A 111452-nucleotide genomic window follows, 5' to 3' on the forward strand; every position below is an offset into this window, starting at 1 on the left:
ATCCTCTTTTCACTCGCGTTTCCAGGTACGGGGATTGGGCGTCACGGCGAGGATGAAGCCGCTCGAATGCTGCGCGTGTATGTCCTCATGGGCGGTGCGGCCTCTGCCGTGTTGGGTGGTTGGGTCGGCGGCGTCGCCGCGGCGAGTCCACGTCGGGCGCTTGGAATGCTGGCTGCCATTGCAGCCGCCAGCATTGTCTTTGGCATCGTTCCGATTCAATTACCGATGAAGCCCGAGAACGCGATGGCCGTTGGAATTGGGGCCTGGACCATCGTCAGTGCAGGTCTCGCAGCGTGGGTCGCACGCAAGAAGAGCAAAACCACTGCGTAGTAGTGCCCGCGCTTCAAGATGCTGGCGCATTGGCGCCACCTCCCTGGTGTGCCAGCTAGCGGCACATGTCGTACCCGCCGGTCTCCAGATGGAAGTGGTCGCTGTGCGCGGCGTTGTAGTCGGGGCCCAGCACCCCGTTGAAGAAACGGCAGGCGCCGCGGTGCGCATCGCGCAGCAGCAGCGCCGCCGGATCGTCCGTACTCGCGGCGCTGCTGCGGGGCCAGGCTTGCAGCACCGTGATGCGGCGGCCATCGGCCAGCGTCAGGCCCGCCACATCCAGCGCATCGGCCGTGGCGTGCCGGCTGCGCGAAGCACCGGGCACGGCGCCTTCGCCGCGGTTCACGTTGCGGCAGGCATAGCTGCCAAGGTGCTCGATGGCCGCCACCGGCTGGCCGAAGCGCTGCCTGGCGGCCGGCTGCAGCGCGTGGTGCTCCCACATGAAGAAGGACAGCGCCATCGGGCAGCTCAGCGAAGGCGCCGTGCCCAGGCGCACGCCGGCGGAGCGCAGCCTCACGGCGTTCTTGAAGCCGCAGCCGGGGCCGGTGACGCGGTCGGGCAGCAGGTCGTACTGCATGCCGGTCTGCGCCAGCGCCGCAAGGCAGCGCGCGGGCTCGCGGCGGGCCCGCTCGAGCTTGAAGCCGGTCAGCCAGTTGGGCGGCGCCGCCACGTCGAGCGGCGCCCACGGATTGAAGCGCTCGGGAATCTCGACGATGCCGGTTGCGACGGCCCATGCGCCCACGGCCAGCACGGCGCACGCCGCGGCCGTGACAAGCAGTCCGCGCCTGCGGCGCGAAGGCGCGGGCTCTGCCGGACGCTCCGGAGGATCCAGGGCCATGGTCCCGATCCTCAGGGCTGCGCGGCGATGAGCGGATCGAGTTCGGCGCGCACGCGCCGGATCGCCACTTCATGCCGCAGCGTCTGCGCACCGCGTCCATAGGTCATGGCCTTGCGGATCAGGCGCAGCTGCTCGCGCTGCAGCTGCGTCTTCAGCCGCCTGGCCCGCAGGCCGAAGGTCCAGCCCATCTGCCTGCGGATCCGGTAGCGCTGCAGGGGTGCGCCCAGGCGGATCCATTCGTCGTCGCGGATCAGCTCGCGCTCCGGCACGAAGTAGGCGGCCAGCGCATGCAGGTAGGCGCCGTTCTCGCGCGCGGCAACGCGCCAGAAGAGCCCCGCCGCAACCAGCGCGGGAATGCCCTTGACGGCGAGCAGCACGGCCATGTCGCCGTAGCCGCCGTCGAAAAGGTCTTCGAGCCACGGCGAGTTCCAGATGAAATGCATCGCCCACGCGAGCGCAAAGCACAGCACGGCGCAGGCGATCCTCGCGGCCATCGAGCGCTCCGGATGCAGCAGGAACCAGGCGACGCCGAAGGACGCGATGGTCGTGTAGGCCGCGTGGCTCCACAGCCCGCTCAGCAGCCCGCGCGTCAGCAGGTTGATGAGTACCGGGGACACCTGGTTCTCGAGCGGAAAGTGCATCGAGGCGTTGACGGTGTAGCTGAGGTTCTCGACCACCTGGAAACCCAGGCCTGCCATGGCGCCGACGATCAGCACCGACAGGTAGGTCTGGAACTGGTTGCGCGCCACCAGCACCAGCAGGATGACGCCGGCGATCTTCAGGAACTCCTCGGTGATCGGGCCCGCGACGGCCGCCCCCCAGAGCGCCGCGAAATCCGGCGACACCAGCTTGGCGCACAGGCTCTGGATGGCGATGTTCGCCGGCGCGGCAAAGTAGACGGCGCCGAGCCCGCCCCACGCAAAGGCCAGCACGAAAGCTTCCGGCGGATGCTGCTCGAGCAGGTCGAGCGTGCGAAAGACCAGGAGAAAAAGCAGCGTGTAGATGCCCCACACCAGGATGCCCAGCAGGGCCGTGACGGGGACGACACGAAAACCCATCGAGAACATGTTGATGGTGTAGAACAGGCCGTTGACGATCAGCGCCGCCAGCAGCCAGAAGGCCGCGCGCTGCGGCTGGAAGAACGAATCGGTGCCGATCGGCCATTCGCCGCGGTGCTGCTGGCCTTCGAAGGCGGGCGGGCTCACTGCGGTGCCTCCAGGTCCATGGATTCCAGCATGCTGCGGGCCTCGGCCATTGCCTCGTTCAGGCCCTCGCTGGCGCCGTAGCAATCGATCTGCACGAGCGACTGGCGCCGGAGGTCGACCACCTGCCAGAAGCGGCCAGCCAGCTTCGATCCGTAGTAGGCAAAGGTCTTGCCCTGCAGGCCCCACGAGGTGACGAAGTCGGACACGTCGCCATCGATGTTCAGGCGCTGGCCGCGCTCCATGAGCCTTTGCTGCCGCATCAGCGGTCCGTCGGGTCCGCCGGCCCACGCACGCGTGGTCACCAGGAACTTGTGGCCGCCCTTGAACAGCATCAGCGACTGGCCGGCCCTGGAGCGCGACACGTCCATTTCCCATCCGCTGGCGGGAACGAACCTGGCATGGCCGACGGCCACCGTTTCCCCCGTGGGCAGCGGCCGGCTGCCGGGCGTGCTGCGGTCCCAGAAGCTCAGGCCGCCTACGTAGGCGGCAATGGCAAGGAGCACCGCAAGCGCGCCTGGCCAGGTGCGGTACGGTATGCGGCGGGAGGGCTCGGGCATGCGGCGATCGTGCCATACGATGGCCGGTGCCGGCCCTCTGCGCTTTGCATTGATTCGATGCATGGCTATCCTCCACGGTCATTGCAAATGAAGCACCTTCAGACATGAAAAAGTCGGACGCGAGTAGCCCGGACCAGCCGGCATCGGCGCTCATCTCGAAAAGAATCGCCGAGCTCGGCGGCTGGCGCGGCGAAACGCTGGGCCGCATGCGCAAGCTCATCCAGCAGGCAGACCCGGAGGTCGTCGAGGAGTGGAAGTGGATGGGCACGCCGGTGTGGTCGCACGGCGGCATCATCTGCACGGGCGAGTCCTACAAGGACAAGGTGAAGCTCACCTTCGCCAAGGGCGCGTCGCTGCCCGACCCGGCCGGCCTTTTCAATTCGAGCCTGGACGGCAACATGCGCCGTGCGATCGACATCTTCGAAGGCGAGCAAGTCGACGCGGCCGCTTTCAAGGCGCTGGTGCAGCAGGCGGTCGCGCTCAACGGTGCCGGCAAGACGAAGCCTGCGAAGAAGATAGCCAAGTCCTGAAGGAGCCGCATGTCCGATGCATCCGCCCCCACGCCGCGCCCCCGCATGCCGCTTCTGCTTCTTCGGCTGCTTCCGATCGGCGCCTGCCTGCTGGTGCTGGGCTGCGCAGGCCCGCGGGCGCCAGAGTCTGCGGCCGCCTACGGACCCCCCGCGCTGACGGCCGAGCAGTCGAGCAACGTCGCGATCCATGCGCTGGGCCTGGTCGGCACGCCGTACCGCTATGGCGGCAACACGCCGGAGGGCGGCTTCGATTGCAGCGGCCTCATCGGCTACGTGTACAGAAGCAGCGCGGGCCAGGCCACGCCGCGCACGGTGGCGCGCATGGCCGGCTTCGGCCGTCCCGTGCCCACGTCCGAACTGCGCTCGGGCGACCTGGTGCTCTTCGGTGCCGCCACGCCTTCGCACGCGGGCATCTACGTGGGGGCCGGGCAGTTCGTGCATGCGCCCTCGACCGGCGGCGAGGTGCGGCTCGACCGGCTGGACGGCATCTACTGGTCGCGCCAGCCGATGCAGGCGCGACGGCTCTAGCGCCTGAAAAGCGCCACTCAATCCAACTCAACGGATCAGCGGAGCCATGGGCCTACAGGGATGCCTGCCTTGGGGCGGCCTGATCGGTGTGGCATGCTGTGCCGGTGTCACCGAACCTCGGAGAGGTCCCCATGAAAAAACTCATCGTCCTGGCCATTCTGGGCCTTGCCACCACGCTCCCGGCCCTTGCGCAGCGCGATCCCGATTCGTACGAGAACGACCGCCGCTATTGCGCCAGCGGCCGCTCCGGCGTCGACTTCAACACCTGCATGTGGCGCATCCAGCGCGACCGCGAGGAGCGCTATGAACGCCGCGAGCAGCGCGCCTACGAACGCGAGCAGCGGCGCGAATACGAACGCCGCGAGCGCTGGGCCGAACAGCCGCCGCCGCCGCCGCCGGTCTACCGCCAGTGGGACGGCCCGCCGCCCGGCGAGCAGCCCCGGCTCAGCGACATGCAGCAGCGCGCGCTGGACAACTGCAACCTGCTGGCGCCGCGCGACCAGCCCCGCTGCCGCGCGACGGTGATGTCGACCGTGCGATAGGGCCGCAGCGTCAACCGGCGCTGAGGGTTTTCCATTACGCAAAGCCACGCACGCGGGCCGCGCGGTCCGACGGATGCGCCCGCGCGCGCCTGCGGCAAAACTCCCGGGTTCATTCCCAGGAGACATTCCCATGCACAGCATCCGCCGCCATCTGGTGTGGCTCGTCGTGGCCGTGGCCGGCGCATTCGCGCTGGGCACCGTGGCCCTCACGCGCGGTGAAAGCGTCAACGCCCTGTGGGTGGTGACCGCCGCGGTCTGCACCTACCTGATCGCCTACCGCTACTACAGCCTGTTCATCGCCGAGAAGGTGCTGGGGCTGGACGGCAACCGCAAGACGCCGGCGCACCGCCACAACGACGGCCTCGACTACGTGCCGACCGACAAGAACGTGCTGTTCGGCCACCACTTCGCGGCCATTGCGGGCGCCGGTCCGCTGGTGGGCCCGGTGCTCGCCGCGCAGATGGGCTACCTGCCCGGGCTGCTGTGGGTGCTGGCGGGCGTGGTGTTCGCGGGCGCGGTGCAGGACTTCATCATTCTCTTCATCTCCACGCGGCGCGACGGCCGCTCGCTCGGCGATCTCGTCAAGCAGGAGATGGGCACGGTGCCCGGCATGATCGCGCTGTTCGGCACCTTCATGATCATGATCATCATCCTCGCGGTGCTGGCGCTGATCGTGGTGAAGGCGCTGGCCGAATCGCCGTGGGGCACCTTCACGGTGGCGGCGACCATTCCGGTGGCGCTGTTCATGGGCGTGTACCTGCGCTTCATCCGGCCGGGGCGCATCGGCGAGGTCTCGCTGATCGGCTTCGTGCTGCTGATGCTCGCCATCTTCGGCGGCCAGGCCGTGAGCCAGGACCCCGCATGGGCGCCGCTCTTCACCTTCGACGGCAAGGCGCTCACCTGGATGCTGGTGGGCTACGGCTTCATCGCCGCGAGTCTGCCGGTGTGGCTGCTGCTGGCGCCGCGCGACTACCTGTCGACCTTCCTGAAGATCGGCACCATCATCGCGCTGGCGCTGGGCATCGTGTTCGTCATGCCCACGCTGCAGATGCCCGCGCTCACGCAGTTCGCGAACGGCAACGGGCCGGTGTGGTCGGGCAGCATGTTCCCGTTCCTGTTCATCACCATCGCCTGCGGTGCGGTGTCGGGCTTCCATGCGCTGATCTCGTCAGGCACCACGCCCAAGATGCTCGACAACGAGCGCCATGCGCGCTTCATCGGCTATGGCGGCATGCTGGCCGAATCGTTCGTGGCGGTGATGGCGCTGGTGGCCGCCTCGTGCATCGAGCCCGGCATCTACTTTGCAATGAACAGCCCGGCCGCGCTGGTGGGCAGCACCGCGCAGCAGGCCGCGCAGACCATCTCGAGCTGGGGCTTCGTGGTCACGCCCGAGATGCTGATGCAAACCGCGAAGGACGTGGGCGAAAGCACCATCCTCGGCCGCGCAGGCGGTGCGCCGACGCTCGCCGTGGGCATGGCCCACATCCTCCACCAGGTGATCGGCGGGCAGGCCATGATGGCCTTCTGGTACCACTTCGCGATCCTGTTCGAGGCGCTCTTCATCCTCACGGCCGTGGACGCCGGCACCCGCGCGGGCCGCTTCATGCTGCAGGACCTGCTGGGCAGCTTCGTACCCGCGCTCAAGCGCACCGATTCGCTGCCGGCCAACCTGTTTGCCACGGCGCTGTGCGTGGCGGCCTGGGGCTACTTCCTCTACCAGGGCGTGGTCGATCCGCTCGGCGGCATCAACACGCTGTGGCCGCTGTTCGGCATCTCCAACCAGATGCTGGCCGCGGTGGCGCTGCTGCTGGGCGTGGTGGTGCTGTTCCGCATGAAGCGCGAGCGCTATGCCTGGGTGGCGATTGCGCCGGCCGCATGGCTGCTGGCCTGCACGCTCACGGCCGGCTGGCAGAAGATCTTCTCGCCCGATCCGAAGATCGGCTTCCTCTCGCATGCGGCCCGCTACACCGAAGGCCTGGCCAACGGCGTGCTGGTGGCGCCGGCCAAGACGCCCGAGGCGATGTCGCGCATCGTCTTCAACGACCGGCTCGATGCGGCGCTGTGCGCGCTCTTCATGTTCGTGGTGCTGAGCGTGCTGGTCTACAGCATCAAGGCCTGCCTCGCGGCACGGGCGGCCCACCGGCCGACGGCGCAGGAGACGCCGTTCGAACCGCTCGCAGCATCGGCCACGCGCTGAGCACACCATGGCTCTCGCATTGCCGGAAGCCGGGCGCTACTTCGCGCGCTCGCTCAAGCAGTCGCTGCGGCTCATGGTCGGGCTGCCCGACTACGACGCCTACCTGACCCACATGGCGGCCACGCACCCCGAGCAGCCGCCGATGAGCTACGAGGCCTTCTTCCGCGAGCGGCTCGAGGCGCGCTACGGCGGAGGCAAGGGGCGCTGCTGCTGAAGAGGACGGCAGCGCCACGCGCAAACCTCGCGGCCTTGTTTACAATTCCGCGGTTCGCGCGAAGCGAACTTTTGTTGCAGGAAACGCCGGCCATGCGCTGGCGCGGCCCCGGCAAAGGCACCCAACCCAGATTTTCTCCAGGCAGGGCGCATGCGGTTTCCCCATCGATCGATGGGAGAGGCGGCATGGCGCTTCGCGATTCCAAAAAATCGCCCTGAGGGAAATTCTCCATGTCCGCTCGCCCGCCTGCCGTGCATCGCCGCCTTCGCCGCACGCCGCTCTTCCTTGCCACCCTTGCCGCGCTGCATTGCGCGGCCCAGGCCCAGACGCCGGCCAGCACGCTGCAGGAGATCATCGTCACCTCCGAGCAGGAGCCCGGCTATGCCCCGTCGGTGGGCAGCACGGCCACCAAGGGCAGCGCGCCGCTGCGCGACATTCCCCAGGCGGTCAACGTGCTGCCTGCGCAGCTGCTGCGCGACCAGGGCGCAACCTCCATGCAGGACGCGCTGCGCAATGCGCCCGGCGTTTCCTTCAATGCCGGCGACGGCCAGCGCGACCAGGTGGTGATCCGCGGCTTCACGGCCATCGCCGACTGGTTCGTGGACGGCGTGCGCGACGACGCGCTGTACTTCCGCGACTTGTCGGACACGGAGCGCATCGAGGTGCTCAAGGGCCCGGCCGCCGTGCTGTACGGCCGCGGCTCGTCGGGCGGGCTGATCAACCGCGTGACGAAGAAGCCGATCTTCGAACGTCCCTTCGGCGAAGTGTCGCTGGGCCTGGGCACCCACGACTTCAAGCGGCTCACGGCCGACCTCAACCGCCCTATCGGCGAGAACATGGCTTTTCGCCTCAACGTGGCGCGCGAAAAGTCGGGCAGCTATCGCGACCAGCAGTTCATCGACCGCTACAGCATCGCGCCCTCGCTGGCCATGAAATTCAGCCCGCAGACCGATCTGCTGCTGCAGTACACCAATGCCTACGACCAGCGGCTGACCGACTTCGGCATTCCGGCGCTCAACGGCCGCCCGGTGAACGTGCCGATCGGCACCTACTACGGCTCGGCCTTCGCGAAGCGCGACGACACCACCACCACGCGCGTGCAGTCCTTCACCGCCACGCTGAACCACCGCTTCAGCGACACGCTGAGCCTGCGCAACACCACGCGCTATTACAGCTACAAGCTCGACCGCTTCAACACCCTGCCCAGCGGCACCACCGACCCGGTGCGCATGACCGTGGGCCGCACCCGCGGCTTCGTCGACCGCGACGAGAGCGGCTGGTTCAACCAGACCGACCTGACATGGCGCAACGAGCTCGGCGGCTTCAAGCAGGAATGGCTGATCGGCGCCGAGCTGGGCAAGCAGGACAAGCGCGCGTACACGGTGTCCTCGGCCACCGGCTTCGAGCGCGTGAGCATCCTGAACCCGGTCTCCGCGCCGCCGCCCATTCCGCTCGCCAGCTACCTGGCCAGCAGCGCGATTCCGAGCAACACCGCCTTCAAGACGGCTGCGCTCTATGCGCAGGACCAGATCACGCTGGCGCCGCAGTGGAAGGCGCTCGTCGGCGGACGCTACGACGACTTCCGCCAGGAGACTTCCTTCGAGCGCACGCTGGCCCCCTTCTCGCGCACCGACCGCAAGTTCAGCCCGCGCGCGGGCCTGGTCTGGCAGCCGAGCGACTCGCAGTCCTACTACGTCTCGTACAGCCGCTCGTTCCAGCCTTCGGCCGAGACCTTCGCGCTGTCGGCCAACAACGCGGCCAACGATCCCGAGATCACCGTCAACAAGGAGATCGGCGCCAAGCTCGACTTCCTGGACGGCGCGCTCAACTTCACGGCCGCGGTCTTCAACCTGGAGCGCTCGGGCATCAAGAACACCGATCCGTCCAATCCGGCACGGCAGATCAACGTGGGCACGCAGCGCACCAACGGCATGGAGCTGGCGCTGGCCGGCAAGCTGCCGGGGCGCTGGGACGTCAGCGCGGGCTACGCCTACCTGGACGGCCGCATGGTCAAGTCGCTGGCCACCGTGAGTTCGCTGCAGCTGCCCGTCGGCGCCGCGATGCCGGTGCAGGGCAAGGTGGCGCCGCTCACGCCGCGGCACTCGGCCTTCGTGTGGCTCATGAAGGACCTGGGCCATGGCCTGAGCGCGGGCGGCGGCGTGAACTACGTGGCCGCGCGCTATGCCTCGCTCAGCAACCTGGTGACGCTGCCTTCGTACGTCACGGCCGACCTGGCCGCGAGCTACAGGACCGAGCGCTACGAGCTCTCGGTCAACCTGAAGAACATCACGGGCCGGAAGTACTACGTGTCCGCGCACGGCAGCGTCGACAACCTGATCATGCCGGGGCCGGGACGCGAGCTGCAGGTGGCGCTGACCGCGAAGTTCTGAAGAGGATGACTCGCAAGGGCTCAGGCCCCGGCTGAGCCTGGCTGCGCGAAATCCAGTTTCTTTTTGCAAGCGCCTGCTGCCACGATGGCCTCCACGCAACTGAATGGTGGAGAACGCCGATGGCATCCGAATCGAATCAAATCGCAAGCTGGTCGCTGCGCTGGCGCATCGGGCTGTCGGGCGCCCTGTGCCTCGCAGCGGCGCTTTCCGCGGCGCAGCCGCCCGATGCGGGCGTCGTGCTGCATGCCGAGCAGCGCTTCCAGCTGGCACTGGAAGCGCAGGCGGCACGCGACTACCGCTCGATGCTCGAACAGCTTCGGCAAGCGGCGGCCGAGGACCACGCCGAGGCGCAGGAGATGCTGGGCATGGTGCTGCTGGCGGGGTCGACACTGTACGGCCCTGCCATCAGGGCCGACCGCTGCGAGGCCCGCGAGTGGATGCTGCGCGCCGCCTCGCAGGGCAGTGAGACGGCCAGGGTCCAGCTCGCGTTCCTCAACAGGCTGCGCCAATCCCCGGCCGGCAGGAACGCCTGCGGCTGAGCCTGCGAATGCGCTGTGCGGGCGGTGACGCCTGGTTACCGCATGGTGCGCGAGGATGCGTCGCTGGAAAATGAAGGGCTAGACTCTTCGTTTGCCATACCCTCCGCTGCGAGGCCGACTCATCATGAAACCCTGGTTGATTTCCATGGCGCTTGCCTTGGCGGGCGCCGCCCACGGCGCCGAAAACTGCGAAGCCCTGCGCACCCAGATCGAAGCGAAGATTGCCGCGGCCGGCGTGACGCGCTTTACCGTCGTCACCGTCGATGCCAATGCAGAAGCGGCCGGACAGGTGGTGGGCAGCTGCGATCTCGGCAGCAAGAAGATCGTCTACCAGCGCGAAGGCGCACCCGCAGCAGGCGCGGCCCCGGCGCGCCCGGGCGCGGGCCCGGCCGACGAAGAGATACTGACGGAGTGCAAGGACGGCACGGTGTCCGTCGGCGGCGACTGCAGGAAGTAGGCGGGAGCACACCTTGTCATCTTCCAAAGCCTTTCGCATCGCGCTCTCGGCCTCGGCCGCCGCCATTGGCGGCATTGCGGCGTACTGGGCCCTGCTGGCCGCGCGGCAGGGGCACATCCTCTTCAACGTCCGGAAACTGCCGGTCGTCCACCTGTCCGACGATTTCTCCACCTACTCCCACACCGTGCCGGGCGGCATGGTGCGCGGCTATGTCTATCACCCGCAGGGCGAAGACGCGCTGCAGGACCTGTTCATCTATTTTGCCGGCCGGGGCGAGGACGTTCGCGCCACCGCGCAGGCGCTGCACTGGCTGCCGGAGGGCTTCGGATTTGCGGCCGTCAACTACCGCGGCGTGGCCGACTCCGAAGGGCATCCCTCGGAGATCGCCTCCGTGGCCGATGCGATCCAGTTTGCGAACCACCTGCGCAAGGCCTTTCCGCAGGCGCGCCTGCACGTGGTCGGCCGCAGCCTCGGCACGGGCGTGGCCATCCAGCTGGTGGCGCAGCAGGACTTCTCGAGCCTGCAGCTGGTCACGCCCTACGACTCGATGCTCGAAGTGGCCAAGAGGCGCTTTCCGCTGGTTCCGCTGGCACTCCTGCTGCGCCACCGCTTCGACTCGCTCACGCACTGCAAGGAAGTGGCCGCGAAGACCCAGGTGCTGCTGGCCGAGCGCGACGACGTGGTGCTGCCCGAGCGCTCGCAGAAGCTCATCGCCGCCTGGCCCACGCCCATCAGCGTGCAGACCGTGCCCGGCTCCGACCACCACAGCATCATGGGGCTCGAAGCGACCTGGCTCCATCTGGTCGACTTCGCACTGACGGCCATTCTTCCCGAGCCGGTCGCGGCCTGAGCCGCAGCGCAGCTGCCTTCAGCCGGCACCCAGGACCGCGAAGCCGCCTTCGAGATCGCGCAGCAGGTCCGAAGGCGCCTCGAGCCCCACGTGCAGCCGGATGACCGCGCCGCGCGCGCTCCAGTCGGTCACGCTGCGGGCCGCGCGCATGTCGGCCCAGGCCACCAGGCTTTCATAGCCGCCCCAGGACGAGCCCCGGCCGAACAGCGACAGCGCATCGACGAAGCGCTCGACCGCGGCGTTGCCGATGCCCGGCTGCAGCTCGAACGAGACGAGCCCGTTGGTGCCGCGGCAGTCGCGCTGCCAGAGCACGTGGCCCGGATGCTGCGGCAGCGCGGGGCAGAACACGGCCGCCACCTCGGGCCGCGCCTCAAGCCAGTGCGCCACCTCCATCGCATGCCGCTCGTGCATCTGCAGCCGCGCGGACAGCGTGCGCATGCCACGCAGCACCAGCCAGGCATCGTCGGGACTCACCGTCATGCCGAAGGCGTCGCAGCGCTCGTTGAGCGGCTGCCAGGCTTCGCGCGTGGTGGCGACGGTGCCCATCATCACGTCGGAGTGGCCCGAGAGGTACTTGGTGGCGGCCATCAGCGAGATGTCGGCGCCCAGTGCGAGCGGCCGGTATTGAACGCCCGAGCCCCAGGTGTTGTCCGCGGCAACCAGCGCGCCGCGCGCATGCGCCAGTTCGGCCAGCTTCGGCAGGTCGCACATCTCGTAGACCAGCGAACCGGGGCATTCGGCATACACGAGCTTCGTGTTCGGCTCGAACAGTTCCTCGATGCCGCTGCCGTCCGCGGCAAAGAAGCTGCAGCGGATGCCGTAGGGGTCGAGGAAGGAATGCACGAGCTTGCGCGCCGGCTCGTACACGCTGTCCGACATCAGCACGTGGTCGCCGGGCTTCAGATACGACAGCAGCACCATGCCGATGGCGGCAAGGCCGGTGGGAAAGAGGCGCGTGCGGTGGGCGCCTTCGAGCTCGCTCACCGCATCTTCGAGCGCGAAGGTGGTGGGCGTGCCGCGCGCGCCGTAGCTGAAGGCGCGCTCTTCGCCGCGGCGCGCGCGCGTCTCGCGCATCGCGGCCACGCTGTCGAACAGCACGGTGCTCGCGCGCACCAGCGGTGTGTTGACCGGCGAGCCGCCGAAGTAGGCCGGAGCCTTGCCGGCGTGGGCGAGCCGGGTGTCGAGGGACTGGCCTGCGGTGTCTTTGGGCGAATCGGACATGGTGTGTTCCAGCGGGCACGGGCCTCTATGGTGCGTCAATCCGCCTTTGCGCCCGACAGCTTGACGATGCGCGACCAGCGGTCGATGTCCTGCCGCAGCTGCGCGGCGAAGGCTTCGGGCGTGTTGGCGACCACCTCGCTGCCGCCGTCGGTCACGAGCTTGGTCACTTCGGGCAGGCGCAGCGTGCGCACGATGGCTTCGTTCAGGTAGGCCACGCGCTCGGGCGGCGTGCCGGCCGGCGCGAAGAAGCCGTACCAGTCCTCGAAGCGGGCATTGGCGTAGCCCAGCTCCTCGAGCGTGGGCACCTTGGCGAACACGCCGATGCGGCGCGGGCTGGTGACGGCCAGCACGCGCAGCTTGCCGTTCTGCACCATGCCCGCGACCGAGGAGGTCGAGGTCACGAGCACGTCGACCTGCCCGCCGAGCAGGTCGGTGAGCGCGGGGCCGGCGCCCTTGTAGGGCACGTGCGTCATGTCCACGCCGCTGTCCTTCTGCAGCACCACGCCGACCAGGTGCGAGAGCGTGCCGTTGCCCGGCGTGGCATAGGTCACCTTGCCGGGGCTGGCCTTGGCACGCGCGGCCAGGTCGGCGAAGGTCTTGTAGGGCGAATGGGCCTCCACCACCAGCGCGAGCGGCGCCGCGTTGATCTGCGTGATCGGCATGAAGTTCTTGATCGGATCGAAGCCCGGCGCCGAGTAGAGCGATGGGTTCACCGCCATGATCGACACCTGCGAGGTCAGCACCGTGTAGCCGTCGGGCTTGGCCTCGGCCACCGACTTGGCGCCGATGTTGCCGCCCGCGCCGCCGCGGTTGTCCACCACCGCGGCCTGGCCCATGATTTCCGGCAGCCGCGTGGTCACCAGCCGGGCCGTGGCGTCGTTGCCGCCGCCCGGAGGAAAGGGCGAGACGAACTTCACGGGCTGCGACGGAAAGCCGTTGCGCGCGGGCAGCGGCTGGGCCGCGGCAGGCTGCAGGGCCATGGCCGCGAGCCATGCGGCAGCGACGGAAAGACGGGCAAGGCTCGGAATGCGAAAGACAGACGACATGACGGGACTCCTGGAATAGGAACTGACAACGACGAACGGAGAAGGCGAAACCGGAGGAGCTAGGCGTGCCGCGCGGCGGAAGCGGCCGGCAGCCGGAATGCCGAGCGCTCCTGCGCGTCGAGTTGCGCGACCAGGCCGGTCTCCCAGGCCAGGTAGCGGCGCGCCGCTTCCTTGTTGCCGTCGTGGCGGTCGTGCACGAAGAACAGGTAGTCGATGCAGTCCGCGTCGGCGGGCAGGGCGGGCGTGGCTTCCACCGGCAGGCCCGCGGCGCGCCATGCGGCCATGCCGCCCTCGAGCCGCAGCGGCGCGGGCGAGCGGCCGGCCAGCTCGGACGCCGCAGCCCAGGCGGCGAGCGCATCGTCGTCGGCCACCAGCACGAGCTGGCGCGTTTCGGACTTCAGGTCGTTGGCCAGGCGCGGGCGTATCGACCAGCGCGCCTGCGGAATGTGACCGGCGCGGAACTGCATGCTCGGGCGCAGGTCGACCAGCGCCACGTCGCCTTGCGCAAGGCGGGCGGCCAGCGCCTGCGCGTCGATCGTCGCCAGCGCGGGCGCGGGCGGCACGGCGGCGGGCGCCAGCGACAGCCCGCTCGCAAGCCCGCCTTCGAGCACGCTCGCCTCGTGGCCCATCTGCCGCAGCCAGTGCGCCACGGTGGGTGCGCGCACGCCATCGTTGTCGAACAGCACGAGCCGCGCGCCGCGCACGCCGAAGTACTGGTCGCCGGCCTGCATCAGCTGCCCGCCCGGCGTGTGCTGCGCACCGGGCAGCGTGCCGGCCGCGAATTCCTCGGGCGTGCGCACGTCGCAGAGAAACAGGCTGCGGCTGGCGTCGCCGGCCCACTGCAGCACGGTCTGCGCCGTGACCGTGGGCACACCGAAGCGCTCGGCCAGCGCCTTGGCGGCCGGCCGCAGGTCGGTGTTTCCGCTGTCGTCCGCATAGCGCCGCGTGCTGCCGTGCTCCAGCGCGTGGTCGTTCAGGTACCAGCCCTGCGTGCCGTTCTCCAGCGCGTAGACGGGGTTGGGCAGGCCCAGGTTGATGAGCGTCTGCGCGCCGATGATGCTGCGCGTGCGGCCCGCGCAATTGACGACGATGGGCGTGGTGGTGTCGGGCACCAGCCGGCGCACGCGGTAGGCGAGCTCGCCGTTGGGGCAGCAGGTGGCCGTGGGGATGTTCATCTTGTGGAACTCGCTCACCGGGCGGCCGTCGAGCACCACCACCTTCTCCTTGCGCGCGAGCATCTCGGCCAGCTGGTCGGCGCTCACGCGGGGCGTGTGGTAGGCCTCTTCGGCCAGCTCGCCGAAGGTCTTCGAAGGCAGGTTGACGCCCGCGAAGAGCGCATGGCCCGCGGCCTTCCAGGCGCGGGTGCCGCCCTGCAGAACGTGCACGCCGGTGTAGCCCAGCACGGCAAGCCGCCGGGCGGCGCGTTCGGCCACCTCGCCTTCGCCGCCGTCGTATGCCACCACCCGCACGCTGCGGCGCGGCACGAGGCGCGGCGCATCGAGTTCGAGCCGGCTGAAGGGCAGGGGGATGCCGTAGAACAGGTGCGCCTCGCCGTACTGGCCGTGCTCGCGCACGTCGAGCAGCGCGATCTCGCCGCCGTCGTGCAGCCAGGATTTGAGGGTCTTCGGATCGATGAAGGAGGTCATGGGAAGCAAGCCGTTGGAACGAACGCGGTCCTGCGGGGCCGCGCGCCGCACGGTCCGCATGAACGAAGACGAGGTTGAAAGAGGGGTCTAGCGGCGCGTCTGCACGCCGATGCCCATCGTCTGGTACGTGCCGGCTTCCAGGTCGTACGCGGTGCGCTGGTTCAGCGTCTCGAGCGCCCGGCCGTACATGTGCAGGTGCCGGATGACCTGGTCGCCCTGGATCTCGACCGAGTGGATGTCCTCGGGCATCAGCGCAATGCCCTGGCCGGGCGCGACCACGACCAGCGCGGTTTCCTCGAGCTTGCCGACGCCCGGCACCGAGCCGTCGTCGCGCCGCTCGTACACGCGGTTGTGCTCGGTGCCTTCCACCGCGGCAATGCAGGCCCAGGTGGTGTGGTTGTGCGGCACGATCTTCTTGCCCGGCCGCATCACGTTGAGGTAGAGCGCGTAGCTCTGGTCCGGGTCTTCGGCAATCAGGTAGCGGGCCTGGTGCTCGCCGGCCTCGGGCGCCGGAAAGTCGGCGGCGCCCCAGTAGTCGGTGCGCGCGGCCAGCCCTTGCAGCGCTTCGAGCACCGCATCGAGCTTTTCTCGGGTTGGTTCAGCGCCGCCAATGGCTTTCTTCATCCGGGCGATGGACGCGGCAACCGCCTCGCGGCGTTGGTCGGACAGGGTGCTCATGCAGATTCTCCAGTGGGGATGCGTGTCGTGGTTGCATTCACTGTAGTGACCGGGGCGTGACACGACAATCCATCTCGCGCAAGAAATACATCAATAAAATTAATGTATGTCCACGCTTGATCTCGAACTGCTGCGCTCCTTCGCGGCTGTCGTCAGCCACCACAGCTTTGCCGCGGCGGCCGTGCACCTGGGTCGCACGCAGTCGGCCGTCACGCAGCAGATGCAGCGGCTCGAAGAGCAGGCGGGCCACGCGCTGTTTGCCAAGCAGGGCCGGCAGAAGCGCCTTACCGAGCATGGCGAGCGGCTCCTGACCTATGCGCACCACCTGCTCGCGCTCAACGACGAGGCACTGCGCAGCCTGCGGCAGGGCGAGCTCGAAGGCAACCTGCGCATCGGCGCGCCGCACGACGTGGCCGAGACCATGCTGCCGCTGCTGCTGACCGAGGTGGCGCGCACCTCGCCGCTGCTGCAGCTGGACATCCACATCGGCCGCAGCCCCTACCTCATGACTTCGCTCAAGAGCGGCGAGGTCGACATGATCATCTCCAACCGCGCCGATGCGCAATCGCAGTTCGAGGGCGTGGTGCTGCGCAACTCGCCCACCGTGTGGCTGTGCGCCGCGAGCTACGTGCACGACCCGGCCAAGCCGGTGCCGCTGATCATGGCCGACGGCCCGAGCATCTTTCGCCGCATCGGCCACGAGGCGCTCGATGCTGCGGGCGTGGCCTGGACGCCGCGCTACACCTCGTCGAGCCTGATCGGCATCAAGGCCGCGCTGCGCGCCGGCCTCGGCGTGACGGCGCGCGGCGTGGAGCAGCTCGACGCCGGCCTGCGCGTGCTGGGCGCGGGCGACGGCATGCCGCGCCTGCCCGACCTGGCCTACTACCTGTACGTGCGCAGCCACGTGGTGAATCCGGTCACGCGGCAGGTGTTCGAAACCCTGAAGAAGCACCTGCGGCTGCCGCGCACTGACATGCCGGCCTGAAACGCTAGGTCGCCCAGATGCGCGGCGAGCTCGCCGGCAACTGCCACAGCTCCGCGCGCCATGCCTGCCACACCTGCCGCAGCAGCTGCATCGCGGGCTCCACCACGGGCGCCAGTACGCGCAGCACGACGATCTCCGCATGCGGGCTGGTTGCGCCGGCGCTCTGCTGCAGCCCGTGCGCATCGATGGCGGTGCGTGCGAGCGCAAGCAGTGCCTCGCGCCGCGCCCGCGCGGCCGGCGAGCCCGACACGAAGAACAGCGACGCGATGCAGCGATGCCCGCCGAAGCCCAACGGGCTCTGCAGCAGCCGCTGGTCCGCGGCGTCGATGCGCCCGCGCTCCAGCCAGACGCCCGGCACTTCGATGTGCTGCAGGTAGGTGCCGCGTTCGAATGGTTGATTGGCATTCGGCAAGCCGAGGGCCGTCACGTCCCAGCCGATCATCTCGGCGCCGGGCTCGGCCTCGATGGTGAGCCGGTTCTCTGCGCGGCAGCCGCTGTAGCAGATGGCCTCCAGCGGCAGCCACTCGAGCCGCGCGCCCTTGGCAAGCCGGATGCGCGTGCGCTGCAGCGCGAGTTCGCCTTCGGAGCGGTAGAAGCGCGAGGCGCCGGGCGTGGTGATGAGCCCATGGCTTGCGCCGGCTGCCTCGATGTCGATGTCCAGCGTGTCGCCGCCCACCAGTCCGCCCGGCGGATGCACCAGCACGTTGTGGCAGATCGCATCGCCCTCGGGATAGAGGCTCTGCAGGATGCGCAGCGGCCCGTCATGGCGAAAGCGCGCGACGCTGCGGGCGGCTTCCTGTCGGTAGTCGAGATGAAGGTGGGCGTGCCAGGACATCCAACGAGTCTATTCGCCCCGCCCCGAGCGGCTAGCTGGCCCAGGCGCCGTCGTGTGCAGCACTGGCCTCGTCGAGCAGCGCGGGTCCGATGCATTCGATCGGATGCGGCGAGGCGCGGAACACGTCGCGGCACGACAGCTCCGCATCACGCTGGTCCTGCCGCTCGCCGCGGAACACGCGCAGCCGCTCGGCGTCGATGCCGAACACCACGCGGCCGATGTTCGACCAGAAGATGGCGCCCGCGCACATCACGCAGGGCTCGCCCGACGCGTAGATGGTGGCGCCGGCGAGTTCCTCGCGCGTGAGGCCGCGCCCCGCGAGTGCGCGCAGCGCGTTCACTTCCGCATGCGCGGTGCAGTCGCCGGTCTCGGTGTTGCTGTTGCCGGCTTCGGCGAGCACTTCGCCGGCGGCCGAGACGATGACCGAACCGAAGGGGCGGTTGCCGCGGCGGCGCGCCGCATGTGACCAGACGATGGCCTTGCGCAGGTAGCGTCCGTCGCGTTCGTCGAGCGTGGTTTCTTCGGGGAGTGTGGAGTTGCTGTTGCTGAAGTTCATGCCTTGCTGGGAATCATGCGTTCGCTGCGAGATGGCAGCATCGAGGTGTTGAAGATGGCGTCGGACGAGGGCTTGACCTTGAGGCCGAATACGTCGGCGACCTCGTCGACCTGCTGCTCGAGCGTGAGCTTCCTGATGTCACCCAGGCCATGGCTGCGCGTGTCCGCGGCACCCACATATTGCGCCGTGACACTCCAGCGTTCAAGCTCCATCCTTTCGTCCAGGATGGGTTCGCGCTGGCGCATGGCCGCGATGCTGGGCGCGGGGTTGGCAAAGGTCTCGACGATGGCGCGGTTGGTGGCGCGCAGGAAGGCCGCAACCACCCTGGGGTTCTGCGCGATCAGGTTGCTGCTCGCGAGAATGGCATTGCCGTACAGGTTGACGCCCGCGTCCGCATATTTGAGCACCGACAGTTCCTCCGCCTTCATGCGCGCGAAGAGCGAAATGGCGGAGTCGTGAAAGTAGGTGGCGGCGTCGACGTCGCCGCGCACCATCACGTTGTCGCGCGCGCTGAAGTCGGTGGTCTGCCACTGGAAGGCGTCGCTGCGCATGCCCTGCTTGCGCGCCACCATCGGCCACGCGCGGCGGGTCGATTCGACGGCCGCGGCGGCCACCTTCTTGCCCGCGAGGCTCTTGAACTCGGCCGTGACGCCGCGGTCCTTGCGGCCGATGATCACGAAGGGCGCGCGGTTGTAGTACTGGTACACGGCCTGCACCATCGGGGTGCCGGGGTTCTGTGCATTGAACTCGACCAGCGAGCTGATGTCGCCCAGGCCCATCTGGTAGACGCCGCTCGCGATGCGCGTGATGGAGGCGACCGAGCCGGCGCCGGTGTCGATGCTCACGTCGAGGCCTTCGTCCCTGTAGTAGCCCTTGCTGTGCGCAAGGAAGAAGGGTGCGGTCTGGCCGTTGATGCGGAAGTCGAGCGTGAACTTGAGCGGGGTCGGCTTGCCGCCGCCCTGGGCGAAGACGGCGGGAGCGGCAATGGTGGCGGCGCTGGCCGCAAGAAAGAATCGACGTTGCATGTGGGGCCTCGGAATCCTCGGGTCTTGAATCCCTCCGCACACGGCGGAAGGCACTTCAAGAGCAATTTCCGGGCGGGCGCACAACGGTGGTGCGTGCGCTGCTGAACGCTTCTACTCTTGCGGGAGCCGATGCACGAGCCATGCCAGGGCGGGCCGCGTGCTTGGAGGCGCGGCCGACCTGCGCCACAATGCAGGCGCGCAATTTGCATGGCAGGTGGCGCAGAGTAGAAGCGTTCAGCCCTCGCGGCAGGAAATTGCTCTTTCAGGTTCGTTCGTACCCACGCGCAACAACAGAAGGAGTCCACGCATGCTCGTCACCCGACAACCCGTCTTCCGCAAGTTCTGGCATGCCGTCATGCCGCTCACCGAGCTGGCCAGCGGCCCGAGGCCCTTCAGGCTGCTGGGCGAAGACATCGTTCTCTTCCTCGATGCCGGCGGCCAGCCTGCCGCATTGCGCGACCGCTGCTGCCACCGCACCGCGAAGCTGTCGAAAGGCTGGTGCGTTGATGCGGAAGGCCAGGCCTGCGGGCAGGGCGCGATCCAGTGCGGCTATCACGGCTGGACCTACGACCGCAGCGGCCAGGTGATCCGCATTCCGCAGTACGAGGCCGACCGCAAGATCTCGCCGGAGTACCGCACCACCGCCTACCGCTGCACCGCGCGCTACGGCTACGCATGGGTGGCGCTGGAAGAGCCCATCGCCGACATTCCCGCCATCCCGGAGTTTGGCGACCCGGGCTACCGCACCATCTTCCAGTTCTACGAAGAGTGGCAGACCAGCCCGATGCGCGCGCTCGAGAATTCGTTCGACAACTCGCATTTCAGCTTCGTGCACCGCGCCACCTTCGGCGTGGCCGCGAGCCCGAAGCCGAGCAAGTACGAACTGGTCGAGAACGATTCAGGCTTCTATGCCGAGACGGTGATCGAGGCGGTCAACCCGGCGAAGTTCCACGCCATCAGCGGCGTGACCGAGCCGATCACCACGCGCCACATGCGCAACGCCTACTTCCTGCCGTTCTCGCGCCGGCTCGACATCGAATACCCGAGCGGCGTGCGACACATCATCATCAACTGCTTCACGCCCATCGACGACGGCCGCATGCAGCTGTGCCAATGGCTGTTCCGCAACGACACCGAGGCCGACTGCACCGCACAGATGCTGATCGACTTCGACGAGGCGGTCACGCGCGAGGACAAGGACATCCTCGAATCGACCGACCCCGATGCCTTGGTCGACACACGCCGGCGCGGCGTGGAGTATTCGATGGAGTCGGACCGGCCCGGCATGCTGATCCGCAAGCACCTGATGCAGCTGCTGGCCAGGCACGGCGAGGCGGAGGTCTACCGCGGCATGGCCAGCGAAACGATTCCGATCGCGAAGGCCGCCTGAGCGGCCACTGCGTCAGGCGTGTGCCGTGGCCGGGTTCAGGTGCGCCGCGTGCGATGAGCCGGACGCGTAGCGGTCCATCGCCAGGCCATCGGTGCGGATCTCCGGTCGCTGTCCGGTCACTAGGTCGGAGATGAGCTTGCCCGAGCCGCAGGCCATGGTCCAGCCGAGCGTGCCGTGACCGGTGTTAAGGAACAGGTTCGCATAGCGCGTGGCGCCGACGATGGGCGTGCTGTCGGGCGTCATCGGGCGCAGCCCGGTCCAGAAGGTGGCGCGCGGCAGGTCGCCGCCCGGGAACAGGTCGCTCACCACCTTCTCGAGCGTGGCGCGGCGGTGCGGGTTCAGCCGCAGGTCGAAGCCGCCGAGCTCGGCCATGCCGCCCACGCGGATGCGGTTGTCGAAGCGCGTCACGGCCACCTTGTAGGTCTCGTCGAGCACGGTCGATTGCGGTGCCAGCGATTCGTCGACCAGCGGCACGGTGAGCGAGTAGCCCTTGACGGGGTAGACCGGAATGTCCAGCCCCAGCGATGCGATGGCGGCGCGCGAGTAGCTGCCGAAGGCCATCACGTAGCGGTCGGCCGTGAGGATCTTGCCGGCGCCGGTGCGCACGCCGGTGATGCGGTCGCCCGCCATCTCGAGGCCTTCGACCGACTGGCCGAAGCGGAAATCCACGCCCAGGCCGCGGGCGATGTCAGCCAGGCCGCGGGTGAACAAATGGCAGTCGCCGGTCTCGTCGTTCGGCAGGCGCAGGCCGCCCGCGAGCCGGTCGCGCGCGCCGGCGAGCGCGGGTTCGACGCGCGCGAGCGCATCGCGGTCGAGCAGCTCGTAGGGCACGCCGCATTCCTCGAGCACCGCGATGTCGCGCTGCACCGCGTCGAGCTGCGCCTGGGTGCGGAACAGCTGCAGCGTGCCGCCGGTGCGGTGCTCGTAGCGCAGGCCGGTTTCGGCGCGCAGCTGCTGCAGGCAGCCACGGCTGTATTCGGCCACGCGCATCATGCGTTCCTTGTTGACCGCGTAGCGTTCGGGCGAGCAGTTGCGCAGCATGGCGGCCATCCAGCGCAGCTGGAACAGCGTGCCGTCGGGGCGGATCGACAGCGGCGCATGCTTCTGGAACATCCACTTGATGGCCTTCAGCGGAATGCCGGGCGCCGCCCATGGCGTCGAGTAGCCCGGCGACACCTGACCGGCGTTGCCGAAGCTGGTTTCCTCGGCAGGGCCGGTCTGCCGGTCGAGCAGCGTCACGTCGGCGCCGGAGCGCGCGAGGTAGTAGGCCGTGGTGGTGCCGATCACGCCGCCGCCGAGAACGATGACTTTCATTGGTATTTACGAGAATGAAGGTGGATGCGTGGAATCTAAAGTGCACAATGCAGTGGATTTCATTGTTTTTTGACGATTGACAGTGAAATTCACTGCAGATAGCAAGCCAATTGCTAGCCCCGGAGTGAAATGCCCGAACTCGACCGCATCGACCGCAAGATCCTCGACCTGCTGCAGCGCCAGGGCCGCATCTCCATGACCGAACTGGCCGAGCGCATCGGCCTGTCGGCATCGCCCTGCGCGGAGCGCGTGAAGCGCATGGAGCGCGAGGGCGTCATCAGCGGCTACCATGCGCATGTGTCGCCCGAGGCGCTGGGCAAGACGCTGCTGGTGTTCGTGGAGATCAAGCTCTCGGCCAAGTCGGGCGAGGTGTTCGACAAGGTGCGCAAGGAACTGCTGCACATGCCCGAGGTGCTCGAGTGCCATCTGGTCTCGGGCAGCTTCGACTACCTGGTGAAGGCACGCCTGAGCGGCATGAGCGAGTACCGGCACCTCCTGGGCGACATCCTCAAGAAGCTGCCCGTGGCGGCGGAATCGCACAGCTACGTGGTGATGGAGGAGATCAAGGAAACGCTGATGCTCGCGGTCGACCGCTGAAGCGGGTGGCGGGCTAACATCGCGCCCGGCATCCACACCCCACAAGGACATCGGCATGAGCATCTCGGTCCGGCGCGACGGCATCACGGGCACGCGTCACATCCTCAAGATCCGCAACCACGAGATTCCCATCGATGCCTCGCCGGCCGGCGGCGGCAGCGATGCGGGGCCGGAGCCGCACGACCTGTACGACGCGTCGCTGGCCGCCTGCAAGGCGCTCACCGTGCTGATCTACGCGCGCCGCAAGGGCATGCCGGTGGAAGACATCGAGGTGATCGTCGACCGCGACGACAGCGAGGAGCGCAAGGGCGTCTACCGGCTGAAGTCGAGCCTGCGCGTGACCGGCGAGCTGACCGAGGCGCAGCGCGACGAACTGCTGCGCGTGGCCGGCAAGTGCCCGGTGCACCGGCTCATGACCGAGGTGAAGACCGAGATCGAGACTGGCTGGGCCTGAGACGGCGCCCACCCGCGCAGGGCGCGGCCTGCGGGGCCGGCATGTCTCGGACGGGGGCAAAGGGCGTGGTCAGCCCAGGTTTGGGGCAACGATTTACACTACCCGGCTACCCCCGCGCCGTCTACAGGACACTTTCACCAATGAAGTGGGTCATTCTCGCCATCTTCGCGCTCAGCGCGCTCTACGTTCACTTCCGCGGCCAGGTCCGGCACCGCTTCTTCAGGCAGCTGTCCGACCACTCGACCTTCCTCGCGCCGCTGAACGCCTTCATGTACATCTTCTCGAAGGTGCCGAGCACGCCGTACCTGTCGCCCGCGCAGTTTCCCGAAATGCGCGTGCTCGAGGAGAACTGGCAGGTCATCCGCGAAGAGGCGCTCGCCATGCGCAACGGCGGCAGCATCAAGGCCTCGAGCCAGTTCAACGACGTGGGCTTCAACTCCTTCTTCAAGAGCGGCTGGAAGCGCTTCTACCTGAAGTGGTATGACGAGGCGCATCCCTCGGCCGCCATCCTGTGCCCGCGCACCACCGAACTGCTCAAGGGCATCGGCACCATCAAGGCGGCCATGTTCGCCGAGCTGCCACCGGGCAGCCGCCTGGTGCGCCACCGCGACCCCTTCGCGGGTTCGCTGCGCTACCACCTGGGCCTGTGGACGCCGGGCGTGGAGGGCTGCTACATCGACGTGGACGGCCAGCGCTACCACTGGCGCGACGGCGAGGCCGTGGTGTTCGACGAAACCTACATCCACTACGCCGAGAACACGACGGACAAGGACCGCGTGATCCTGTTCTGCGACATCGAGCGCCCGCTGAAGTACCGCTGGGCCAGCGCCGTGAACCGCTGGTTCGCGAAGAACCTGCTGGCCGCCGCCGCCTCGCCCAATGATGCCGGCGACAAGACCGGCGGCATCAACCGTGCGTTCAAGTACATCTACCAGATCCGCGTGATCGGCAAGCGCCTCAAGGCCTGGGACAAGCGGGTGTACTACCTCGTGAAATGGTCGATCTTCGGCGGCCTCGCGCTCTGGATCTTCTGGTAAGGCGCAAGCCCGATGCCGCGCGGCGCCTTGGCGCCGCTGCCAGCCCATGTCGTTCGCAGACAAAGACCTGCCCGTTCCAGTCGACCTTGCCAGCGCACAGGCGCTGATCGCGGCCGTTCAGTTGGAAGCCGCTGCGCAGCGGCTCGCCTTGCGCGTGCCGCCGCCCGAGCCCACCACCTGCTGCGGGCGCGGCTGCAACGGCTGCGTGTGGGAGGGCTGGCTGGCCGCCGTGGCCTACTGGCGCGACGAGGCCACGCTGTTGCTTGCCTAGCGCCGCGGAGCTTCTTTTGGCTACGCGCAATACACGAGGGCCATCTGCTTGCTCCCCATGCCCGAAGTTCCAGCCGACCTCCAAGCCTTCTTCCTTGCTGCTGGCTGGTATCCCGGCAGGGTGGTGCCGGTCCCCGAGGGCGTTCCCGCAGGGCATCCGGCGGCAGGCATCCTGGCCGGTTTTCTGGGTCTGAAGGTTTTCAATCCGGGCGCAGGCGAGGAATGCCCAACGTCCGACATCGACTTCATGGCGCAGCCCTTCGAAGACTCGAGCCACGAGCTTTACGAAGCGACCGTCGGCGAGCACCTTGTCACGGTGGCGGAGGTCGGACAAGGCTACAGCTTGCTCTTGATCGACGGCAAGGGACGGTGGTTCGGCGCCAGCCTGGTCCACGATGCGTTCTGGCTTTGCGGCGAGTCGATGACCGATGCGCTGCGCACGCTGTTGCAGGGGCGAAGGGTTCGTCCGGTGCTGCTTCACGGACAGGCGAGCACGAGTCTCTATGGCATCGACCATGATGCGTCGCATCCCGCCGTCTACCGTCCCTGATCATTGCGGGCGGACTCGGCTTCAATGCCCGCGCGCTTCCCAGAAGCCGCGGTGCGTGGCAATCATTTCTTCCGCCACCTCGGCGACCGGCCCGATCACCTCGATCTTCTTCTGCCCGCGCGCGAACACTTCGCGGCAGGGCAGGCTCAGCGTGGGGTTCTCGGGGTGGTCGCCTGTGAGCGCGAGCAGGGCCGATTCTTCCGCGCCGTAGACGATGCGGCCGATGTGCGCCCAGTAGCTGGTGCCCGCGCACATCGCGCAGGGCTCGAAGGTCGTGACCAGCGTGCATTGCCACAGGTACTCCGCCGGCCAGTTCTGCGCCGCATGGCGCGCCAGCGTGGCTTCGGCGTGGTTCACCGTGTCGATGTTGCCCTGCTCGGCCAGGATGGTTTCGCCGTCGGGCGCCACGAGCACGGCGCCGAAGGGATGGCGGCCCATCGCCATGGCGCGGCGGGCGACCTCGTCGGCGCGCCGCAAAGCGCGGATGATCTGGTCGCGTGTCATGCGCCGCGCCTCATTGATTCTGTGAACCGCGGTGTGCCCAGCCGGTCGTGTGCTTCTCGATCACGCTGAAGAGCTCGTACATCAGCATGGCCATCGCGCCCACCACCATCAGGCCCGCGAAGGCCAGGCCCATCTGCATGGCCGAGCCGGCCGAAATGAGCAGGTAGCCGATGCCTTCGTTGGCGGCGGTCATCTCGCTCACCGTGGTGCCGACGAAGGCCAGCGTGATCGCCACCTTGAGCGAGCCGAAGAAGTAGGGCATGGAGCGCGGCAGGCCGATCTTCATGAGCACGTCCCAGCGCTTGGCGCCGAGCACGCGCAGCACGTCTTCGAGCTCGGGCTCCAGCGTGGCCAGGCCGGTCGCGATGTTGACCATGATCGGGAAGAAGCTGATCAGGAAGGCCGTGAGGATCGCCGGTCCCACGCCGATGCCGAACCACACCACCAGGATCGGCACGAAGGCCGCCTTGGGCAGCGCGTTGAAGGCCGTCATGAGCGGATAGATCGCCGCATACGCGATGCGCGAACTGCCGATCACGAAGCCCAGCAGCACTCCCACCACAATGGCCAGGCCGAAGCCCGCCATCGTGACCCAGAAGGTGCGCCACGCATGGCCCGCGATGATTTCCTTGAACTCCCAGAACTGGTTCCAGATGCGCAGCGGGCTCGGAAAGATGAAGTCCGACACGCCGAAGCCCGCGCAGATCACCTGCCACAGCAGGATCACCGCAATCAGCAGCAGCCAGGGCGACCAGCGTTCGATTTGCTTGGTGTTCTTCATGGCGCGCCTTCAGTGGGACACCGCGGCGGCCGTCTGCGCCGCGCTGATGCCCGTGTTGCGGATGGCGCCGATGTGCCCGCGCAGCTCCAGCACGATGTCGGTGAACTCCTTGGTGTAGGTGAGCTCCAGCTCGCGCGGGCGCGGCAGCTCGATCTCGCGCTTGACCACGAAGCGGCCCGGGCTCTTGCTCATCACGTACACCGTGTCGGCCAGGAACACCGATTCGCGCAGGTCGTGCGTCACCAGGATGACGTTGAACTGCTGCTCGGTCCAGAGGTCGCGCAGGATGCACCAGAGCTCCTCGCGCGTGAAGGCATCGAGCGCGCCGAAGGGCTCGTCGAGCAGCAGCATCTTGGGCTCGTGGATGAGCGCGCGGCAGATGCTCGCGCGCTGCTGCATGCCGCCCGACAGCTGCCACGGGAACTTGTCTTCATACCCTGCGAGGCCCACCTTCTGCAGCAGCTTGCGCGCCCGCTCGACGTATTCCTTGCGTTTGGCCTTGAAGCTCGAGCGATAAGGCTCGACGATCTCGAGCGGCAGCAGCACGTTGTCGACCGTGGTGCGCCACGGCAGCAGCGAAGGCGCCTGGAACGCCATGCCCGAGATCTTGAGCGGCCCGGTCACGGGTTGGCCGTCGATGCGGATCTTGCCCATCGACGGCATCTTCAGGCCCGTGGTGAGCTTCATGAAGGTCGACTTGCCGCAGCCCGAGGGGCCGACGATGGCGATGAATTCGCCGCGCTTGACCTTGAGGTCGATGGCCTCGACCGCGAAGTGGTTGGCGCGCAGCAGCTCCTCGTTGTAGGCGAGCCAGACGTCCTGGAAGTCGACGAAGGGAGCAGCGGCCGCGCCCGATGCGTCCGCCTGCATCACTTGCGCAGGACGCCGTTGAGTTCGGCCGCGGGCGGCAGCAGCGCGGCGGTCCACACGGCGTCGGGGCTCACGCGGGTCTTGGTGTTGAATGCGTCCGACACCTGCGAGGCCATCAGCGACATGCGGCCGGCGTTGACCGTGCCGAAGCCTTCGCTGCGCGCGTCGGCGCTGTTGATCACGGTGTCGATGGCCAGCTGAAGGCGGCGGGTCTCGAGCTTGCTGTCGATGATGCCGTCGCGCGCCTTGACCGACTCGATGGCCACGGCGGGATTGGCGATGACTTCCTTCGCGCCCTTGGCAAAGGCCGAGAGGAATTTCTTCACCGCCTCCGGGTTCTCCTTGATGAGCTTGGGCGAGGCGATGATCACGTTGCCGTAGAGCTTCACGCCGTAGTCGGGGTAGGGCAGCACGACGATGTCGGCGGCCTTGGCGCCGCGCGCCTCCAGGTTCAGCAGCGAGGTGAAGGTGAAGCCGGTGATGGCGTCGATGTCGCCGCGCATCAGCATGGTTTCGCGCAGCGTCGGGTCCATGGCGGTCCAGTTGACCGCGCCGATGTTGTTGGCCTTGGCAAAGATCGGGAACGCGCGGCGGCCCGCGTCGAACACCGGCGCGCCGAGCTTCTTGCCGGCCAGGTCGCCCGGCTTGGCGATGCCGCTCTTCTTGAGCGCCATGACCGAGGCCGGCGTGTTGTTGTAGACCATCATCACCGCGACCGGCTTGTTCGGGCTGTCGGGGTTGTTGGCGTGGAATTCCATCAGCGCGGCCAGGTCGGCAAAGCCCATGTCGTAGGCGCCCGAGGCCACGCGCGTGACCGTGCCGCCCGAGCCGTTGCCCGCGTCGATGGTCACGTCGAGGCCCGCGGCCTTGAAGTAGCCCTTGGCGGCGGGATGCAGGAACAGCGCGGCCGGTCCTTCGAAGCGCCAGTCGAGCTGGAACTTGATCGGCGTCGGGGCTTGGGCAAAGGCCGGGGTGAGGCCGAAGCTGAGGGCCGAGGCGGCGAGGAAGGACTGGAGCAGTTGGCGCTTGTTCATGCAGGATCCGTTGGAGGTGAATGCTTCTGCATTCAAGCAAAAACGGTGCCCGCACGCGATTGGTGCGAACCCTTCCGTGGAACTGTTGTGGTGCGCGATGGGGCGGCGGCGCACCGGCCTGGTTCAGAGCGTCGCGCCGATCTTGCGCAGCTCCGCGATCTGCGGCGCCTTGGGCAGCCAGATCTTGTCGAACTCCGCGATGACCGGCGCGGGGTTGTAGCCGGCATCGCTCTTGATCGTGATGCCGCTGGCCTTGAACTTGTCGATCAGGCCGAGTTCGGTGGTCACGATGTCCTTGATCTGCGCATCGAGCGACTGCTTGACGAGGTCGGTGACGAGCGCCTTGTCCTTGCCGTCGAGCGTTTTCCAGATGCGGCCCGACACCAGCGGCGCGAAGGGCATGAAGAGCGCATTCATCGGCAGCATTGTTTTTGCGACGCGGTCGAAGCGCTGGTTCCACGAGAACTCGATGTCCGCTTCGAGCCCGTCGACCTGGCCGTTCGACATGGCGTCGAAAACGGCCGGCGTCGGAATGGGCGTGGGCGCGGCGCCCAGCAGCTGGTAGAAGTCGCGGTATACGGGCGTCGGGTTGATGCGCAGCTTCATGCCCTTGAGGTCGGTGGGCGTGGCGATGGGCTTGGTTGCGAACACCACGCGCATGCCGGTGATGCCCCAGCCCAGGCCGATGGTGCCGGTCTCGCGCGGCAGCACGTCGAGCAGCTTCAGCGCGGCGGGCGTGCGCACCAGCGAGGCCACGTTGGTGGTCGAGCGCACGAGGTAGGGCGCGTTGATGGCCGCCACGCTGGACACGCGCGAGCCGAGTTCGGCGGCCTGGATCCAGCCCATGTCCAGCGCGCCGGACTGCAGCTGCTGCATCATCGCCGACTCGTTGCCCAGCTGGCCCGAATGGAACACCGTGGCGCTCAGGCGGCCGTCGGTCGCCTTCTTGAGCGCTTCGCCAAAGCCCACCGCGGCGCGGTTCCACGAGTGGCCGGCCGGCGTGATGAGGCCGAGGCGGAATTCCTTGGCGGCCGCCGCGCGCGACACGGTGCAAAAGAGAGCGGACGACGCGGCAGCGGTACCGGCTGCGGCCTGGACGACGAATTTGCGGCGAGAGAGGGACATGCGAGGCTCCGGTTGAGTGAAGGGAAAGGGAGGGAGGCGGCGCTTACTTGATGAGCGCGAGCGACAGGCTCGGGAACAGCGACAGCAGCACCAGCGCGGCGCAGCAGATCAGGAAGAAGGGCAGGGTGACGATGAACATCTTTCCGGGCTTGGCGCCGGTCACGGCGGAGGCCACGAAGAAGCTCAGGCCCACGGGCGGCGTCATCAGCCCGAGCACGAGGTTGATCACCACCACCACGCCGAAGTGGCGCGGGTCGATGCCGTAGATCTCGGTGGCGATGGGCAGGAGGATGGGCACCGTCATGATCAGCCCCGGAATGCCGTCGATCACGGTGCCGATCACCAGCAGGATCAGGTTCACGAGCAGCAGGAACGCGATCGGGTCCCTGGCCACGGTCTGGATCCATGCGGCCGTGGCCTGCGGCACCTTGCCGTAGATCAGCAGCCACGAGAACACGGCCGCCGCGGCCACCAGGAACAGCACCACCGCCGAATAGATCGCCGACTTCAGCAGGATCTGCGGAATCATCGCGAAGCGGAATTCCTTCGTGACGTAGCGGCCCACCAGCACCGCGGCCACTGCGCCCACGGCGGCCGCCTCGGTCGGGTTGGCGAAGCCGCCCAGAATGGAGCCGACGATCACGATCGGGATCAGCAGCGTCGGGCAGGCCGTGAGCATCGTGTGCAGGCGCTGCCGGAGGGTGCGCTTCTCGGTGCGCGGGTAGTTGTAGAAGAAGCCCATGCACGCGATCACGATGAAGAACAGCACCGTGAGGATCACGCCGGGGATGATGCCGGCAATGAGCATGTCGCCCACCGCCACCTGCGCGAGCACGCTGTACACCACGAACATCACCGAGGGCGGAATGATCGGCCCCAGCATGCCGCCATACACCGTGATGCCGGCCGCGAAGGTCTTGTCGTAGCCCTGCTTCTCCATCTCGGGCACCATGATCTGGCTCATGATGGCCACCTGCGCGGTGGCCGAGCCGATGATCGACGACACCAGCATGTTGGCCAGGATGTTCACGTAGGCGAGCCCGCCCTTCACCGAGCCGATGAAGGCCAGCGCGAGGTCGACCAGCCGCTTCGTGATGCCGCCGCCGTTCATGATCTCGCCGATCAGGATGAACAGCGGAATCGCAATGAGGCTGTAGCTGTCGACGCCGCCGAACATCTGCACCGGGAACGACTGGAACAGCACCGTGTCGCCGGAATTGAGGATGTAGACGATGCCCGCCAGGCACAGGCAGGCGCCGATCGGCACGCCGACCAGCATGATCACCAGGAAGAAGAGGGAGGTCAGCATGTCAGTTCACCGCGTCAGCGTTGGTCACGTGGAACTCGGTGTGCGTGCGCCTGGGCTGCAGGCCGAGGTCCTCGATGAGGTTGGACAGCGCATGCAGGCTGAGCGTCAGCGAGAACACCGGCAGGATCAGCTGGATGGCCCAGGTCGGCCAGTTCAGCGTCTGCGTGCGCTCGGTGTAGAGAAAGTTGAAGGACTCGGCCGCGTACTCCTTGGCATCGAAACCGTAGCGCGCGATGCCCAGCGGATCCATGTAGAGCCAGCACATCGCCAGCAGCGCGAAGCCCAGCAGCAGCACGCCGCCGGAGGCGGTGGCCTTGGCGATGCGCACGGCCTTCTCGCCGAGCTTGTCGGTGAGCAGCGTCACCGCAAAGTCCAGCCGCAGCCGCGTCATCGCCGAGGCGCCGATGAAGGTGAGCCACACCACGCAGTACACCGAGGCTTCGTCGACCCAGTAGATCGGCACGCCGGCGTAGCGCGTGGCCACGTTCAGCAGCACCAGCGCGATGAGCAGGCCCATCAGGGCCGAGAGCAGGTGGCGCTCGCAGCGCAGCACGAAGTCGGACGCATCGAGCACCCGGCGGGAGAAGCTCCCGCGTTCCAGGGCGTGTTCTGCCATGTGAGAAGAGAGGAAGGGAAGGTTGACGAAGGACGGGGACCGTGGTTTCTTTAAATATATTAATAAGATATTTGAAATATCCGATCAGGGTATTAGCAGATTGCATGCCAGCCAAAAAAATGATGAGCGGGCGAAAACGGTGCGTGCACCGGCCGGGGCCGCAATGAAAAACGCCCCGCTGCGTGCTGCAGCGGGGCGTCGGCTTCAACGGGAGAGGGGGTGGCCTACTTGAGCGCGGTCGTCGCGTTCGCCACCGCGAGCGCCGTCATGTTGACCACGCGCCGCACGGTCGACGACGGCGTGAGCACGTGCGCCGAGCCTGCGGCCCCGAGCAGGATCGGGCCGACCGTGATGCCGTTGGCGCCCGTCATCTTCAGCACGTTGTAAAGGATGTGGGCCGAGTCGAGGTTGGGGCACACCAGCAGGTTGGCCTCGCCCGTGAGCGTGCTTTCGGGCAGCGCGGTGCGGCGCACTTCTTCCGACAGCGCCGCGTCGCCGTGCATCTCGCCGTCGCACTCGATGTCGGGCGCCATCTGCGCGAACAGGTCGCGCGCGAGCCGCATCTTGCGCGCCGAGCCGCGGCTCGAGGTGCCGTAGTTCGAGTGCGAGAGAAAGGCCACCTTCGGCGGCAGGCCGAAGCGGCGGATTTCCTCGGCCGCCATCATGGCGATGCTGGCCAGCATCTCGGCGCTCGGGTCCTCGTTCACGTTGGTGTCGGTGATGAACACCGTGCGCTTCTCGAGCGTGAGCGCGTTGAGCGTGGCGAAGCCCGGCGCGCCGCGCTTCAGGCCGATCAGGTTGCGGATGTGCTCCAGGTGCACGTCGAAGCGCCCGACCAGGCCGCAGATCATCGCGTCGGCGTCGCCCAGGTGCATCATCAGCGCGGCGATGGTGGTGTTGGAGCGGCGCACCATGGTCTTGGCGGCCTCGGGCGTGACGCCGCGGCGGCCCATGACCTTGTGGAAAGTCTCCCAGTAGGTGCGAAAGCGCGGATCGTCCTCGGGGTTGACGATCTCGAAGTCGGTGCCCGCGCGGATGTGCAGGCCGGCCTTCTGGATGCGCGCCTCGATCACGGCCGGGCGCCCCACCAGGATGGGCTGGGCCAGGCCTTCGTCGATGGCCCACTGCGCGGCGCGCAGCACGCGCTCGTCCTCGCCCTCGGCATAGGCCACGCGCTTGGCGGCCGCGATCTTGGCGGCGCTGAATACCGGCCGCATGAACATGCTGGTTTGGTAGACGAAGCGCGTAAGGTGCTGGCGGTAGGCATCCATGTCCTCGATCGGGCGCGCGGCCACGCCGGAGGCGGCCGCGGCCTTGGCCACGGCCGGCGCGATGCGCAGGATGAGCCGCGAGTCGAAGGGCTTGGGAATGATGTAGTCGGGCCCGAAGGACAGTTCCTGCCCGGCATAGGCGGTGGCCACTTCCTCGCTGATGTCGGCCTTGGTGAGCTCGGCGATCTCGCGCACGCAGGCCAGCTTCATTTCTTCCGTGATCTTGCTGGCGCCGCAGTCGAGCGCGCCGCGGAAGATGTACGGGAAGCACAGCACGTTGTTGACCTGGTTCGGGTAGTCCGAGCGGCCGGTGGCGATGATGCAGTCGGGACGCACCGCCTTGGCGAGCTCGGGGCGGATCTCAGGCTCGGGGTTGGCCAGCGCCAGGATGATGGGCTGGCCGGCCATGGTCTTCACCATGTCGGCGCTCATCACGCCGGGCGCCGAACAGCCCAGGAACACATCGGCGTCCTTCACCACGTCGGCCAGGGTGCGGGCGCCGGTGTCTTTCTGGGCGTAGCGCGCCTTGGAGTCGTCGAAGCCGCCCGCGCGGCCCATGTAGATCAGGCCCTTGGAGTCGCAGGCATGGATGTTGGCGGGCTTGGCGCCCAGGCCCACCATCACGTCGAGGCAGGCAATGGCGGCCGCGCCGGCGCCGGAGACGGCGATCTTGACCTCCTCGATCTTCTTGCCGACCAGTTCGAGGCCGTTGATGAGCGCCGCGGCCGAGATGATGGCCGTGCCGTGCTGGTCGTCGTGGAACACCGGGATGTTCATGCGCTCGCGCAGCTTCTGCTCGATGTAGAAGCACTCGGGCGCCTTGATGTCCTCGAGGTTGATGCCGCCCAGCGTGGGCTCGAGCGCCGCGATGATCTCGACCAGCTTGTCGGGGTCGTTCTCGGCCAGTTCGATGTCGAACACGTCGATGCCGGCAAACTTCTTGAACAGGCAGCCCTTGCCCTCCATCACGGGCTTGGCGGCCAGCGGACCGATGTTGCCCAGGCCCAGCACGGCGGTGCCGTTGGTGACCACGCCCACCAGGTTGCCGCGCGCGGTGAACTCGGCCGCCATCGACGGATCGGCCGCGATGTCGAGGCAGGGGTAGGCCACGCCGGGCGAATAGGCCAGCGACAGGTCGCGCTGGTTCAGGAGCGGCTTGGTCGGGCTGATGGAAATCTTGCCCTTGACGGGCGAGCGGTGGTATTCGCGCGCTGCTTCGCGAAGTGCTTCTTCGGCGGGTGACAGGTTAGCAGCCATGAAAAGTCTCCTTGTTTCTGACGGGCAATGAGGCTACCGCAAAAAGCCGCCGCTTCTTCTCCGGGCAGGCACGGGTTTTGGTGCAAAGGGCGCGGATTCCCGGCCTGCCGACTCGCTAAACTCCCGGCTGTTACCAAGCTTTAACGCTTGGCGGACACAGCATGCATCGGCCTTGCGGCCGGCCATCGTCAACAACGAAGAACGACCCAGGAGGGGAGCGCATGACGCCCGGACCTTTCACGAGTACAGAGCCCGACGTCGTGGTCATCGGCGGGGGCCCGGCGGGCTCCACCGTGGCCGCGCTGCTGGCGGACAAGGGGCACGACGTGGTGCTGTTCGAGAAGGCGCACCATCCGCGCTTTCACATCGGCGAGTCGCTGCTGCCGATGAACATGCCGCTGTTCGACCGCCTGGGCGTGCGCACCGAGGTCGAGGCCATCGGCCTCAGGAAGCATGGCGCCGAGTTCGTCTCGCCATGGCACGACCATTCGAGCCACTTCGACTTCGGCCAGGCGATGGACAAGAGCTTTCCCTATGCCGTGCACGTGCGCCGCTCCGAATTCGACGAACTGTTGTTCCGCCACGCCGGCAAGCGCGGCGCGCGCACCTTCGAGGGCCAGCGCGTCATGGGCGTGGACATGGACGCCGGCAAGGGCACGCCCGACAACCGCGTGCTGGTGAAGATCAAGGCCGAGGACGGCACCGAAACCAGCTGGCGGCCGCGCTTCGTGATCGATGCGAGCGGCCGCGACACGCTGCTGTCGAACCAGTTCGACGCCAAGCAGCGCAACCGCAAGCACGCGAGCGCGGCCCTGTTCGGCCACTTCGAGAATGCACAGCGCCGGCCGGGCCGCTACGAAGGCAACATCTCGCTCTTCTGGTTCGACCATGGCTGGTTCTGGTACATCCCGCTGAAGGACGGCACCGTGAGCGTGGGCGCCGTGGCTTCGCCCGCCTACTTCAAGCGCCGCAAGGGCTCGCTCGAAGAGTTTCTGATGGAAACCATTGCGCTCGCGCCCAAGCTGGCCGCGCGCCTTGCGAACGCCACGCTGATGGAGGGCGCCACCTCCACTGGCAACTACGCCTACGACTCCAGGTTCTGCCGCGGCGACCGCTTCATGATGGTGGGCGACGCCTATGCCTTCGTCGATCCCATGTTCTCGTCGGGCGTGTACCTGGCGATGAACAGCGGCTTCGAGGCCGCCACCGCGGCCGACCACTGGCTCAGGGGCGAGATGAAGGAGGCCGAGAAGGCTTTCCGCCACTACGAGAAGATCATGAAGCACGGGCCGAAGATGTTCTCGTGGTTCATCTACCGCATCACCTCGCCCGCGATCCGCAGGCTCTTCATGGCGCCGCGCAACATCTGGCGCATGCAGGAGGCGCTGCTGTCCATATTGGCGGGCGACCTGTTCCGCAACACGCCCATCGGCCCGCGCTTCTGGGGCTTCAAGGTGACGTACTACGCGTCCTGCCTGGGGATCCTGCCGCAGGCCGTGAAGACCTGGGCATGGCGGCGGCGCAACCTCAAGGAATCGCTCGAGGCGGCTGCAAAGAGCTGAGCTTCAGTCAGGGGCGACCGTGTGCTGCGCCAGCGCCTCGAGCGCGCGCACCAGCGCCGAGTGGTCCTGCTGGCCATGGCCCAGTGCGGCGCAGGCGTTCATGAGCTGCGCCGCGCCCGCGGTCTGCGGCAGCGCCATGCCCAGCGAACGCGCGCTCTGCAGCGCGAGGTTCAGGTCCTTCTGGTGCAGCGAGATGCGGAAGCCCGGCGCGAAGGTGCGCTTGATCATGCGTTCGCCATGCACCTCGAGGATGCGCGAGCTCGCGAAGCCGCCCATCAGCGCCTGGCGCACCTTGGCCGGATCGGCACCGGCCTTGGACGCGAACAGCAGCGCCTCGCCCACGGCCGCGATGTTGAGCGCCACGATGATCTGGTTGGCCACCTTGCAGACCTGGCCGTCGCCCACGTTGCCCACCAGCGTGACGTTCTTGCCCATCTTCTCGAGCAGCGGCCGCACCTGGCCGAAGGTGCCTTCGTCGCCGCCGCACATGATGGTGAGGCTCGCGGCCTTGGCGCCCACCTCGCCGCCCGAGACCGGCGCGTCGATGTAGCCGCAGCCGAGCGCGATGATGCGCTTGGCGAAGCCCTTGGTGGCTATCGGATCGATGGAGCTGCAGTCCACCACGATCTTGCCGCGCGAATCCTTCAGCCCTTCGGCCACGCCCTGCGTGCCGGGCTCGCCGAACAGCACCTTCTCCACGTCGGGCGTGTCGGGCACCATGATGAAGATCACGTCGGCCTGGCGCGCCACCTCGGCCGCCGAGGCGCAGATGGTGGCCTTCGATATGAAGGGCTCGGGCGTGTTGCCCTGGGTGTTCACGAAGAGCTGGTGCCCGGCGTCGAGCAGGTGCCCCGCCATGGGCGCGCCCATGATGCCGAGGCCGATGAATCCGATTTTTTGCGATTGCGACATGTCTCTGTTTCCGGTTTGAAGTTGTCTTTATTGCGTGAGCGCCTTGCGCCAGCCGAGGCCGTTCACGGTGTCGGTGCGCGGCTTGTATTCACAGCCGATCCAGCCGTCGTAGCCGATCGCATCGATGTGCCTGAAGAGCCACGGGTAGTTGATCTCGCCCGTGCCAGGTTCGCCGCGCCCGGGGTTGTCGGCCAGCTGGATGTGGCCGATCTGCGCAAGGTGCTTCGACAGCGTGTTGCCCAGTTCGCCTTCCATGCGCTGCGCGTGGTAGATGTCGTACTGCACCCGCAGGTTGGAAGAGCCCACCTCGTCGATCAGCGCCAGTGCCTGGTCGGTGCGCGTCAGGAAGAAGCCCGGGATGTCGAAGGTGTTGATCGGCTCGATCAAGAGGCGCAGGCCGGCCGCCTCGAGCTCGCCGGCGGCAAGGCGCAGGTTCTCGACCACGGTCTTGTGCGCCGCCTCGGTGCTCACGCCCGCCGGCAGCTTGCCGACCAGGCAGTTGAGCTGCGGGCAGCCGAGCGCCGTGGCGTAGTCGATGGCCATCGCGATGCCTTCGCGGAACTCGCCAGTGCGATCGGGATGGCAGGCGATGCCGCGCTCGCCCTTGTCCCAGTCGCCGGCCGGCAGGTTGTGCAGCACCTGCTGCAAGCCGTTGGCGCGCAGCGCGGCCGCGAGCTCCTTCTTTTCGAAGGGGTAGGGGAACAGGTATTCCACCGCCTCGAAGCCGGCCTTGGCGGCGGCCTCGAAGCGCTGCATGAACGGCAGCTCGGTGAAGAGCATCGTGAGGTTGGCTGCGAACTTGGGCATGTGTGCTTCTCCTTGCTCAGTCCAGCATCTCGGCCGCGACGGCCGTGGGTGCATCGGCCGGGTGCTCGGCCAGCGGCTCGAACTCGGTGATGTTGTCGATCTCGGTGCCCATCGCGATGTTGGTCACGCGCTCCAGCATGACCTCGATCACGACCGGCACGCTGAACTCGGCCATCAGTGCTTCGGCGCGCTGGATCGCCGGTGCGATCTCTTCCTGCTTGTTCACGCGGATCGCCTTGCAGCCCAGGCCCTCGACCACTTTCAGGTGGTCCACGCCGTAGCTGCTTTCGATGCCCGCATCGGGCCCCGCGTTGATGTTGTCGAACGCGAGCTGCACGCAGTAGTCCATCTCGAAGCCGCGCTGCGCCTGGCGGATCAGGCCGAGGTAGGAGTTGTTGACCACGATGTGGATGTACGGCAGCTTGAACTGCGCACCCACGGCCAGCTCCTCGATCATGAACTGGAAGTCGTAGTCGCCCGAGAGCGCGACGATCTTGCGCGCCGGGTCCGCGGCGCGCACGCCCAGCGCGGCCGGGATGGTCCAGCCCAGCGGGCCGGCCTGGCCGCAGTTGATCCAGTGGCGCGGGTTGTACACGTGCAGGAACTGCGCGGCCGCAATCTGCGAGAGGCCGATGGTGCTCACGTAGCAGGTGTCGTTGCTGAAGTTGTTGTTCATGCACTGGTACACGCGCTGCGGCTTCATCGGCACATCGTCGAAGTTGGTCTTGCGCAGCATGGTCTTCTTGCGCTCGATGCACGATTTGGCCCACGCGCGGCGGTCGCGCAGCTTGCCGGCGGCCTTCATTTCCTCGGCCACGGCCACGAACTGCTCCAGCGCGGCCTTGGCGTCGGACACGATGCCGAAGTCGGGCGTGAACACGCGGCCGATCTGCGTGGGCTCGATGTCCACGTGCACGAATTTGCGGCCCTTGGTGTAGACCTCGACCGAGCCCGTGTGGCGGTTGGCCCAGCGGTTGCCGATGCCCAGCACGAAGTCGCTCGCGAGCATCGTCGCGTTGCCGTAGCGGTGGCTGGTCTGCAGGCCGCACATGCCGGCCATCAGCGGATGGTCGTCAGGGATCGCGCCCCAGCCCATCAGCGTGGGGATCACCGGCACGCCGGTGGCCTCGGCAAAGCGCACGAGCAGGTCGGACGCATCGGCATTGATGACGCCGCCGCCGGCCACGATCAGCGGGCGCTCGGCGGCCTGGAGCATGCCGATGGCCTTCTCGATCTGGGCCCGCGTGGCGGCGGGCTTGTAGGGAGTGAGCGGCTGGTAGGCGTCGATGTCGAATTCGATCTCGGCCATCTGCACGTCGAAGGGCAGGTCGACCAGCACCGGGCCCGGGCGGCCCGAGCGCATCAGGTGGAAGGCCTGCTGGAACACCTGCGGCACCTGGCCGGGCTCGCGCACCGTGACCGACCACTTGGTGACCGGCTTGGAGATCGACTCGATGTCGACCGCCTGGAAGTCTTCCTTGTAGAGCCGCGCGCGCGGCGCCTGGCCGGTGATGCAGAGGATCGGGATCGAATCGGCCCAGGCCGAATAGAGGCCCGTGATCATGTCGGTGCCCGCGGGCCCCGAGGTGCCGATGCACACGCCGATGTTGCCGGCCACGGCGCGGGTGTAGCCCTCGGCCATGTGCGAGGCGCCCTCGACGTGGCGCGCGAGGATGTGCGAGATGGTGCCGCGCTGGCGCAGCGCGGAATACATCGGATTGATGGCCGCGCCGGGCACGCCGAAGGCCTGCGTCACGCCTTCTTTTTCCATCACCAGCACGGCGGCCTGGACCGCTTTCATTTTTGCCATGGGACTGTCTCCTTGAGTGAGGTCCACTGTAGGAAGGGGAGACCATTCGAAGAAGACGGCTGCGGACCATAAAACCTATTCCAAGCTGGAATAAGTGATTACGATGCCGGCCATGGACAGATTGTTGGCAATGGAGATGTTCGTGCGCGTGGTCGAGACCGGCAGCTTCTCGAAGGCGGCGCTCGAATTCCACACCACGCAGCCCACCGTGACCAAGCAGGTCGCGGCCACCGAGGCGCGGCTGAAGGTGCGGCTGCTCAACCGCAACACGCGCGGCGTGAGCCTCACGGAGCCGGGCGCGCTCTACTACGAGAAGTGCAAGAACATCGTGCGCGAGGCCGAGGAGGCCGAGAGCATCGTGCAGCTGCGCCAGAACCAGGCGCAGGGGCTGCTGCGCATCGGCACCTCGGTGGCCTTCGGCCGCCGCGTGGTGGTGCCGCTGGCGCTCGAATACATGCGCCGGCACCCGCAGGTGCAGCTCGACCTGAGCTTCGAGGACCGCTACGTCGACCTGATCGCGCAGGGCATCGACGTGGCCATCCGCATGGGCAAGCTGGCCGATTCCTCGCTGGGCGCGCGCTACCTCGGTACCAACCCCTGGGCCATGGTCGCGGCGCCGGGCTACCTGAAGAAGCACGGCACGCCCCGGCGCGCGCAGGACCTGAGCGCGCACGTGGCGCTCATCTACAGCAGCGTGGTGGGCGACGAGTTCTGGCGCATGCACACGCCCAAGGGCGATCCGGTGACGGTGCCGGTCTCGGGGCGTTTTCGCTCCAACAACCTTTCCGCGGTGCTGGCCGCGGCGCGCGACGGACTGGGCATTGCGCTCATGCCGCGCTACGTGGCGAGCGAATCGCTGGCCTCGGGCAAGGTGCTCGAAGTGCTCGGCGACCATACGCTGCCCGAGCAGGAGATCCACGCCGTCTTCCCCTCGCCCAAGCTGGTGCCGGGCAAGGTGTCGGGCTTCGTCGCCTTCCTGCAGGGGCGCTTTGCCGAAGGCTGGTGGGGCGGCTGAGCGCGCTCACGCCTGCTTCAGGCCGGCACGAAGGCGCCGTGCAGGCCCAGCGGCAGGGCGTAGGGCAGGGTGGCTTGTGCCACCGGTCCCGCCGCCAGGTGGTCGGCCGCGAAGCACGACAGCACGGTTTTCTGCCGGCCGAAATCGAGCACCGTGCCCAGCACCCAGCCCGGCTTGGTACCGTCCGGCACGAAGACATGCTCTTCCACCATGGCCTGGGCGCCGTAGCTGAAGCGCTGGCTGCGGCCGCTTTCGACATCGGTGCGCGCAATCGCGCCGAAGCCCGGCACGTCGGGGCGCGTCTGCGTGGCATGAACCACATGGCGGTGGCGCAAGCCAACGCGCCGCGGGTCGATGCGCGGAAACTCGGCTTCCTGCGCCAGCGCCTGCTGCGTGGCCTTCCCGGTGCCGAGATTCAGCGTGGCGACGGTCAGGCGCGGGTCGGTGCTCTTCACGCGGCGTGCGCGCATCACTTCGCGGTTGGTCGTGAACACCGAATCGGCGTTGTCCGAACGCACGTAGTCGATGTGGACGAGGGTGCCGCGCGGTGTGTCTTCCTCCCATGCATTGCCGACGTGGAACAGGAAGCCGGCCGGCAGCGTGAGCAGCTGGCGCCGCTCCCAGTCCTGCTTGTCGACCACCAGGGCGCGCATGCCGAGTTCGGGCCGCCAGACATGGGCGTCGAGAAAGCTCGCACCCGCCTCCTTGCGCTTGCCGTCGTAGACCAGCGGCGGCATCAGGAACACCAGGTGCCGCCCGGTCACGGCGAAGTCATGGACCATCGGCATGTCGGCCACCGGCACCACGGCTGCGCGCCGCAGCGCGCCTTCGGGCGCAATCTCGTACAGCGCCAGCAGGCCCTGGCCGGAGCTCACGCCAAAGTTCCACACCGTACCGTCCGGATCGACCTTGGGATGGGCCGAGAACGGCATGCCCGCGAGGTCGGACCGCCAGGTCTTCACGCCCAGCGTGTCGAGCGTGCGCGCGTCGACGCGCGTGGCCGAGCCGCCTTCCCACAGCGCCAGCACCTCGCCCTGCATCGGCAGCACGCTGGTGTTGGCGACGTTGATGCTGTCGGCCGAGGTCGGCGGCTCGACGCCCGGCGGCATGGTGCCGAAGGCCTCGAACAGGCGGCGGCCGGCCCGCACCTCGGCCACGCGCTTGGGCGTGGCGACATAGCGGCCCTGGTGCCGCACGTCGGTCCCGTCGATCACGAAGCGGTGCACCATGCCGTCGCCGTCGAACCAGTGGTGGTAGCGCTCGCCGCCCAGGTCGTGGCCGGCCGGGCCGATGCGAAACAGCGTGCCGGCCACGGCATCGGGAAAGCGCCCGCGCACCATGGCGCGGGTCAGCGGCAGGTCGTCCGGGGGCGTGGCGAAGCCGGTCTTCCAGGGCGCACCGGCGGCTTCGAACCGGGCTTGCCAGTCGTCGGCAGTGCCGGCGGCGCGGGCCAGCGGTGCCAGCAGGGGCAGGGCGCCGGCCGAGGCCAGCAGGCGCAGGAGTTCGCGTCGTTCCATGGCGTCTTGCTCCTCAGCGCAGGTGAATGACGGTCTGCAGGTCGGCATCCACGCTGATCGCCGCGGCTTCGAAGGCCGGCGCGGCGCGGTTGCCCTTCGCGTCGTTCGAGAAGCCATAGCGCTCGGTCGGCATGCCCAAGAGGTTGGCGTCGAGCCTGCCGTTGCCGTTCTCGTCGGCAAAGGCTCGCAGCGCATACCGCCCCGGCGCCAGTCCCGCGAACACGAGCCGGGCCTTGCCGCCTTGCATCGGCGCGGTCTGCGAGGCCACGGCCTTGCTGTCGGCATAGCTCGCGGCGTCGTTGTACAGCGCGACGTACAGCGTGGCGCCGTTAGCCGGGCCGTCGGCCACGGTCACGCTCAGGTCGGCCGCGAGCGCGGCCAGCGGGGAGAGCAGCGCGACGCTGCACAGGGCGCACAGGCCCGCTCGGGGCAAAGGAAAGTTCATGGAGAGCCTCGTCGGAAGTTGGAGGCCCCGACGATCCCTCAAGCGCCGCGCGCCTCCCAGCGCCATGCGACGAAGCGCGCCAACGTCCGCGCGAAATGCGCCCGGCCGGCGCAGGGCGCGCCTGCTTCCGCGGCCTCGCGGGCCCGCGGCCGCGAGCCCACCGGGCTTCAGTGGCCCTTCTTGTCCTCGCCGGGGCTGGTCTCCAGCTGGCCCGACTCCGCGAACAGGCTCCACGCCGCCATGAACAGCGCCGCGATCACCGGACCGATCACGAAGCCGTTGATGCCGAAGATCGCCATGCCGCCGATGGTCGACATCAGCACGATGTAGTCGGGCATCTGCGTGTCCTTGCCCACCAGCACGGGGCGCAGGATGTTGTCGACCAGCCCGATCACGAACACGCCCACGAAGATCAGGATGCCGCCCTGCCAGAAATGGCCGGTGGCAAGGAAATAGATGGCCACCGGCCCCCAGATGAGCGCCGCGCCCACCGCGGGCAGCAGCGAGAGAAAAGCCATCAGCACGGCCCACAGCAGCGCGCCCTGCACGCCCAGCAGCCAGAAGGCCAGCCCGCCGATCGCGCCCTGCGCAATCGCCACCGCCACGTTGCCCTTGACGGTGGCGCGGATCACGGTGGTGAACTTGTTGAGCAGATAGTGCGTGTGCGGCCTGGCAAGCGGCACGGCCTCGCGCATCGATTTGGAAAGCGCTGCGCCGTCGCGCACCAGGAAATAGAGCAGGTACAGCATCACGAAGAAGCTGATGACGAAGTCGAAGGTGTTCTGGCCGATGGTCAGCGCCTGGCCGGCGATGAGCTGGCTGCCCTGTGCCGCGCCCGCGGAGATGCGGGCCTGCCAGGCCTCCATGTCGCCGAGGTTGAAGCGGTCGAACAGGTTCAGCAGCCATTGCGGCACGGCGTTGAGGATCTGCTGGAAGTAGGCCGCGAAATTGATCTGCCCCGAACGGATGCTCTGCGTGACCTGCACGATTTCCTGCACCAGCGACACCCCGACCATGGCCAGCGGAAGAATCACGATGAAGAGGCAGATGGCCAGCGTCGAGAGCGCCGCGGCGTTGTGCCAGCCCGGCATTTTCTTCAGCAGCCGCTTGTAGAGCGGCGTGAACAGGATGGCCAGGGCCACGCCCCACAGCACCGCGCCGAAGAACGGCATCAGCACCCAGAGGAAGGCGACCGTGACGGCGGCGAGCAGGGCGAGGAACACGCCGCGCTGGAGTTGGGGTGAATTCATAGGTGATTCGGACTGTAGCCGAGCCTGAATGCACCGCCGTGTCGGTGGGCACCCCTTCGTGCGGAAGCGCCCCGGGGCGCCGGCGCGTCAGCGCCTGGCGCGCGGCAGCGCCACCGGCGCCAGCGTGGCGCGCAGCCGGGCGGGCGCGTCGGGCCCGGCCGAGGTTTCGACCTCGAGCGAGCGCTCCACGTTGCCGATGTGCTCGATCATCAGCTGGCGCGCCCTGGCCGTGTCGCCGGCCTCCAGCGCGGCCACGATGGCGCCGTGCTCCGCGCAGGACTGCCCGGCCTCGTGCCTCGACTGGTAGAGCGTGGCGGCCAGCGTGGTGCGGGCCGTGAGGTCGCGCAACACGTCGACCAGCAATTGGTGGCCCATCTGCTCGGCCAGGCAGACGTGGAAATCGGCCAGCAGGAAGGCGCGCGTGGCCGCGTCGGCGCCCTCGATGGCGCGCTGCTCGTCGGCGATGTGGTCGCGCAGCTTGCGGATGGCCTTCTGCAGCGGCCGGCCTTCGCTTTCGGCCAGGATGCCCGCCTCGACGATGCGCCGCGCCGAAAAGGCGTCGCGCGCTTCCTCGGCCGAGGGCTCCACCACGTACCAGCCGCGGCGCGACTGCACCTCGACGAAGCCGCGCGCCTGCAGCTGCATGAGCGCCTCGCGCACCATGGTCCGGCTCACCGCGAAGTTTTCGGCCAGCGCCTGCTCGCCGAGCCGCTCGCCCGGCGCGAGCTTTTGCGCCAGGATGGCCTCGACCACGCGCTCGGCGATGGAGGTGGGGTTGACGTCAGCGGCCATCGGTCGTTTTCAGCGGCTGGCGGCGCCCGCGCCCACGGGGACTGCAGGCACGTCGGCCTCGGCCAGCGGCTCGTCGTCGGGAGAGTAGGAGCCGTCGAGCACCGCATGGGCGCGCTCGCGGTCGATGTCGCCTTCCCAGGCCGCGATGGCCACCGTGGCCACGCAGTTGCCGATCAGGTTGCCCAGCGCGCGCGCAATGCCCATGAACCAGTCGACCGAGAGCACCAGCACCAGGCCGATGGCCGGAATGGCCGGAATAGCATGCAGCGTGGCGGCCAGCACCACGATCGCCGAGCCCGGCACGCCGTGCGCGCCCTTGGAGGTGACCAGCGCGATCGCAAGGATGGTCAGCAGGTCCGCCATCGAGATCGGCGTGTTGGTGGCCTGCGCGATGAACACTGCCGCGAGCGTGATGTAGATCGAGAAGGCGTCCAGGTTGAACGAATAGCCCGTGGGAATCACCAGGCCCACCGTCGAGTCGCGGATGCCCATGCGGCGCAGCTTGGCCATGATCTGCGGCAGCACGCTGTCCGACGAGGTGGTGGCAAACACGATGGCGAGCTCCTCGCGCAGGTAGCGCAGCAGCTTCCACAGGCTGAAGCCCGACATGCGCATGACCAGCCCGAGCACCACGAACACGAACACCAGCACCGCGCCGTAGAACAGGGCGACCAGCATGCCCAGCTGCTTGAGCGAACCGATGCCGTACTTGCCCACCGTGAAGGCGATGGCGCCCAGGACGCCGAGCGGCGCCAGCTTGATGAGGATGCCCATGATCTTGAACAGCACCAGCGAAAGCGCGTCCACCACCGTGGCCACCGGCTTGCCGCGCTCGCCCAGCAGCGACAGCGCGCAGCCGAACAGCACCGCGAACAGCAGCACCTGCAGCACGTCGCCGGTGGCAAAGGCGTTGACCACCGTGGTGGGGATCAGCTTCATCAGGAACTCGACCGTGCCGCCGCTCGTGAGCTTGTCGGCGTTCGAGGCGTAGGCGCTCATGGCCGTGGCGTCGAGCTTGCCCGGATCCACGTTCATGCCCACGCCGGGCTGGAACACGAAGGCCAGCACCAGGCCCATGGCCAGCGCGACGGTGGTGAGCACCTCGAAGTAGATCAGCGCCTTCACGCCGACCCGGCCCACGCGCTTCAGGTCGCCGGCGCCCGCGATGCCGTGCACCACCACGCAGAACACCAGCACCGGGATGATCATCTTGATCAGCTTGATGAAGCCGTCGCCGAGCGGCTTGAGCTTGACGGCGAACTCCGGCATGAAGAGGCCGGCGAGCACGCCGAGCACCAGGGCAATGACGACCTGGCCGAAGAGCGATTTGGCGAAGCGAGGCATGGAAGTCTCCTGGGTTGTCTTGGCGGTGTTTGCATGCAAGGATCGCTTTTCTTGCATACAAGCAATGTAGGCAAGAAGACTTCGAGGAAGCCAGAGGGTATTCCCGGGCTTCACGGCTGAAGGGGTCAGGCGGAGTGCCTCCCGGTGTTGTTAACAGTCTCCAAGAATGTAACCAGACTGTTCACGTCGTTTGTCGAGGGTTACATTCGCTGGAACACTCGAGAGCGACATGAACGAAGAAGGCCAGAAGGCGCTGCAGCCAATGATTTACCTGCCGGTGTCCGGCAAGTTTGTTATTGCGTTGATTGGCGCCAGCGCCTGGATGTGGTTCTCGATATGGGCCGCGGGCCCCTGGCTGGCCGATCTGACGAATCGGGTGGGAATGGCCCTGGCCATTTTCCTGGTGTATGGCATTGCCGTCGTTCCGGGTTTCATGAATGCATTCCTGGCCATCAGCCTGCTGCTGGACAAGAGGCCGGCGCATCCCGCGTTGGCCGTCTATCCCCCGATCTCCATCCTGATTGCCGCCTACAACGAGGAGGCGTCCATCGAGGAGACACTGGTCAGCATCGATCGGCAGAATTACCCGGGCGAACTGCAGGTGATCGTGATCAACGACGGGTCCGCGGATGGCACGTCTCTTGTGGTTCAGCGCGCCCGGGAGCGCTACCCGTGGCTGACCTTTCTGGACCTGGAAAAAAATGGCGGCAAGGCGCGCGCGCTGAACATCGGGTTCAAGGAGGTGGCGCACGACCTGGTCATCACCGTGGATGCGGACTCCTTCCTTTACCGCGGCGCGCTGGCCAGCATCGTCGAGCGCTATCGCGCCGACCCGCCCCATACCCGGGCCGTGGCAGGAAAAATCCTGGTCCGCAACTCGCGGCTGAACTGGATCACCCGCTGCCAGGAATGGGATTACTTCCATGGCATTGCGGCCATCAAGCGCGTGCAATCGCTGTTCCAGGGCACCCTGGTGGCCCAGGGTGCGTTTTCCATCTACGACCGGGCCGCGCTGATCGAGGTTGGCGGATGGCCCGAGTGCGTGGGGGAGGACATCGTGCTCACCTGGGCCCTGCTCAAGGCCGGCTACCGGGTAGGCCACTGCGAGGACGCGTGCCTGTTCACCAATGTGCCCACCACCGTCAAGCAATTGGTCAAGCAGCGCCAGCGATGGGCGCGCGGCATGGCGGAAGCCTTCATCAAGCACCCGGGGATCCTGGTCAAGCCGCGGTTGTCGACCTTCTTCATCTATTGGAACCTGCTGTTTCCGTGGCTGGACCTGGCATGCACCATCGGCTTCATCCCCGGAATCATTCTCGCGTTCTTCGGCCACTACTGGATCGTGGGAATCATGACCCTTGCATTGATACCGGCCACGTTCGCATTGAGCCTGCTCATGTTCCGGATCGAGCGCCGGATGTTCCGGAAGACCGGCTTGGTGGTGCGAAAGAACGTCCAGGGCTTCTTTGTCTACGTGCTGCTGTACAGCCTGATCCTGCAGCCCGCCAGCGTGCTCGGCTACCTCGACGAACTGTTCAGGAAGCCCAAGGCCTGGGGAACCAAATGACGGGGCTGCCGAGGTATCTTGCCGCCGCTTCGCTGGGTTGCCTGGTGCTGATCGCTCCCTGCAGGGCGGAGGAAGAAAAAGCAAACGAAAAACCGGCCGGCATGGCCTTTGGCCCGGAATTCTTCCTCACCAGCGACAGCGATGATTTTCAGTCGCGCCGGGTGTCGGTGGAATTCTTTCCCGCCTTTGAAAATGCCGACCGCTACCTCGGGTTCCGGCTCGGCGACTACCAGTACAAGCAGGACCACTGGCAAAGGGCCGGCAAGAAGATCTCGTTCCTGGCCCGCTCGGTCGAAACGAAGACCACCGACGGAGGCGCGATCGAGGTCGGCGCGTTCGAGCAGGGCGGGCACACCTTGCTCACGCTCGACGGCAGCTATCGCCTGTCGCCCACCAAGAGCACGGCGGTGGAGTTCCTCGTGACGCGCGACTGGGTGGAGACCCCGAAGTCGCTGGACCGCGGCATCGATTTTTCGTTTGTCGGGGTGGCCGTGGATCAGGGGCTTGGAAGCCACGTGACCCTGGTCGGGCTGGCGGCGCAGCAGTATTTTTCCGACGGCAACCGGCGCGACCACGGCCGCCTGCGGCTGATCTACCAGCCGTCGCTCGACCTGGGGCTGACGCTGCAGGCGCGCTATCGAACCTACCGCAGCAGCCACGAGGACGTGGACAGGGCCTATTTCAATCCGAAGAACTACAGCGAGGCGATGCTGGCGGTCGGCTGGCGGCAGCGTTTTGCGGGCTGGACCCTCGCGGTCACGGCCGGGCTCGGCACCGAGACGATCAACCACGAGTTCCGGCAGCCGACGCGACTGCTGGATGTGAACCTGCAAAGCCCCGTCAGGGGATCGCAGGTCTTTCGCTTCGGCGCCGGCTACAGCCGCAGCACCACCTTCTCGGGGCCCAGCTACCAGTACCGGTACCTGCGCGGCGAGTGGGTGATCCTTTTCTGAGGCCGGGCGCCTCTTGCCTGGCTACTTGTCGTGATGCAGATAGCTCGCCTGCTTCGGCAGCAGCAAGCTCACCATGAAGGCCACGCCCATCATCGCGGTCACGTACCAGTAGAAGTAGGACTCGTGGCCGATCGACTTCAGGCCCAGCGCCACGTATTCGGCGCTGCCGCCGAAGATGGCATTGCCCACGGCATACGACAGGCCCACGCCCAGCGCGCGCACTTCGGGCGGGAACATCTCGGCCTTCACGATGCCGCTGATCGAGGTGTAGAAGCTCACCACCGCCAGCGCCAGCGTGATTAGCACGCCGGCCATCAGAGGGCTGCCCACGCTCTGCAGGTTGCTCAGCACCGGCACCGTCATCAGTGCGCCCAGCGCGCCGAACAGCAGCATGTTGCTGCGCCGGCCGATGCGGTCCGACAGCGCGCCGAACAGCGGCTGCATGCACATGTAGATGAACAGGCAGGCGGTCATCACGTTGCTGGCGGTCTTGATCGACATGCCGGCCGAGTTCACCAGGTATTTCTGCATGTAGGTGGTGAAGGTGTAGAAGATCAGCGAGCCGCCGGCCGTGTAGCCCAGCACCACGAAGAACGCGCGCTTGTGGTGTTTGAACAGCTCGGCGATGCTGCCGGCGCCCTTGGCGGCGCGGGTCTGGGTGCTGGCGGTCTCGGTCAGCGTGCGGCGCAACATCAGCGCCACGATGGCCGCCACGGCGCCCAGCACGAAGGGAATGCGCCAGCCCCAGGCTTTGAGCTCGGCCTCGTCGAGCAGCTGCTGCAGCACCACCACGACGACCACGGCCAGCAATTGGCCGCCGATGAGCGTGACGTACTGGAACGACGAGAAGAAGCCGCGCTGGCCGCGCATCGCCACCTCGCTCATGTAGGTGGCGGTGGTGCCGTACTCGCCGCCGACCGACAGGCCCTGCAGCAGCCGCGCGGCCAGCAGCAGCGCGGGTGCCCAGGCACCGATCTGCGCATAGGTGGGCAGGCAGGCGATGACCAGCGAGCCCACGCACATCATGACGACCGATGTCACCATCGAGGTCTTGCGGCCCTTGCGGTCGGCCAGCCGGCCGAACAGCCAGCCGCCGATCGGGCGCATCAGGAAGCCGGCGGCGAACACGCCCGCCGTGTTCAGCAGCTGGACCGTGGGGTCCGACTTGGGAAAGAACGAGGGCGCGAAGTAGATCGCGCAGAAGGCGTAGACGTAGAAGTCGAACCATTCCACCAGGTTGCCGGACGAGGCGGCAAAGATGGCGAAGATGCGCTTGCGCTTTTCCTCGAAGGTGTAGGGCGTGGTGTTGGGAACGTTGGTGCTGGTCGCGTCCGGGCTGGAGGCACCGGCGGTGGCGCTGGCAATGGCGGTCATTCGGGGGTCCTTGTCTCTGGCTGGGCCCCCCGCGGAGCCGCGGAAAGCCGTGCCAGCGAGTCTGTGCCGCCGCGGCGGCGCTGTCGTCCGTAGGCGCCCGCCGCGCCGCTACGTACGTGTACGCAAGGGTAAATACCTAGAAAGCGCTACAAACTGTGTTCGCGCAGGAAGCGGTCGAGCTCGTGGCTGTTCGACAGGCCGAGCTTGGCGAACACATGGGCGCGGTGCGTTTCCACCGTGCGCTGCTCCAGCGGCGCGAGCTCCTGCGCGATGCGCTTGTTGGCCAGGCCCTGGGCGACCAGCCGGGCCACCTGCATCTCGCGCGGCGTGAGCTTGGACCACAGGGCCTCGGCGGCCTGGCGGGCCTGCCGGCGCACGGCGATCTCTTCGGCCTTCTGCAGGGCCTTGGCGATGCTCTCGAGCAGGCGCTCGTCGCTGCAGGGCTTCTCGAGCCAGCCGAAGGCGCCGTTCTGCACCGCCTCCACGGCCATCGGAATGTCGCCGTGGCCGGACAGGAAGATCACGACCAGCGGGCTGTCCTGCGCACGCAGCGCGTCGAACACCTGCAGTCCGCTCATCCCCTCCATGCGCAGGTCCAGCACGACGCAGCCCGGGCGCTGCAGGTCGGCGCCGGCCAGGAAGGCCTCGCCCGAGGCAAAGGCCTGCACCGCATGGCCGCGCGACAGCAGCAAAAGGCCCAGCGAGCGGCGCACGGCCTCGTCGTCGTCGACGATGCACAGGTGGTTGGCAAGGGCGGTCATGGCGCCGAGATTTCCAGTTCGAGGGTGAAAACTGTGCCACCGCCGGCCCGGTTGGCAAAGGACAGCCGGCCGCGGTGGGCTTCGACGATGGTGCGGCAGATGTTCAGCCCAAGCCCCAGCCCGCCGGCCTTGGTGGTGAAGAAGGGCGCGAACACCTGTTCGACCAGCGCTGCGTCGATGCCCGCTCCGCGGTCGGCCACGTGGATGTGCATGCGGCCTTCGCTCACCTCGGCGTCGATTTCCACCAGCCGCTGCTCCGGCGGCGCGGCCTGCATGGCGTGCAGGCTGTTGGACAGCAGGTTCAGCAGCACCTGCTCCAGCAGCACGCGGTCGCCGCGTACCTCGGGCAGGTCCGCCCGCAGGCGCACCTCGGCGCGCGCCTGGCGCATCCGCATCTCGCCCTGCAGCAGCGCCAGCGCGTTGCTGACCAGCGACGCCACCGCGCAATCCTCGGTGCCGACGGTGCGCTGGCGCACGAAGCCGCGGATGCGCCGCACGATCTCGGCGCTGCGCCGGGCCTGCGCCATGGTCTCGTCGAGGCTGCTGGCCAGCAGCGCCTGGTTGCCCTGTTCCGCGAAGGCCTTGGCGGCGCTCGCGAAATTGCTCAGCGCCATCAGCGGCTGGTTCAGCTCGTGGGCGAGCGTGGAGGCCATCTCGCCCAGGCTGGCGAGGCGCTGCGCATGCTGCAGCTGCTCGTCGTTCTGGCGCTGGCGCAGCTCGGCGCGCTTCTGCTCGGTGATGTCCACCACCGAACTCATCCAGCCGCTGTGGCGGCCGTCGGCATCGATGAGCGGCGCGGTGTAGACCATGGTGATCACCTCGTGCCCGTCGCGGTGCTGCAGGCGCGACTCGAAACCCGAGCGCGCGGGCTGCCCGCTCATCATGGCCTGGTAGTGCAGCCAGTGCTGGGCCACGTCGTCGGGATGCCAGTAGGGGTAGGGCGGCAGCCGGCCGAGCAGTTCGTCGGCGCCGTAGCCGGTCATCTCGCAGAAGGCGGGGTTGACGTAGATGATGCGTCCCTCGAGGTCGCGTGCGCGCATGCCCACCAGCAGCGAATCTTCCATCGCCTTGCGGAAGGCGTGGGCCTCGTCCAGCGCGTGCGTGCGCTCGCGCACCCGCCGCTCCAGGTCGCGCCGCGCATCGCGCTGCTCAGCGAAGCGGCGCTCGCGCAGCTGCCAGTACAGCCCGCCCAGCAGCAGCACGCCCGCGCACAGCAGGCCGAGCATCCAGGCGCGTTCGCGCGCGCGGGTGACCTCGGCGTGGTCGGCCATCACGGTCAGGGTCCAGCCGAGGTCAGGCAGTGGCTCGTCGAGTGCGAGGAAGCGGCGCGCCTTGCCGCCCATCTCGGTGCGCACGAGGTAGCCCGGATGCCCCTCCTCGCGCTCCACCGTCCATGGCAGCGGCAAGAAGCCGGTGCGGGCGCCGTACTGCTGGTCGCGCTTCATGCCCACCAGGTCGGCGGCGGCGAGGGGCCGCGTGGCCTGGTACATCCACGCCGGCACCGAGCTCAGGAACACGATGCCGCGCGCATCGGCCAGCAGGATCGGTTCGCGCGCGAAGGTCCAGGCCTCCTGGAGCTGGCGCAGGCTGATCTTGACCGTCAGCACGCCCAGCACGGCGCCGGCCTCGGAGCGCACCGGTGCCGACATGAAGAGCCCGGGCTCGCCGGTGGTCTGGCCCACGCCGTAGAAGAGGCCGCTGCGGCCCGCGCGCGCGTCGATGAAGTAGGGCCGGTTGGCATAGGACTCTCCGACGAAGCTCTGCGGCGTGGCCCAGTTGCTCGCCGCCAGTGTGAGGCCCTGCAGGTCGATCAGGTAGAGCGCGTCCGAGCCCGCGTGGCGGTTCACTTCCTCGATGTAGCGGTTGGCGCGCTGCTGCGCCGCCGGGTCGCGCGGGTGGGCCAGCACGTTGAAGACGTCGGGGTGCATGCCCGCGGTGCGCGGCAGGTAGCCGTACTTGCCGGCGGCATCGCGCAGGCCCAGCACGTGGACTTCCATCGCGCGGCGGATCGAGTCAGCCTGGAAGCTGGCCTCGCGGGCCGCGGCCCATTGGCCTGCCGCGCCGATCAGCAGCAGCGCCACGGCCACGGCGGCCGCCCAGGCGAGCAGCGTGCGCCAGCGGCCGGGGCGGGAGCGGGCCGTGGGCGTTTCGGGCGGAAGGGGAGACAGGGGCGGCATGGGAGGCGGGGGCCGACCGGAGCGGCGACCGGGATTTTGCCTTGATCCCCGGATCGGCCGGCAGGGCCGCCGTACCATCGCCCTCATGCGAACCCTTTCACTCCCCACCGGCGGCGAGATGCCGGTGCTCGGCCTCGGCACCTGGCGCATGGGCGAGATCGCGGGCCGGCATGCCGCCGAAGTGGCCGCCGTGCGCGAAGCCATCGCCATGGGCTACCGGCTGATCGACACCGCCGAGATGTACGGCGAGGGCGGCGCCGAAACCGTGCTCGGCCTGGCCATTGCAGAGGCCCTGCGCGCGGGCGACGTGCGGCGCGAGGAGCTCTTCATCGTCAGCAAGGTCTACCCGCACAACGCGAGCCGCCGCGGCACGCCCGAGGCCTGCGAGCGAAGCCTGAAGCGGCTCGGCCTCGACATGGTCGACCTGTACCTCTTGCACTGGCGCGGCAGCCATCCGCTGCGCGAAACGGTCGATGCGCTGCAGGCACTGGTGGCCAAGGGGCGCATCGCGCGCTGGGGCGTGAGCAACTTCGACACCGACGACATGCAGGAGCTGGCGCCGCTCGCCGATTCAGGCCCCGGCTGCGCGGCCAACCAGGTGTACCTGTCGCTGGCCGAGCGCGGCCCCGAGTTCAGCCTGCTGCCCTGGCTGCGCGAACACGGCATGCCGCTGATGGCCTACAGCCCGATCGACCAGGGCGCGCTGGCTTCGGACGAGGCGCTGCAGGAGCTGGCCAGGCGGCTCGGCATGAGCGCCGCGCAGCTTGCGCTGGCCGCGGTGCTCGCGCGGCCCGGTGTCGCCGCGATTCCGAAGGCGGTGCGCAGCGCGCACCTTCAGCAGAACCTCGCCGCTGCCGACCTGAAGCTCGATGCGGCCACCCTCGCCGAACTGGAGCGCCTCTATCCGCCGCCGCGCCGCAAGGCGCCGCTGGCGATGATCTGACAGTCTCTAGTGGGCTTCGGCCTGCTTGGCCGCGGCGATCACGGCCTCTTCGTCGTGCTTCGCGCCATTGAGGAACAGGTTCAGCAGCACCGCGCTGATCGACGCCAGCAGGATGCCCGACTCGATCAGCGAGTGAATGGCATGCGGCATCCACTGCTTGAAGTTGGGTGCAATGAGCGGAATCATGCCGATGCCGATCGACACCGCCACGATCATCGCGTTGTGGCGGTTGGTCTTGAAGTCCACGCCCGAGAGAATGCGGATGCCCGTGGCTGCCACCATGCCGAACATCACCAGCCCCGCGCCGCCCAGCACCACGGTGGGCAGCGATTCGATCAACGCCGCCATCTTGGGCAGCAGGCCCAGCACGATCAGGATCACGCCGCCGGCCACGCAGACGTAGCGGCTCTTGATGCCCGTGACCGCCACCAGGCCCACGTTCTGCGAGAAGCTGGTGTACGGAAAGGTGTTGAAGATGCCGCCGATCAGCGTGCCGAGGCCGTCGGTGCGCAGGCCCTTGGCCAGGTCCTTCTGCGTGATCTTGCGGTCGGTCATTTCGCCGAGCGCCAGGAACATGCCGGTCGACTCGATCATCACCACGATCATGATCAGCGTCATCGTGAGGATCAGGACCGGGTCGAACTGCGGCATGCCGAAGTGGAAGGGCAGCACGATGTCGACCCAGGCGGCCTTGCCGACCTTCTCGAAGGTCATGAGGCCGGTGATCGAGGCCACCACCGCACCGATCACGATGCCCAGCAGCACCGAGATGTTGGCGATGAAGCCCTTGGCGTACTTGACGATCAGCAGGATCGACACCAGCACCAGCGCCGCCACGCCGAAGCCAGAGAGGTCCGCGTACTTGGGGTTGGGCACGGTCGGCATGATCGCGAAGCCCTTGGGCACCGCGGGAATCGAACTGCCCGGCGAGGTCACTTCTGCGAGCCACTTCGCATACACCGGGTCGACCAGCGCGGGCGCCGTCGGCCCCACCGGGTTGCCGAAAATCCAGTTGATGCCCACGCGCATCAGGCTGATGCCGATGACCGCGATGATGGTGCCCGTGACCACCGGCGGAAAGAAGCGCAGCATGCGGCTCACCAGCGGCGCAATGATGATCGACACCACGCCCGCGCCGATGATGGCGCCGAACAGCAGCTGCGCGCCGTTCTGCCCCGGGTTGGCATTGGCAATGGCCACCATGGGCGCGACCGATGCGAAGGTCACGCCCATCATCACCGGCAGCCTGATTCCGAACCACTGCGTGGCGCCGAGCGCCTGGATCAGCGTGGCAATGCCGCAGCAGAACAGGTCGGCCGAGATCAGCAGCGCCACCTCGTCGGGCGAGAGCTTGAGCGCACGGCCGACGATCAGCGGCACCGCGACGGCGCCCGCGTACATCACGAGCACGTGCTGCAGGCCGAGGGCCGCGAGCTTGCCCGAAGGCAGGCGCTGGTCCACGGGATGGACATTGCTGGAAAGGGAATCTGCCGTCATCGTTGTCTCCTGGCGCGGCGAGGGGAACGAGCAGTGATGCGCGTCGCAGAGCCGTCGCGCACACCAGTTGTGTACGCGAAACTGTATACAATTTGTGCGGCAATCCGGATTCAGGTAAACCCGAATCAGTCTCCCATCTCGATCTTCAGTCGCCGAATGAGCCAGTTCGCCGTGAACTCGAAGTGCTCACGCATGTTCGATTCCGCCGTGTGGCCGTCATCCCCGAACACCAGTTGCGTCACGTTGAAGCCGAGCGCCGCCAGAGCGGCGGGCTCGTCTCTGGAGACGAGATCCTCGTGCGCGCCGTTCACCATGAGAATGGGCTTGCGCAGCTGCACCGCGGTCGGCATCTTCAACTGGCGCGAGAGCTGGAATGCTTCGTAGTATTCGCACATCGCTTCACGCGGTGTGGTCTGCGGATTCATGTTCGCAAACACGGTGTAGGGCGCGACGATCCAGGCAGGCGCCACCTTGCAATGCGCTTGTCCAAAGCTCGCATCGCTGGGGCCGCCCACATTGACCACGGCCTTGTAGAAGTCGTTGCTCAGCCCGCCAAGCGTTCCCAGATAGCCGCCCATGCTCCAGCCGTACAAGGCCACTCGGCTGGCGTCCAGGTCGCTGCGGGTCTTGATGTAGTCCGCCACGGCGTCGAACATCACATGGGACTCCGGCCGGAACCCGAGCTGGTTCTCTCCGGTGTCCGGATTTTCCACAATGATGGTTGCGAAGCCCCGACCCATGAAGTAATCACTGTGCCGGATCATCTCGGTCTTCAGGTTGTCGAGGCCGCCGAGAATCACCAGTACCGGCAGCTTCTCGTTGCGGCCTGTTCGTGCAGGCGGCGCCCGGAAGTAGCCGGTGAATTCTTTCGTGCCGGTCTTGAATGCGATGCGTTGGAGCGGCTTTCCCAGGAGCGCATGGGCTCGTTCGGTCGCCTGCAGATCGGCGGTGGGAACACGCTTGGGAAGCCGGTTCATCCGCAGGTAGAAAGCGGCCTTCTTGTATTCGACCGATGCGGCAGCATTGTTTCCTCGCGCTTCGGATGCGCGGGCTCGTTCCAGGTGCAGTTGGGCGGGCTGGCTGAAGGTCGCCTGCCAGATCGCCTGCGACGGCCCGCCGTGTTCCGGCAGCGCTGCGGCGATGTCGTCGAAGGTGCTTGCATCGATGCCGGCATCCTCGAGCCACCAACAGATGTTGAATTTGAACGAGGGGTGCATGCGGGCGATGCCCTGCGGATACTCCGCCTGCCCCTTGCTGCAGAACTCGGCCATGCTGTCCGCGGCCTTGGCGGCCGGGAGACTCCGGGCCGCGGATGCTTGCGGCGCTGCTGCGATGCAAAGAAAAGCTGCGAAGGCTGTCGAGAGTTTCAGGATCAATCTGTTCGTCACGGTTTTTCCCCTTGTTCAGGATTCGGTTCGGGTCGGCACACCAGGCAGCCAGCCATTGCCGCGATACCAGGCGAGCGTGTCGGCCACGGTTTGCTCGATCGGGCGAAACTTCAGTTGAAGCTTCTGCTCGCTCTTGGTGTGGTTGAAATGGCTGCGCCCTGCCTCCTTGCGCATCAGCCGCACGGTGGCCAGGCCGAGCAAGATGGGCTTTCCGGTGGCCCGCGCATAGAGTTCCTGCACCGCCGCCAGCAGGTACAGGAGCGGAAAGGGCAGGTGGCGTGTCGGCGTGCGGATGCCCGCGATCTTTCCCACCAGGGGCACCAGTTCCTGCATCGTCATGTGGCGCCCGGCTGCCAGATAGCGCTCGCCGCGCTGGCCGTTTTCCGCGGCCGAGATCTGCGCCTTTGCCACATCGCGGGCATCGACAACGGAAAAGCTGCCGGGCACCAGCCCGGGCAGTTTGCCGAGCACCACATCGTTGACGAACTGTCCTGACGAGGTGGGACCGATGTCGGCCGGTCCCCACATCCATCCGGGCAAGACAAAGCTCGCGTGCATGTCCGGGTGCACTGCAAGAAAGGCCGACACGACTTGATCGGCCAGTATCTTGCTGCGGTAGTAGTCGTCGTCGGCATCTGCCAGGTCACGCAGACAGGTCTCGTCGATGGGCATGCCCGGCTCGCCATTCAGCACCGCGATGGACGAGGTCTGGACGAAGCGCCGGATGCCGGCACCGTAGGCCTGCTCGATGAGCTGCCGGGTGCCGTCCACATTGATGCGCTTGAGCTCTTCCCAGTGGCTGCCGCCCTTGAAGTTGTCCCGGAAGAACGCGGCGGTGTGGAACACCACGTCGCATCCTTGCAGTGCCTTGGAGAAAGCGGGTACATCCGCCATGTCGCCCAGCACCAGCTCGACGCCTTTCATCCCCGCAAACTGCTGCTGGCCTTTGGCCTTCGAGCGAACAAGGGCTTTGACGAAGACGCCGCGCGCGACCAGCTCGCGCACGAGGTTGTTGCCGAGAAGGCCGGTCGCGCCAGTGACGAACGCGGTCCTCAGGGGCTTTGGATTTTCCATATCAATCGAACTTCAAAAATCAAATGAGTTTTGAATGTACCTTCGCCGTTTTCAAATATCAAGTGATATTCGAACGTGAGATTCCGGACTGCGCCCCGGAAGGCAGGCGCTATTCAAAGTTCATGTGATATCTTTTCGACCATGACCCCGACGACAGCAAAAACGCGCCTGACCCGCGAGGAAAGCCGGGCGCAGACGCGCGAGCGCTTGATCGAGACCGCGCAGCACCTGTTTGTGTCGAACGGGTATGGGGGCGCGTCGATCCGCGACATCGCGGACAAGGCGGGCTACTCCCAAGGCGCCTTCTATTCGAACTTTTCGAGCAAGGAGGACGTCCTGCTGGAGTTGCTGCGGCGGCACATGGAAGCCGAAGCGTTGCAGCTTTTCAAGGTCATGGGCGACGAGCGGCAAGAGCCCGAGCAGATGCTTGCCGAGCTGGAAGCCTGGGCTTCCACGCTCAATCGCGATGCCGACTGGTGCATGCTCTCCATCGAGCTTCAGCTGCATGCCAACCGCAGTCGAAGCTTCGCGCAGGAGTACCAGAAGGTGTGGGACAGGCACCGATCCGAAATCGGCGGCGTGATCGGTCAGTTGTTCGACAAGCTCGGGCGCACGCCTCCTGCCGCACCGGACGAATTGGCCGCAGCTTTCATGGCTCTGTCGCACGGGCTGGCATTGCAGCGGATGAGCACGCGCCCCGATCCCTCGGGACGCCTGATCATGGTTTTCCTGCGCGGGCTGATTGCAGGTGCGCAAGGCCTGGAAGCGGTCGCCGTCGCATCGGATGGCCCCGCTGCGCGCGAGCCGAAGAAGCGCGCTGCGAAAACCAGGCGCTGAACTGGAGTAGGGGCTCGGGCAGCCCTTTTCAGGCCAGCAGCGCCTTCACCAGGTCGAGCTGGCGGTCGGGCTTCTCGGTGCCGAGCTCCAGGCTGGCCTCGATGCGCTCCAGGTGGTCGATCATGCAGGCCACCGCGCCTTCCGTGTCGCCCTTGCGGCAGATGCGAAGGAAATCGGAGTGCTCGTCCGACGAGCAATGCGGGTCGTTCGACGAGTGGTAGAGCATCGCGATCAGCGAGCTGCGCGCCACCAGCTCGCGCACCAGCTCGGCCAGCGTCTTGTTGCCCGTGGCCTCGGCCAGCGCCACGTGGAAATCGCCCAGCACCTTTTCCCGCACGGTGCCCGTGGTGGTAGTCTGGCGCAGCGCGGTGCGCTCGAAGCGGATGTGCTGCTCCAGCACCTGGTAGTCGCGCGGCCGCGCATTGGCAATGAACAGGCGCACCACTTCGCTTTCGAGGATGCGGCGCACCGCGAACACCTCGCGCGCCTCCTGCACCGTGGGCTGGCACACGAAAGCGCCCTTGTCGGGAATCATCTCGATGAGCTTGTCTTTCGAGAGCATCAGCAAGGCCGCGCGAATCTTGGTGCGGCTCACCGAATAGACGCGGCCCAGCGCCTCTTCGCGCAGCCAGGTGCCGGGCGGCAGGCGCTTCTCGACGATCGCGGTAGCGATGTCCTGCGCGATGCTTTCGATGGAACTGGCCTTGTCGTTGGCGGGCGCTGCATTCTCGGCCGCAGCGGCGGTGGCGGGGGGTGCGGTGGATTTGGTGCTGGCGCGGGGCATGCGCAGATTGTGGCTCAGCGGGTGGCCGCCGCGCTCGCGCCGGGCACCGTCAGCTGCGCAGCGTGAAGCCCTCGAGCGCGCCCTTCATGGCCTTGGGCAGTGGATGGGCCAGCTCGCCTCGCTTGCTGGTCGAAAGCTTCAGCGCCACCAGCGACTCGACGAGCCTGGTGGCCGCGGCCACACCGTCGATCACCGGCACGCCGAGCAGGCCGCCGATGTGCTCGCACAGGTCGGCCATGCCGGCGCAGCCGAGCACGATGCAGTCGGAGCCGTCTTCCTCGAGCGCGCGTCGGCATTCGTCGACAATCCGCTCGCGTGCCTGGGAGCCGGGCTCCTCGAGCTCGAGCACGGGCAATTCGCAGGCGCGCACCCTGGCGCAGAAGCGCTCCATGCCGTAGATCTCGGCCAGGTGCCAGGCTTGGCCCATCGTGCGGCCCAGCGTGGTCACTACGCTGAAGCGGCTGCCCACCATGCTGGCCAAGTGCATCGCCGCCTCGGCAATGCCCACCACCGGGCCGCGCGCCAGCTCGCGCGCGGCCTTCAGGCCCGGATCGCCGAAGCAGGCGATCACGTAGCCGTCGATGCCCTCGCGCTCGCCGGCCGCAATTTCCTGCAGCAGGCCGGGCACGGCCAGCGCCTCGTCGTAGTGGCTCTCGATGGAGACCGGCCCCATGGCCGGGCTGACCGCGACGATCTCCGTGCCGGCGCTCGCCACCGCGCGGGCGCAGGCGCCGATCTTCTCGGTCATGCTCCAGGTGGTGTTGGGATTGATGATCTTGATGCGCACGGCGCGGCCCTTTCTTTCTCTTTCAGTGTTTCAAGTCTTGTTGTTGCGGTTCAGCAGGGCATAGATGACGAAGCCCAGTGCCATACCGATGAACCATGCATAGTTCGCGCCACCGCGCAGCGCCGGCACCATCACGCAAAGGATCGGCACCAGTGCGGAGGGGATCAGCGCCTGGATCGCCTTCGGGTTGTAGCCGCCGCTGTACCAGTATTCGCCCTTGGGGCTCATGGTGTAGAGCGCATCCACGTCGATGCGCTGCCTGCGTACGATGTAGTAGTCGGCAATCAAAATGCCGAACAGCGGGCCGATGAACGAGCCCAGCACATCGAGCGTGTAGTGGATGACCTCGGGGCTGTTGTAGAGGTTCCACGGCGTGAGGAACACCGATCCCACCGCCGCGATCATGCCGCCCGTGCGCCAGCTGATGTGCTGCGGCGCCACGTTCGAGAAGTCGAAGGCCGGCGAGACGAAGTTGGCCACGATGTTGATGCCGATGGTGGCAATCATGAAGGTCAGCGCGCCCAGCACCACGGCGGTGGTGCTGTCGATCTTGCCCACGGTGTGCACCGGATCGGTGATCAGCTCGCCGAACACCGGCAGCGTGGCGGCGGTGGTGATCACCGTGAGCAGCGAGAAGAACACGAAGTTGACCGGCAGGCCCCAGAAGTTGCCCTTCTTCACCGCGTCGAAGCTCTTGCCGTAGCGCGAGAAGTCGCCGAAGTTGAGCATCGGGCCGCTGAAGTAGCTCACCACCAGTGCAATGGCCGAGAGCATCACGGGCAGCGCGTCCCAGCCCTGGAACTTGATCCCGCCCAGGTTCAGGTCGATGTTGCTCCAGCCGGCCTTCCACACCAGCCAGCCACACAGCACGGCCATCACCACGTACACGGCCGGTCCGGCCCAGTCGATGAACTTGCGGATCGCCTCCATGCCGTGCCAGAACACGAAGGCCTGCAGCACCCACATGATCATGAACGCCACCCAGCCCAGCGTCGACAGGCCCACGAAGCCGTGCTGGGCCACGTCGGCATACGGCGCGAGGTTCGGGAACATGTGCAGCGCGAGCACCATGAAGGCGGCCGAGGCCAGATAGGTCTGCACGCCGTACCAGGCCACCGCGATCAGCCCGCGGATGATGGCCGGGATGTTGGCGCCCAGCACGCCGAAGGGCGCGCGGCACACCACCGGGTAGGGCACACCGGTCACCTGGCTCGGCTTGGCCACCAGGTTGCAGAAGAACTGCACGATCACGATGCCCACCAGCAGCGACACCAGCACCTGCCAGCTCGACAGGCCCAGCGCGAACAGGCTGCCGGCCGTGATGTAGCCGCCCACGCTGTGCACGTCGGACATCCAGAACGCAAAGATGTTGTATTGGCCCCAGGTCTGCTTCCTGAGAGGGGCCAGGTCTTCGTTGGTCAGCCGCGGGTGGTAGCCGGGCTTGATCAGCGCGTTGGATTCGGCATGCGGCGCATGGCCGGCTTCGCTTGCCCCCGCGGGGGCCTGGCTGACGACTGTGCTCATGGTCTTTCCTCGTGCGAATGAATGGTGGGTTGAGGGACCGTTTCCAGCGCAAATTCCGCACCGGGCATCGGGTGCGTTATTTGTATACAAAAACCGTGTGCAATCAAGTCTATCCGACGGATCATATATCCGTAGATTCCCTGAGATACCCTTTGGGGTGCGCAAAGAAAAAAGGCGCCGTGGCCCGTGGCCATGGCGCCTTTCGAAGGCGGGCGGGGTCAGCTGGCGCTCAATCCGCTTCGGCCGGCGCCAGCATCGTCCCCCGGCAGTTCGGCGAGCCGCAATGGCAGGGGTATTTCTCGGCGGTCGATCCATCGTCCGCGGTCAGGGAATAGTCGATGAACAACTCGTCGCCCGCGTCCACCGCCACGAGGGTCTGGAACTTGAGCATCAGTTCGCCTGCGTCGTCGTACTCCTCGACCGCTTCGCAGTTGGGATCGCAGGCGTGGTTCAGGTGGCGTGTGCCGTTGCCGCCCTTGGCGCCGTCGATCGTTTCCTGGTTGGAGAGCGTGAACAGGTAGGTGAGCTGGTCGTTCCACGTCCTGGCGGCGATCTCCTGCTGGGTGTAGCGCCGGCCTTCGTAGAGGCCGAGGAAGGCCTGGGCAGGCAGGTCGCGCGTCGCGAAGGCGCCGAGCCCGTGCACGCCGCTGGGGCCGACGCGGATGTGGGGCGTGGACGAGGTCTGCTTGCGGGGTTTCATGCCGCTCATTTTGCAGGCTCTTCGTCGGCCTGCGCCTGGAACATGCGCGTGAAATCGCAGCATTCCTGCGCCAGCATCACGATGGAGGAGGTCAGCGCGCTGCGGTGCTCGCCCTTGTGCATGGCCACGTAGCGCACCACCGGCAGGGCGGGCGCCACGTCGATCACCGCAAGCATGCCGGCCGAGACGAGCGGGTCCAGGCACTGGCGCGGAAGGTAGCTCACGCCCAGACCCGACACCGTGAGCCCGGTCAGCGCCACGAGGTTGCTCACCACGATGGTGTCGGCGGGCTGCACGCCCTGGTCCTTCATCCAGGCGTCGTAGGCGCGCCCGGTGCCCGAATTGCTGCCTTGCACCAGCATGCGGTGGCGCGCGAGTTCGTGCAGCCGCACGGCGCCGGTGGCACGCACCACGCCGGGCTTGCACATCCAGGCGCTCTTCACTTCGCCGATGGCCTTGCTCTGCATGCGCGAATCGGCGAAGGTGTCGGGCACGATCACCAGGTCGAGCTCGTCGGCCAGCAGCTTGTCGCGCAACTGCAGGCTGTCGTCCACGTCGGGCTCGAGGATGACCTTGGGGTAGTGCTGCTGGATCACGCCCACCAGCCGGGGCAGCCAGGTCATGGCCGTGAGCTCCGTCACGCCGATGCGCAGCCGCCGCTCCACTACGCCGGGCTTGCTGAACTGCTCGACGGCGGCATCGCGCTGCTCGAGCAGCCGGGCCGCGAGCACGAACATCTCCTCGCCCTTTTCGGTGAGCCGCGCGGTGCGCTGGCTGCGGTCGAACAATTCGGTGTCGAACAGCAGCTCGAGCTCATGCACCCGCTTGGACACGGCCGACTGCGAGGTATGGAGCTGGTTGGCCGCCTGCGCAAAGCCGCCCAGCTTGGCGATCCAGTACAGGGCCTCGAGCTGCTTGAAGGTCATCACGGTGCAGGCCCTTGGATTGAATACTTTTATTCATCTTATTCAATCACAAAAAATCGCTTTTGGAAATTTGATGGCGCACCGAAGATTCGCCCCGTGCAGTCCCGCGTACTTCCTGCCTCATCTTCAAAGGAACATTCCATGAACTTCAAACTGTCCCTCGCATTCGGCGCCAGCATTGCGCTGCTCTGCGGCGCCGCGGCCGCGCAGGAGAGCCCCACGCTGCGCAAGATCAAGGAAAGCGGCACGGTGCAGATCGGCAGCCGCGACACGCAGATCCCGTTCTCCTACAAGACCGGCGGCGAGAGCGCGCCCATCGGCTTCACCAACGAGATCTGCCTGAAGGTGGTGGACGCCATCAAGGCCAGGCTCGGCCTTTCGAAGATCGAGGTGCGCTACACGCTGCTCAATTCGACCAACCGCATTCCGCTGGTGCAGAACGGCACGGTCGACCTCGACTGCGCGACCACCACCAACACCGTGCAGCGCCAGCAGCAGGTCGACTTCGCGCCCAGCCATTTCGTCACCAACATCACGGCCGCGGTGAAGAAGAACTCGGGCATCAACTCGATCGCCGACCTGCAGGGCAAGACCGTGGCCACGGTGGCCGGCAGCACCTCGATGCAGCTGCTGCGCGGCTTCCGCAAGACCGAGAACATCGAGGTGCAGGAAATCGCGGGCAAGGACACGGCCGATGCCTTCCTGCTGCTCGCGAGCGACCGCGCCGCGGCCTACGTGCTGGACGACGTGCAGCTGGCCGGCCTCATCGCCAACCAGCCCAACGCCTCCGACTACAAGCTGCTGAAGGACGTGCTGCGCCAGGAACCCTACGGCATCATGATGCGCAAGGACGACCCCGAGTTCAAGGCGATCGTCGATCAGACGGTGACCGAGATGATGAAGTCGGGCGCCATCGACAAGCTCTATGCGAAGTGGTTCATGTCGCCCATTCCGCCGCGCAACGTGAACCTCAACTTCCCGATGTCCGACGCAGTGCGCGAGGCCTACAGGAACCCGAACAACAAGGGCGTTTGAAGAGATGCCGGCAAACACACAGCACGCCAATGGGCTGGCGCTCTCCGATGCGCTGATGCGCGAAGTGAAGCAGCGCTTTCTCAACGTCGACCACGACCACCACGGGCGCGAGCGCCTCTATTTCGACAACGCGGGCGGCTCTTTCCGGCTCAAGGCCGCGGCCGAGCGCTTCGCGCAGGTCGATGCCATTCCCGACAACGCCGAGCGCATCCACGCCACCGCCGTCGAGCTGCAGCAGATCCAGGCCAGGGGCACCGACGACGTGCGCACCATCCTCAATGCACGGGGCGGCAGCGTCTATGCGTCGCTGACGGCATCGGGCGCGATGTTCGACATGGTGCGCGCAGTGGCCGAGAACGTGCCGGGCACCAACATGGTCACCACCGTGCTCGAGCATCCCTCGTCGTTCGATGCGATGAGCCTCTATGCCCAGAAGGCCGGCCGCGAACTGCGGGTGGCGAAAAGCAACCGCGAGACCGGCGGCGTCGATGCCGACGAGATCGTGCGGCTGGTGGACGAGAACACCTGCCTGCTCAACGTGATCCATGCCTCGAACATCTCCGGCGCCAAGCTCGACCTGGAGCAGATCGTGCGGCGCGCGCGCGAGATCAAGCCCGATCTCTACATCGTGGTGGACGCCGTGCAGCACGCGCCGCACGGCCTGATCGACCTGCAGAAGACGCCGGTGGACGGCATCAACATGGCGCCCTACAAGTTCTTCGGCTGCCGGGGCTCGGGGCTCTCATGGGTGTCGGACCGCGCGGCGCGGCTGCCGCACCACAAGCTCGCGGGCAAGAAGCCCGACTTCTGGGACCTGGGCAGTTCGGCGCCGTGGCAGTTTGCCGTGCTGACCGAGATCGTGGACTACGTGTGCTGGCTCGGCGGCCATTTCACCGATGCCAGCGGGCGCCGCGCCCTGTTCGAGGCCGGCATCACGCACATCGAGCTGCACGAGCGCGCCCTGCTGTCGGCGCTGCTGGACGGAAGCGGCGGCGCCGCGGGCCTGCGCAGCATCGAGGGCGTGAAGGTGTTCCTCGACCATCCGGACCTGACGAAGCGCGACTTGATCATCGGCATCGGCTTCGAGCACCTCGACTGCACGCAGGCGGTGGTCGAGTACGGCAAGCGCGGCGTGACGGTCTACGAGCGCGTGGCGAGCAGCATCTATTCGAAGCGCATGCTCGATTCCTTCGGCCTCGAAGGCACCGTGCGGGTTTCGCCGCTGCACTGCCATTCGGCGGCCGACATGGAGAAGTTCCTGCGCGTGACGCGGGAGATTGCCCTCAGCGCGAATGGACCGCGGACAGGAAGCGCCGGATGACAGGTACCACCTGCGCGAGATGCGTCTCCAGCAGCCAGTGGCCGCCGTCGGTCAGCACCAGCTCGGCGTTCGGAAGGTCGCGCAGGTAGGCGCGCGCGGAGGCTTCGGGCATGTAGCCGTCGTTGGGACCCCAGACGATGAGCGCGGGCGGCTGGTGTTCGCGCAGCCAGGCCTGGTAGTGCGGAAACCATTCGAGGTTTTCCTTCAGGCCTTCCATCAGCAGGCGTGCGAGCTCCCGGCGCTGCGGCGTGTTCATCAGCGGCCAATGGAGCTTCCAGAGATCGGGCGGAATCTGCGCGGCCTGGGCCTCGGAAACCTCGCCGACGAACTCGGCGCGGAAGCCCTCTTCGCTCACTGCTTCTTCGAGCACCGCGCGGTTCTTTGCGGACGGATCGCGCCAGAAGGCCTGGATGGCGCGGTACTTGGGGCCGAGCGTGTCCTCGTAGATGTCGCCATTCTGGATGATCACCGCGGCCACGCGCTCCGGATGCCGGATGGCCAGGCGCAGGCCGATCTGCGAACCGTAGTCGTGCAGGTAGAGCGCGTAGCGATCGAGGCCCAGCTTGCGGCAGAAGGCTTCCAGAAAGCCCGCATAGGCATCGAAGTCGAAGCCGAAGGCCCCGGCGGGCGGCGTGTCGCTGAGGCCGAAGCCCGGGTAGTCCGGCGCCACCAGGCGCCACCGGTCCGCCAGCGCGGGCATGAGCCGGCGGTACTGGAACGACGAGCATGGATAGCCGTGCGGCAGCAGCAGCACCGGCGCATCGCGCGGGCCGGCTTCGCGGTAGAAGATCTGCATCCCCTCGACTTCGACGAAGCGATGCGCGACCGCATGGGCATCGGCCGTGAGGGTGGGCGTGGAACTGCGTTCGATCATGCAGCCCATGCTGCACGCCGGGGCGCGAAGGCGCTTGTAGGCGCCGACTGATGCGCGGCGTCGGACGCCCGCAACGCGGGCGCTGCGTCCGATCAGGCCAGCAGGTCGCTCAGCGTGCGCGCAATCACCTTGGTGGCGCGGCGCAGGTCCTCGAGCACCACGCGTTCGTCGCTGCGCTTGGCGTTCGACTCGAGCACGGTGCGCGGGCCGGCGCCGTAGATCACGCCGGGGATGCCGGCTTCGCCATAGAGGCGTACGTCGGTGTACAGCGGCGTGCCCATGGCCTTGATCGGCTCGCCGAAGACTTGCTGGCCATGCTTCTGGATCGCATCGACCAGCGGCTTGTTGCCGGCCAGCGGCTTCATCGAATTGGCCAGCAGCAGGCGTTTGATCTCCACCGTGATGCCGGTGCTTTCCGCGGCCGCACCGGCGATCACCTGGCGGATGGTGGCCTCGACCTCGACCGGGTTCTCTTCGGGAATCATGCGGCGGTCGAGCTTGAACACCACCTTGCCCGGAACCACGTTGGTGTTGGTGCCGCCTTCGATGCGGCCCACGTTGAGGTAGGGATGCGTGATGCCTTCGACCTTGGACGTCACCTGCTGGTAGAGCGTGTTCTGCGCGTAGAGCGCGTTGAGGATCTTCACCGCGCCCTGCAGCGCGTCGACGCCGGTGGTGGGAATGGCCGCGTGCGCCATCTTGCCGTGCACCGTCACTTCCATCTGCAGGCAGCCGTTGTGGGCCGTGACCACTTCGTAGCTGAAGCCGGCCGCGATCATCAGGTCGGGCTTGGTCAGGCCCTGCTTGAGCAGCCAGCCCGGGCCGAGGATGCCGCCGAATTCCTCGTCGTAGGTGAAGTGCAGCTCGACGCTGCCCTTGGTCGGTTTCGCTACCGCTTCGAGCGCGCGCAGCGCGAAGGTGAAGCTCGCGAAGTCGCTCTTGCTCACGGCGGCGGCGCGGCCGTAGAGGCTGCCGTCGGCAATCTCGCCGCCGTAGGGATCGTGCGTCCAGCCTTCGCCGGGCGGCACCACGTCGCCGTGGGCGTTCAGGGCCACGGTGCGGCCACCGTCGCCGTCCTTGCCGTACTTGCGGCGCACGATCAGGTTGGTGATCGACTCGAGGCCGTAGTCCTTCACTTCCTGCGTGGGCACGGCATGCTTCTCGGCTTCCAGGCCGAAGTCCTTGAGCAGCTCGGCGGTGCGCTCCGCATGCGGCGCATTGTTGCCGGGCGGCGTGTCGGTGGGCACCTGCACCAGTTGCTGCAGGAACTGCACTTCCTCGTCGAAGTGGGCGTCGATCCAGGCGTCGAGCTTGGCGTAGTCGGTCATGGTTTTCTTTTCAGTGGGCTTGTTCGGCGGCGAGGTTGTCCAGCAGCAACTGGAAGGCCTGCACTGCGAGCTGGATGTCGTCGTTGGTGCTCGATTCGAGCGGGTTGTGGCTGATGCCCGAGTTGATGCCGCGCACGAAGAGCATGGCCTGCGGCATCACCTCGTGCAGCTTCATCGCGTCGTGGCCGGCGCCGCTGGGCATGCGAAAGAGCGGCACGCCGAGCGATTCGACCGCCTTTTCCCAGCGCTGCTGCCATTCGGGGGCGCTGGGTGCGGCGGCTGCGCGCATGGCCTCCTCGATGACGAAGCGCACGCCGCGGCGATCGGCAATCTCCTGCAGCGCGGCCAGCACGTCGCGCACCACGGCGTCGCGCTGCGGATCGTTGGGTGCGCGGATGTCCAGGCTGAACTTGCAGCGTCCGGGCACCACGTTGATCGAGCCGCTCGGCACTTCGAGCATGCCCACGGTGGCGACGGAGTCGCCGTCCTTCGCCGCGCGCTGCTCGGCGAAAAGGATCAGCTCGGCCACCGCAGCGGCTGCATCGCGGCGCCGGCCCATCGGCGTGGTGCCGGCATGGCTGGCCATGCCGATCATCTCGCCCACGTAGCGCACGCCGCCGTTGATGGAGGTGACGATGCCCAGGGGAACGTCGAGCTCGGTGAGCACCGGACCCTGTTCGATGTGCACCTCGACGAAGCCGAGGTAGCGCGCCGGGTCGCGCTGGATCTTCGGAATTTCTTCTTCCTTCAGGCCCGCGTGCCGCATGGCCTCGCGCATGGTGATGCCGTCGGCATCCTTCTGGTCCAGCCAGCGCGGATCGAAGTGGCCGATGAGCGCGCCCGATCCCAGGAAGGTGGCCTTGTAGCGCTGACCTTCTTCCTCGGCAAAGCCCACCACCTCGAATGCGAACGGCAGGCGCCGGCCCTGGCGCTTGAGCTCGCGCACGCAGGCTACGGCCACGAAGATGCCCAGGCGGCCGTCGTATTTGCCGCCGTTGCGCACGGTGTCGTAGTGCGAGCCGGTGAGCAGCGCCTTCGCGCCGGGCGTGCTGCCTTCGTAGCGCCCGACCACGTTGCCGACCGCATCGATGTGCACCGAGTCGAAGCCGCAATCGCGCATCAGGTTTGAAATTTGCGCGGCGCAGGCGCGGTGCGCATCGGTCAGGTAGGTGACGGTGAGCTGGCCCTTCTCGGCATAGCCGGGGTCGGTGTGCGCCGAGAGCGCTTCGTGCCAGTCCCACACGTCGTTGCCGAGCGAGACATCGGCGCCGAACTTGTCGTCGAGCCGGATCTCGGCGATGCGGTGGATGTTGCGCAGCGCCTCGCCAAGCTCGAAGTCCGGGTGATGGTGCAGCCGGCGCTCGAAGGTGTCGATGATCTCGCGCTTCGAAAGCCCCGTGCCGCGCGGCCCGCGCACCGCCAGGATGAACGGAAAGCCGAACTTCGCGTTGTAGTCGGCGTTGAGCTGCTGGATTCTTGCGAACTCTTCGGGCGTGCAGTCGGTCAGGCCGGCCTTGCCCTGCTCATGGGTCGATTCGGCCGTGAGCGTCTTGCTGACCATGGCCTTGCCCGCGAGTTCGGGGTGGGCGCGGATCAGTCCCAGCTTTTCGTCGGCCGAGGCCGCGGCCACCGCCTGCACGAGCGCATGCTTCAGCTGCGCGAGCGAGCGGAACGGGCGCGCCGCGAGCGCGCGCTCGGCGATCCACGGCGAATGTTCGTAGGTGCCGTCGAGCATCGCCAGGGCATCGCCCGGCGTTGCGGCGTTCAGTTGGTCGAGGGTCAGGCTCATGACGGGTCTCCTGTGGCGGCCGCTTCGAAGGGATGCGCCTGCTTCCAGTGGCGCGCGATGTCCACGCGCCGGCAGACCCACACATGCTCGTGCCGGCCGATGTGGTCGAGAAAGCGCTGCAGCGCGGTGATGCGGCCGGGGCGCCCGAGCAGGCGGCAGTGCATGCCGATGCTCATCATCTTGGGGCTGTTGTCGCCTTGCGGGTCGCCTTCGGCATAGAGCGCGTCGAAGCTGTCCTTCATGTACTGGAAGAACGGGTCGGCGTGCGAGTAGCCCTGCGGCAGCGCAAAGCGCATGTCGTTGCAGTCGAGCGTGTAGGGCACGATGAGCTGCGGCACCACGGTGCCGTCGGTCTTCTGCACCTTCATCCAGAAGGGCAGGTCGTCGCCGTAGTAGTCGCTGTCGTATTCGAAGCCGCCGTAGTCGGCCACGAGGCGGCGCGTGCGCGGGCTGTCGCGGCCGGTGTACCAGCCCAGGGCGCGCTCACCCGTGAGCTTTTCGATGGCTTCCATGCCCAGGCGCATGTGCTCGCGCTCGGTGGCCTCGTCGAGGTTCTGGTAGTGGATCCAGCGCCAGCCGTGGCAGGCGATCTCGTGGCCCAGTTCCTTGAAGGCCGCGGCCAGCTCGGGGTAGCGCTCGAGCGCCATGCCGACGCCGAACACGGTGAGCGGCAGGCCGCGCTTCTCGAACTCGCGCAGGATGCGCCAGACGCCGGCGCGCGAGCCGTATTCGTAGATGCCTTCCATGCTGATGTGCCGGTCCGGGAAGCTCGCCGGATTGAACATCTCCGAAAGGAACTGCTCGGAGCCCGCGTCGCCGTGCAGTGTGGCGTTTTCGCCGCCCTCTTCGTAGTTGAGGACGAACTGCACCGCGATGCGCGCGCCGCCAGGCCACCGGGCATGGGGTGGATTGCGGCCGTAGCCGACGAGGTCGCGCGGGTAGGGCAGGGTGGTGTCGTAGACGGTCATGGAATGTTCAGGACAGTGCAAGCGAGATGTCGTTGGTCGGCACCTTGCGGTCGAAGGTCAGGTTGGCCTCGACGTGCTCCAGGTGTTCGGTCATGAGGCGCACGGCGCGCTCCTCGTCGCGCGCGGCCAGCGCCTTCACGATGTCGGCGTGCTCGTCGTTGGAGTGCTCGGCCGCGCTGGTGCTCTGGTACATGAGCGTGATGAGGGCGCAGCGCGAGATCAGCTCGCCGAGGATCTGCGCCAGCACCTGGTTGCCCATGAGCTCGGCCATGCGCACGTGGAAGTCGCCGAGCAGCTCGGTGCGGCCCGAGATGTCCTCGCCCGACACGGCGGACTTCTCCAGCGCCACGTGCTCCTTGAGCGCCTTGATCTTGGCCGGCGTGACGGTGCGAACGAACTCGCGCGTCATTTCGGCCTCGAGCATGCGGCGCACCGCGAACACCTGCCTGGCCTCGTCGACCGCCGGGGCCGCCACGAAGGCGCCGCGTGCGGGCTCCAGGCGGATGAGCTTGTTCTGCGACAGCTGGAACAGCGCCTGGCGCACCAGCGTGCGCGACACGCCGAAGTGGTCGGCCAGCTTCTGCTCGGCCAGCTTGGTGCCGGGCTGCAGCCGGTGCTCGACGATCGCCTTGGTGAGCGCGTCGACGATCGAACGGGTGGTGGAGGACTCCATGTTTTTCATGATAGACCCAAAGCCGGTAACTGTATACACTTTTGTCCACCGGAATTTCCCGCAGCTGATCGACCTTCGAAGGAGCACCCCATGGGCTTGAGCACTCACGTACTGGACACGATGCACGGCGGCCCCGCGGCCGGCATGGAGGTGGCGCTGTACACCACTCAGGGCGACGACGCCACGCTGGTGAAGCGCTTCACGCTGAATTCGGACGGCCGCAGCGACGCGCCGCTCTACGACAGCCACTCGCTCAAGGCCGGCACCTACCGGCTGGTGTTCGACGTGGCGGGCTACTTCAAGGCGCGCGGCGTGAAGCTGCCCGAGCCCAACTTCCTGAACAAGGTGTCGCTGGACTTCGGCGTGGCGCACACCGACCAGCACTACCACGTGCCACTGCTCGTGAGCCCGTGGAGCTACTCCACCTACCGCGGGTCGTGATCGCCGGTCGCGTTCTCATGTGGCGACTGATGTCTTTTCGTGGAACACCGCGGAACCGGCTTTGCCGGGCCGCTGGTGTTGCCCCCGGCGAGGGGGTTGGCGAAGCGACACGAAGTGCGCGAAGACTGGGGGTGAGCCTAATCCCCCTGCTGCTGACCTTCCGTCAGCGTATCGAGCTGGAAGCGCCCGCTCTTGTCCCAGAGCCAGGTGTCGGTCCAGGTGACCGGCCCGAGACGGGTGGCGGCGGGGAAGGGCGCGGCCTTCAGCACCATGCGTTCGATCTCGGCGACGACCTCGGGCGCATGCTTGGGTGCGCGCATCCAGTGCATCGACACCACGCGGCCGCCGGCATCGAGATTCACCTGCAGCGTGCCCACGGCATAGAGCAGCGGAGGCAACTGGCCGCCATAGATGCGCGAGCGGTTGATCTCGTAGATATGGCGCGCGGCATCGCGCCGGTAGTCGCGCGCGGTAGCCGCGTTGGACGCGCGCGGCGCGGGGCCGCTGGCGCTGCGGTCGGCCGTGGCGCTGCTGAGCTGGCCGGGCACCGAACCGGTGGTGCCGCATCCGGCGATCCAGAGGGCACAAAGGGAAGAGGCCAGGAGGGCGAGACGGCGCGGCGTAAGCTGACGGTTCATCGTCTGGTTTATACCGTGAGTCACCCGCACCCCCGCAACCGAAGGTATCGAGAATGAACGGCCTGGTCGATCAGCTGATGGCACGCCTGGCCCGCGAAGACGCGGTGCTGGTGCGCGTCGAATCCACGCAGGGCTCGGCGCCGCGCGAGGCGGGCACCTGGATGGCGGTGTGGGCCGAAGGGCTCACGGGCACCATCGGCGGCGGCCAGCTCGAGTTCCAGGCCACGCAGGAAGCGCGCGAACTGCTCGCCGGGCGGCGCGCCATCGACGGCATCGAACGCTATCCGCTCGGCCCGAGCCTGGGCCAGTGCTGCGGCGGCGTGGTGTTTCTCTCGTACCGCCGCATCACGGCCGCCGATGCGCCGGCCTTGCAGCGTGAACTGGTCGCGCAGCTCCAGCCCGTGGCGCTGTTCGGCGGCGGCCACGTGGGCGCGGCGCTCGCGCGGCTGCTGGCGGGGCTGCCGTTTTCGGTGCGCTGGATCGACAGCCGCGACGGCGTGTTTCCCGAGGCGCTGCCGGCGCAGATCGAGATCGAGCATTCGGAGCCCGTGCAGGACGCCGTGGCCGGGCTCACGCCGGGCAGCCGCGTGCTGATCATGAGCTTCAGCCACGCCGAAGACCTGGACATCGTCATCGCCTGCCTGAAGCGCCTGCGCACGCACGGCGACCTGCCCTACATCGGCCTGATCGGCAGCAAGACCAAGTGGGCCACCTTCAGCCACCGGCTCGAGGCCCGCGGCTTCACGGCCGACGAACTGGCGCGCATCACCTGTCCGATCGGCGTGCCCGGCATCACCGGCAAGGAGCCCGAGGTGATCGCGGTGGCGGTGGCGGCACAGTTGTTGCAATCGCTGGGCTGAACAGGGTTTTCCCGGCGGCGACGCCTTCAAAAAAGCCACCCGCCACTTGCCAAAACTGTATACACTTTCGGTCCACAACAAGCCGCAGCGGAGCGAGGCCCATCTTTTCATGGAGCCTGCGTTCGCGGCACTTTCTCTGCTTACAGCGCCCGCAGTGGTGAGCAGGCTGAAGAAACCCCTTCGCGGCGTTCCCACGCGCCGAAGGGGTTGAGAGAGAGCACCACATGGAAAGCTATTACCTCGACTGGGCCAACCTGCTGCTGCGCTGGGTCCACGTCATCACCGCCATCGCCTGGATCGGCGCTTCCTTCTACTTCGTGATGCTGGACAACAGCCTCGAGAAGCCGCAGGACGCCGAGTCGCTCGACAAGGGCGTGGGCGGGGAGCAGTGGGCCGTGCACGGCGGCGGCTTCTACAACATGCAGAAGTACGCGCTGGCGCCCAAGAGGCTGCCGGACCACCTGCACTGGTCGTACTGGGAGAGCTACAGCACCTGGCTCACGGGCTTTGCGCTGTTCACCATGTCGTACCTGTGGAACGCGAGCACCTACCTGATCGACAAGTCGAAGATGGACTGGCAGCCCGGCGCCGCCATCGGCGTGGCGCTGGCCTTCTTCGTGGTGTTCTGGATGGTCTACGACGGCATCTGCCAGATCTTCGGCCGCCGCAAGAACGGCGACACCATCGTCGGCGTGCTGATCGCGCTCTTCATCGTGTTCGCGACCTGGCTGGCCTGCCAGTGGTTCGCGGGCCGCGCGGCCTTCCTGCTGGTGGGCGCGATGATGGCCACCACGATGAGCGGCAACGTGTTCTTCTGGATCATTCCGGGCCAGCGCAAGAACGTGCAGGCCCTGCGTGAAGGCCGGCCGGTCGATCCGGTGCACGGCCAGCGCGGCAAGCAGCGCAGCGTGCACAACACGTACTTCACGCTGCCGGTGCTGTTCGCGATGCTCAGCAACCACTACAGCTTCACCTACACCCACAAGTACAACTGGATCGTGCTGCTGCTGATCATGCTGGGCGGCGCGGCGATCCGGCAGTTCTTCGTGGTGCGGCACCGCTTCAAGCTTGGCAACGCGGGCAATCCGCTGCCCTATGCGCTGATCGGCATCGTGGTGCTGGGGCTCACCATCGTCTGGATGAAGCCCGAGCCGGCGGCCGCGCCCGTCGCCTCGGCAGCGGCGCCCGCCGTGGCGTTCAAGGACGTGCAGAAGGTGCTCGAGCAGCGCTGCTTCATGTGCCACGGCGAGGCCGTGCAGATGAAGAACGTGCGCGTCGATTCGCCCGAGCAGGTGGCAGCACATGCGCAGGCCATCTACCAGCAGGTGGTGGTGACGAAGATCATGCCGATGAACAACGCGACCGGCATCACCGACGAAGAACGCGCGCTGGTCGGCCGCTGGTTCCAGGCCGGCGCGAAAACGAACTAGACCGGAGTCAGGAGCGGGGGGCGCCGTTCCCCGCACAATTGCCGGTTGGAGACAAAGCAAGCCATGACCGCATCGAACCCGTCCTCACTGCCCACCCCCGATCCGCGCGAGGCCCCGCGCGCCTTCCTCGAACATCTCTACCGCGTGGCGGTGGACCGCGCGCTGCCGCTGTCCACAATGGGCGCCCATCTGCCCAGGCCGCCCAAGGGCCGCACGCTGGTGCTGGGCGCCGGCAAGGCGGGCGGCTCGATGGTGCAGGCGCTCGAAGCCCTGTGGCCGGCCGACGCGCCGCTGTCGGGCCTGGTCGTCACCCGCTACGACCACATCCCGCCGCGCCCCGAAGGCGTGCCGCAGCGCATCGAGCTCGTCGAGGCCGCGCACCCCGTGCCCGACGCGGCCGGCCAGCAGGCGGCCGAGCGCATCCTCGCGCTCGCGCAGGGCCTCACGGCCGACGATCTCGTGCTGTGCCTGATCTCGGGCGGCGGCTCGTCACTGCTGGTGCTGCCGGCCGAGGGCCTCACGCTGGCCGACAAGCAGCGCATCAACAAGCAGCTGCTCGACAGCGGCGCCGGCATCGGCGAGATGAATTGCGTGCGCAAGCACCTGTCGCGCATCAAGGGCGGCCGTCTGGCCGCGGCCTGTGCGCCGGCGCGCGTGGTGACGCTCACCATCAGCGACGTGCCGGGCGACGACCCGGCGGTCATCGCGAGCGGCCCCACGGTGCCCGATGCCACCACCTGCGCCGACGCGCTCGCCATCCTCGACCGCTACGGCATCGAGCTGCCGGCGCCGGTGCGCGCGCGGCTCGAGAGCGGCGAGCTCGAAACGCCGAAGCCGGAGGACGCGGTCTTCAAGGGGCATGATGTCCACCTGACCGCCACGCCGCAGCAGTCGCTCGAAGCGGCCGCCAAGGCGGCACGCGAGGCCGGCATCGAGGCCCATATCCTCAGCGACGAGATCGAAGGCGAATCGCGCGAGGTCGGCAAGGTGCATGCGGCGCTGGCGCGCGCCGTGGCGCACCGCGGCCAGCCGTTCGCACGGCCCTGCGTCATTCTCTCGGGCGGCGAGACCACCGTCACGATCCGCCCGCGCCAGCCCGGCCAGGCCAAGGGCCGCGGCGGGCGCGCCGGCGAACTGTGCATGGGCCTGGCCGGCGCGCTGATGGGCCAGCCGCAGGTCTGGGCGCTGGCCGCCGACACCGACGGCATTGACGGCGTGGAAGACAACGCCGGCGCCTTCGTCACGCCCGACACGCTGGCGCGCGCCACGGCCGCCGGAAAGAAGCTGTCGGACCACCTGGACCGCAATGACGCCTACGGCTACTTCGACGCCATCGGCGACCTGTTCGTGACCGGCCCCACGAACACCAACGTGAACGACTTTCGCGCGCTGCTGATCCTGTAGCGGCTGTAACGGAAAAAGGGGTCGGTTTCCCGGCTCCGGCGGGCTTCGCGAACTCGGGTTAATCTATGCACCCGGCGGCAATTTGCCGCCGCTGTCGCAAGCGCACCTTCCGGGTGCCGCGCCGCGCACCCAGATTTCCCCTTTTCATCATCCAGTCCTCGAAGGAAAAGTTCGCCATGACCGCCACCTACACCGACACCCGCCTGCTGATCGACAACGAATGGGTCGACGCCACCGGCGGCAAGACGCTGGACGTCGTGAACCCGGCCACCGGCAAGGCCATCGGCAAGGTGGCGCATGCCAGCATCGCCGACCTCGACCGCGCCCTGGCCGCCGCCCAGCGCGGCTTCGAAACCTGGCGCAACACGCCCGCCAACGAGCGCGCCGCCGTCATGCGCCGCGCGGCCGGCCTGATCCGCGAGCGCGCCCCCGAGATCGCCAAGCTGCTGACGCAGGAGCAGGGCAAGCCGCTGGCCGAGGCCAAGGGCGAGACGCTGGCCGCCGCCGACATCATCGAATGGTTCGCCGACGAAGGCCGCCGCGTCTACGGCCGCATCGTGCCTTCGCGCAACCTGAATGCGCAGCAGCTGGTGATCAAGGAGCCGCTGGGCCCGGTCGCCGCGTTCACGCCCTGGAACTTCCCCATCAACCAGATCGTGCGCAAGCTCGGCGCCGCGCTGGCCACCGGCTGCTCGTTCCTGGTCAAGGCGCCCGAAGAAACCCCGGCTTCGCCCGCCGCGCTGCTGCAGGCTTTCGTCGATGCCGGCATTCCGCCCGGCACCGTGGGCCTGGTGTTCGGCAACCCGGCTGAAATCTCGAACTACCTGATCTCGCATCCGATCATCCGCAAGGTCACCTTCACGGGTTCCACGCCGGTCGGCAAGCAGCTGGCCGCACTGGCCGGCTCGCACATGAAGCGCGTCACCATGGAGCTGGGCGGCCACGCGCCGGTCATCGTGGCCGAGGACGCCGACGTGGCGCTGGCCGTGAAGGCCGCGGGCGCCGCCAAGTTCCGCAATGCGGGCCAGGTCTGCATCTCGCCCACCCGCTTCCTGGTGCACAACAGCCTGCGCGAGGAATTCGCCCGCACGCTGGTCAAGTACACCGAAGGCCTGAAGCTCGGCGACGGCCTGGCCGAGGGCACGACCCTCGGCCCGCTCGCCAACGCGCGCCGCCTCACGGCCATGGCCCACGTGCTGGAAGATGCGCGCAAGAAGGGCGCCACCGTGGCAGCCGGCGGCGAACGCGTCGGCGACACCGGCAACTTCTTCGCACCTACCGTGCTGACCGACGTGCCGCTCGATGCCGACGTGTTCAACAACGAGCCCTTCGGCCCCATCGCGGCGATCCGCGGCTTCGACACGCTCGAGGAAGCCATCGCCGAAGCCAACCGCCTGCCATTCGGCCTGGCCGGCTATGCCTTCACCAAGTCGATCAAGAACGCGCACCTGCTGAGCCAGAAGCTCGAGCTCGGCATGCTGTGGATCAACCAGCCCGCCGCGCCCTCGCCCGAAATGCCGTTCGGCGGCGTGAAGGATTCGGGCTACGGCTCGGAAGGCGGCCCGGAGGCGCTCGAGGCCTACCTGAACACCAAGGCTGTTTCGATCATGAGCATCTAAGCGGTTCGCTCAGTCCGCTTGGGTTCTCTTGGAAAGGCGGCATCGCTTCGGCGGTGCCGCCTTTTTTTGCGCTGCCGTTCAGGGCGGCGTTCCCGCCGACGGGGTACGCGGCGAAGCGAATGTCCCCCGGCCTGCGGCCTCCTCCTTGATTTCGCCGCGCAAGGCACCCCATCGACGTGAGCGCAATGCGCAACGGTCGTTGATCAGTGTTGCATCAGCGGCATGCCCCGGTGCACAGGGCATCGGGTGCTCCCCGCAGCGAAATAAAGGAGGAGGGGCGTAGCCCCGGGGGACATTCGCGGAGGGGAGTACCCGGTGGCCTGTGCACGCGCCCCCGAACAGCAGCGCCAAAACATCACTGCCACCCGAACCGCCGCGCATACCATCCCTTGACCGCCTGCGTGAGCGTCGCATACCCCGCCAGCATCGCCGCCAGCCACGGAAAGTAGGCCAGCGGAAGCGCCTGCAGCCGGAAGTAGTGCGCGAGCCGCCCCATCGGCAGCCAGATGCCCGCCGCGGCAATCGCTGCGCCCATTGCCAGCAGCGGCCAGGCCGCGCGGCTTTGCAGGAACGGGATCTTGCGGGTGCGGATCAGGTGCACGACCAGCGTCTGCGACAGCAGGCCCTCGACGAACCAGCCCGACTGGAACAGCGTCTGGTGCGCCACCGTGTTGGCCGAGAACGCAAACCACATCACGGCGTAGGTCAGGATGTCGAACACCGAGCTCAGCGGCCCGAAGAACAGCATGAAGCGGCCCAGGTCGGCCGGGTTCCAGCGCTGCGGCTTTTGCAGGAATTCGGCGTCGACGTTGTCGAACGGAATCGCGATCTGCGACACGTCGTACAGCAGGTTCTGCACCAGCAGATGCAGCGGCAGCATCGGCAGGAAGGGCAGGAACGCGCTGGCCACCAGCACCGAGAACACGTTGCCGAAATTCGAGCTCGCGGTCAGCTTGATGTACTTCAGCATGTTGGCAAAGGTGCGGCGGCCTTCCACCACGCCCTGCTCCAGCACCATGAGGCTCTTCTCGAGCAGGATGATGTCCGCCGACTCCTTGGCCACGTCCACTGCGCCGTCCACCGAGATGCCGATGTCGGCCGCACGCAGCGCGGGCGCGTCGTTGATGCCGTCGCCCATGAAGCCCACCACATGCCCGTTCGCATGCAGCGCACGCACGATGCGTTCCTTGTGCGCAGGCGTGAGCTTGGCGAACACCTGGTGCTGCTCGGCCAGCGCGCGCAGACCGGCGTCGTCCAGCGCCTCGATCTCGCGCCCCAGCACCACGCGGCCGGCCTCGATGCCGACGTCGACGCAGACCTTGCGCGCGACCAGCTCGTTGTCGCCCGTCAGCACCTTTACCGCCACGCCGTGCGCGGCCAGCGCGCGCAGCGCGGGCGCGGTCGATTCCTTCGGCGGATCGAGAAACGCGACGTAGCCCAGCAGCGTGAGCGCCGTTTCGTCGGCCACGCCGTAGGCGACCTGGACCGGCCGTTGCGCCCCCGCGGCCAGCACGCGGCTGGCCACGGCCACCACGCGCAGGCCCTGGGTGTTGAGCTCCGACGCGATGGCGTGGATGCGTGCAAGAACATCTGCATCGAGCGGCAGCACCTCGTCGCCGCGCTCGACCGAGGCGCAGGCCGAGAGAATCTCTTCCAGCGCGCCCTTGCAGATCAGCAGGTGCTCGCTGCCGCCGTTCTCCACCACCACCGACATGCGGCGGCGCGCGAAGTCGAAGGGCACCTCGTCGATCTTGCGCCAGGCCGTCTGCAGCCGCGTTTCCAGCTGCATCTCGGCGTGGCTCAGCACGGCCTTGTCGAGCAGGTTCTTCAGGCCCGTCTGGTGGAAGCTGTTCAGGTAGGCCATCTGCAGCACGTGGTCCGAGGCTTCGCCCCAGGCGTTGGTGTGGCGCTCCAGCACGATGTGGTCCTGCGTCAGCGTGCCGGTCTTGTCGGTGCACAGCACGTCCATGGCGCCGAAGTTGTGGATGGCTTCCAGCCGCTTCACGATCACCTTCCGGCGCGACATCACGACCGCGCCCTTGGCCAGCGTGGCGGTCACGATCATCGGCAGCATCTCGGGCGTGAGGCCGACCGCGATCGACAGCGCGAACAGCGCCGCCTCCCACCAGTCGCCCTTGGCCACGCCATTGATCACCAGCACCAGCGGCGCCATCACCAGCATGAAGCGGATCAGCACCCAGCTCACGCGGTTGATGCCGGCCTGGAACGCGCTGGTGCCCTGGTCGACGGCGGTCACGCGCTGCGCCAGTGCGCCGAAGAAGGTGCGGTTGCCGGTGTGCACGATGAGCGCGGTGGCGCTGCCGCTGACCACGCTGGTGCCCATGAAGAGCAGGTTGTCGCGCTCGAGCACGCCGGCTTCATCGCTGCTGCGGTCGGCGCTGAATTTCTCCACGGGCATCGCTTCGCCGGTCAGCGCGGACTGGCTGATGAACAGGTCCTTGGCGGCGAGCAGCCGGCAGTCGGCCGGGATCATGTCGCCGGCCGAGAGCGCGATCACGTCGCCCGGCACCAGTTCGCGCATCGGCACCTCGGCGCGCACCGCCTCCGCATGCGGGGCGCCGGCGCCTTCGGCGGGCGCGGGCCGCAGCACGGTGGCGGTGTTGCTCACCATCGCCTTGAGCCGCTCCGCAGCCTTGCCTGAGCGCGATTCCTGCACGAAGCGCAGCACCGTCGACAGCACCACCATGCTGCCGATCACGAGCGCGGCCTTCATGTCCTCGGTCACGTAGGAGACCAGCGCCAGCACGGTCAGCAGCAGGTTGAACGGATTGCGGTAGCACTGCCACAGGTGCGTCCACCACGGCAGCGGCTGCTCGTGGCGCACCTCGTTGCCGCCGAACTGCTTGCGCAGCGCCTGCGCCTCGTCTTCGGCCAGGCCTTGCGGCGAGCTGTGCAGGCTGGCCAGCATGGCGCCGGCGTCGGCACGCGATGCGGCGGACAGTGCCCTGGCGATGTCGGGCGGCATGGCCGCCGAAGCCGTGCCTGCGGGCTTCGAGCCCAGCAGCGTCTGCCAGCGCTCGAAGTGGTGCAGCATGCGGCGGCTGCGCAGGAAGCTCTCGAAAAGGGACTTCAGGACGTTCTTCATTTTGTATTCCTTCACGGCGCCGGCCGCGAAGGGAAGAACCTCCCGCGTCAATCAGGCGTGGGAATCCCCTGGCGGCGCGGCGCGCTGCATTTCGGTGTGGTCGATCGGGCGGGCGAGGGGTGGCGCACAGGGGCGCCAACGAGAAGCGGGATCCATCAGGCCTCCTTGTTTCTTGCGTGTCCGGCGGTGGGGGCGGTGCGGCGCGTCAGCGCTGGCCGGCGCGCGGCGGCCGCTCGAGCAGCAGGAAGAAGCTGCGGATGCGCCGCGTGGTCCAGAGCGCGGCGGCGCGGTCCAGCATTTCGTTGTCGATGTCCTGCGCCGTGACCGCACGCGTCGGCGCATGCGCAGACGCGCGAGCGGATTCCTGCACCGGCTGGTGTTGCTGCTGCAGGTGCTGCTGACGAGACTGGAATTGACGCATGGCAAGGCTCCTTCGCATGAAGGAGCCTCGTGCACGGACACACGCAAGCTGACTGAAAAAGTCAGTGACGAAGAACGGCGGGATTCGGAAGGGAGAACCGCTGGCCTGGAATGGCGAACGGGTCAGGCTGCGTGCACGGCGGCCGCAGCGCAAAAGAGCCTGCGCTAGAGGGCCGGATGTGTCACGCCTGCCGAGGCACGCGTCTTGTCACTGATCCAACTGGCACTGTCCACGCACGGGGCTCCGAAGTAAAGATGCGGGATTGTTGCACCGCATCACAAAGAGCGTCAACCTTTTTGGCGATGTCCTGTGGCGCGGGCGGGTCGTTGCTGCGCGGCGGCCAGGCTCAGTAGCACTGGAACAGCACGCCGGCCTCCGCTGGCGCCTTGCCGAGCCAGCGCGGCGCCTGGCCCTTGGCGCTGCAATGGTCGGCCGCCTGCGTGTACGTGGGAGCGCGCAGCACGCCTTCGCGCACGGGCACCACTTCGTTGGGGAGCGTCGAGCAGCCGGTGGCGAGCAGAGCGAATGGAAGAAGAGTGCGCCAGTTCATCGGGCCATTCTAAGATGCGGCCTCGTCGCAGAGCGCGCGGATCGCGGGTGGAATGGGCACCGCGCGGATGCCGCCGCCTTCGCGCTTCGCCGCGAAGATGCGCACCTCCTCGCATTCGAGGATCAGTTCGTCGCCGCGCAGCACGCGGTAGGTCTGCACGAAGCTCTTGTCGCGCCATTCGGTGATGCGCACCGCGATCTGCAGCGTGTCGCCGTAGCTCGCGGCCTTGACGAAGCGCGTGTGCGTGTCGACCAGCGGCGTGCCGATCACGCCCAGCGTCTGCGCCGTTTCTTCCCAGCGCGGCACGCCGCATTCGGCGAAGAAGTGGCGCGAGGCCGCATCGATCCAGCGGAAGAAGTTGGGGAACCAGACGATGCCGGCCGGGTCGCAGTCGCCGAACTCGACGCGTGCGGTGTAGGTGATCTCTTTGCTGTTGCTGCTCATCGGTTCATTCTCGCCGTCGGCGGCCACGGGGGGCGATGCGCGCGCTCAATCCGCGACGATCTTGCGGTCGCGGATCAGCGCGCCGAAGCGCTGCGAATCGGCCGCCGCGCGCCGCTGGAAATCGGCCGGCGAGCCCGGCAATGCTTCGCCGCCAAGCGAGGCGATGCGTTCCTTCACGGCCGGCAGTGCGAGCGCGCGGTTGATCTGCGCGTTGAGTTGTGCCACCACCTCCGGCGGCGTGCCTGCGGGCGCATAGAAGCCGAACACGGTGTCGGCGTCGAAGCCGCGCAGTCCGGCCTCGTCGAGCGTGGGCACGTCGGGGAACTGCGGCGAGCGGTGCGGGCTGCCCACCGCCAGCAGCCGGAGCTTGCCCGCGCGCACCTGCTGCAGGCCGATGCCCGGGTCGAACGCATAGTCGATCTGGCCCGCCAGCAGGTCCTGCAGCGCGGGCGCCGCGCCGCGGTAGGGCACGTGCAGCGCGAAGACGCCGGCCTGGCTCTTGAACATCTCGCCCGCCAGGTGCGGTGAGCTGCCGTTGCCCGGCGAGCCGTACGACAGCTTGCCCGGGCTGGCCTTGAGGTACGCGATGAACTCCCGGATGTTGGTGGGCGGCAGCGCGGGCCTGGTCACCAGGAACACCAGTACGCGCGCGGCCGCCGCCACCGGCACCAGGTCCTTCGCGGGATCGAAGCTCATGCGCGAATACAGATGCGGGTTCACCGACACCATGCCGCCCGAACTCATGAGCAGCGTGTAGCCGTCGGCCGGTGCGCGCGCCACCGCCTCGCCGCCGACGTTGCCGTTGGCGCCCGCGCGGTTCTCGATCACCACCGGCTGCTTGAGTGCCTCCTGCAGCGGCTGCGAGACCGCGCGCGCGATCTGGTCGGCGGCGCCGCCGGGCGGAAAGTTGACGACCACCTTGATCGGCTTGGCGGGCCATGTGTCGGCATGTGCCGGTGCTTGCGCACAGGCCAGCAGCGCGCAGGCGGCGGTGAGCAGCAGGCGTCGCCGCCAGGGAAGGGCGTGGTGGGGCATGGGTGGTGTCTCCTGGGTTGTTTGTCGTGGAATCAGGGTTGGCCGGCGGTGGACGGCGGCCGCCTCATCCAGCGGATGGGCTGCGCCTGCACCGGCCGCGGTGCGGCACCGTGGCGCACCAGCGCGGCGTCGAGCGCCTTGCCGCCCTCGTCGGCCAGGGCTGCTTCGCGCGCTGCGGCAATCGCCTCGGCGCGTGCCGGCGCGGCGAGCGTTGCACGGCCTGCGAGTTCGCCGATCACGTGCAGCAGGTTTTCCTTGCCGCGCTCGTTGGTGCTGCCATAGCCCTTGATGAGCCGTCCGCACAGCGCCAGCTCATGGCCCAGCACCCAGGCTTCGCGCGTGCCGGCTTCCACCGCCGCGAGCCAGCGCTCGATCAGCGCCTGTTCCTCGGCAAAGCGATGGCCGCGGCGGCGCAGCCACTTCAGCGAAGACAAGAGGCGCAGCGAGGCCATGCCGAGCACCGAGTGGCTGCCCACCTTCAACGGCAGTGCCCAGGGCGCGAGGCCGCGCGCCTGCCGGCCGCGGTCCCATGCGGTGACGCGGCGCGCCAGGCCCGGCGGCAGCAGCGCGGCGAACTCGGCCGCGCCGGGCTTGAAGTGGTCGTAGACCTTCACGATGTCTTCGTCGGCCGCGCGCACCTCCTGCCGCACGCGCTGTGCGCGGCTGGCGCGGCCCTTGAGCGCGGCCACGCGCACGATGTCGTCGAAGGCCATCCACAGCGCGAGCCAGCGCGCGGCTGCGCGGGTGATGGCAAAGCCCTGTGCGCCGGCCGGGTCGGCGGCGCGCTCGGCATCGAGCAGCCGGCCCAGCCGCTCGGCATAGAGCGCGGCGTAGGCAGCGTCCTGGTAGTCGAGCACGCGCGCATGGCCGAGCGCAAGCATGTCGTGCACGGCGGGCGGAAAGCGCCGCGCCAGTTCGTCCGGCAATGCGCGCGGCGGTGGCGGCGCGTCGCGCGTGTCGGCGGCCAGCACGCTGCTCACGAAGGCGGCCTGCGCGCGCGGCGTGCCCACGGCCTCGAAGCCCGCCGCGAAGCCGCGCAGGCTGGCTGCAGCCATCTTGCCGAGCTTCTCGGGCGCGCGCGCGTCGCCGCCGCGCACCACGTGTTCATAGGCCTCGCGCGGGAACGGAAACAGGCCGCTGCCCGCGATGGCGCCGAGCATCACCGCGCTGACCACCGTGCCGGTCTCGCGCGCCACGGCGTTCATGTCGAACACATGGTGTTCGCGGCTGAAGGCTTTCACAACGTCGAGCAGGCGCTGCGCATCGGCGCGGCCATCGCCGGGCTGCATGCGCTCGGCGGTGGTGAAGATGCGCGCCGACGAGCTGATGACCAGCGTGCGCAGCGGCGCGCTCATGCCGTTGCCGATCTGGCGCGCGGTCTCGAGCAGCTCCGACGACACGATGGCGTCGAGCGCGCCCGGCACCGGGCTCAGGCTGAACACCGGGCGCTGGCCGCCGAGTTGCGCGATCGGCACCGGGAACACCTCGATGTAGTAGGTGGTGGCGCCGGTGCGCTGCGCCACGCCGGGAATCGACGTGCTCTGCGCGGCGTAGCCGGCGTGGCGGGCGATGTCGACCAGCCACTCGGTGAGCACGCCGCCGCCTTCGCCGCCGAGGGCGCAGACGAGGAGGGTGATGGGGCGGTTCTGTTCCATGTTGTATTTCATGCAGGTTGCAGCGCGCGCACCACGGCGCCGCGCAACGCGTGCAGCAGGCGCTCGTGCCACTTCGGGTTCTGCACCACCTCCGCGCGGTAGAAGCTCGGGCACAGCGTGGCCGCATGCGCGTTCTCGCCGCACAGGCCGCAGCCCACGCAGCCGTCGATCACGGCGGCGACGGGGTCGACCTTGAGCGGGTCGGGGTTGTCCCTGAGCGTGAGCGTGGGGCAGCCCGACAGGCGGATGCAGGCGTGGTCGCCGTTGCACACGTCCTCGTCGACGCCGTACTTCACGCGCACCACGCGTTCGCCGCGCTGAAGCAGGCCGGCAATCCAGGGCTTGATGCGGCGCTGGCGCTCGAGCTGGCATTCGCCTTCGGCAATCACCACCTTCAGGCCGTTGAAGTCGCTGGTGAGCGCCTCGGTCAGCGTCTTGCGCATGCGCTCCACGTCGTAGGTGGTCACGGTGCGCATCCACTGCACGCCCAGGCCCTTGAGCGTGGCCTCGATGGTCTGGTTCTTGTCGACCAGGCTCTGCTGCTTGTCGACGGCGCGCTCCTTCATCTCGTCGTCGGGCGTGGAGATGATGTCCTGCGTGCCGGTGGCCGAGGTGTAGCCGTTCTTGAAGATCAGCAGTACCGCGTCGTCGCCGTTGAACAGCGCGCTCTGCACGCCCGTGAGCAGGCCGTTGTGCCAGAAGCCGCCGTCGCCCATGATCGACAAGGTGCGGCGGTTCATCATCGGCGCCACGCCCGCGCGGCTCGCTAGGCTCATGCCGTAGCCCAGGATCGAATGCCCCATCGAGAAGGGCTCGAAGGTGCCGAAGGCATGGCAGCCGATGTCGGCCGCGATGTGCACCGGCCCCGTCTCCTGCTGCGCGAGCTTCAGGGCCGAGAACACCGGGCGCTCGGGGCAGCCGATGCAGAAGCTCGGCGGCCGGTTGGGCAGCGGCGTCTCAAGCTGGCGCGCCACGGCCTCGCGGCGCGCGCGGTTGCCGGCCAGCCAGGCCTGCGCGGAAGACGAAGCCTCGCCGGCTTCGATGTACTTCGCCGCAAAGGCGCCCAGGCCGCCCGACAGCACCTCGACGCCGTATTCGCCGGCCGAAGGCAGCATGTCCTTGCCGTGCAGCGGCGTCTGGATGTCGCGCCGGCGCAGCAAGGTGGCGATGTCCTGCTCGATGTATTCGGGCTGGCCTTCCTCCACCACCAGCACCGCGCGCTTGCCCACGCAGAAGTCGGCCACCTGCTCGGGCACCAGCGGGTAGGTCACGTTGAGCACCAGGATCGGGATCTCGGTGCTGCCGAAGGCATCGGCCAGCCCCTGCTGCTGCAGGCTGCGGATCAGCGCGTTGTAGAGCCCGCCCTGCACCACGATGCCGAGGTCGGCATGGGCGCGGCCCGGAATCAGCTCGTTGAGCGCATGTTCGACGATGTAGCGCCGTGCGGCCGGAATGCGCTCGTCGCCCTTGAGCTTTTCATGGCGGAAGGTGACGGGCGGATGCGCGAGCCGCATGTAGTCGAAGCCCGCGGGCTCGCTCATCAGCGCGCGGGTCGACACGGCGGGCGCGATGTTGTCCTTGCACTCGAAGCTGCCGCGCACGTGGCAGGTGCGGATGCGCAGTTCCATCAGACAGGGCATGTTGGAGGCCTCCGAAAGGCGGAAGCCTTCTTCCACCATGCGCACCATCACGCCCAGCTCGGGCCGCGGGTCGAGCAGGCACATGCTCGACTTGAGCGCATAGGCATGCGTGCGCTCCTGGATCACGCTGGCGCCTTCGCCGTAGTCCTCGCCCACCACCACCAGCACGCCGCCGGTCACGCCAGGCGACGACAGGTTGGACAGCGCATCGGCCGCCACGTTGGTGCCGACTATCGATTTCCAGGTGACCGCGCCGCGCAGCGGGTAATGAATGGAGGCGCCGAGCATGGCCGCGGCCGAGGCCTCGTTGGAGCAGGCCTCCACGTGCACGCCCAATTCGTCCATGTAGGCCTTGCCCTGCACCATCACGTCGAGCAGGTGCGACACCGGTGCGCCCTGGTAGCCGCCGACGTAGGCCACGCCCGACTGCAGCAGGCCCTTGGTGATCGCGAGGATGCCCTCGCCGTGGAAGGTGTCGCCTGCGCCGAGGCGCAGCGTCTCCACTTCCTTGCTGAATGAAACTTCCATCGTGTCTCTTTTTTTCTGGGGGTCTCGCAGTGTGGTCGGCGCGCCGCCATACATCAATAAAATAAGCCAGCTATCCAACATGAACTCCATGCATATCGAAAAGCTCGACCTCAACCTGCTGCGGCTCTTCGATGCGGTCTTCCGCGCCCGCAGCGTGAGCCGTGCCGCCGAGGCCCTGGGCCTGACGCAGCCGGCGGCCAGCCATGGCCTCACGCGGCTGCGCCTGCTGCTGGGCGATGCGCTCTTCACGCGCACCCCCGGCGGCGTGGCGCCGACGCCGCGGGCGGAGCGGCTGGCGGTGCCGGTGCAGGCGGCGCTGGCCATGCTGCAACAGGCGCTGGCCGAGCCCGAGCGCTTCGACCCGGCCGCCTCACGCAAGCTGTTTCGCATCCACATGAGCGACATCGGCGAGGGGCGTTTCCTGCCGGCGCTGATGGTGCGGCTGCGCGAGCTGTCACCGGGCGTGCGCGTCGAGACCATGCCGCTGGCCACCGGCGACATCGCCACCGCGCTCGACAGCGGCCGGGTCGACTTCGCCTTCGGCTTTTTGCCCAAGGTGAAGGACACGCAGCGCGCCCAGCTCCTGAAAGACCGCTACATCGTGCTGCTGCGAAAGGGCCACCCGTTCGTGAAGCGGCGCCGCAGCGGGCAGGCGCTGCTCGAGGCCCTGCAGGAGCTCGACTACGTGGCAGTGCGCACGCACGCCGAGACGCTGCGCATCCTGCAGCTGCTGAACCTCGAAGACCGGCTGCGCCTGACGACCGAGCACTTCATGGTGCTGCCGGCCATCGTGCGCGCCACCGACCTGGCGGTGGTGATGCCGCGCAACATCGCGCGCGGCTTTGCCGAGGAGGGCGGCTACGCCATCGTCGAGCCGCCGTTCCCGCTGCGCGACTTCACGGTGTCGCTGCATTGGAGCAAGCGCTTCGAGGCCGATCCGGCAAACCGCTGGCTGCGCCAGGTGATCACGGCGCTGTTTTCCGAGCGGGCCGGATAAGCGAAGAAGGAAAGACGCAGGAGCGGCGCGTTTTTTTAGCGGGCGACTGCGAAAGATCATCTGGCAGTCAGGCTCGGCATGCCACCATCGAGGCACACATGAAGAAACGTATTCCGTCGTTCCTGCGCCACGTTGGGCCTGGCGTCGTCACCGGTGCGGCCGACGACGACCCCTCCGGCATCGCCACCTACACCCAGGCGGGCGCTCAGTTCGGCACCGGCCTGCTCTGGACGGTGTTCCTGTCGCTGCCGTTCATGGTGGCGATCCAGCTGGTGTCGGCGCGCATCGGCCGGGTCACGGGCAAAGGTGTGGCGGCCAACCTGCGCGAGCACATGCCGCGGGGTTTTCTGTTCGTGCTGGTGGCGCTGCTGGTGGTGGCCAACACCATCAACATCGCGGCCGACATCGCGGCCATGGGCGAGGCGCTGCAGCTGGTGGTGGGCGGCGGGGCGCATTTCCTCTCGATGATCTTCGGCGTGGTCACGGTGCTGCTGCAGGTGTTCGTGCCCTACCGCAAGCTGGCCCACATCCTCAAGTGGCTGACGCTCACGCTGTTTGCCTACGTGGCGGCGGTGTTCGCTGTGCAGGTGGAATGGGGCCGTGTGCTGCACGACCTCGTCGTGCCCCGGCTGCAGTGGAGCGGCAGCTACTGGATGATGATCGTGGCGCTGCTGGGCACCACCATCTCGCCGTACCTGTTCTTCTGGCAGGCCTCGCAGGAAGTCGAGGAGCTCCGGCTCAAGGGCGGGCGGCGCGGCACCGACCAGGAGGTGTGGCGCGACCTGCGGCGCGTGCGGCTCGACACCTGGCTGGGCATGACCTTCTCGAACCTGATCGCGTTCTTCGTGATGGTGGTGGGGGCGGCGGTGCTGTTCGCGGCGGGGGTGCACGACGTATCTTCGGCGGCGCAGGCGGCCGAGGCGCTGCGGCCGCTGGCGGGCGACTTTGCGTTCTGGCTCTTCGCGGGCGGCATCATCGCGACCGGTTTGCTGGCGGTGCCGGTGCTGGCCTCGTCGGCCGCCTATGCGGTGGCGGAGGCCTTCGGCTGGGAAGAAGGGCTGGAGCGGCACTGGCGCGAGGCCAAGGAGTTCTACGGCATCATCGCCGTGGCCACGCTGGTGGGCACCGCGCTCGACTTCACGCCGATCGATCCGATGAAGGCGCTCTACTGGAGTGCCGTGATCAACGGCGTGGTCGCGGTGCCGATCATGGCCGCGATGATGGTCCTGGTGACGCGCGAGAAGGTGATGGGCGTGTTCACCTCGGGGCGCCGCACGCGATGGCTCGGCTGGGGCGGCACGGCGCTGATGGGGTTCGCCGCCCTGATGATGGGGTGGGACTTGGTGCGCTGACGCGAGTCGCACGCGCGGCCCCGCCCATGGCCCGGGAATTGCTCTCGCTCTCCAGGGTTTCCCCCTAGGCCGCATACCCGCGTCCACATACGCAATATGGCTCCTGCGGTATGTGGGCGGGGGCACAAGCGGCTAACGTCCAGGCTTGGCCGGGAAAACCGGGCCGCCCACGAGGCCAAAGAGCATGAGCACAGAGAGCAGCAGCAACAACAACAGCACGCAACCCGTCCGCTTCTTCCACCGCGGCAGGATCGTCGACGTCAGCGGCGTCCATCCGACCCGCTCGGTGCTCGACTGGCTGCGCGAGGACGCACACTGCACGGGCACCAAGGAAGGCTGCAACGAAGGCGACTGCGGCGCCTGCACCGTGGTGATCGGCGAACTGGCCAGCGACGCCAACGCGCCGGGCACGGTCGGCGGACTGCAACTGCAGACGGTCAACGCCTGCATCCAGTTTTTGCCGACGCTGCACGGCAAGGCGCTGTTCACGGTCGAAGACCTGAAGGCGCAGTGCACGGCCGTCCAACCGCAGGACAAGAAGCACGCCGTCCACACGCTGCACCCCGTGCAGCAGGCGATGGTCGACTGCCATGGCTCGCAATGCGGCTTCTGCACGCCGGGTTTCGTGATGTCGCTGTGGTCTGCCTACGAGCACCACCAGGCCGAGGGCACGCAGCCCACGCGCCAGCAGCTGGCCGACGAACTGTCGGGTAACCTTTGCCGCTGCACCGGCTACCGGCCGATCCTCGATGCGGGCCAGCGCATGTTCGACCTGCCGGCCGTGCGGCTCGATACGAAGCCCGTGGTGGCGGCGCTCACTGCCTTGCAGAACGACGGCCTGGACTACGCGGCACCGCTCGGCGCCCGCGTCGACCACTTCCATGCCCCCAAAACCATCGCCCAGCTCGCCGCATTGCGCGAGCAGAAGCCGCGCGCCCAGCTGCTGGCCGGCTCGACCGACGTCGGCCTCTGGGTCAACAAGCAGTTCCGCGACCTCGGCGACATCATCTACGTGGGCGACGTGGCCGAAATGAAGGCCATCGAAACGCGTGCCGGCGAGCTCTACATCGGCGCCGGCGCCTCGCTCGAAGCCGCCTTCGAAGCCCTGGTGCAGCGCGTGCCGAGCCTCGCGGACGTGTGGCTGCGCTTTGCCTCGCCGCCGATCCGCCATGCCGGAACCATGGGCGGCAACGTGGCCAACGGCTCGCCCATCGGCGATTCGCCGCCGGTGCTGATGTCGCTCGATGCCGAGATCGAGCTGCGCCGCGGCGACGTGCTGCGCCGCATGCCGCTGCCCGATTTCTACATCGACTACATGAAGAACCAGCTGCAGCCGGGCGAGTTCGTGCAGGGGCTGGCGGTTCCGCTCGCGGCCATGCGCCGCCAGGTGCGCGCCTACAAGATCAGCAAGCGCTTCGACTGCGACATCTCGGCCCTGTGCGCAGGCTTTGCGATCGAGCTGGAGCAGGGCAGCGACACCGTGAAGGCCGTGCGCCTCGCCTTCGGCGGCATGGCCGCCATCGTCAAGCGCGCCGCGAACGCCGAGGCCGCGCTCGTCGGCAAGCCGTGGACGCAGGCCAGCGTCGCCGCCGCAAAGCTCGCGCTGGCGCAGGACTTCAAGCCGCTGTCGGACATGCGCGCCTCGGCCGACTACCGGCTGCAGGTGGCGCAGAACCTGATCCAGCGCCTCTGGCTCGAAACCCGGGCCGAAGACCCGCTGTCCCTCGAAGAAACCAGCGTGTGGAGCGTGATGCCTCATGCCACGGTCAAAGCCGCGGCCGAAGGAGCTTGACCATGAACAAACCCATCGACGCCCGCCTGCTGCAGCCCGCCGAGGCCTTTGCCGACTACCTGAAGAACACCGCCGCGCGCATCGACCCCGTGGCCGAAGCGATCGCGCATGATCTTGGCGCGCGTGTCGGCATCAGCCGGCCGCACGAGTCGGCGCACCTGCACGTGGCCGGCGAGGCGACCTACATCGACGACATTCCCGAGATCACCGGCACGCTGCACTGCGCGCTGGGCTTGTCGCCGGCCGCCAACGGCCGCGTCACGGCGCTGTCGCTCGACGCCATCCGTGCGATGCCCGGCGTGGTCGCGGTGCTCACGGCCGACGACATTCCGGGCACCAACGACTGCGGCTCGATCGTGCACGACGATCCGATCCTCCTGCCCGTGAGCGAGGGCGGCCAGATCCGCTATCTCGGCCAGCCCGTGTTCGCCGTGATCGCCGAGACGCGCGAGGCCGCGCGCCGCGCCGCTTCCAAGGCCAAGGATGCGATGACCATCGAGGCGCAGCCGCCCGTGCTCACGCCGCAGGAGGCGCATGCGCGCGGCCAGTACGTGGTGCCGCCGATGCACATCGTGCGCAGCGGCGGCAGCGCCAACGAAGGCGACGAGGCCGCCGTGCGCGCCGCCATCGCGCAGGCGCCGCACCGCCACAAGTCCACGCTCGACGTGGGCGGGCAGGAGCAGTTCTACCTCGAAGGCCAGATCAGCTACGCCATTCCGAAGGAAGGCGGCGCGCTGCACATCCACTGCTCGACGCAACACCCGAGCGAGATGCAGCACCTGGTGGCGCATGCGCTGCATTTGCAGTCGAACGAAGTGCACGTGGAATGCCGACGCATGGGCGGCGGCTTCGGCGGCAAGGAATCGCAGTCGGCGCTGTTCGCCTGCGTGGCGGCCATCGCGGCACGGCAGCTGCAGCGCCCGGTCAAGCTCCGGCTCGACCGCGACGACGACTTCATGGTCACCGGCCGCCGCCACTGCTTCTGGTACGAGTATGAAGTGGGCTACGACGGCGAGGGCCGCATCCTCGGCGCGGAGATCACCATGGTCTCGCGCGCCGGCCATTCGGCCGACCTCTCGGGCCCCGTCATGACCCGCGCGCTCTGCCACTTCGACAACGCCTACTGGCTGCCCAACGTGGCCATGCACGGCTTCTCCGGCAAGACCAACACGCAGAGCAACACCGCGTTCCGCGGCTTCGGCGGGCCGCAGGGCGCCATCGCCGTCGAGAACATCATGGACTCGGTGGCGCGCGCGCTGGGCCGCGATCCGCTCGACGTGCGACGCGTCAACTTCTACGGCAAGGACCAGAACAACGTCACGCCGTACCGCCAGACCGTGACCGACAACATCGTCCACGAACTGGTGGCCGACCTCGAAGCCAGCAGCGGCTACCGTGCGCGGCGCGAAGAGATCGCGGCCTTCAACCGGAAGAGCGTGGTGCTCAAGCGCGGCCTGGCGCTCGCGCCGCTCAAGTTCGGCATCTCGTTCAACGTCAAGCATTTCAACCAGGCCGGCGCGCTGGTGCATGTGTACACCGACGGCTCGATCCTGGTGAACCACGGCGGAACCGAAATGGGGCAGGGCCTCAACACCAAGGTGGCGCAGGTGGTGGCTCACGAGCTGGGCGTGAGCTTCGAGCGCGTGCGCGTCACCGCGACCGACACCACCAAGGTGGCCAACACCTCGGCCACCGCCGCATCGACCGGCGCCGACCTCAACGGCAAGGCCGCGCAGGATGCCGCACGCCAGATCCGCGAGCGCCTGGCCGAGAGTGCGGCCGAGCGCCATGGCGGCAAGGCGAGCGAGGTGCGCTTCGCCAATGACAAGGTCGAGGTCAACGGCCGCTCGCTGGCCTTCAGCACCGTGGTGGGCGAGGCCTACCTCGACCGCAAGCAGCTCTGGTCCGACGGCTTCTATGCCACGCCGGGCCTCAGCTGGGACAAGGACAGGATGCAGGGCCGCCCCTTCTACTACTACGCCTACGGTGCGGCGGTGAGCGAGGTGATCGTTGACACGCTCACCGGCGAATGGAAGCTCCTGCGCGCCGACATCCTGCACGACGCCGGCAAGTCGCTGAACCCGGCCGTGGACATCGGCCAGGTCGAAGGCGCCTTCATCCAGGGCATGGGCTGGCTCACGACCGAGGAGCTGGTGTGGCATCCGCAAAGCGGCAAGCTCACCACGCACGCGCCGAGCACCTACAAGATTCCCACGGCCAACGACTGCCCGCCCGTCTTCAACGTGCGCCTGTTCGAAGGCCAGAACTTCGAGGACTCGATCCACCGCAGCAAGGCCGTGGGCGAGCCGCCGCTGCTGCTGCCGTTCTCGGTGTTCTTCGCGATCCGCGACGCCGTGTCGGCGGCCGGCGGCCACCGGGTCGATCCACCGCTGAAGGCGCCGGCCACGAGCGAATCGATCCTTCGCGCCATCACCGCCGTCCAGTCCGCCTAGCCACTCGTAGACTTTGGCGCATGTCCAAAGTCCTCCCAATGCCCCACGCCCTTGTCCTCTTCGCGAAACACCGCGGAACCGGCTGTGCCGGGCCGCTGGTGCGGCCCGCTGCCCGAGGGGGACGCCATGCGTGACCAGGCGCTGTTCGACAAGATCGATCTTCATCTGATCAGGGTGCTTCACACCGTGCTGACCGACCGCAGCGTCTCGCGCGCCGCCATCCGCCTGGGCATGTACCAGCCGGCCGTCTCGGCCGCGCTGAAGCGCCTGCGCGAACTCTCGGGCGATCCGCTGCTGGTGCGCTCGGGTTCGGGCATGGTGCCGACCGATGCGGGGCTGCGCATGATCGAGCCCGCCGCGAGCATCCTGCGCGCGGCCGAGATGCTGTTCTCCGATGCGCGCGGCTTCGAGCCGCAGTCGGCGGCCACCACCTTCCGCATCGCCGCGAGCGACTACATGGACCCGCTGTTCCTGCCGATGCTGGTGGCGCACGTGAAGCGCGAGGCGCCGCTGTGCCAGATCGAGATCCATGCGCTCACGCCCGATTCGGACTACCACGGCCATCTGGCGCTGGGCCAGGTCGACCTGGTGATCGGCAACTGGCTGAAGCCCCCCGAAGACCTGCACATGGCGCGGCTCTTCGGCGACGAGGTGGTGTCGCTGGTCAACCAGGACCACCCGGCGGTGCGCCGCGGCTGGGACCTGGAGACCTGGCTCGCGGCCGAGCACATCGCGCCCACGCCCATGCACCCGGGCGGGCGCGGCATCATCGACCAGATGCTCGACGAGCTGAGCCGGCAGCGCAACATCACGGCGCGCTGCGCGCACTTCAGCCTGATCCCGGACATGGTCGCCTCGAGCCTGCTGGTGCTCACCACCGGGCGCCAGTACTGCGAGCGCTTCGCCACGCGCCTGCCGGTGAAGATCCTCGAATGCCCGGTGGCGCTGCCGCGCCTCATGTACTACCAGCTCTGGCACGAGCGCACCCATTCGTCGAGTTCCGCGCGCTGGCTGCGCGAATGCATCAAGGACGTGGCGGCCTCGCTGCGGCCCGCCTTCACCACGCCGGCCTCGCGGGCCGTCGCGGCCGAGGCCCCCGACCCGCCTTGACGAGTCCTTCGGCCGCGCCGGCGTCGCGGCCGAGGCATGTTTGAACGAACCGCCACATACAACAGCTGGAGACAAGCGACATGAACAGGTTTGAAGAGGTGCCCAAGGTCACCGATCCCCACGCCTCGGGGACAGCCGCGCGCCGCGCGCCGCAGGGCGCGAACTGGCTTGAACGCATGTTCAAGCTGACCGAGCACAACACCACCGTGCGCACCGAGGTCATCGCAGGGCTCACCACCTTCCTGACGATGGCCTACATCATCTTCGTGAACCCGTCGATCCTCGGTGACGCGGGCATGCCCAAGGGCGCGGTCTTCGTGGCCACCTGCCTGATCGCGGCACTGGGCACGCTGATCATGGGCCTGTATGCCAACTACCCGATCTCCATGGCGCCGGGCATGGGGCTGAACGCCTACTTCGCCTACGTGGTGGTGCTGGGCATGGGCTATACGTGGCAGGTGGCGCTGGGCGCGGTGTTCATCTCGGGGACGCTGTTCCTGATCGTCACGGTCACGGGGCTGCGGGAGCTTTTCATCCAGGGCATACCGCAGTCGCTGCGAACGGCGATCACCGTGGGCATCGGCATGTTCCTCGCGCTCATCGCGCTCAAGAGCGCGGGCGTGGTCGCGGCCTCGCCGGCCACCTTCGTCACGCTGGGCGACCTGCATTCGGCGCCGGTGGTGCTGGCGACGCTGGGCTTCCTGGTGATCGTGACGCTCGACCGGCTCAAGGTGCGCGGCGCCATCCTGATCGGCATCATGCTGGTGACGGTGCTGTCGTTCTTCTTCGGCGGCAATAAGTTCCATGGCGTGTTCGATGCGCCGCCTTCGATCGCGCCCACCTTCATGCAGCTCGACATCCTGGGCGCGCTCAAGGGCGGCATCCTGAACGTGGTGCTGGTGTTCTTCCTGGTCGAGATGTTCGACGCCACCGGCACGCTGATGGGCGTGGCCAAGCGCGCGGGCCTGCTGGTGCCCGGCAAGATGGAGCGCATGAACAAGGCGCTGCTGGCCGACAGCGGCGCGATCTTCGCGGGCTCGCTGCTCGGCACCTCGAGCACCACGGCGTACGTGGAAAGCGCGGCCGGCGTGCAGGCGGGCGGGCGCACCGGCCTCACGGCCGTGGTGGTGGCGGGGCTGTTCCTGGCCTGCCTGATGATCTCGCCGCTCGCGGGCTCGGTGCCGGCCTATGCCACCGCGCCGGCACTGCTCTTCGTGGGCTGCCTGATGCTGCGCGACCTGGTCGAGCTCGACTGGGAAGACACCACCGAGGTGATCCCTGCGGCCGTGACCGCGCTGGCCATGCCCTTTACCTACTCGATCGCCAATGGCCTGGCCTTCGGCTTCATCACCTACGCGGTGCTCAAGCTCTGCACCGGCCGGGCACGGGAAGTGCATGCGATGGTCTGGGTGATCGCGGCGATTTTCCTGTTCAAGTTCGCCTACATCGGCGGACACTGAGGGGGAGCGCCGTCGGGCGCCGATGGACGGGGGACGCTATTAAACTCATAGCTGCCCCCGCTTGTTGCTGTTGAACGAGACAAACCCACGAAACCCGGCATGACAACCCCCAGACTCCAGCTCGCGAACATCACCAAGCGCTACCCCGCGGTGGTGGCGAACAGCGACATCTCGCTGGCCGTGGCACCCGGCGAGATCCATGCCGTGCTTGGCGAGAACGGCGCCGGCAAATCGACGCTGATGAAGATCATCTACGGCTCGGTCAAGCCCGACGAAGGCACGGTCACCTTCGACGGCCAGCCCGTCACCCTGCGCAACCCGCAGCAGGCGAGGGCGCTGGGCATCAGCATGGTGTTCCAGCACTTCAGCCTGTTCGACACGCTCACCGTGGCCGAGAACGTGTGGCTGGGCCTGGACAAGTCGCTGCAGCTGGCGGAGGTGGCGCGCAGCATCACGGCCAAGGCCAGCGAATACGGCCTGGACATCGATCCCTCGCGGCCGGTGCACACGCTGTCGGTGGGCGAGATGCAGCGTGTGGAAATCATCCGCGCGCTGCTCACCAACCCCAAGCTGCTGATCCTCGACGAGCCGACCTCGGTGCTCACGCCGCAGGCGGTCATCAAGCTCTTCGGTGTGCTCAACAAGCTGGCGTCGGAAGGTTGCAGCATCCTCTACATCAGCCACAAGCTGCACGAGATCCGCGAGCTGTGTACGGCCTGCACGGTGCTGCGCGGCGGCAAGGTCACGGGCGTGTGCAATCCGCAGAACGAAAGCAACGAATCGCTTTCGCGGCTGATGATCGGCAGCGAGCCGCCGCCCCTGCAGCACCGGCCGGTGCATGCGGGCGCGGTGGCGCTGCGCGTGAACGGGCTCGCGCTGGCGCGCGAGGACCAGTTCGGCGTCGATCTCGACGGCATCTCGTTCGAGGTGCGCGCCGGCGAGGTGGTCGGCATTGCGGGCGTGTCCGGCAACGGGCAGAAGGAACTGCTCTACACGCTCTCGGGCGAAGACGTGCGCGCCGAGCCCGCCATGGTTCAGGTGTTCGGCAAGCCGGCCGGCCGGCTGCGGCCGCGCGCGCGGCGCGCCATGGGCCTGCACTTCGTGCCCGAGGAGCGGCTGGGCCGCGGTGCGGTGCCCACGCTCGGACTTGCGCACAACCTGCTGCTCACGCGCGGCAATGCGGTGGGCCGGGGCGGCTGGATCCGCACCGGGGCGCTCGAAAGGCATGCCCGGGCCATCATCGAGCGCTTCAACGTCAAGGCCGGCGGCCCGAATGCTGCGGCGCGCTCGCTCTCGGGCGGCAACCTGCAGAAGTACATCGTCGGCCGCGAGATCGACGCCAACCCCAAGCTCTTCATCGTGTCGCAGCCGACCTGGGGCGTGGACGTGGGCGCGGCCGCGCTCATCCGTGGCGAGATCCTCGCGCTGCGCGATGCCGGCTGCGCGGTGCTGGTGGTCAGCGAGGAGCTCGACGAACTGTTCGACATCAGTGACCGCCTGCACGTGATTGCCAAGGGCCGGCTCTCGCCCTCGATCGACCGCGCGGCCGCCACGCTGCCGCAGATCGGCGAATGGATGAGCGGCCTTTGGGAGAAGAAGAACAACAACAAGGAGGCGACCCATGCTTAAGCTCGAACCCCGCCCGGAGCTGTCGCGCTTCTGGACCTTTGCCTCGCCGATCCTGGCGCTGCTGATCACCGTGCTGATCGGCGTGGCGCTGTTCGCGGCGCTCGGCAAGGACCCGGTCAAGGGCCTGCTGGTGTTCTTCTACGAACCGATCAAGAGCGGCTACGCGATCGGCGAGCTCACCATCAAGGCCACGCCGCTGCTCATCATCGCGCTCGGCTTGGCGGTGTGCTTCCGCTCCAACGTCTGGAACATCGGCGCCGAGGGCCAGTTCGTGTTCGGCGCCATTGCCGCGGGCGGCGTCGCGCTGATGGCCGACAAGACCACGGGTTCGTGGATCGTGGTGGCCATCCTCGTTGCGGGCACGGTCGGCGGCATGCTGTGGGCCGGCATCGTGGCCTTCCTGCGCGACCGGTTCAACGCCAATGAAATCCTCGTGAGCCTGATGCTGGTGTACGTGGCGACGCTGCTGCTCGGCTACATGGTGTTCGGCCCCTGGAAGGATCCGCAGGGCTACAACTTTCCGCAATCGAAGACCTTCGAGGCCGTGACGCAGATCCCGCGGCTCTTCAAGGGTTCGCGCGTGAGCATCGGACTGATCATCGCGCTGCTGGGCGTGGGCGCGCTCTGGGTGTTCCTGTTCCGCACGCGGGCCGGTTTCGCTCAGCAGGTCGGCGGGCTCGCGCCGGCGGCCGCGCGCTATGCAGGCTTCTCGGCACGGCGCGCAATCTGGATCGCGCTGCTGACCTCGGGCGGCGCGGCGGGCCTGGCGGGCGCGCTCGAGGTGGCGGGCCCGCTCGGCCAGCTCACGCCCTACGTGCCGGCGGGCTATGGCTTCGCGGCCATCATCGTGGCCTTCGTCGGCCGTCTGCATCCGTTGGGCATGGTGTTCTCGGCCATCCTCATGAGCATGTTCTACATCGGCGGCGAGTTGGCGCAGTCGCGTCTCGGCCTGCCCAAGTCGCTGACGGGCGTGTTCCAGGGTTTGCTGCTCTTCACGCTGCTGGCCTGCGACACGCTCATTGCCTACCGCATCCGCCGCAAGGCCGCTGCGAAGGCGGTGGCCTCCAGCATGACGACGAGTTCGCTGCAAGCCAGCACGCCGTTGACGGCGCCGGCTGCCCATTCGACCGAAGGAGCGCTCTAGGATGAACGCCTGCTTCTTGCTTCAACGCGTTGTGCGTGCTTGTTCGGGGCGCGATCCCGCCGACGGGGTGCCTTGCTCCGCGAATGTCCCCCGGCCTTCGGCCTCCTCCTTGATTTCGCTGCGCAAGGCACCCCATCGACGTGATCGTTGGTCGGAGCGGTCGTTGATCGGCCAGCACAAGCGCTGCGCCCATCGTGCACAGGACATCGGGTGCTCCCCGCAGCGAAATCAAGGAGGAGCCGAAGGCGGGGGACATTCGCGGAGGGGAGTACCCGGTGGCCTGTGCACGCGCCCTGGACAAGAGCGCCAAGAACGCATCCGCTCGAACAACAGCAACCCGCGCCGGAGCAACTGAAAAATGGACAGCTACGCACTCCTGCTGGGCTCCACCCTGAGCGCCGGCACCGTGCTCGCGATTGCGGCATTGGGCCTCCTCATCAACGAAAAGGCCGGCATCGTCAACCTGGGTGCCGAGGGCATGATGCTCTGCGCCGCCATCGCCGGCTTTGCGACGGTCGTCATCACGCACAACCCCTGGCTCGGCTTCCTGGCCGGCATGGCGGCCGGCGCACTGCTTGCGGCCTTCTTCGGCGTGCTGGTGATCTGGCTCAACACCAACCAGTACGCCACGGGGCTCGCGCTCAGCCTGTTCGGCGTCGGCTTCTCCGCGTTCGTGGGCATCAACTTCGTGCAGGCCAAGCTGCCCGAGAGCGTGTCGTACGCGGTGCCGGTGCTTGGCGACATTCCGCTCGTCGGACCCGCGCTGTTCCGCCACCACCCCATGGTGTACTTCGCCGTGGTGCTGACCTTCGGCCTCATCTGGTTTCTCTACCGCACCCGCGCCGGGCTCGTGCTGCGTTCGGTGGGTGAATCGCCCGAGTCGGCGCATGCACTCGGCTATCCGGTGCGGCGCATCCGCTTCATGGCGGTGATCGCGGGCGGCGCGCTGTGCGGGCTGGCGGGAGCGTACCTGTCGACCGTCTATACGCCGCTGTGGGTCGAAGGCATGGTCGCGGGCCGCGGCTGGATCGCCCTGGCGCTCACCACCTTCGCCACCTGGCGGCCGATGCGCGTGCTGCTGGGTGCCTACCTGTTCGGCGGCGTCTCGATGCTGGGCTTCCACCTGCAGAGCAGCGGCGTCGACGTGCCGCCGCAGTTCCTCAGCATGCTGCAGTACATCGCACCCATCGTGGTGCTGGCGCTGATCTCGCGCAACCCGGCCTTCATCCGCATCAACATGCCGGCTTCCATCGGAAAACCGTTCTACCCCGGCTCATAATCTCGCTTCTCGATTTCCGCCAACCTGTCCTTTTTGAGGATTTCCGACAATGAATGATCTGAACAAGCGCTCCCTGCTCAAGCTGGCCGCCCTCACGGCGGTCGCTTCGGCGGCCCTGATCGGCTGCGGCAAGAAAGAGGAAGCGGCTGCACCGGCTGCAACCCCCGCACCGGCGCCGGCGCCCGCTGCCGCCGCGCCGGCACCGGCGGCGCCGCTCAACATCGCATTCGCATACATCGGGCCGGTGGGCGACGGCGGCTGGACCTTCGCGCACGACAACGGCCGCAAGGCGCTCGAGAAGGAATTCGGCGACAAGATCAAGACCACCTTCGTCGAGAGCGTGCCCGAGGGCGCCGACGCCGAGCGCGTGTTCCGCGACATGGTCGGGCAAGGCAACAAGCTGATCTTCGGCACCACCTTCGGCTACATGGAGCCGATGCTCAAGGTGGCCACCGACAGCAAGGACGTGAAGTTCGAGCATGCCACCGGCTACAAGACCGCCGAGAACATGCGCACCTACGACAGCCGCACCTACGAAGGCGCCTACATGGCCGGCGTCATTGCCGGTGCCATGACCAAGAGCAACACGCTCGGCGTGGTCGGCTCGGTGCCGATTCCCGAGGTGCTGCGCAACATCAACAGCTTCACGCTGGGCGCACAGTCGGTCAACCCGAAGATCACCACCAAGGTGGTGTGGGTGAACGAATGGTTCAGCCCGCCCAAGGAAACCGAAGCCGCCACCGCCCTCATCAACGGCGGCGCCGACGTGCTGTTCCAGAACACCGACTCGCCGGCCGTGCTCAAGACCGCGCAGGAAAAGGGCAAGCGCGCCTTCGGCTGGGATTCGGACATGACCGCCTACGGCCCCAAGGCGCACCTGGCCTCGGCCACCATCAACTGGGCGCCGTACTACATCAAGGCCACGCAGGACGCGCTCGACGGCAAGTGGGCCACGGGCCAGAGCTGGTGGGGCGTGAAGGAAGGCGCCATCGACATCGTCTCGATCGCCGAGGACGTGCCGGCCGAAACCAAGGCCAAGGTCGAGGAAGTGAAGAAGGGCCTGAAGGACGGCAGCTTCGTGATCTGGAAGGGCCCGATCCTGGGCCAGGACGGCAAGGAAGTGGTTGCCAAGGATGCCGTGGCCGACGACAAGTTCCTCTCGGGCGTGAACTTCTACGTCAAGGGCGTGGAAGGCAAGGTGCCGGGCGGGGACAAGAAGTAAAGCGCGCAGCGCTTTGCATGAAAGGGTCGCCTGCGGGCGGCCCTTTTCATTTGTGGGCTGTGCCGCGCGGCTTCCCTTCGGTCACCATCCGCGCGCTGTCGACAAAGCCCTGGATCAACCGCAGGCGCGGCGATGCGCGCTGCCACAGGACGCCGAAGCGCCGCGGCTGCGAAGGCAGCGGCAGCGCGATCTTCGCCACGCGCTGGCCGTCGAGCAGCGGCGAGGCGATGTCGGGCACCAGCGAGACGCCCAGGCCGCGGTCGACCATCATGGCAATGGCCAGCAGCGAGCTGAGTTCGAAGCGCTCCTGCGGCACGATGCCCGCGACGCGCAGGTAGCGGTCGGCCTGCTTGCCGCCGCCCAGGTTGCGGTCGTAGCGGATGAGCGGCGAGGTCCGCAGCAGCTCGTGCGGATCGCGCCGCGCGAGGCGGCTGGGCGCCAGCAGCACCAGCGGCTCCTCGCGCAGCAGCGACCAGTCGAAGGTCTTGGCAAGCACATAGGGCGGGTAGAGGCACACGGCTGCGTCGAGCTCGCCCTGCTGCACCGCCTTGTAGAGCGTGGCCGTGGTGCCCGACTGCAGGAACACCTTGACGCCGGGATGCGTCTTCACGAAGCGCGCGAGGATGTCCGGCAGCAGGCTGTGGATGGCCGTGTTGATGGTGCCGACCAGCAGCTCGCCGCCAGCCGCGTCGCTGCCGAGCAGCGCCTTGATGTCGTTCACCTCGCGCAGCAGGTTGCGGGCCCGCTGCACCAGCTGGTGCCCGGCCTCGGTGGGCTGCACCGTGCGGCCGGCGCGCGCCAGCAGCGGGGCGCCCAGTTCGCGCTCCAGCGTGCGGATCTGCTGCGCCACGGCCGCGGGCGTCAGGTCGAGGCGGCGCGCGGCCTCCGACATGGAGCCCGATTCCACCACCAGAAGAAAGCTTTGCAGATAGGCTGTTTCCATGAAAGATAGATTTTCTATCATCTGATCATAGGGAGCCTGTGTTTTTCCGATCTCGTGAACCGCACACACTGCGGCGCATGAGAAGCAAACTCTTCGTTCCCGGCACGCGCCCCGAGCTGTTCGCCAAGGCGCTGGGCAGCGCGGCCGACAGCGTCTGTTTCGACCTGGAAGACGCGGTCGCCGAGCCGCGCAAGGGCGAGGCGCGCGACGCCGTGCGGCAGCTGCTGCAGGACGGCGGCACGGCCGCATCGGGCAAGACCGTGATCGTTCGCGTCAACGCGATGGACACGCCGCATTTCGCGGAGGACGTTGCGGCCGTGGCACGGCCCGGCGTGCACCTGATCAACATCCCGAAGCCCGAAAGCCCGGCGCATGTGCGCAGCGCGGTCGAGGCGATCGAACGCGCCGAGCGCGCCAACGGCGTGGCCGCGCCCATCGGCCTGCTGCTGAACATCGAGGCGCCCGCGGCCTTGCGCACCGCGGCGCAGCTTGCGCTCGCGCATCCGCGCGTGGCGGGCCTGCAGTTGGGCCTGGGCGACCTGTTCGAGCCGCTGGGCATTGCACGGCGCGAGCCGGCCGCGATCCAGCAGGCGATGTTCGCGGTGCGGATCGCCGCGGGCGAGGCGGGCGTTTATGCCTACGACGGCGCGTTCGCGGACATCCGGGACGCCGACGGATTCCGTACCGAGGCGATGCTGGCGCGCAACCTCGGCTTCCTCGGAAAGACCTGCATCCACCCGAGCCAGATCGCCATCGCCAACGAGGTGTTCCGTCCCACCGACGAGGAAATCGCGCACGCATGCAAGGTGGTCGAGGCCGCCCGCGCGGCCGACGACAGCGGCACGGGCGCCTATGTGGTGGACGGAAAGATGATCGACATTCCCTTCGTGATCCGCGCGCGCGCCATCGTCGCGAGCGCGCGCAGCCTCGGCCTGCTGCCGGGCTGAGCCTTTCGCTTTCAATAAAACCAGGAGACAAGACAGATGCACATCCACTCGCCCCTTCGCCTGCGCGCGCTCGCCATGGCCGCCTTCGCCGGCGGCTTGCTGTTGAGCGGCGGCGCGTTCGCGCAGACCGCCGCCTACCCGAGCAAGCCCGTCACCATCGTGGTGCCCTATCCGGCGGGCGGCTCGAACGACACCTTCGCGCGCCAGGTGGCCAAGGAACTGGGCGACGAGCTCAAGCAGCCGGTGATCATCGACAACCGGCCCGGCGCGAGCGGCAACACCGGCACCGGCCAGGTCGCCAAGGCCGCGCCCGACGGCTACACGCTGGTGGCCGTGTCCTCCAGCATGACGACCAATGCGGCCGTGCAGTCCAAGCTGCCGTTCGATCCGATCAACGGGCTGGCACCGGTGGCCATGTTCGCCAAGGGGCCCTTCATCGTCGCGGTGAACAACGAGTTTCCCGCGAAGACGCCCACCGAGCTGATCGCCGCCATCAAGGCCAAGCCGGGGCAGTACAACTATGCGTCGTCGGGCTCGGGCAGCGTTAACCAGTTCGGCACCGAGCTGCTCAAGGCCAAGGTCGGCGACATGCAGATCACGCACATCCCGTACAAGGGCATGGGCCCGGCCGTGACCGACCTGGTCGGCAACCAGACGCAGCTCTTGATCTCCAGCGGCCCCTCGCTGCTGCCGATGGTGCGCGCGGGCAAGCTGCGCGCCGTGGGCATCACGAGCCTGAAGCCGAGCCCGATCGCACCCGAGCTCATCCCGATGTCCACCGCCGTGCCGGGCTACGAGTTCGAACTGTGGTGGGGCCTGCTGGCACCGGCCGGCACGCCACCCGACGTGGTCGCCAGGCTCAACACCGCCGTCAACAAGATCCTGGCCAAGCCGGAGATCGCGGCCAACTTCCTGCGCGAAGGCGCCATCGCCACGCCGCTCACGCCCAAGCAGTTCGGCGCCGTCATCGCCGAGGACGTCGAGCGCTGGAAGAAATTGGCCAAGCAGCAGAACATCACCGCCGACTGAGGAAGAAAGAACCGATCCATGAGCTTCGACGCCCCCCAAGACGACGCACGCCTGCCGGCACGCAGCGGCCCCGCCGGCCCGCTCAGCGGCCTGCGCGTGCTCGACCTCAGTGCCTACATCGCGGGTCCGTACGGCTGCTCGCTGCTGGCGGACCAGGGCGCCGAAGTCATCAAGATCGAGCCACCCACGGGCGACAACCTGCGCAAGTACCCGTCGACGCTCGAAGCCGAGAGCCGCGCCTTCATCGGCGTGAACCGCAGCAAGCTCGGCGTGGTGCTCGACCTGAAGACGGCCGACGGCCTTGCCGCGCTGATGGCGCTGGTGCGCACGGCCGACGTGCTGGTGCACAACTTCCGGCCCAGCGTGCCGCCGCGGCTGGGCATTGCCTACGAGCAGCTGAAGGCCGTCAATCCGCGCCTGATCTATTGCAGCCTCACGGGCTATGGCGAGACCGGGCCGCTGCGCGAGAAGGCGGGCTACGACCAGGTGCTGCAGACCATGACCGGCATGTGCGCGCTGCAGGGCAAGCGCGGCGAGCCGCCCGAGATCATCTATGGCTCGGTGGTCGACTACTACGCGGCCGCGCTGGTGGCCGCCGGCGTGGCCTCGGCGCTGTACGAGCGCGAGAAGAGCGGCGAGGGCCAGTTCGTCGGCGTGTCGCTGCTGCGCTCCGCGCTCACGATGCAGTCGGCGCGCATGGTGTGGGCCGAGGGCGAACCCAAGGACGTGGGGCGCGACATGCGCTCGGGCGGCATCACCGGCATCCATCCGACGCGCGAGGGCCACCTCTACATCTCGGCCAACACGCCGCATTTCTGGCGTGCGCTGTGCGACAAGGTGGGCCTGCCCGAACTCGCAGCCGACGAGCGCTACGACTCGGTGCGCAAGCGCGCGCAGCATTTCGCCGAGATCGTGCCGCGGCTGCGCGAGGCGCTGGCCGCGCGCAGCGCGCTCGAATGGGAAGAACTGTTCGGCGAGGAAGTGCCCTGCGCCGCAGCCCGCACGGTCGAGGACATGTTCGACAACGAGCAGGTGCTGGCCGAAGACATGGTGGCGACCTTCCCGCATCCCACGCTCGGCACCTACCGCGGCTTCACCCGGCCGGTGCAGTTCGGCCGCACGCCCGGCCCCGAGCCCTTTGCGGCGCCCACGCTGGGGCAGCACACGGGGGCGGTGCTGGCGGCGCAGAAGGCTGCCGACGCGGCCGGCTGAGCACCGCGCATGCAGGCCGAATATCCCCACAGCAGCGGCAGCCGCAAGCCCGCCAGCACTGCACCGGAGGGCGCGTGCGATGCGCACATGCATGTCTACGACCGCCGCTTCGCGCTCCACGGATCGCCCGATGCCATGGTCGACCAGGCCACGGCCGCCGACTACCGCGTGGTGCAGCAACGCATCGGCACGCGGCGCACGGTCGTCGTGCAGCCGCGCGTGCACGGCACCGACAACAGCGTGACGCTCGATGCCATTCGCACGCTCGGCGCGGCGCATACCAGAGGCGTGGCCGTGGTCCGGCCCGACGTGAGCGATGCCGAGCTCGAGCGCCTGCATGCGGGCGGCATTCGCGGCATCCGCTTCACGCTCTATACGGCCGCCAACGCGGCGACCGGCTTCGAGATGGTCGAGCCGCTCGCGCAGCGCGTGCATGCGCTGGGCTGGCATGTGCAGCTGCACTGGAATGCGGACCAGATTGCCGAACATGCAGCCCTGCTGGCACGGCTGCCCTGCATGATTGTGTTCGACCACCTCGCACGGCTGCCATTGCCCGATGCGAAGGCGCATCCCGCCTTCGGCATCGTCAGCCGGCTGCGCGACGGCGGCCGCACCTGGATCAAGCTCTCGGGCGCCTACCTCGACTCGAAGGCGGGCGCCGCAGGCGGCTATGCCGACACGACAGCCATCGCGCAGGCCTGGGTCCGGCAGGCCCCGGAGCGCGTGGTGTGGGGCAGCGACTGGCCGCACCCGACCGAGCCCGCGGCCGCCAAGCCCGACGACGCGCTTCTGTTCGACCTGCTGGGCCAATGGGTTCCCGACGGGGCCCGGCGCCGCCGCGTGCTCGTCGACAACCCCGCGCTGCTTTATGACTTTTCCTGAAACGACAAAGACCGAGACCACCGAATGACGAAGAAACGCATCCTGAAATCGATCGCCGCGCTGGCCGCCTGCGTGCCGCTGCTGGGCTGGGCCGCATGGCCCGAGAAGCCCATCCGCATGGTGGTGCCGTATGCCGCGGGCGGCGGCGCCGACAACACCGCGCGCGTCGTCGCGCAGCAGATGAGCATCGCGCTCGGCCAGCAGATCGTCATCGACAACCGGCCGGGCGCGGGCGGCGTGATCGGCGAGGACAACGTGGCCAAGGCGTCCGCCGACGGCTACACCGTGCTCTACGACGCCTCGGCGTTCTCGGTGAACCCGTCGCTGCGCAAGCTGCCTTTCGATGCGGCGAAAGACTTCATTCCGGTGTCGCTGGTGGCCACCGCGCCGCAGATCCTGGTCGTGCCCGCCACCGCGCCGTACAGCACGGTGGCGCAGTTCCTGGACTTCGCGCGCAAGAACCCCGGCAAGCTGAGCTTTGCCTCGGCGGGCGGCGGCACCGGCTCGCACCTGGCCGGCGAGGCGCTGAACGAGCAGGCCAAGGTCAGCCTGATGCACGTGCCCTACAAGGGCGGTGCACCGGCGCTGACCGACGTGATGGGCGAGCAGGTCTCGGCTTACTTCGGCAACGTGGCGTCGACGCTCGGCTACGTGCAGTCGGGCAAGCTGCGCGCGCTGGCCGTGAGTTCCGCCAGGCGCGTGCCCGGCCTGCCCGATACGCCGACGCTCGCAGAGTCGGGCCTGGCGGGCTACAACGTGGTCGAGTGGAACGGCGTGTTTCTTCCCAAGGGCACGCCGCCCGACATCGTGCAGCGGCTCGGCAAGGCGGTGCAGGCGGCGGTCAACGAACCTCAGGTCAAGCAGAAGCTGCTGCAGCTCGGCCTGGAGCCCGCCGGCAGCACGCCGGAGGCCTTCGCGAAATTCGTGCAGAACGAGATGGGGCGCGTGGGTGCGCTGGTGAAGGCGCGCAACATCCGGGTCGATTGAGTCCGACCCCTTCATGCGGCCGGCCGCTCAGCCTGCGCAGGCAGTGATCGGCCCGGGGTACTCCATCTCCTGCATGACCCAGTCACGCCGTGCCGCGCCATAGCGTTGGCCGATCTCGCACAGCGTGCGGTCCAGCTGCGGCAACGGCTTCAGCGACGAGGCGAGGGGCAGGCGGCCCGTCCCTTCGCGAGGCGGCTGCGCCAATAGCACCAGCCCGCTGCGCAGCCGGACCGGGCCCGAGGCCGAAGCCGCATCGACGCCGATGTGCCCGGTGCGCGTCCACGCATCGACCGCCAGCGCAAGGGCGACGTCGTCGGCGCCGTCCTGCACGTCCACGCGCCAGCGCTCGGCGCGCCAGAACGCGACCTTGTTGAGCAGGAAATCCACCCTGCGGCCGGTGTCCAGGTAGAACGGCGAACTGTCGTGCGCCGGCGTCCACGAGGCCACGCCGAGTTCCGTTGCAAGGGACCTGGCCTTCTCCTGCCCGCCGACCGCCTCCACCAGCGCCAGCATCGCCGGCACCGAGGCGGTGATGCCCGTGGTGGTGGCGACGCCGCGGTCCACCACGTAGCGCTGGTGCGGCACATAGCTGGCGCCGGCGTGGCGCGCGAGCAGCGTGCCGCGGTCGTACCAGTGGCCCGCGAAGCGGCGGCCGTCGAGCAGGCCGGCGCGGCCGACCACGCGTGCGCCCGAGCAGACACCGATCACACGCGCACCGCGTGCCGCCTGCTGCTTGAGCCATGCCGCCACCTGGGGGTTGTCGTCGGCGATCATCGCCGGCACGATCACGTAGTCGGCGCCCGAAGGATGAAGCCGCTCGAATGCGGCGAAGTCCTGCGCGCCATCGACCTCGAGTGCGGGATACAGGCTCACGCGCCCCGCGTGCGGCGCCACGATCCGCACCTCGGCCACATCGGCACGCTGGAGCACCGCATGCGGCAGCAGCAGGTCCGTCATCTCGGTGCCCTCGTTCAGTGCAAGCACGGCCACCACGGGCCGGCCGGCGCGATGCGGCTTCAGGGCCTCGACAAAAGCCTGCTTCTCGCGCTCGCTGCGCGCCGCATCGGCCTGCGCGGGCGGCAGCGGCGGCGCCCCTCCCGTGCAGGCTGCCAGCGCAAAGGCTGCAATACTTGCGCCGATCAGCGCTGCTACCGATCTCCACATGGCCGTTCCCCTGTCGACTTGATGACGATGCCCAGAGACTACGAATGCCCACCCTGACCCGCAAGGACGAAGTAACCGCGGTTTCTGCCAGCGACGTGGTGCTGGTGGTGTTCGACGGCGTCGAGGTGATCGACGTCGCCGGTCCCGCCAGCGTGTTCAGCAAGGCCGAGCAGATGCACCCCGGCCGCTACCGCCTGCACATCGCATCGCCGGCCGGCGGCACCGTGGCGACGAACGGCGGCCTGAGCTTTTCGGGCACCTGCAGCCTGCAGCAGCTGCCGGCGTCGATCGACACGCTGATCGTGGCGGGCGGCGACGAGCCGGCCGTGCGCGCGGCCATCCTCGAGCAGCACATCGGCGCCTGGCTCCGGCAGGTGGCGCCGCGCACGCGCCGCATGGCGAGCGTGTGCAGCGGCGCCTTCGCGCTGGCCGCGGCCGGCCTGCTGGACGGCCGCGAGGCCACCACGCACTGGCGCGTCTGCGACCAGCTGCAGGCGCTGCGGCCGCAGGTGCGGGTGCAGCGCGAGCGCATCTACGTGCACGACGGGCCGGTGTGGACCTCGGCCGGCGTCACCACCGGCATCGAGCTTGCGCTTGCGCTGGTCGAGGACGACCTCGGCCATGCGGTGTCGATGGAGATTGCCCGCACGCTGGCGCTGCCGATGCTGCGCGGCGGGGCGCAGCCGCAGCTGACACAGGCGCTCCAGGCGCAGGCCTCGGCCAGCCACCGGCTGCGCGAACTGGTGGCGTGGATCGGCACGCATCCGCAGGACGACCTGTCCGTCGAGGCATTGGCCGAACGCGTGCAGATGAGCCCACGGAACTTCGCGCGCGCCTTCGCGGCCGAGACCGGCTGTACACCGGCGCGCTTTGTCGAACAGGTCCGCGTGGCCGCGGCCGCGCAGCTGCTGCGCCAGACGCGGTGGCCGCAGGACCGCATCGCGAGCCGCAGCGGCTTCCGCTCGGTGGACGCGCTGCAGCGCGCCTTCGCGCGGCAGCACGGCCTGACACCGCAAGCCTATCGAACCCATGACGACACCTGACGCTTCTTCTCTCGCACTGATCGACGACTGCTCCCGCGCTTCGCTCGAACTCCTGGAACGCAACCTCACGCCGCACGGCATCCTGGCCGCCACCCGCACCGAGGCGGCCGTGGCCCGGCGCTACACGCGCATCTTCGGGCGCGACGCGGCCATCTGCGTGATGGCCATGTGCGGCAGCGGCGTGCCCGCGCTGGAGCAGGGCGCCGTCGCCAGCCTCGACGCGCTGGCCGTGCAGCAGGCGGCCAACGGACAGATTCCCAAGTACGTCGACCCCGACGGCCAGGATGCCGACTTCTGGTACCTGGGCTGCATCGACGCCACGCTGTGGTGGCTGATCGCGGTGGACCACGTGCGCCGCCATGGCCAGGTCGGCGCCTCGCACTGGAGCGGCGCAGTGGCGCGCGCGATCGGCTGGCTGCTGGCGCAGGAGCACCAGCACTTCCGGCTGCTGCAGCAGAACGAGGCCAGCGACTGGGCCGACATCATGCCGCGCTCGGGCTATGTGCTCTACACCAACGCGCTCTGGTACGAGGTGAAGCGCCGCTTCGCGCTCGACGATGCGGAGGCGACGCAGCACCATTTCAACCACCTGTTCAATCCATTCCAGCAGGACCTGCCCGAATACCACCGCGCCCGGCTGCTGCGGCACTATGCGCGCCGCGGGCGAGCCGATCCGGGCCTGTACCTGAGCTTCGTCAACCTGTCCTTCGTCGGCGACGAGGGCGACGTGTTCGGCAACGTGCTGGCCATCCAGGGCGGGCTGGCCGATTCGGAGATGGCGAACCGCATCGTCCGCACCATTGCCGCGGCGCGCGCCTGCGAGCCGTACCCGGTGCGCGTGGTGCTGCATCCGCTGACGCGCGAGCATGCGCTCTGGCGGCCGTACATGGCGCGCCATCAGCAGAACGTCGTGCACCAGTACCACAACGGCGGCATCTGGCCCTTCGTGGGCGGCTTCTGGGTGATGGCGCTGGCCCGCCTCGGACTGCACGACATGGCCTGGCCCGAGCTCGCGCGCCTTGCGCATGTGAACCAGCTCGGCGACTGGCGCTTCACCGAGTGGTTCCATGGCCGCACGCTGGCGCCGATGGGCATGGCGGGCCAGAGCTGGAATGCTGCGGCCTTCCTGCTGGCCCGGCGCGCGCTGGAGGGCAGCGAGGCGGCCTGGTGATGCGTTGCGCTGCGGCCCGGTCGATCAGACCGTGAGCACGACCTTGCCGATGTGTCCGGCGCGCTCGAGGTAGTGGTGGGCCTGCACCACCTCGTCGAGCGCAAAGCGGCGGTCGATGCGCATCTGCAGGGCGCCGCTGGCCAGGCCCTCATTGACGAAGGCCAGCGCGCGGCCCAGCGCAGCTTCGTCGCGCGGCAAGCCCATGGTGGCCGAGCCGGTGAATTCCAGCACCGTGTAGACGTGGAAGCGCCAGCTCTTGCGGAACTGCGCGAGCACGGGGTAGCTGAACTCCGCGCCGCCGGAGAGCCCGTACAGCACGTACCAGCCGCGCTGTGCGACGGCATTGCCGAGCCGCTCGAGCTGCGGACCACCCACGCCGTCGTACACCAGGTCGGCGCCGCGGCCGCCGGTCAGCGCCAGCACGCGCTCCACCACGTCTTCGTCCTGCGTCGCCACCACATGGGCTGCGCCCGCATCCAGCAATGCCTGGCGCTTGGCTGCCGTGCGCGTCGTGGCGATGGCAGGGAGGCCTGCCGCGCGCGCCATCTGCAGCGCCGCAATGCCCGTGCTGGATGACGCGCCCGTCACCAGCACCGTCTGGCTGCGCTGCAGGCGGGCCATCTCGAACATCGGGAAGTAGCCCGTCAGGTAGGCCATGTAGGCACCGGCGGCCTGCTCGGCCGAGAGCTTGCCGGGGTGGCGCACCACATGCGAGGCGGGAAAAAGAATGCGCTCGCCATAGGTGGGATACAGGCCCTGGTTGGCTCCGGGCAACAGCGCGACACGGTCGCCGATGCTCAGGCCCTCGACGCCCGCGCCTACCGCTTCGATGAGCCCTGCGGCCTCGTTGCCCAGGCCGGCCGGCAGGACCGGGTCCTCGATGTACAGGTTCTGGCGCCACAGTGCGTCGGCCCGGTTCAGGCCGATCGCCTGCACCGCGATGCGCACTTCGCCGGCGCCAGGCTCCGGCGTCGCGACCTGCTCGACCTTCAGGACATCGGCGCCGCCGAACCGGTGAAAGCGAACCATCCTGCCCATACGAAAATCTCCTTGGAAAAGCCGGCGGCCCCGGAATGAAGCGGCCGAAGGCATCAATCTAGAAGCCGCAGGGCCATCAAGGAAATCGATTCATACGATATTCACTATGCATGGAATCGATGACTTCAAGGCGCCTGGATGAAACCGATCGAACTCAGCCGAATTGACCTCAACCTGCTCACCGTGCTGGCGGCCCTCATGCGCGAGCGTCACGTCAGCCGGGCTGCGCAGCGGCTGCACCTGGGACAGCCGGCCGTGAGCCACGCGCTGGCGCGGCTGCGCGAGCTCACGGGCGATCCGCTGCTGGTGCGCCATGGGCGGGTGATGGAGCCGACCGAACGGGCGCTGGCGCTGATGCAGGGACTGGGTCCGGCGCTCGACCAGATCGAGGCCACGTTCCGCGCGCAGGCGGACTTCGAGCCCGCGCGCGCCGCGCCGGTGTTTCGCATCGGGCTGACCGACGACCTGCAGATCGCGATGCTGCCGCGGCTGCTTCGCGCGCTCAGCGTGGAAGCACCCCGGGCCAGGCTCGTGACCCTGACGGTCTG

Annotated in this window: 102 protein-coding genes (2 of these 102 running past the window's edge); 48 read left to right on the top strand and 54 right to left on the bottom strand. The window is 67.9% G+C overall.

Translation table 11 applies throughout. The annotated features are described in order from the left end of the window. Window positions 1-330: the 3' portion of a hypothetical protein gene (locus tag IB278_RS03000; protein WP_145745479.1), read on the top strand. The gene continues 66 nt to the left of window position 1, outside the view; 330 of the gene's 396 nt are visible here — the last part of the coding sequence; its start codon lies off the left edge, out of view; the stop codon is at window positions 328-330. A gap of 55 nt (window positions 331-385) precedes the next feature. Here IB278_RS03000 and IB278_RS03005 read toward each other — a convergent pair whose 3' ends face one another. Genes IB278_RS03005 through IB278_RS03015 form a run of 3 tightly spaced genes read right to left on the bottom strand, consistent with a single transcriptional unit; the run spans window position 386 to window position 2927 of the window. After that, the gene (locus IB278_RS03005) at window positions 386-1165 is read right to left on the bottom strand and encodes an extensin family protein (RefSeq protein ID WP_192322564.1); all 780 of its coding nucleotides are present in this window, start codon (window positions 1163-1165) and stop codon (window positions 386-388) included. Between the two features lie 11 nt (window positions 1166-1176). Next, window positions 1177-2370, bottom strand: coding sequence for a PrsW family intramembrane metalloprotease (locus IB278_RS03010; RefSeq protein ID WP_192322565.1), 1194 nt, complete (start codon window positions 2368-2370; stop codon window positions 1177-1179). Further along, a complete protein-coding gene (locus IB278_RS03015) occupies window positions 2367-2927 on the bottom strand; it encodes a hypothetical protein (protein WP_192322566.1) in 561 nt (186 codons plus the stop codon). The genes IB278_RS03010 and IB278_RS03015 overlap by 4 nt, the downstream gene beginning before the upstream one ends. A gap of 104 nt (window positions 2928-3031) precedes the next feature. Here IB278_RS03015 and IB278_RS03020 point away from each other — a divergent pair, with 104 nt between their 5' ends. The 9 genes from IB278_RS03020 (at window position 3032) to IB278_RS03060 (ending at window position 11174) form a co-directional block, all read left to right on the top strand. Then, window positions 3032-3457 carry a DUF1801 domain-containing protein gene (locus tag IB278_RS03020; protein WP_192322567.1) on the top strand — a complete coding sequence of 142 codons (426 nt, stop codon included), beginning with the start codon at window positions 3032-3034 and terminating at the stop codon, window positions 3455-3457. Window positions 3458-3466: 9 nt separating this feature from the next. Further along, complete coding sequence (locus IB278_RS03025) at window positions 3467-3985, top strand: C40 family peptidase (RefSeq protein ID WP_192322568.1); 519 nt, start codon at window positions 3467-3469, stop codon at window positions 3983-3985. A 131-nt stretch (window positions 3986-4116) separates the two neighbouring features. Next, window positions 4117-4527, top strand: a complete 411-nt coding sequence (locus IB278_RS03030; protein ID WP_192322569.1) for a hypothetical protein — start codon at window positions 4117-4119, stop codon at window positions 4525-4527. A gap of 130 nt (window positions 4528-4657) precedes the next feature. Beyond that, on the top strand, window positions 4658-6724 hold the full coding sequence (locus IB278_RS03035) for a carbon starvation CstA family protein (protein ID WP_145745468.1): 2067 nt from the start codon (window positions 4658-4660) through the stop codon (window positions 6722-6724). A 7-nt stretch (window positions 6725-6731) separates the two neighbouring features. Then, window positions 6732-6938, top strand: a complete 207-nt coding sequence (locus IB278_RS03040; RefSeq protein WP_015866757.1) for a YbdD/YjiX family protein — start codon at window positions 6732-6734, stop codon at window positions 6936-6938. Window positions 6939-7168: 230 nt separating this feature from the next. Beyond that, entirely contained in the window at window positions 7169-9328 is a 2160-nt protein-coding gene (locus tag IB278_RS03045; RefSeq protein ID WP_145745466.1) for a TonB-dependent receptor, read from the top strand. A 119-nt stretch (window positions 9329-9447) separates the two neighbouring features. Beyond that, entirely contained in the window at window positions 9448-9867 is a 420-nt protein-coding gene (locus tag IB278_RS03050; protein ID WP_192322570.1) for a sel1 repeat family protein, read from the top strand. 124 nt (window positions 9868-9991) lie between these two features. Next, a complete protein-coding gene (locus IB278_RS03055) occupies window positions 9992-10324 on the top strand; it encodes a DUF1161 domain-containing protein (RefSeq protein ID WP_192322571.1) in 333 nt (110 codons plus the stop codon). Window positions 10325-10337: 13 nt separating this feature from the next. Further along, a complete protein-coding gene (locus IB278_RS03060; protein ID WP_192322572.1) occupies window positions 10338-11174 on the top strand; it encodes an alpha/beta hydrolase in 837 nt (278 codons plus the stop codon). Between the two features lie 18 nt (window positions 11175-11192). Here IB278_RS03060 and metC read toward each other — a convergent pair whose 3' ends face one another. The 4 genes from metC to IB278_RS03080 form a co-directional block, all read right to left on the bottom strand. After that, on the bottom strand, window positions 11193-12395 hold the full coding sequence (gene metC, locus IB278_RS03065) for a cystathionine beta-lyase (RefSeq protein ID WP_192322573.1): 1203 nt from the start codon (window positions 12393-12395) through the stop codon (window positions 11193-11195). Between the two features lie 35 nt (window positions 12396-12430). Further along, entirely contained in the window at window positions 12431-13441 is a 1011-nt protein-coding gene (locus tag IB278_RS03070) for a Bug family tripartite tricarboxylate transporter substrate binding protein (RefSeq protein ID WP_192322574.1), read from the bottom strand. 59 nt (window positions 13442-13500) lie between these two features. Continuing rightward, on the bottom strand, window positions 13501-15087 hold the full coding sequence (locus tag IB278_RS03075) for a rhodanese-like domain-containing protein (protein WP_145745456.1): 1587 nt from the start codon (window positions 15085-15087) through the stop codon (window positions 13501-13503). 87 nt (window positions 15088-15174) lie between these two features. Next, window positions 15175-15765: a mercaptosuccinate dioxygenase gene (locus IB278_RS03080; protein WP_145745454.1), complete on the bottom strand. Its 591-nt coding sequence runs from the start codon at window positions 15763-15765 to the stop codon at window positions 15175-15177. 106 nt (window positions 15766-15871) lie between these two features. On the opposite strand from IB278_RS03080, the gene IB278_RS03085 reads away from it, so the two are divergent. Continuing rightward, window positions 15872-16750, top strand: coding sequence for a LysR substrate-binding domain-containing protein (locus IB278_RS03085; protein ID WP_145745453.1), 879 nt, complete (start codon window positions 15872-15874; stop codon window positions 16748-16750). A gap of 4 nt (window positions 16751-16754) precedes the next feature. Here IB278_RS03085 and IB278_RS03090 read toward each other — a convergent pair whose 3' ends face one another. The 3 genes from IB278_RS03090 to IB278_RS03100 are packed head-to-tail and all read right to left on the bottom strand — an operon-like array spanning window position 16755 to window position 19166. After that, window positions 16755-17585: an urease accessory protein UreD gene (locus IB278_RS03090; protein WP_145745451.1), complete on the bottom strand. Its 831-nt coding sequence runs from the start codon at window positions 17583-17585 to the stop codon at window positions 16755-16757. A gap of 31 nt (window positions 17586-17616) precedes the next feature. Beyond that, window positions 17617-18141, bottom strand: coding sequence for a nucleoside deaminase (locus IB278_RS03095; protein ID WP_192322575.1), 525 nt, complete (start codon window positions 18139-18141; stop codon window positions 17617-17619). Further along, window positions 18138-19166 (bottom strand): ABC transporter substrate-binding protein, encoded by a 1029-nt coding sequence (locus tag IB278_RS03100; RefSeq protein WP_192322576.1) that lies wholly within the window; start codon window positions 19164-19166, stop codon window positions 18138-18140. Before IB278_RS03100 ends, IB278_RS03095 begins: the two co-directional genes overlap by 4 nt. Before the next feature lie 307 nt (window positions 19167-19473). On the opposite strand from IB278_RS03100, the gene IB278_RS03105 reads away from it, so the two are divergent. Next, window positions 19474-20556, top strand: a complete 1083-nt coding sequence (locus IB278_RS03105; RefSeq protein ID WP_145745446.1) for a Rieske 2Fe-2S domain-containing protein — start codon at window positions 19474-19476, stop codon at window positions 20554-20556. A gap of 12 nt (window positions 20557-20568) precedes the next feature. On the opposite strand, the gene IB278_RS03110 is transcribed toward IB278_RS03105, so the two are convergent. Next, window positions 20569-21870 carry a D-amino acid dehydrogenase gene (locus IB278_RS03110; RefSeq protein ID WP_192322577.1) on the bottom strand — a complete coding sequence of 434 codons (1302 nt, stop codon included), beginning with the start codon at window positions 21868-21870 and terminating at the stop codon, window positions 20569-20571. 129 nt (window positions 21871-21999) lie between these two features. Here IB278_RS03110 and IB278_RS03115 point away from each other — a divergent pair, with 129 nt between their 5' ends. The 5 genes from IB278_RS03115 to IB278_RS03135 all read left to right on the top strand — a co-directional run bounded on the left by IB278_RS03115 (window position 22000) and on the right by IB278_RS03135 (window position 24778). After that, the gene (locus IB278_RS03115) at window positions 22000-22467 is read left to right on the top strand and encodes a winged helix-turn-helix transcriptional regulator (protein ID WP_015866742.1); all 468 of its coding nucleotides are present in this window, start codon (window positions 22000-22002) and stop codon (window positions 22465-22467) included. A 55-nt stretch (window positions 22468-22522) separates the two neighbouring features. After that, complete coding sequence (locus IB278_RS03120) at window positions 22523-22921, top strand: OsmC family protein (protein WP_145745442.1); 399 nt, start codon at window positions 22523-22525, stop codon at window positions 22919-22921. Between the two features lie 140 nt (window positions 22922-23061). Beyond that, a complete protein-coding gene (gene lpxO, locus IB278_RS03125; RefSeq protein ID WP_145745439.1) occupies window positions 23062-23958 on the top strand; it encodes a lipid A hydroxylase LpxO in 897 nt (298 codons plus the stop codon). Between the two features lie 46 nt (window positions 23959-24004). After that, window positions 24005-24229, top strand: coding sequence for an oxidoreductase-like domain-containing protein (locus IB278_RS03130; RefSeq protein ID WP_145745435.1), 225 nt, complete (start codon window positions 24005-24007; stop codon window positions 24227-24229). Between the two features lie 57 nt (window positions 24230-24286). Further along, window positions 24287-24778 (top strand): SUKH-3 domain-containing protein, encoded by a 492-nt coding sequence (locus IB278_RS03135; protein WP_192322578.1) that lies wholly within the window; start codon window positions 24287-24289, stop codon window positions 24776-24778. Window positions 24779-24799: 21 nt separating this feature from the next. On the opposite strand, the gene IB278_RS03140 is transcribed toward IB278_RS03135, so the two are convergent. The 8 genes from IB278_RS03140 to IB278_RS03175 form a co-directional block, all read right to left on the bottom strand. Then, window positions 24800-25282 carry a nucleoside deaminase gene (locus IB278_RS03140; protein WP_192322579.1) on the bottom strand — a complete coding sequence of 161 codons (483 nt, stop codon included), beginning with the start codon at window positions 25280-25282 and terminating at the stop codon, window positions 24800-24802. Between the two features lie 10 nt (window positions 25283-25292). Continuing rightward, on the bottom strand, window positions 25293-26063 hold the full coding sequence (locus IB278_RS03145; RefSeq protein WP_145745430.1) for an ABC transporter permease: 771 nt from the start codon (window positions 26061-26063) through the stop codon (window positions 25293-25295). Between the two features lie 9 nt (window positions 26064-26072). Then, on the bottom strand, window positions 26073-26933 hold the full coding sequence (locus IB278_RS03150) for an ABC transporter ATP-binding protein (RefSeq protein WP_145745428.1): 861 nt from the start codon (window positions 26931-26933) through the stop codon (window positions 26073-26075). Further along, window positions 26933-27967 (bottom strand): ABC transporter substrate-binding protein, encoded by a 1035-nt coding sequence (locus IB278_RS03155; protein ID WP_192322580.1) that lies wholly within the window; start codon window positions 27965-27967, stop codon window positions 26933-26935. The genes IB278_RS03150 and IB278_RS03155 overlap by 1 nt, the downstream gene beginning before the upstream one ends. A 123-nt stretch (window positions 27968-28090) precedes the next feature. Further along, window positions 28091-29092, bottom strand: coding sequence for a TRAP transporter substrate-binding protein (locus IB278_RS03160; protein WP_145745424.1), 1002 nt, complete (start codon window positions 29090-29092; stop codon window positions 28091-28093). A 43-nt stretch (window positions 29093-29135) separates the two neighbouring features. Further along, the gene (locus tag IB278_RS03165) at window positions 29136-30401 is read right to left on the bottom strand and encodes a TRAP transporter large permease (RefSeq protein WP_192322581.1); all 1266 of its coding nucleotides are present in this window, start codon (window positions 30399-30401) and stop codon (window positions 29136-29138) included. Window position 30402: 1 nt separating this feature from the next. Next, window positions 30403-31017 carry a TRAP transporter small permease gene (locus IB278_RS03170; protein WP_186454213.1) on the bottom strand — a complete coding sequence of 205 codons (615 nt, stop codon included), beginning with the start codon at window positions 31015-31017 and terminating at the stop codon, window positions 30403-30405. A gap of 224 nt (window positions 31018-31241) precedes the next feature. Then, window positions 31242-33545, bottom strand: coding sequence for an NADP-dependent malic enzyme (locus IB278_RS03175; protein WP_145745420.1), 2304 nt, complete (start codon window positions 33543-33545; stop codon window positions 31242-31244). Window positions 33546-33766: 221 nt separating this feature from the next. Here IB278_RS03175 and IB278_RS03180 point away from each other — a divergent pair, with 221 nt between their 5' ends. Further along, window positions 33767-35107, top strand: coding sequence for an NAD(P)/FAD-dependent oxidoreductase (locus IB278_RS03180; RefSeq protein ID WP_145745418.1), 1341 nt, complete (start codon window positions 33767-33769; stop codon window positions 35105-35107). Window positions 35108-35110: 3 nt separating this feature from the next. Here IB278_RS03180 and IB278_RS03185 read toward each other — a convergent pair whose 3' ends face one another. The 3 genes from IB278_RS03185 to gcl are packed head-to-tail and all read right to left on the bottom strand — an operon-like array spanning window position 35111 to window position 38636. Beyond that, window positions 35111-36019, bottom strand: a complete 909-nt coding sequence (locus IB278_RS03185; RefSeq protein ID WP_145745416.1) for a 2-hydroxy-3-oxopropionate reductase — start codon at window positions 36017-36019, stop codon at window positions 35111-35113. A 27-nt stretch (window positions 36020-36046) separates the two neighbouring features. Beyond that, the gene (gene hyi, locus IB278_RS03190) at window positions 36047-36826 is read right to left on the bottom strand and encodes a hydroxypyruvate isomerase (RefSeq protein ID WP_192322582.1); all 780 of its coding nucleotides are present in this window, start codon (window positions 36824-36826) and stop codon (window positions 36047-36049) included. 16 nt (window positions 36827-36842) lie between these two features. Continuing rightward, window positions 36843-38636 carry a glyoxylate carboligase gene (gene gcl, locus IB278_RS03195; RefSeq protein ID WP_145745412.1) on the bottom strand — a complete coding sequence of 598 codons (1794 nt, stop codon included), beginning with the start codon at window positions 38634-38636 and terminating at the stop codon, window positions 36843-36845. A gap of 112 nt (window positions 38637-38748) precedes the next feature. On the opposite strand from gcl, the gene IB278_RS03200 reads away from it, so the two are divergent. Further along, window positions 38749-39651: a LysR family transcriptional regulator gene (locus IB278_RS03200; RefSeq protein ID WP_192322583.1), complete on the top strand. Its 903-nt coding sequence runs from the start codon at window positions 38749-38751 to the stop codon at window positions 39649-39651. Window positions 39652-39668: 17 nt separating this feature from the next. Here IB278_RS03200 and IB278_RS03205 read toward each other — a convergent pair whose 3' ends face one another. The 5 genes from IB278_RS03205 to IB278_RS03225 all read right to left on the bottom strand — a co-directional run bounded on the left by IB278_RS03205 (window position 39669) and on the right by IB278_RS03225 (window position 44999). Continuing rightward, the gene (locus IB278_RS03205; protein WP_192322584.1) at window positions 39669-41168 is read right to left on the bottom strand and encodes a carotenoid oxygenase family protein; all 1500 of its coding nucleotides are present in this window, start codon (window positions 41166-41168) and stop codon (window positions 39669-39671) included. A 13-nt stretch (window positions 41169-41181) separates the two neighbouring features. Further along, the gene (locus IB278_RS03210; protein WP_145745406.1) at window positions 41182-41613 is read right to left on the bottom strand and encodes a DUF2141 domain-containing protein; all 432 of its coding nucleotides are present in this window, start codon (window positions 41611-41613) and stop codon (window positions 41182-41184) included. A gap of 167 nt (window positions 41614-41780) precedes the next feature. Beyond that, complete coding sequence (locus tag IB278_RS03215) at window positions 41781-42863, bottom strand: AI-2E family transporter (RefSeq protein WP_145745404.1); 1083 nt, start codon at window positions 42861-42863, stop codon at window positions 41781-41783. Window positions 42864-42950: 87 nt separating this feature from the next. Next, the gene (locus IB278_RS03220) at window positions 42951-43655 is read right to left on the bottom strand and encodes a GntR family transcriptional regulator (RefSeq protein ID WP_145745402.1); all 705 of its coding nucleotides are present in this window, start codon (window positions 43653-43655) and stop codon (window positions 42951-42953) included. A 9-nt stretch (window positions 43656-43664) separates the two neighbouring features. Continuing rightward, window positions 43665-44999, bottom strand: a complete 1335-nt coding sequence (locus IB278_RS03225) for a C4-dicarboxylate transporter DctA (RefSeq protein WP_145745400.1) — start codon at window positions 44997-44999, stop codon at window positions 43665-43667. A 229-nt stretch (window positions 45000-45228) separates the two neighbouring features. On the opposite strand from IB278_RS03225, the gene IB278_RS03230 reads away from it, so the two are divergent. Next, window positions 45229-46566: a glycosyltransferase gene (locus IB278_RS03230; RefSeq protein WP_145745398.1), complete on the top strand. Its 1338-nt coding sequence runs from the start codon at window positions 45229-45231 to the stop codon at window positions 46564-46566. Between the two features lie 101 nt (window positions 46567-46667). After that, window positions 46668-47519 (top strand): hypothetical protein, encoded by an 852-nt coding sequence (locus IB278_RS03235; RefSeq protein WP_225612660.1) that lies wholly within the window; start codon window positions 46668-46670, stop codon window positions 47517-47519. Window positions 47520-47540: 21 nt separating this feature from the next. On the opposite strand, the gene IB278_RS03240 is transcribed toward IB278_RS03235, so the two are convergent. The 3 genes from IB278_RS03240 to IB278_RS03250 form a co-directional block, all read right to left on the bottom strand. Further along, a complete protein-coding gene (locus IB278_RS03240; protein ID WP_192322585.1) occupies window positions 47541-48893 on the bottom strand; it encodes an MFS family transporter in 1353 nt (450 codons plus the stop codon). A gap of 146 nt (window positions 48894-49039) precedes the next feature. Next, window positions 49040-49654: a response regulator transcription factor gene (locus tag IB278_RS03245; protein ID WP_192322586.1), complete on the bottom strand. Its 615-nt coding sequence runs from the start codon at window positions 49652-49654 to the stop codon at window positions 49040-49042. Next, entirely contained in the window at window positions 49651-51831 is a 2181-nt protein-coding gene (locus IB278_RS03250) for a sensor histidine kinase (protein WP_192322587.1), read from the bottom strand. Before IB278_RS03250 ends, IB278_RS03245 begins: the two co-directional genes overlap by 4 nt. A gap of 85 nt (window positions 51832-51916) precedes the next feature. On the opposite strand from IB278_RS03250, the gene IB278_RS03255 reads away from it, so the two are divergent. After that, window positions 51917-52774, top strand: a complete 858-nt coding sequence (locus IB278_RS03255; RefSeq protein WP_192322588.1) for an aldo/keto reductase — start codon at window positions 51917-51919, stop codon at window positions 52772-52774. A 6-nt stretch (window positions 52775-52780) separates the two neighbouring features. On the opposite strand, the gene IB278_RS03260 is transcribed toward IB278_RS03255, so the two are convergent. The 3 genes from IB278_RS03260 to IB278_RS03270 all read right to left on the bottom strand — a co-directional run bounded on the left by IB278_RS03260 (window position 52781) and on the right by IB278_RS03270 (window position 56733). Beyond that, entirely contained in the window at window positions 52781-54271 is a 1491-nt protein-coding gene (locus IB278_RS03260) for a nucleobase:cation symporter-2 family protein (RefSeq protein WP_145745387.1), read from the bottom strand. A 125-nt stretch (window positions 54272-54396) separates the two neighbouring features. Beyond that, complete coding sequence (locus IB278_RS03265) at window positions 54397-55659, bottom strand: prolyl oligopeptidase family serine peptidase (protein ID WP_192322589.1); 1263 nt, start codon at window positions 55657-55659, stop codon at window positions 54397-54399. Window positions 55660-55674: 15 nt separating this feature from the next. Further along, the gene (locus IB278_RS03270; protein WP_145745383.1) at window positions 55675-56733 is read right to left on the bottom strand and encodes an SDR family oxidoreductase; all 1059 of its coding nucleotides are present in this window, start codon (window positions 56731-56733) and stop codon (window positions 55675-55677) included. Between the two features lie 141 nt (window positions 56734-56874). Here IB278_RS03270 and IB278_RS03275 point away from each other — a divergent pair, with 141 nt between their 5' ends. Continuing rightward, window positions 56875-57570, top strand: a complete 696-nt coding sequence (locus IB278_RS03275) for a TetR/AcrR family transcriptional regulator (RefSeq protein ID WP_145745381.1) — start codon at window positions 56875-56877, stop codon at window positions 57568-57570. A 28-nt stretch (window positions 57571-57598) separates the two neighbouring features. Here the strand turns inward: IB278_RS03275 and IB278_RS03280 are convergent, their stop codons facing one another. The 5 genes from IB278_RS03280 to IB278_RS03300 all read right to left on the bottom strand — a co-directional run bounded on the left by IB278_RS03280 (window position 57599) and on the right by IB278_RS03300 (window position 62291). Then, window positions 57599-58354 (bottom strand): GntR family transcriptional regulator, encoded by a 756-nt coding sequence (locus tag IB278_RS03280; protein ID WP_145745379.1) that lies wholly within the window; start codon window positions 58352-58354, stop codon window positions 57599-57601. 49 nt (window positions 58355-58403) lie between these two features. Then, window positions 58404-59141, bottom strand: a complete 738-nt coding sequence (locus tag IB278_RS03285) for an aspartate/glutamate racemase family protein (protein ID WP_145745377.1) — start codon at window positions 59139-59141, stop codon at window positions 58404-58406. Window positions 59142-59171: 30 nt separating this feature from the next. Next, complete coding sequence (locus IB278_RS03290; protein WP_145745375.1) at window positions 59172-60665, bottom strand: NCS1 family nucleobase:cation symporter-1; 1494 nt, start codon at window positions 60663-60665, stop codon at window positions 59172-59174. 229 nt (window positions 60666-60894) lie between these two features. Further along, window positions 60895-61374 (bottom strand): SET domain-containing protein, encoded by a 480-nt coding sequence (locus IB278_RS03295; protein ID WP_145745373.1) that lies wholly within the window; start codon window positions 61372-61374, stop codon window positions 60895-60897. Continuing rightward, a complete protein-coding gene (locus IB278_RS03300; protein ID WP_145745725.1) occupies window positions 61371-62291 on the bottom strand; it encodes a LysR family transcriptional regulator in 921 nt (306 codons plus the stop codon). Before IB278_RS03300 ends, IB278_RS03295 begins: the two co-directional genes overlap by 4 nt. A gap of 141 nt (window positions 62292-62432) precedes the next feature. Here IB278_RS03300 and IB278_RS03305 point away from each other — a divergent pair, with 141 nt between their 5' ends. Together IB278_RS03305 and IB278_RS03310 are read left to right on the top strand one after the other, a co-directional pair. Continuing rightward, window positions 62433-63326, top strand: a complete 894-nt coding sequence (locus IB278_RS03305) for an amino acid ABC transporter substrate-binding protein (RefSeq protein ID WP_192322590.1) — start codon at window positions 62433-62435, stop codon at window positions 63324-63326. 4 nt (window positions 63327-63330) lie between these two features. Continuing rightward, on the top strand, window positions 63331-64647 hold the full coding sequence (locus IB278_RS03310; RefSeq protein WP_192322591.1) for an aminotransferase class V-fold PLP-dependent enzyme: 1317 nt from the start codon (window positions 63331-63333) through the stop codon (window positions 64645-64647). On the opposite strand, the gene IB278_RS03315 is transcribed toward IB278_RS03310, so the two are convergent. From IB278_RS03315 to IB278_RS03335, 5 genes are all read right to left on the bottom strand, one after another. Then, window positions 64610-65521: an alpha/beta fold hydrolase gene (locus IB278_RS03315; RefSeq protein WP_192322592.1), complete on the bottom strand. Its 912-nt coding sequence runs from the start codon at window positions 65519-65521 to the stop codon at window positions 64610-64612. The genes IB278_RS03310 and IB278_RS03315 overlap by 38 nt on opposite strands. Window positions 65522-65613: 92 nt before the next feature. After that, window positions 65614-66849, bottom strand: coding sequence for a M20 family metallopeptidase (locus tag IB278_RS03320; RefSeq protein WP_192322593.1), 1236 nt, complete (start codon window positions 66847-66849; stop codon window positions 65614-65616). Between the two features lie 10 nt (window positions 66850-66859). Then, on the bottom strand, window positions 66860-68638 hold the full coding sequence (gene uraD, locus IB278_RS03325; RefSeq protein ID WP_192322594.1) for a 2-oxo-4-hydroxy-4-carboxy-5-ureidoimidazoline decarboxylase: 1779 nt from the start codon (window positions 68636-68638) through the stop codon (window positions 66860-66862). After that, a complete protein-coding gene (gene puuE, locus IB278_RS03330) occupies window positions 68635-69606 on the bottom strand; it encodes an allantoinase PuuE (protein WP_145745362.1) in 972 nt (323 codons plus the stop codon). Before puuE ends, uraD begins: the two co-directional genes overlap by 4 nt. A gap of 7 nt (window positions 69607-69613) precedes the next feature. After that, a complete protein-coding gene (locus IB278_RS03335; protein ID WP_225612662.1) occupies window positions 69614-70279 on the bottom strand; it encodes a GntR family transcriptional regulator in 666 nt (221 codons plus the stop codon). Between the two features lie 90 nt (window positions 70280-70369). Between IB278_RS03335 and uraH the strand changes: the two genes are divergently transcribed. Next, window positions 70370-70720, top strand: coding sequence for a hydroxyisourate hydrolase (uraH, locus tag IB278_RS03340; protein ID WP_145745360.1), 351 nt, complete (start codon window positions 70370-70372; stop codon window positions 70718-70720). A gap of 137 nt (window positions 70721-70857) precedes the next feature. Here uraH and IB278_RS03345 read toward each other — a convergent pair whose 3' ends face one another. After that, on the bottom strand, window positions 70858-71358 hold the full coding sequence (locus IB278_RS03345) for a hypothetical protein (RefSeq protein ID WP_186454212.1): 501 nt from the start codon (window positions 71356-71358) through the stop codon (window positions 70858-70860). A 53-nt stretch (window positions 71359-71411) separates the two neighbouring features. On the opposite strand from IB278_RS03345, the gene xdhC reads away from it, so the two are divergent. The 4 genes from xdhC to IB278_RS03365 all read left to right on the top strand — a co-directional run bounded on the left by xdhC (window position 71412) and on the right by IB278_RS03365 (window position 76671). Next, complete coding sequence (gene xdhC / locus IB278_RS03350; protein WP_145745356.1) at window positions 71412-72218, top strand: xanthine dehydrogenase accessory protein XdhC; 807 nt, start codon at window positions 71412-71414, stop codon at window positions 72216-72218. Window positions 72219-72442: 224 nt separating this feature from the next. After that, window positions 72443-73648 carry a urate hydroxylase PuuD gene (locus IB278_RS03355; RefSeq protein ID WP_145745354.1) on the top strand — a complete coding sequence of 402 codons (1206 nt, stop codon included), beginning with the start codon at window positions 72443-72445 and terminating at the stop codon, window positions 73646-73648. Window positions 73649-73711: 63 nt separating this feature from the next. Continuing rightward, the gene (locus IB278_RS03360) at window positions 73712-75052 is read left to right on the top strand and encodes a glycerate kinase (RefSeq protein ID WP_192322595.1); all 1341 of its coding nucleotides are present in this window, start codon (window positions 73712-73714) and stop codon (window positions 75050-75052) included. Window positions 75053-75228: 176 nt separating this feature from the next. Then, a complete protein-coding gene (locus IB278_RS03365; protein ID WP_145745350.1) occupies window positions 75229-76671 on the top strand; it encodes an NAD-dependent succinate-semialdehyde dehydrogenase in 1443 nt (480 codons plus the stop codon). Window positions 76672-77026: 355 nt separating this feature from the next. On the opposite strand, the gene mgtA is transcribed toward IB278_RS03365, so the two are convergent. The 7 genes from mgtA to IB278_RS03400 form a co-directional block, all read right to left on the bottom strand. Further along, window positions 77027-79777 (bottom strand): magnesium-translocating P-type ATPase, encoded by a 2751-nt coding sequence (gene mgtA / locus IB278_RS03370; RefSeq protein ID WP_192322596.1) that lies wholly within the window; start codon window positions 79775-79777, stop codon window positions 77027-77029. Window positions 79778-79982: 205 nt separating this feature from the next. Next, a complete protein-coding gene (locus IB278_RS03375; RefSeq protein ID WP_145745346.1) occupies window positions 79983-80198 on the bottom strand; it encodes a hypothetical protein in 216 nt (71 codons plus the stop codon). A gap of 346 nt (window positions 80199-80544) precedes the next feature. Next, the gene (locus IB278_RS03380; RefSeq protein ID WP_145745344.1) at window positions 80545-80748 is read right to left on the bottom strand and encodes a hypothetical protein; all 204 of its coding nucleotides are present in this window, start codon (window positions 80746-80748) and stop codon (window positions 80545-80547) included. Between the two features lie 9 nt (window positions 80749-80757). Continuing rightward, on the bottom strand, window positions 80758-81192 hold the full coding sequence (locus IB278_RS03385; RefSeq protein WP_192322597.1) for an acyl-CoA thioesterase: 435 nt from the start codon (window positions 81190-81192) through the stop codon (window positions 80758-80760). 45 nt (window positions 81193-81237) lie between these two features. Continuing rightward, window positions 81238-82227, bottom strand: a complete 990-nt coding sequence (locus tag IB278_RS03390) for a Bug family tripartite tricarboxylate transporter substrate binding protein (RefSeq protein WP_145745341.1) — start codon at window positions 82225-82227, stop codon at window positions 81238-81240. A gap of 32 nt (window positions 82228-82259) precedes the next feature. After that, entirely contained in the window at window positions 82260-83882 is a 1623-nt protein-coding gene (locus IB278_RS03395) for an indolepyruvate oxidoreductase subunit beta family protein (protein ID WP_192322649.1), read from the bottom strand. An 8-nt stretch (window positions 83883-83890) separates the two neighbouring features. After that, window positions 83891-86050, bottom strand: a complete 2160-nt coding sequence (locus IB278_RS03400) for an indolepyruvate ferredoxin oxidoreductase subunit alpha (protein ID WP_192322598.1) — start codon at window positions 86048-86050, stop codon at window positions 83891-83893. 79 nt (window positions 86051-86129) lie between these two features. Here IB278_RS03400 and IB278_RS03405 point away from each other — a divergent pair, with 79 nt between their 5' ends. The 10 genes from IB278_RS03405 to IB278_RS03450 all read left to right on the top strand — a co-directional run bounded on the left by IB278_RS03405 (window position 86130) and on the right by IB278_RS03450 (window position 100488). Next, complete coding sequence (locus IB278_RS03405) at window positions 86130-87047, top strand: LysR family transcriptional regulator (protein WP_192322599.1); 918 nt, start codon at window positions 86130-86132, stop codon at window positions 87045-87047. 98 nt (window positions 87048-87145) lie between these two features. Further along, window positions 87146-88399 carry an Nramp family divalent metal transporter gene (locus IB278_RS03410; RefSeq protein ID WP_192322600.1) on the top strand — a complete coding sequence of 418 codons (1254 nt, stop codon included), beginning with the start codon at window positions 87146-87148 and terminating at the stop codon, window positions 88397-88399. A gap of 184 nt (window positions 88400-88583) precedes the next feature. Next, window positions 88584-90191 (top strand): xanthine dehydrogenase small subunit, encoded by a 1608-nt coding sequence (gene xdhA, locus IB278_RS03415; protein WP_192322601.1) that lies wholly within the window; start codon window positions 88584-88586, stop codon window positions 90189-90191. 2 nt (window positions 90192-90193) lie between these two features. Next, window positions 90194-92644 (top strand): xanthine dehydrogenase molybdopterin binding subunit, encoded by a 2451-nt coding sequence (xdhB, locus tag IB278_RS03420; protein WP_192322602.1) that lies wholly within the window; start codon window positions 90194-90196, stop codon window positions 92642-92644. A 126-nt stretch (window positions 92645-92770) separates the two neighbouring features. After that, on the top strand, window positions 92771-93754 hold the full coding sequence (locus IB278_RS03425; protein WP_192322603.1) for a LysR family transcriptional regulator: 984 nt from the start codon (window positions 92771-92773) through the stop codon (window positions 93752-93754). A 176-nt stretch (window positions 93755-93930) separates the two neighbouring features. Continuing rightward, complete coding sequence (locus IB278_RS03430; protein WP_192322650.1) at window positions 93931-95214, top strand: NCS2 family permease; 1284 nt, start codon at window positions 93931-93933, stop codon at window positions 95212-95214. Window positions 95215-95313: 99 nt separating this feature from the next. Then, window positions 95314-96843 carry an ABC transporter ATP-binding protein gene (locus IB278_RS03435; protein ID WP_192322604.1) on the top strand — a complete coding sequence of 510 codons (1530 nt, stop codon included), beginning with the start codon at window positions 95314-95316 and terminating at the stop codon, window positions 96841-96843. Continuing rightward, complete coding sequence (locus IB278_RS03440; RefSeq protein ID WP_145745322.1) at window positions 96836-97987, top strand: ABC transporter permease; 1152 nt, start codon at window positions 96836-96838, stop codon at window positions 97985-97987. The genes IB278_RS03435 and IB278_RS03440 overlap by 8 nt, the downstream gene beginning before the upstream one ends. A gap of 358 nt (window positions 97988-98345) precedes the next feature. Then, window positions 98346-99266, top strand: a complete 921-nt coding sequence (locus tag IB278_RS03445; RefSeq protein WP_192322605.1) for an ABC transporter permease — start codon at window positions 98346-98348, stop codon at window positions 99264-99266. Between the two features lie 49 nt (window positions 99267-99315). Then, complete coding sequence (locus IB278_RS03450) at window positions 99316-100488, top strand: BMP family ABC transporter substrate-binding protein (protein WP_145745318.1); 1173 nt, start codon at window positions 99316-99318, stop codon at window positions 100486-100488. 46 nt (window positions 100489-100534) lie between these two features. Here IB278_RS03450 and IB278_RS03455 read toward each other — a convergent pair whose 3' ends face one another. Next, window positions 100535-101431, bottom strand: a complete 897-nt coding sequence (locus IB278_RS03455; RefSeq protein ID WP_186454211.1) for a LysR substrate-binding domain-containing protein — start codon at window positions 101429-101431, stop codon at window positions 100535-100537. 77 nt (window positions 101432-101508) lie between these two features. Between IB278_RS03455 and IB278_RS03460 the strand changes: the two genes are divergently transcribed. Genes IB278_RS03460 through IB278_RS03480 form a run of 5 tightly spaced genes read left to right on the top strand, consistent with a single transcriptional unit; the run spans window position 101509 to window position 106488 of the window. After that, on the top strand, window positions 101509-102378 hold the full coding sequence (locus IB278_RS03460; RefSeq protein ID WP_145745315.1) for an HpcH/HpaI aldolase/citrate lyase family protein: 870 nt from the start codon (window positions 101509-101511) through the stop codon (window positions 102376-102378). 36 nt (window positions 102379-102414) lie between these two features. Then, window positions 102415-103407, top strand: coding sequence for a tripartite tricarboxylate transporter substrate binding protein (locus IB278_RS03465; protein WP_192322606.1), 993 nt, complete (start codon window positions 102415-102417; stop codon window positions 103405-103407). Window positions 103408-103425: 18 nt separating this feature from the next. Further along, window positions 103426-104619, top strand: coding sequence for a CaiB/BaiF CoA transferase family protein (locus tag IB278_RS03470; RefSeq protein ID WP_192322607.1), 1194 nt, complete (start codon window positions 103426-103428; stop codon window positions 104617-104619). 9 nt (window positions 104620-104628) lie between these two features. Next, window positions 104629-105501: an amidohydrolase family protein gene (locus tag IB278_RS03475; RefSeq protein ID WP_192322608.1), complete on the top strand. Its 873-nt coding sequence runs from the start codon at window positions 104629-104631 to the stop codon at window positions 105499-105501. Window positions 105502-105525: 24 nt separating this feature from the next. Beyond that, window positions 105526-106488: a Bug family tripartite tricarboxylate transporter substrate binding protein gene (locus IB278_RS03480; RefSeq protein WP_192322609.1), complete on the top strand. Its 963-nt coding sequence runs from the start codon at window positions 105526-105528 to the stop codon at window positions 106486-106488. Window positions 106489-106515: 27 nt separating this feature from the next. Here IB278_RS03480 and IB278_RS03485 read toward each other — a convergent pair whose 3' ends face one another. Further along, window positions 106516-107652 (bottom strand): DJ-1/PfpI family protein, encoded by a 1137-nt coding sequence (locus IB278_RS03485; protein ID WP_192322610.1) that lies wholly within the window; start codon window positions 107650-107652, stop codon window positions 106516-106518. Between the two features lie 44 nt (window positions 107653-107696). Between IB278_RS03485 and IB278_RS03490 the strand changes: the two genes are divergently transcribed. Beyond that, on the top strand, window positions 107697-108695 hold the full coding sequence (locus IB278_RS03490) for a GlxA family transcriptional regulator (RefSeq protein ID WP_145745305.1): 999 nt from the start codon (window positions 107697-107699) through the stop codon (window positions 108693-108695). Continuing rightward, window positions 108682-109866, top strand: a complete 1185-nt coding sequence (locus tag IB278_RS03495; protein WP_145745303.1) for an amylo-alpha-1,6-glucosidase — start codon at window positions 108682-108684, stop codon at window positions 109864-109866. The genes IB278_RS03490 and IB278_RS03495 overlap by 14 nt, the downstream gene beginning before the upstream one ends. A 24-nt stretch (window positions 109867-109890) precedes the next feature. Here the strand turns inward: IB278_RS03495 and IB278_RS03500 are convergent, their stop codons facing one another. After that, the gene (locus IB278_RS03500) at window positions 109891-110904 is read right to left on the bottom strand and encodes a zinc-dependent alcohol dehydrogenase family protein (protein ID WP_192322611.1); all 1014 of its coding nucleotides are present in this window, start codon (window positions 110902-110904) and stop codon (window positions 109891-109893) included. A gap of 138 nt (window positions 110905-111042) precedes the next feature. On the opposite strand from IB278_RS03500, the gene IB278_RS03505 reads away from it, so the two are divergent. Beyond that, window positions 111043-111452, top strand: the start of a protein-coding gene (locus IB278_RS03505; protein ID WP_145745300.1) for a LysR family transcriptional regulator. Its footprint extends 493 nt past the window's final position; the window shows 410 of its 903 coding nt (coding positions 1-410); the start codon lies at window positions 111043-111045; the stop codon falls past the right edge of the window.

This window comes from Variovorax sp. VRV01 (assembly GCF_014852545.1).
In the GTDB taxonomy this organism is placed as follows: Bacteria; Pseudomonadota; Gammaproteobacteria; order Burkholderiales; family Burkholderiaceae_C; genus Variovorax; species Variovorax beijingensis_A.

Bases quoted from the DNA above. Each gene is read 5' to 3' on its own strand.
- IB278_RS03005 (WP_192322564.1), bottom strand. From the start codon at position 1,165: ATGGCCCTGGATCCTCCGGAGCGTCCGGCAGAGCCCGCGCCTTCGCGC.
- IB278_RS03015 (WP_192322566.1), bottom strand. From the start codon at position 2,927: ATGCCCGAGCCCTCCCGCCGCATACCGTACCGCACCTGGCCAGGCGCG.
- IB278_RS03020 (WP_192322567.1), top strand. From the start codon at position 3,032: ATGAAAAAGTCGGACGCGAGTAGCCCGGACCAGCCGGCATCGGCGCTC.
- IB278_RS03025 (WP_192322568.1), top strand. From the start codon at position 3,467: ATGTCCGATGCATCCGCCCCCACGCCGCGCCCCCGCATGCCGCTTCTG.
- IB278_RS03030 (WP_192322569.1), top strand. From the start codon at position 4,117: ATGAAAAAACTCATCGTCCTGGCCATTCTGGGCCTTGCCACCACGCTC.
- IB278_RS03035 (WP_145745468.1), top strand. From the start codon at position 4,658: ATGCACAGCATCCGCCGCCATCTGGTGTGGCTCGTCGTGGCCGTGGCC.
- IB278_RS03040 (WP_015866757.1), top strand. From the start codon at position 6,732: ATGGCTCTCGCATTGCCGGAAGCCGGGCGCTACTTCGCGCGCTCGCTC.
- IB278_RS03045 (WP_145745466.1), top strand. From the start codon at position 7,169: ATGTCCGCTCGCCCGCCTGCCGTGCATCGCCGCCTTCGCCGCACGCCG.
- IB278_RS03050 (WP_192322570.1), top strand. From the start codon at position 9,448: ATGGCATCCGAATCGAATCAAATCGCAAGCTGGTCGCTGCGCTGGCGC.
- IB278_RS03055 (WP_192322571.1), top strand. From the start codon at position 9,992: ATGAAACCCTGGTTGATTTCCATGGCGCTTGCCTTGGCGGGCGCCGCC.
- metC (WP_192322573.1), bottom strand. From the start codon at position 12,395: ATGTCCGATTCGCCCAAAGACACCGCAGGCCAGTCCCTCGACACCCGG.
- IB278_RS03070 (WP_192322574.1), bottom strand. From the start codon at position 13,441: ATGTCGTCTGTCTTTCGCATTCCGAGCCTTGCCCGTCTTTCCGTCGCT.
- IB278_RS03075 (WP_145745456.1), bottom strand. From the start codon at position 15,087: ATGACCTCCTTCATCGATCCGAAGACCCTCAAATCCTGGCTGCACGAC.
- IB278_RS03080 (WP_145745454.1), bottom strand. From the start codon at position 15,765: ATGAGCACCCTGTCCGACCAACGCCGCGAGGCGGTTGCCGCGTCCATC.
- IB278_RS03085 (WP_145745453.1), top strand. From the start codon at position 15,872: ATGTCCACGCTTGATCTCGAACTGCTGCGCTCCTTCGCGGCTGTCGTC.
- IB278_RS03090 (WP_145745451.1), bottom strand. From the start codon at position 17,585: ATGTCCTGGCACGCCCACCTTCATCTCGACTACCGACAGGAAGCCGCC.
- IB278_RS03095 (WP_192322575.1), bottom strand. From the start codon at position 18,141: ATGAACTTCAGCAACAGCAACTCCACACTCCCCGAAGAAACCACGCTC.
- IB278_RS03100 (WP_192322576.1), bottom strand. From the start codon at position 19,166: ATGCAACGTCGATTCTTTCTTGCGGCCAGCGCCGCCACCATTGCCGCT.
- IB278_RS03105 (WP_145745446.1), top strand. From the start codon at position 19,474: ATGCTCGTCACCCGACAACCCGTCTTCCGCAAGTTCTGGCATGCCGTC.
- IB278_RS03110 (WP_192322577.1), bottom strand. From the start codon at position 21,870: ATGAAAGTCATCGTTCTCGGCGGCGGCGTGATCGGCACCACCACGGCC.
- IB278_RS03115 (WP_015866742.1), top strand. From the start codon at position 22,000: ATGCCCGAACTCGACCGCATCGACCGCAAGATCCTCGACCTGCTGCAG.
- IB278_RS03120 (WP_145745442.1), top strand. From the start codon at position 22,523: ATGAGCATCTCGGTCCGGCGCGACGGCATCACGGGCACGCGTCACATC.
- lpxO (WP_145745439.1), top strand. From the start codon at position 23,062: ATGAAGTGGGTCATTCTCGCCATCTTCGCGCTCAGCGCGCTCTACGTT.
- IB278_RS03130 (WP_145745435.1), top strand. From the start codon at position 24,005: ATGTCGTTCGCAGACAAAGACCTGCCCGTTCCAGTCGACCTTGCCAGC.
- IB278_RS03135 (WP_192322578.1), top strand. From the start codon at position 24,287: ATGCCCGAAGTTCCAGCCGACCTCCAAGCCTTCTTCCTTGCTGCTGGC.
- IB278_RS03140 (WP_192322579.1), bottom strand. From the start codon at position 25,282: ATGACACGCGACCAGATCATCCGCGCTTTGCGGCGCGCCGACGAGGTC.
- IB278_RS03145 (WP_145745430.1), bottom strand. From the start codon at position 26,063: ATGAAGAACACCAAGCAAATCGAACGCTGGTCGCCCTGGCTGCTGCTG.
- IB278_RS03150 (WP_145745428.1), bottom strand. From the start codon at position 26,933: ATGCAGGCGGACGCATCGGGCGCGGCCGCTGCTCCCTTCGTCGACTTC.
- IB278_RS03155 (WP_192322580.1), bottom strand. From the start codon at position 27,967: ATGAACAAGCGCCAACTGCTCCAGTCCTTCCTCGCCGCCTCGGCCCTC.
- IB278_RS03160 (WP_145745424.1), bottom strand. From the start codon at position 29,092: ATGTCCCTCTCTCGCCGCAAATTCGTCGTCCAGGCCGCAGCCGGTACC.
- IB278_RS03165 (WP_192322581.1), bottom strand. From the start codon at position 30,401: ATGCTGACCTCCCTCTTCTTCCTGGTGATCATGCTGGTCGGCGTGCCG.
- IB278_RS03170 (WP_186454213.1), bottom strand. From the start codon at position 31,017: ATGGCAGAACACGCCCTGGAACGCGGGAGCTTCTCCCGCCGGGTGCTC.
- IB278_RS03175 (WP_145745420.1), bottom strand. From the start codon at position 33,545: ATGGCTGCTAACCTGTCACCCGCCGAAGAAGCACTTCGCGAAGCAGCG.
- IB278_RS03180 (WP_145745418.1), top strand. From the start codon at position 33,767: ATGACGCCCGGACCTTTCACGAGTACAGAGCCCGACGTCGTGGTCATC.
- IB278_RS03185 (WP_145745416.1), bottom strand. From the start codon at position 36,019: ATGTCGCAATCGCAAAAAATCGGATTCATCGGCCTCGGCATCATGGGC.
- hyi (WP_192322582.1), bottom strand. From the start codon at position 36,826: ATGCCCAAGTTCGCAGCCAACCTCACGATGCTCTTCACCGAGCTGCCG.
- gcl (WP_145745412.1), bottom strand. From the start codon at position 38,636: ATGGCAAAAATGAAAGCGGTCCAGGCCGCCGTGCTGGTGATGGAAAAA.
- IB278_RS03200 (WP_192322583.1), top strand. From the start codon at position 38,749: ATGGACAGATTGTTGGCAATGGAGATGTTCGTGCGCGTGGTCGAGACC.
- IB278_RS03205 (WP_192322584.1), bottom strand. From the start codon at position 41,168: ATGGAACGACGCGAACTCCTGCGCCTGCTGGCCTCGGCCGGCGCCCTG.
- IB278_RS03210 (WP_145745406.1), bottom strand. From the start codon at position 41,613: ATGAACTTTCCTTTGCCCCGAGCGGGCCTGTGCGCCCTGTGCAGCGTC.
- IB278_RS03215 (WP_145745404.1), bottom strand. From the start codon at position 42,863: ATGAATTCACCCCAACTCCAGCGCGGCGTGTTCCTCGCCCTGCTCGCC.
- IB278_RS03220 (WP_145745402.1), bottom strand. From the start codon at position 43,655: ATGGCCGCTGACGTCAACCCCACCTCCATCGCCGAGCGCGTGGTCGAG.
- IB278_RS03225 (WP_145745400.1), bottom strand. From the start codon at position 44,999: ATGCCTCGCTTCGCCAAATCGCTCTTCGGCCAGGTCGTCATTGCCCTG.
- IB278_RS03230 (WP_145745398.1), top strand. From the start codon at position 45,229: ATGAACGAAGAAGGCCAGAAGGCGCTGCAGCCAATGATTTACCTGCCG.
- IB278_RS03235 (WP_225612660.1), top strand. From the start codon at position 46,668: ATGGCCTTTGGCCCGGAATTCTTCCTCACCAGCGACAGCGATGATTTT.
- IB278_RS03240 (WP_192322585.1), bottom strand. From the start codon at position 48,893: ATGACCGCCATTGCCAGCGCCACCGCCGGTGCCTCCAGCCCGGACGCG.
- IB278_RS03245 (WP_192322586.1), bottom strand. From the start codon at position 49,654: ATGACCGCCCTTGCCAACCACCTGTGCATCGTCGACGACGACGAGGCC.
- IB278_RS03250 (WP_192322587.1), bottom strand. From the start codon at position 51,831: ATGCCGCCCCTGTCTCCCCTTCCGCCCGAAACGCCCACGGCCCGCTCC.
- IB278_RS03255 (WP_192322588.1), top strand. From the start codon at position 51,917: ATGCGAACCCTTTCACTCCCCACCGGCGGCGAGATGCCGGTGCTCGGC.
- IB278_RS03260 (WP_145745387.1), bottom strand. From the start codon at position 54,271: ATGACGGCAGATTCCCTTTCCAGCAATGTCCATCCCGTGGACCAGCGC.
- IB278_RS03270 (WP_145745383.1), bottom strand. From the start codon at position 56,733: ATGGAAAATCCAAAGCCCCTGAGGACCGCGTTCGTCACTGGCGCGACC.
- IB278_RS03275 (WP_145745381.1), top strand. From the start codon at position 56,875: ATGACCCCGACGACAGCAAAAACGCGCCTGACCCGCGAGGAAAGCCGG.
- IB278_RS03280 (WP_145745379.1), bottom strand. From the start codon at position 58,354: ATGCCCCGCGCCAGCACCAAATCCACCGCACCCCCCGCCACCGCCGCT.
- IB278_RS03290 (WP_145745375.1), bottom strand. From the start codon at position 60,665: ATGAGCACAGTCGTCAGCCAGGCCCCCGCGGGGGCAAGCGAAGCCGGC.
- IB278_RS03295 (WP_145745373.1), bottom strand. From the start codon at position 61,374: ATGAGCGGCATGAAACCCCGCAAGCAGACCTCGTCCACGCCCCACATC.
- IB278_RS03300 (WP_145745725.1), bottom strand. From the start codon at position 62,291: ATGACCTTCAAGCAGCTCGAGGCCCTGTACTGGATCGCCAAGCTGGGC.
- IB278_RS03305 (WP_192322590.1), top strand. From the start codon at position 62,433: ATGAACTTCAAACTGTCCCTCGCATTCGGCGCCAGCATTGCGCTGCTC.
- IB278_RS03310 (WP_192322591.1), top strand. From the start codon at position 63,331: ATGCCGGCAAACACACAGCACGCCAATGGGCTGGCGCTCTCCGATGCG.
- IB278_RS03315 (WP_192322592.1), bottom strand. From the start codon at position 65,521: ATGATCGAACGCAGTTCCACGCCCACCCTCACGGCCGATGCCCATGCG.
- IB278_RS03320 (WP_192322593.1), bottom strand. From the start codon at position 66,849: ATGACCGACTACGCCAAGCTCGACGCCTGGATCGACGCCCACTTCGAC.
- uraD (WP_192322594.1), bottom strand. From the start codon at position 68,638: ATGAGCCTGACCCTCGACCAACTGAACGCCGCAACGCCGGGCGATGCC.
- puuE (WP_145745362.1), bottom strand. From the start codon at position 69,606: ATGACCGTCTACGACACCACCCTGCCCTACCCGCGCGACCTCGTCGGC.
- IB278_RS03335 (WP_225612662.1), bottom strand. From the start codon at position 70,279: ATGGAGTCCTCCACCACCCGTTCGATCGTCGACGCGCTCACCAAGGCG.
- uraH (WP_145745360.1), top strand. From the start codon at position 70,370: ATGGGCTTGAGCACTCACGTACTGGACACGATGCACGGCGGCCCCGCG.
- IB278_RS03345 (WP_186454212.1), bottom strand. From the start codon at position 71,358: ATGAACCGTCAGCTTACGCCGCGCCGTCTCGCCCTCCTGGCCTCTTCC.
- xdhC (WP_145745356.1), top strand. From the start codon at position 71,412: ATGAACGGCCTGGTCGATCAGCTGATGGCACGCCTGGCCCGCGAAGAC.
- IB278_RS03355 (WP_145745354.1), top strand. From the start codon at position 72,443: ATGGAAAGCTATTACCTCGACTGGGCCAACCTGCTGCTGCGCTGGGTC.
- IB278_RS03360 (WP_192322595.1), top strand. From the start codon at position 73,712: ATGACCGCATCGAACCCGTCCTCACTGCCCACCCCCGATCCGCGCGAG.
- IB278_RS03365 (WP_145745350.1), top strand. From the start codon at position 75,229: ATGACCGCCACCTACACCGACACCCGCCTGCTGATCGACAACGAATGG.
- mgtA (WP_192322596.1), bottom strand. From the start codon at position 79,777: ATGAAGAACGTCCTGAAGTCCCTTTTCGAGAGCTTCCTGCGCAGCCGC.
- IB278_RS03375 (WP_145745346.1), bottom strand. From the start codon at position 80,198: ATGCGTCAATTCCAGTCTCGTCAGCAGCACCTGCAGCAGCAACACCAG.
- IB278_RS03380 (WP_145745344.1), bottom strand. From the start codon at position 80,748: ATGAACTGGCGCACTCTTCTTCCATTCGCTCTGCTCGCCACCGGCTGC.
- IB278_RS03385 (WP_192322597.1), bottom strand. From the start codon at position 81,192: ATGAGCAGCAACAGCAAAGAGATCACCTACACCGCACGCGTCGAGTTC.
- IB278_RS03390 (WP_145745341.1), bottom strand. From the start codon at position 82,227: ATGCCCCACCACGCCCTTCCCTGGCGGCGACGCCTGCTGCTCACCGCC.
- IB278_RS03395 (WP_192322649.1), bottom strand. From the start codon at position 83,882: ATGGAACAGAACCGCCCCATCACCCTCCTCGTCTGCGCCCTCGGCGGC.
- IB278_RS03400 (WP_192322598.1), bottom strand. From the start codon at position 86,050: ATGGAAGTTTCATTCAGCAAGGAAGTGGAGACGCTGCGCCTCGGCGCA.
- IB278_RS03405 (WP_192322599.1), top strand. From the start codon at position 86,130: ATGAACTCCATGCATATCGAAAAGCTCGACCTCAACCTGCTGCGGCTC.
- IB278_RS03410 (WP_192322600.1), top strand. From the start codon at position 87,146: ATGAAGAAACGTATTCCGTCGTTCCTGCGCCACGTTGGGCCTGGCGTC.
- xdhA (WP_192322601.1), top strand. From the start codon at position 88,584: ATGAGCACAGAGAGCAGCAGCAACAACAACAGCACGCAACCCGTCCGC.
- xdhB (WP_192322602.1), top strand. From the start codon at position 90,194: ATGAACAAACCCATCGACGCCCGCCTGCTGCAGCCCGCCGAGGCCTTT.
- IB278_RS03425 (WP_192322603.1), top strand. From the start codon at position 92,771: ATGCGTGACCAGGCGCTGTTCGACAAGATCGATCTTCATCTGATCAGG.
- IB278_RS03430 (WP_192322650.1), top strand. From the start codon at position 93,931: ATGTTCAAGCTGACCGAGCACAACACCACCGTGCGCACCGAGGTCATC.
- IB278_RS03435 (WP_192322604.1), top strand. From the start codon at position 95,314: ATGACAACCCCCAGACTCCAGCTCGCGAACATCACCAAGCGCTACCCC.
- IB278_RS03440 (WP_145745322.1), top strand. From the start codon at position 96,836: ATGCTTAAGCTCGAACCCCGCCCGGAGCTGTCGCGCTTCTGGACCTTT.
- IB278_RS03445 (WP_192322605.1), top strand. From the start codon at position 98,346: ATGGACAGCTACGCACTCCTGCTGGGCTCCACCCTGAGCGCCGGCACC.
- IB278_RS03450 (WP_145745318.1), top strand. From the start codon at position 99,316: ATGAATGATCTGAACAAGCGCTCCCTGCTCAAGCTGGCCGCCCTCACG.
- IB278_RS03455 (WP_186454211.1), bottom strand. From the start codon at position 101,431: ATGGAAACAGCCTATCTGCAAAGCTTTCTTCTGGTGGTGGAATCGGGC.
- IB278_RS03460 (WP_145745315.1), top strand. From the start codon at position 101,509: ATGAGAAGCAAACTCTTCGTTCCCGGCACGCGCCCCGAGCTGTTCGCC.
- IB278_RS03465 (WP_192322606.1), top strand. From the start codon at position 102,415: ATGCACATCCACTCGCCCCTTCGCCTGCGCGCGCTCGCCATGGCCGCC.
- IB278_RS03470 (WP_192322607.1), top strand. From the start codon at position 103,426: ATGAGCTTCGACGCCCCCCAAGACGACGCACGCCTGCCGGCACGCAGC.
- IB278_RS03475 (WP_192322608.1), top strand. From the start codon at position 104,629: ATGCAGGCCGAATATCCCCACAGCAGCGGCAGCCGCAAGCCCGCCAGC.
- IB278_RS03480 (WP_192322609.1), top strand. From the start codon at position 105,526: ATGACGAAGAAACGCATCCTGAAATCGATCGCCGCGCTGGCCGCCTGC.
- IB278_RS03485 (WP_192322610.1), bottom strand. From the start codon at position 107,652: ATGTGGAGATCGGTAGCAGCGCTGATCGGCGCAAGTATTGCAGCCTTT.
- IB278_RS03490 (WP_145745305.1), top strand. From the start codon at position 107,697: ATGCCCACCCTGACCCGCAAGGACGAAGTAACCGCGGTTTCTGCCAGC.
- IB278_RS03495 (WP_145745303.1), top strand. From the start codon at position 108,682: ATGACGACACCTGACGCTTCTTCTCTCGCACTGATCGACGACTGCTCC.
- IB278_RS03500 (WP_192322611.1), bottom strand. From the start codon at position 110,904: ATGGGCAGGATGGTTCGCTTTCACCGGTTCGGCGGCGCCGATGTCCTG.